The organism is Ruegeria sp. HKCCD7296, assembly GCF_013110775.1.
Taxonomy (GTDB): Bacteria; Pseudomonadota; Alphaproteobacteria; order Rhodobacterales; family Rhodobacteraceae; genus Ruegeria.
The window spans coordinates 1-115,343 of the sequence record NZ_WVRF01000004.1; the positions used below are offsets into that span (position 1 = coordinate 1).

Sequence of the window (115,343 nt, forward strand, 5' to 3'; positions counted from 1 at the left end):
CTCCTTGCTTTTCAGCAAGATAGGGGATTTGTCGCAACCGAGTTTAGAATGTGCCCCTTGAATGTATATGCGTGGTATAATCATGATTATGTTAAATTTGGTGCGGGTGGAGGGACTTGAACCCCCACGCCTTGCGGCGCCAGAACCTAAATCTGGTGCGTCTACCAATTTCGCCACACCCGCAACCATGCGCTTCAGCGCCGTACTGCTGCGCTCTTAACAAAGCTTGATGCCGAGTGCGAGAGGTAAAATTTACGAAACAGCAAGTTTGTTCACTTGAATGGAACTGATAGGGATTATCGGTTCTGGCCTGCGTGAAACGCGTCGTTGGTTCGGAAGACATATACCTTGATGAGGGTTGATCGCGTGCGGTTGACTCGACCAGACATCGGCATTTTTCAAAGCAAAGCTTCCACAAGTTTGCGGTGAATGGGGCACTCCGATCAATTCGCAATGCGAACGCGCTTACGTTGAGAAGACGCTCAGTCTTCCGCAAGTACGTTGTGGTTTTCGGATGTCGAAGTAGGATAAAACACACCCATGACTAGCGTATCTGGCACCGCAAAAATCGAGCGCTCGGCCACATGCTCATCCAATAAATTAGTATTTTCAATTAATTACTGAACGGCAGTTCACAGTCGACAAGCCAACCCTGCAAAATGGTCGGCAGAAGCGACTGCACCAACTGGTTGAGAGCAATATACTCGCAAAGGTTGAGGCATTCTTAGGTTGGCTCTGCCATGTTGCCGCCACATTTCAACCGCCAAAAAATCTTATTCGCGTCAAATTAAGACCGCCTTGAAGGTTCTTCTTGGTTGCAAGGAGTTAATGAGTCTTTTTCGCCAATTTGGCACCGGTACGAGTTTTCTGCTCAACTCCAGTACAAGGTTTTCTGCTGTGACCGATCTGAATTCCTCCGTTGCCGCCGAGCAAGACGCTGTCTTTTTCGCTCGCGAGAGCTTTCTTGGCGAACTCAAAACTCTGAACCGGGACTATCCAAATACGGGCTTTGGTATTTCGTTGCGCACCCATTCAGGTGAACATTATCTGCTGGCAAACGCCCGGATGCCTTTGCCGGCGGCGAAATCTCTGGGTTTCCCGACAGGGCGCCGCGTGGCGCGACTTGAGAACGGTGATCGCTTCAGCTCTATCGAAGTGCTGGCGGATTCCAAAGCCTACGAAACAATTACCCCACGTGCCGAAGCCGAGATTCTGGGCAACGCGCTGGATTTGATCGCACGTATTGACACATTGACAGGCCTACCTACGGGGCGCGTGTCGCACGAACCCCAGATTGCTGCTACGGGAACCGGAGGTTAAGCATGGCGCGCAACGATCACCTTTTGTCTGTCGGCAACGAGGCATTGGCTCCGATGACCTCTGCTATGTCGTCGCTGACGGCGCAGATCGATCAATTGACTGAGGTGGCAGATGCGCGCTCCTCGGCGCGGCTGGCCACCCTCAAGACGCGAATGGAAAATTTCACCGCCAGCATCACGATGGTGGGCCAGGTCAAGGCAGGCAAGTCGTCGATTGTTAATATTCTGGCCGGGCGCCCTGCCCTGTTACCCTCAGACGTCAACCCTTGGACGTCGGTTGTCACGACCTTGAACATCAACACGCGTCCGCCAGGCGACACCAAAGCCAAGTTCACATTCTTTGAGCAGGAAGAATGGGACAACCTGATGGTCGGCGGCGGTCGTTTGGGCGAATTGGCGAACCGAGCGGGTGCGGATGACGAGATGGACGACATCCGCCGCCAGATCGGTGACATGAAAGCCAAATCCGAAGAGCGTTTGGGCAAGCATTTCGACCTGATTCTTGGTCAGAGCCATCAGTATGATCATTTCGATGAGGAATTGATCCAACGCTATGTTTGCTTGGGCGACGAAGACGATCCGGATATCGATCCAAAAACCGGACGGTTTGCTGATGTCACGAAGTCAGCTGAGCTGTACATGGACATCCCGCAATATCCGATCGCGCTCAAGCTCTGCGACACACCCGGTGTGAACGACACATTCATGGTGCGCGAACAAATCACTCTGCGCAGTCTGCGAGGGTCTGAGGTTTGTGTCGTCGTTCTGGCCGCAAGTCAGGCGCTAACCACCATGGACATGGCTTTGATGCGCATTATTGCGCAGTTTGAGAACCGCCAGATTGTCCTGTTCGTCAACCGCATCGATGAACTTTCAGATCCAGTCAATCAAGTGCCTGAAATCCGCGACCGCATTCAGGATACGCTGAAGCAGAACAACATCGACACCAATACCAGCGTCGTGTTTGGCAGTGCTTTGTGGGCCGAAGCAGCCTTGACCGGAAACCCGGACATTCTGACCGAAGAGTCGCGTGAGGCACTGAACACGTTCTACCTGGCCGCTGGGTTCGGGGATCAGGCACCTTCACTGGATAAGATTTGGGCCTTGTCCGGCCTGCCCGATCTGCTTTTGGCCATCAATGAGCGCATTGCTGAAGGGGCCGGAGCGCGGTTGATGGATCGTGTGCGTCATCGCGCGCGCAACATCGCCAGCCAAATCCGTGCCACAGCAGTTGCAAAGAACTTGTCCGACGGTGAAGGCATTTCGAGGGATTTGGAAGGTGTATCGCCTGAAGATGCAATCAACACCGTGGCAGCGGAATATGAAAAGAAAGCGGCCGAGCTGACAAATGCCCTGCGTGACAAGGTGTTGGAACGTCTAAGCGCAGCCGAAGCCAACTTTGTCAAACGGGCAACGGATTCTTTGATCGCCCATCTTGAGAAGAACGGCGAACAAGGTACATGGCAATACGACCCGGCTGGGTTACGCACACTGCAAAAGGCAGCTTATTTCAGCTTTGCTCGCGCAATGCGTAAGGATGCTGGAGCGTTGTATGGAACCGCTGCGGCAGATGTCGAGGCGTTGTACCAAAAGATATTGGGCAACCATCTGGGCGAGTTCAGCATTGAAGCACCCATTGTGCCCCGCGTCCCGCCGCCTCTTGGCATCGGTCGGACCATTGCTCTGGATCTGCAAAGCACCTGGTGGCGGCGATGGTGGCAAAGGCGCAAAGGCTTTGAAGCCTACGCTGCGGACTACACACGTCTGATTGCATCCGAGGCCAACTCGATCACTAAAGATATCGAGGAAAACCAGATTGCCGCGGTGCTGGAAAACGTCCGCGCAACCCTGACAGACTTTATGCGCGAGCAGAAGGAAACTCTGCTGAGCATTTCGTCGACGGCCGATAAAAACGCAGGTCAAACTGCAGCGGCCATGGCGGGTTTGCAGCCCCAGAAATCCAAAGATGAGATTCTGGGTGACATCCTAAAAGATCTAAGCAACGAAGCGGCATAAGTAGAAAAATGGCAAAAGATACACAATCACGCTTTGTTTCACCGAAGACATGGGAACGTATCGAGCAGTGGTCCCGCCGTAAGCCTGTTTTCGCCCTGATGGGCGAATTCAGTGCCGGTAAGTCTACGTTGATGAATTTTCTGCTACGAACGCAGACCTTGCCCACGCAGGTTACCGCAACCCAACTGCCGCCAGTCTGGTTCAGCTGGGGTGATCGCTCACCCTATATCAAGCGCCATGACGGCTCGGTCGAGGTTATCGAACTGGACGATCTGGAATCCGTGGGCGTCAACGACGCGCAATTCATTCGGGTATTTCTGAAAGCCGATATTCTTGAGGCCGTCGATCTGATTGACACGCCCGGTATCTCGGATCCTAAAATCTCGACGGATGTCTGGCAACGGGCCGTCGGTCAGGCCAATGGGGTATTGTGGTGTACACACGCGACCCAAGCCTGGCGCGAGACTGAGCGTGCGACATGGGTATCACTGCCTGAACGTTTGCAAAACAACTCGCTGCTTTTGATCACTCGCGCGGACGCGCTGAACCTCAAGGACCGTCAAAAGGTTTTGCGTCGCGTGAATCGTGAGGCAGGTCACCTGTTCAATCGTTCTATTCTGTTTTCCGCTCGGGATGCGATTGTTGCCCGCGACAAAACCGGTGATGCTGAGATGTGGTCTCGCAGCGGTGGCGGAAAGATGATCGACAGCTTCCTGGAGATCACTGAGCAGATTATGGACAAACGTGCCGATCAGCTGGCCCGGTATCAGATCGACAAAAGCCCCTCGGACGCATCCAAGGTGCAGCCGGTGCGCCCGGCTCGGAAATCCGACAGCGAGACTCAGGCCGAAGCCGCACCTTTAAGGTTGGTCAACCCTGTGGAAGAAGAAGCGCGGCCCGAGCACGATGGCGCCGCGGTCGTCACCAGCTTTCCCGTCCGCCCCGCCCGTGTAGAGCGGCGCTCGGATGAAGCTGAACGGGTGCGGATCAATGCGGAAGAGGCCGAGCGTCTGCGCGCTGAAATGGTCTCGGACCCAGAACCGACATCAGCGGAACCCGACACAAGTGATGATCTGCGCGCTTTCTTCAAGGACACGTCTAACGATCCGTTGGAGCTGACCAATGTCGCCGGACTTGACGGCAGCGTTGATGAATTTGACTTGTCAGATGGTACCGACCTTGATGACGAGCTTGAGGATTTGGCCGACAACAGCATCGAAGTTGAAGAGACCGGTGGTGCAGCCCTTGAGATTGAGGCCTCCGAGGATGTCCTTGCATCTCTTAACACGACTCTGCGGGACGCACCGTCTAACACGCAACCTGCGGAAGACGCGGTCGACGAGTCTGATAACTCCGAAGATCGTGGAATTGAGGTTTCGGTTTCTTCCATTGCGGCGTTGATGGCAGCGCAGCCCAACGGCAGTGCCGACGATTATGAACCAGAACCCGAGACCAGCGGGCTGATCGAAGCTGCTCTGACCGATCAGGTGGATGCCATCGAGCCTAACATCTCAGTACTCGGAGAACGGCCTGAGGATGCGGATGGCTCGCCCTTGAGTGCATCGGATATGTGGCGTGAAATTGCGGACAGCGAAGATCTGCCTGACGATGCGGATGGCCTGAAGAACGTGTTCAAGGCGTTTTTGGCAGAGTTTGACCAAATCGCCATAGAAAAAAGTGAAAAGCACTCAAAGGAGACATTGCATTCCATTCCGAAAGCAAAGGAAAACAGCGCTGCAGAATGGCACGTGTTGTAGTGTCACCAGAATCGATATGACCGGCAACCTTCAATTGAAAACAATAACTTAGATGTCCATCCAAAACGCCTTAAGCACAGCGATCGAAACAATACCCGACTGCATTGCAGCCGGGTATATCGATATGGAAACCGGGATGCTGCTGGGGAGCAGCGTTTCGGAACCGGAATGCACGGAATCTTTGGACAATTTGTCGATTGCGGTTGCTAATCTCTTTCAAGGACGCGGGGTTGCCGCGTTTGAGGCGTTGTTGCGTGACGCTGGTGGCGATGATGAGGCGCAGAACACAGGATTTGGGGAAATCGCCGTGTTTTCAAAAGATCGTCTGAACATTTTCTTGCGGACGAAAGAATATCCGGACCATGTGGTCTGCTACATTTGCCGCAATAGCGCAAATGTCGGTTTGGCATTGACAAAATCACATCTCAGCCTGGGGTCGGTTGCGGCCGCAGTTTGAACGGGACCAGAGGGGGTCACGGTATGATGGACACAGACATTCTGGACATGCTTGAGGATATCGGGCGGTCCTCGGTTGCGCGGTTGTCACCTGCTGTGACAATTGCAGCGGACTCGGCTGCGGCACGGCGCGCGGCAGTCTTGCGCAGCATTCGCGGCACTATTCTGCCCCGTCGGCTGGACTTCACGGCCGCCAATGGGATGTGTCTGGCGATCGAGGTGAATAGTTCGCGGGTCACGGATATCTTCCAGGTGCCGAGCGGACCAACGCCGGATTTCGAAACGGAAAGTCGCGGCGAACTGGTCGAAAAGCTGGCTCAGTTGGTGTCAGAGATTGCAACCGCCCCTACCCCGCTTGAGCTGAAGTCAGGTAAACCGGACTCGGATCTCGAGGCGGATGATGTGGGTTTGACTTATAGTGAAATCGAGAGCGCTTGCGCTGCCATTGACTTGTCCACAGAACCGATTGTGTCCGTTGTGCCGGATTTAGAACCGTCGACAGACGACGACCCTGCACTTGCAATGAATGTTGATCCTTCAACAGAGCTTGCGCAGCGCTTTTTTGACGGTGCGGGCCGCTTTGCATCAGGCCGCGTGTTGATCGACAGCGCGGACAAGACCGGCCTGGCCTACGAAGGGTCTTGCCAGCCGTCGCAAGGCATGCATCCCGGTCCGGACGTTTTGGCCCGTTTTGCAACCGATCTTGCGGGTTGGGATAACGATACCCAGGACGAGTTCGACGGTCCCCAACTTATCGTCATACGGCCGTCTGGCGGGAAAGGCGCTGGACTGGCAGTGCTGAGCGATAGTGGTCAAATAGCTGTTGCCGCCCACGACGCGCGTAAGCTGGGGGCAGTTGTTAATCTGTGGACTTCTTTACAGGGGACTAAGGAATGATTGTCCCTGTAGGATTCAAATTTTCGATTAATTCAATCCTTTTTTGTGTGACCAAGGTAGTGAGTAATGAGTGAAACAAATCGCCGCGAGCTTATACGCATCGCAGAAGATATGCATGAAACCAGCAATGATGAAACGCGCCATTTCATTTCGCGTATCATCGGAGATCTGGCAAGCCTGAAGCCGTCAATCGCTTTTGTGGGGCAGATCAAGGCTGGGAAATCCCGTTTGATCAACGGGTTTACCGGGCAGGCTGAATACCTGCCGTCGGACGTCAACCCATGGACCACGGTAATCACCGACATGCATTTCGGGCATCCCTCTGGTCGGACTGAGGGGGCCGAGTTCCATTTCTTTGACAATCACCAGTGGCAATCTCTGATCGCCGAAGGTGAAGAGCTGCGCAATATGTTCCCCGATGACGAGGACAGCTATAAGCGCGAGATGATCGAAGAGCAGGTCGAAGCTATGAAGACCCGGGCGCGCCTGCGTTTGGGCGACAGCTATGAGCAGCTGTTGGGGCAACATCACGATCTTGAAGAACTGAACTCGGACGATCTTGCGCGCTATGTGTGCGCAGGGGATGATCCTGGCGAAGATGGCAACGTAGATCCAGGCAGTGATCGTGGACTGTACAGCGATATTACCCGCAAGGCCGAAGTTTATTTCGACATCGGGCATTTCCCGTTTCCTCTAACCGTTACGGACACTCCTGGGGTCAATGACCCCCTGCTGATCCGCGAAGAGATTTCGCGCCAATACCTGAAGGAATCAGATTTCTTCGTGGTGGTTCTGTCCGCACATCAGGCATTGTCGCGCGCGGATCTAAAACTGTTCCGGCTGATGCAAGCGCTTGAGCTTGGTCAGATCGTTGTTTTCATCAACCGCGTTGATGAGTTGGGCGGCGGCCCCGAGGACGCGGCCAAAGTGCGTTTGGATGTTCTGGACGGGTTGGAAAAGGCCCTCGGCAATGCGGACATCGACGTTCTGATGGGCAGCGCTCAATGGGCGCATTATGCGCTGACCGGTGATGAAACCGGTGTGAACCATGACGATGTTTTGGCGTGGCTGCGCGCGCATCCGGAACAGATGAAGCAATACCTGAACGGCGTGGCCGAGATCAAACAAGGCCCTGGCCCCATCAGTCGCGAGGCTGTTTTGCGTTTTGCCGCAATGATTGCTTCAGGTCTGCCAGATCTACGCAGGCATGTTACCAAGGCTTTGACAAACGGGCCCATTGACGAACAGCTTCGGATGGCCTGGCAGCATCTTGACAGTTTCGCACGCGGTGAGCTTGAGCGGTCTCAGGTTCATCTGCGGGCGCTACAAGATGAAAATAGTTCCGATGCGCGCAGCGCAGGTGACAGTGACAAATCCTTTGGTGAGCTGCGCAAACTGATAGCAGATAAGACACAGGAAATCACTCGGGACATGGATGATGTCCTTTCCAATCTACGTGGCGTGATGGATGATACAGTTGCTGAATCCGTCTCGGGCGTAGTGCGTGGGCCCAACGGTCAATCACCCCTGCTGGCCAAAGGTGGTGCGACCGAGTTGAACTTTACCCCTTTGCGCGAACACATGCGGGAACTGGTACAAGGCGCTTCTCAAGTAGTGCGCCAGCGCATGCTGAGTGAGCTTTATGCGGTCGACATGCAATGCAACGCAGCTTTGCGCGCTTTGCCGGGCTGGCAAGAACCGGTCGACAATCGCATGAACACCAGCGCTGTTCGGTGGTTCCGACCTGACACCACTGCGCTCACCCGTGGAATTACGGTTGAATTGCGTGTAAACTGGTTGTCGCGTCTGATCTCGCGCAACAGCGTTGTAACACGAGCGGAACGGATGATTGTGCAAGAGTTCGAGTTGATTGGTGACGATTTGATCGACACCACGCGTGACAACTTGCTGGAACGGTTAAATACAGTTTTGGATCATTATGTGGCCCTGTTGGCGGGTCATTTCGAACACCGCTCGGGCGCGGGTGAATTGAATGCTCAGGCCGAAGCACAAGTTGCATTCGACCGAGCGCGCCGCATTGCTTCGGACCTTGAAAGTGTCTTTGGAACCGGCCATGCGGACGAACGACAAGCAGAGGCAGCGGAATGATAGAATTTCCCGGAACCGAACAGGAAGTGCGCCAACTGGAGCGTTTTCTGACCGCGACTGAAAAACTGTCGTCTGATGACAAGTTGGAGGACATGCGCGCGCGGGCTTTGGCCCACGCCGAGCGGTTGTCCAATGCGGTCAATATCGGGTTTGCCGGGGAGTTTGGTGCAGGTAAATCAAGCCTTGCTAACATGCTGGCCGGTGCAGATATTCTTCCCACCGGTCCTCAGCATCTGAAACTGCCACTTGTCATTGTGGCCTTCGCGGAAACGCCCGAGACGACCGTGGGTTGGTGGGACAAAGAACCCAAGACCTACTCTGGAATAGCACTGGAAAAAGCCGCGGCGGATGAGCCGGATTTTATTTCGGTGGGGATCAACACGCCTGCACTGAAGGAAATCTCACTGTTTGACCTTCCCGGCTCAGGTGCTTTGGACGATACCTATAAAAAGACCCTGGACTTGCTGAAGTTCGTCGACTGCGCAATCTGGTGTTCAAACGGGACAAACGCATGGCGTGAGACAGAGCGCTACTTGTGGTCCAAAGTGCCACCTGAATTGCGCGCCAACAGTCTGCTGGCTGTGACTCACGCTGATCTGCCGCACGTGCAAGGATCATTGGACCGCGTTTTGTCTCGGCTTAACAAAGAAAAGGACGAGATGTTCTGCGAAGTAGTTCCGATCGGCACTCCTTTGGCAGTGAAGGCCATGGCTCAGGAGCCGGAGCCTGATTTTACCTTGTGGGAGACGTGCGGTGGTCAGAACCTTGCCGAACAAGTTCTGAACGTAGCGTCCAGCCGACGTCGCAGCGATCTGGACGCGGCTCGAAAGGACTTGCAACAGGAATTTCTGCCATTCCTCGAAGCGCTCCAGGGACCGGACTCAGAACCGACACCTCCCGATGCAGCAGCGATGCAATCCACGCTGGGCTCTGCCCTACCGCCTTTGAACAACCCCATTCTCGAAGACTGGCTGGCGGCAATTGCAAGCATCTATGAGGATCTGCGCGAGTCCTCGGATATAGAGCCAGTTTCGTTCCTGCAAAGTTGCCAGGAAATCGTCGAAGACTTTGCAGAAAGACTGGAGCAAGGTGGCGAGATTGACCCGGATGCAGACTGGATTCCAGCAGAGTTTGAAAAGGCCACCGACCTGCTTTTGCTGTTGCAGTTCGAAAGTGGCGATGCGCCCCTGAAGGACGCAATCAGCATATTGGTGCAGCTGGGTGACAACCTTGCATGGGCTGGTAGCACGGTCGCCGCAGCTCAATCCAAAACCGGGACCTGATAATCTCTCGTTAAGATTGAGTGCAGTTTAGCGATTCGAAGGGCCAAGGAATCGGCCCTTTATTGTTTCGAATTCGTAGACCAACCTGCGTTTTTAGGGGTGTGCGTTTTCATTACCTCTACCCAATTTATCAATATGCAGTGTTAAGGGCGCGTGGGAAACTACATGTGCTATGATCAAGAGAACGATCCATAGTGAAGCCATCAGGCGGCCCCAATAAAGTCAAATTTGAAACGTCTAACCGTTCTTAAGTGTCCTGCGGTTGTTTTTGGTTGTGAGTTCGTGGGCTGTTGGCCCTGTTAAATTTAGCCGCAAAAAACGAGTAGAACGGGCGGATTAAAATGAGCCACAACCAGGCTGTCGGTGCAACGCACGACGAACCAAAAATCGAAGGATTGCAACCGGGCGCAAAACTACTGCGCGGTCAGTATGAGATCCTCCGCTTTCTGAGCAACGGAGGATTCGGCATCACCTATCTTGCGCGCGACAGCCTGGAGCGCGACGTGGTGATCAAGGAATGCTTCCCCAGTGCCTTGTGTCGTCGCAATGGCGATCTCGTTGAACCCAACGATCCGTCCTACAAGGAAGACCTGCGCGCCATCATTGATCTGTTTATTCAGGAAGCCCGCAATCATGCGCGGCTGGTGCACCCGAATATCGTCGATGTTCATCAGGTGTTTGAAGACAACGACACCGCCTATATCGCGATGGACTTGATCCGCGGTTGCGATCTTCTGGATTATGTTGAGAATCCTGAAAACGATGCAGGCCCTGACTTTATCGTGCAAGTCACGGAAAAGATGTTGTCGGCGGTTTCGTTCATCCACCAAAGCGGGATGTTGCATCGTGACATTTCGCCGGACAACATCCTGATCGACGAGAACGACGACCCTGTCCTGATCGACTTTGGTGCGGCGCGTGAGCAGGCGGCCAACAAATCTGCGGCTCTGCTGACCCTGCGTGTCATCAAAGACGGGTATTCCCCACACGAGTTTTATGTCCGGGGTGCGGAACAGGGGCCAAGCAGTGATCTCTATGTTCTGGCGGCAACGTTGTACCACGCCATTAGTGGCGAACGCCCGGTCGACGGCCAAAGCCGGTTGAATGCCTTCAACAACGGGCAGGATGATCCGTACACCCCGCTTGCGGGCCGCTTCGAAGGATATCCTGAAGGGTTCCTCGAGGCGATTGACAAGGCCATGGAAGTTCACACCACAGATCGTTTGCAGACTGCGCTGGATTGGTTGCGCATGTTCCGCGGTCCGGGCGTGATGTTTGATACATTTGCCTATCGCCCTGTCTCGGTGATTGTGGGCATGGACCGCAAGGACAAAGAAGAAGAAAAGGCACGGATCAAGGCCGAAAGCGAAAACGCCGAGGCCGTTGTGACCGCACTTTTGGCGGGCAACCCGGATATTGTTGTTGGAAACGATGACAAAAGGAACGAAGACCTGGCCAAGATCGTCGCGAAGGAAGAAGCTCCTGTCGCCGTCGATACTGTGGTTCAAAGCGGTTCTGGCGGCAGTGGTAGGCTGATTGCCGGCGCGGCTGTGGTTGCAGTCGCATTGGCGGCTGGCGGTTACTTTGCAATGTCTGGCAACAAAACCGAAGAACAGGTTGAAGCACCAGCTACGCAAACCGCGGCAGAGGTGGAAACGGCAGATGTCCCGGCAACAGCGGTAGAAGCACCAAGCTCTGTTTCGGAAGAACAGGAAACCGAAGTCGCCTCCGCGCCGTCGCCTGATCCAACACCAGTCGCAGAAGAGCCTGTCGAGCAGGTACAAACTGAGCCTGCAGAGACTGCTGTGGCAGAAACTGCGACTGCAACCCCAGAGCCCACAGCCCCTGAAGTGGCCAAGGCTGAGGCGCAGGACCCTGCGGTTACAGAATTTGAACCCGAGGTCGCCACGTCAAGTGCCGTTCCGGCAGAGCAACAGGTGTCCTTTGCGCATTGGGATGTGGAAATCCCCTTCCAGACATCTCGTCGCCGCGCCTCAACCGGTGCGACCATCGCTATAACTGGTCTCGATCCCAATCAGGACATGAGTGTGATCGGCGAATGGGTGCAACGCGGTGCCGTGATCTTTACTTTGAACGGAAAGCCGATACGCGAGGATGCTTCTCTTGCAGCACAGGTTCTGGACAAGCTGAGCGTTGATCCCGACGGTTATACCCGCGTCGCGGCCCGCTATCGTCCAATTGGTCAGACCCGGGCGCAAAACGGTCTGCTTGCCTTGCCTGTTGAGCGTTCTGTCGGACTTAAGAACGGATTTACCTTTACTGTCAGCAGTTCTGGCAGTGAGGGCTGGCAAACCAAGGTGGACGCGACCCCATTCAGTGACGCAGGCGGTCTGCAGCGTGGCGATGTGCTTCTGAGCGAAAGCCAGTCGGGGATTGCCTTGGGCGGGTCGGAAAGCCTGGATGCCATGCTTGCAGAACTCGTCTCTGAGGGCCGACCCGAAGCGAAATTGACCGTCCTGCGTAACGGTGCTGAAGCCGCTGCAACCATGCAGCTTGCACAGGAGTAATCTGACCGGTTCGTTTGTGATCTGCCAGCGTGTGTTTGCTGAGGGTGGCATCCAGTTTGTCACCCCGGCGGGAACCGGCCCGCCGCAGAATGTACCAGTTTCCTTGAGTATCCAATGAGTGTCTCTGCGCTTTTGCGCGCGGGATAAGTAGCAGCTTACGGCACAAGATATTCGTGCCGCCAAATCGAAGGTGTCGACACCATGTTCAAATACAAAAGCCCTCTGAGCCGGCTTCTAGAAGGTGCCGGCAAATCCAAAGAAGAAGACGTTGCAGAAAACTCAGACGCGGTTGAAACCCCTGCGGTCGAAGAAGAAAAGCAAGAGCCGATTGCAGACTTCAATGCTCTGCGTGCGGCGCTGGCTGGCGGCAACATGACATCCGAGTCTTACGAGGAAACGGATGAGCTGATCCCCGAAGAGAAGATGCCTGAATTCGACGAGGTCGCGACCGAAGAGACTGTCGAGGACTCCATTTTCGTCGAAGATACCGCAATCGAACACGACGCGCCGGAAGAGTTGCTGACGGCTGAGCCTTTGGAAGAAGAGGCAGCCCTCGAAGACGAACACATCATCACTTTGCATGTTGCCGAGGACCCAGCACCGACACCGGTGGAAGAGGTTTCGGAAAACGTCGCACCCGAAGCGGTTGAATCGCCAGTTGCCGAAGCTGCGCAAGATGATCCAGTCGAAGTCGCGGAGGCCCCGGCCGAAGTTTCAGAGGCTTTGGTTGAGGTTGCAGAGGCTCCGGTTCAGGAAGCGGAAAAGGTTGAACCAGCGATTGAACCGGTTGCCGAGCCCGCACCTGCCCCTGCACCAGCGGAAGATCGCCGCTCGCGTGTCAAAACAACTTTCCTGGGTTTCGAACGTGCAGACACCCATGTGCAAGAGTTGATCGAAACCGCAGAACCCGTCGCCAAAACTGAGGCAGCGCAAGAGACATTCCCAGTCGGCTGGCTGGTTGTCACCGCGGGGCCAGGTCGGGGTGCCAGCATCACTTTGACAGAAGGCCTGATGCAGATCGGTCGTAACGATGATCAGGCTATTCAGCTGGATTTCGGCGACACAGGCATCTCGCGTTCAAACCATGCGGTTATTGCCTATGATCCGGAAGATCGTAAGTGCTACTTGGGTCACGGCGGCAAGGCCAACCTTGTGCGCTTGAACGGCAAGCCCGTACTCAGCACCGTGGCATTGTCCAGCGGGGATCTGATCCGAATTAGTGAAACATCCATCCGGTTTACGGCCTTCTGCGACGAAGGTTTTGATTGGCGGGATTCCTGATAGATGCTGGCGACTCCGGCATATGATGTGGCGCTGATCCTGCACCAGGGTCAGCGAGAGACGCAGGAAGACGCCATTGCTGCGCGCATGTTCGACGCGTCGGATGCGGGCTATGTCGTGATTGCAGACGGTATGGGTGGTCACGATGCAGGCGAAGTCGCTTCTGAGCTGGTGATTTCGGCTTGGCGTGAAGCCCTGGACCCCGAACTTGAAGCGGAAACCCTGAATGAGGGATCCATAGTTGATGCCCTTCCTTTGGCAGCCATGCAAGCAAACGCTGCTATTGCTAACCATAACGAGGCGCAAGAACAGGGTTTCAACATGGGTTCGACCATGTTGGGTGTTCTTCTTTTGGGGCGTCGCGTGTTCTGGATCTCCATCGGGGACAGCCCTCTTTATCTGTTCCGCGAAGGCGCTTTGTCTCAGGTAAATGAAGACCACTCTATGGCGCCCGTGATCGACGCGAAACTCGCTGCGGGAGAGATCACTGAATCAGAGGCACAGGATATGGATCGCAACCAGCTGACCTCGGTCATAATGGGGGGCGCCATTCCCAAAGTGGATTGCCCCGAGCAACCCATTCTCGTGACACCGGACGATATCCTGATCCTTGGCAGTGACGGTTTGCAATATCTAAGCGATGCCGAAATTCAATCGGTTCTGAGCAAGCACAAACAATCGCTGGCGCAGGAAATCGCCGAGGCGTTGCAATTGGCCGTTCAGGCCAAGGGTGACCCGGATCAGGACAATCTGTCCATCGCAGTCGCGAAACTCACAAGAACATAAACAGGCAAAGCAACAGGACTCATGAAAAAACACCTCATCATATCCAGCCTTGCTCTTGCTGCCGCCACCGGCGCAGCGTCGGCGCAAGAGGCTTGTACCAGCTATGAAATCCAACGCGGGGACAGCCTGCGCGAGTTAGCCATTGAAGTTTATTCGACCGAAGATTTTCGGATCATTTTCGATGCGAACCGGGATGTCATTGGCTCGAACCCAAACATCATCCGGGTGGGCGACGTACTTGAGCTACCGTGTCTTGAGGATATAGGTCGTGCACCTGTCCTTGCCGATACCGAGGCAGAACGCCTAGCCGCGGAAATGGCTGCAGAACTGGTAAAGGCCGCCGAAGAGCGCGCCGAAAAAGCCGTGGCCGAAGCAGAAGCCCGCGTGGCAGCAGCTGAAGCGGAAGCAAAGAAAACCAGTGAAGAAGCAGTTGTTGCAGCACGGGCCGCGGCCAAAGAAGAGATTGAGGCCGCCCGTTCTGAGGCAGCCGCTTTGATCCGGAATGCCGACACCGGCGAGCGTCCGGAAATCCGAGACCGGCAGCTTTTGCTGATCACGGGCGGGAACTATGCACCGTTCACCGATGAAGCGCTGCCCAACCGGGGTCTTTACACCAGCCTGGTGGAAACAGCCATGCTGCGTGCCGCACCGGAACAATCCTACAAGATCCAGTTTGTGAACGACTGGTCATCACATTTGGACCTGTTGATGCCCACGCTGGCTTTCGACGGCACTTTCCCCTGGTCGCGCCCAAACTGCGAAGAGGCAGAAGCCTTGTCCGAAAGCGATCGCACACGGTGTGAAACCTACAATTTCTCGAACCCGTTTTATGAAGTTGTGGACACATTCTTTGCGCTTGACGGATCGGGCTATGAACAAGCGTTCAGCTATGCGGACTTTGCAGGTACAACGATTTGCCGCCCGGAAGGCTGGTCAACATCCCACATGGATTCTGTCAGCCTATATGAACCGATCATCAAGCTTTTGCGCCCTGTTTCGCCCGATGATTGCTTTCACGCAGTAATAGAAGGTCGCGCGGACATCGTTGCAATCGAAGCGCATCTGGCGGTCGAGGCGATCTCGCGGCTGGGATACGAACACCGGATAATCGAAAACCCGAACCTGGCGGCAATCAAGTCACTTAACGTCATGACCCACAAAGATAATCCTGACGGGGAAGCGATCCTTGAGACGCTGAATCAGGGTCTGGCAATCATGCAGCAATCCGGAGAATGGCGCGACATCGTGTCGACCGCTCTGCGGCATCAAATGGAAAACGGATAAGGCCCCAACTGGCCTGGCAAAACTAAGTCTGGAGGACGTGGACATGTTTGAATTCAACCTTAAGAAAGTGGCGATGTCGGCGAGTGCCGTCACGGCTCTGAGTGCGGGTGCAGCAGCGGCGCAAGAAGCCTGTACAAATTACACCGTTGCAGATGGTGACACGATGGCGACCATTGCAATTGCAGCCTATGGCACCTCGAACTATCAGCCGATCTTCAACGCGAACCGCAACATCATCAACAACCCGAACGCACTTGAGCCCGGTTTGGTTTTGGCATTGCCTTGTGAAGATGGCAGCCTGCCAAACGGCCAATCCGCGCAGGAAATCATCGCAGCAGAAGAACAGCGGGCGGCCAGCGTCAAGCGTTCGAACGTCTACGCTCCGCCGATCAAGATGGTTGCCGGTAACGGCTGGGAACCGTTTACAACTGAGAATCTTAGCGGTGGCGGCATCATGACTCGTCTGGCTACCACTAGCCTCCAACGCGCGGGTAACCAACGCGATTATTCGGTCAGTTTTGTTGATGACTGGAGCTCGCACCTTGATACCCTGTTGCCACTTGGTGCGTTTGACATCTCTATCGCTTGGACTGTCCCGGATTGCACAAACCGTACATACGAATGGTCAGCCGAAACAACCGCGCGTTGTACCCAGTTTGTTGCGTCGGTGCCAGTCTACGACGTTGTCGGCGGCTTCTTTACTCTGCCGGAAAGCCAGTATGCAAGCGCTACGGATTTCAGCGATCTTGAAGGTTCCACCATCTGCCGGATGGCAGGTTGGAGCATGGTTGTTCTGGAAGAAGTCGGTTTGAACCGTGAGAATACAACTGTCGTCCAGCCGAATTCCGCGCGTGAATGCCTGGATGCGGTTTTGACCGGCACGGCTGATGTGGCCGCGTTCGAGGTTGATCTATTCGCATCCACGATGAACGATATGGGCTTGACCTCGTCTGATATCATTGAAAACCCATATGTTTCGACACTGTCGTCGATGAGTTTCCTGGCGCATCGTACAAACCCGTTCGCGCGCGAGTATATTGCGATGATGAACAAAGGCCTAAACGAAATGCGTGAGTCCGGTGAATGGTACGCGATTATTTCGGACTCGCTGCGTGAACAAAATGCAAAACTGAACGCAGCTTCGAACTGATCCCTCGGTTCAGCTGAAACTATGGGCCGGTCTACGCACCGGCCCTTTTTTCTTGCCTGAGCGTACATGATTTTGTCGTAGGACAAATTTTGGCCGTTTATCTGCTGCATAATCGCCTCATCAGCATTTCAGTCTAAGGCTGAAGCGCAATCATCAATCCCTTGATGGGATAGCAAGAGCATGGGTCACGCATGATACAAGGTGCCTTGGATCTCAGGAAAAGATCGGTGACACCGGTGAACAGACCGGACTTGGAAATTGCCGTGATCTTGCCATGCTATAACGAGGCGATTGCCATCGGCGAAACCGTCAAGCAGTTTCGCGCAGCCCTACCGGATGCAGTTATCTATGTCTTTGACAACAATTCTACGGACGACTCTGTCAGGATTGCAGAAGAAGCCGGTGCACTGGTCTTTTCAGAACCGTATCAGGGCAAAGGCAACGTTGTGCGCAGAATGTTTGCTGATGTTGACGCCGATGTCTATGTCATGGCGGATGGCGATGCGACTTACGACAGCTCGGCTGCACCGGAACTGATCAACCTTTTGGTGTCAAAGAACCTGGACATGGTTAACGGCGCGCGGGTGAACGACGAAACGGACGCATACCGCCCGGGCCACAAATTTGGAAACGCCGTGTTCAGCGGGCTCGTGAAGTTTTTCTTCAAAAGCAAAATCAACGATTTGCTGTCCGGCTACCGGGTATTCAGCAGACGGTTTGTGAAAAGTTTTCCTGCAGTTTCGAATGGCTTCGAGATTGAAACCGAGCTTACCGTGCATGCGATGCAGATGCGGATGCCGGTTGGTGAAGTTGAAACACACTATTTCTCACGGTTGCCGGACTCGAATTCCAAACTGGCCACTTTTTCGGACGGGTGGCGCATACTCAAGATGATTGGCCTGCTGATCAAAGACGAAAAACCAATCTCGTTTTTCCTGTCTTTGGCCTTGTTGGCATTTTTACCCTCGCTGTTGGTCTTTATTTCGGTTTTCCGCGAGTTTCTGGATACCGGTCTTGTTGACCGGATACCGTCGCTGGTTGTTGCCGTGTCGGGATTTGTCGCATCGATGTTGTTCATTGTTTGCGCCCTTATCATGCAGTCTCTTGCCCTTGCACGGCGAGAGGCGCGGCGTATGTCCTACTTGCAATATGAAGGTGTGGCCGCATCAGGTGCGAACAGGATGCAGTCTTCCCTTGTACAGCCGCAGGCACGCCGTTTCGGCTGAATTACAGCGCACTCCAAAACATTCCCTTGCTCAACCGACCGCGCACAGCCGCAGCTGACGCGAATCTGACAGGATTGGTTTGGTCAGGGTTAATCTCGAGATTTTGGGCTTTGAAAAGCAAAATGACCAGCACCCCAAATGCTGGTCATCTTCTGAGTGAGTGATAGAGCCCAAGGGGCCTCACCAGTGAAATTCTTTGTTGTCACAGGTGTAACTTAGGCTCATTCCAGTTTCTATTGGGGGAATCCCGTAGGTGGATGAGGTATTCTTGTAACCATCTGAAATAATGTACTTAAAATCTCATACAGGAGTACTGTAATGCAGTTTCGTATTCGGTCCAGCACCGTAGATGAAGTCGTTGATCCTCTGCTTAAATCGGCACGTTTATCGATGACCTGTCGTCACAATAATTAAGGGGCCGCACTCTCTGCTGGCCCCTTTTCTTAGCTTACAGAGTAGATGCACGTGCATCTGCTCTGTCGGTACCGATTACCCGATGATCGCGTTCAGTGTCGCACTTGGACGCATTACAGCGGCCGTTTTGGCGGGATCGGTGTGGTAGTATCCGCCCAGATCCGCAGCAACACCCTGAGCCGCAGCCAGTTCCGACAAGATTTTTTCTTCCTTATCGGCTAGGTCTTTGGCCAGGGGCACAAACTCCGCCGCCAGATCAGCATCATCGGATTGCGCTGCCAGAGCTTCTGCCCAGTAGCGCGCGAACCAATAGTGGCTGTCGCGGTTGTCCGGCTGGCCTACTTTGCGGCTGGGCGAGCGGTTGTTGTCCAGAATGCCCTGCGTTGCAGCTTCGGCAGCAGCACCCAGAACACCTGCCTTGGCGTTGCCTTTGCTGTCAGCAAGGAAGTTCAGAGATTCACCAAGCGCACAGAACTCACCCATCGAGTCCCAGCGCAGGTGGTTTTCCTCAACCAACTGCTGCACATGCTTCGGAGCGGACCCTCCTGCCCCGGTTTCAAACAATCCGCCGCCATTCATCAGTTTCACAATCGACAGCATCTTGGCCGAAGTACCCAGTTCGAGGATCGGGAACAGATCGGTCAGATAGTCCCGCAGCACGTTGCCGGTGATGGCAATCGAGTCGTTGCCAGCCGTGATGGTTTCCAGCGATTGACGGGTGGCTTCGCGCGGGGCCATGATCAGGAACTTGTCGGCAACGCCAGCGGCCTCGAGCGCCGGTTTGACGTATTTGATCAGTTCGGCATCATGGGCGCGGTTTGCATCCAGCCAGAAAATCGCCTCGGACCCGGTCAGGCGCTGACGGTCCATCGCCAGTTGGATCCAGTTCTCGATCGGTGCTTTCTTGACGGTGCAAGACCGCCAGATATCACCGGCCTCGACCTCGTGGCTATGCAACGTTTCACCATTCGCAAGAACGATGCGGATCGTACCATCGGCAGGGGCTTGGAACGTGGTCGGGTGCGAGCCATATTCTTCGGCCTTCTGTGCCATCAGGCCGACGTTAGCGACTGCACCTGCGGTCGCTGGGTTTAACGCGCCGTTGGCTTTGAAGAACTTGATGGTTTCGTCATAGACCGGCGCGTAGCAGCGGTCAGGGATCACACAATTGGTGTCACCCTTGGCGCCTGTCTCATCCCAACCCTTGCCGCCTGCACGGATCACGGCAGGCATAGAGGCGTCGATGATCACGTCTGAGGGCACGTGCAGGTTGGTGATACCACGATCCGAGTCGACCATGTACATCGACGGACGATCACCTTTGATCGCATCGATGGCGGCCATGACATCGGCGTTGTCTTTCACACGATCCAACAGGTCGCCCAGGCCCGAATTCGGGTTCACGCCCAGTGCGTCCAATTCGGCACCAAATTGCTCAAACACCGGGGCCAGCCACGCTTTGACGGCATAGCCGAAGATGATCGGGTCGCTGACCTTCATCATCGTCGCCTTCATGTGCAGCGAGAACATGGTGCCGTCTTTCTTGGTGTCCTCGATAGCGTCGGCAAGGAAAGAAGACAAAGCCTTGACCGACATGAAGGTCGCGTCGGCCACAGTGCCTTCTTCCAGCGGCCAGGCGTCTTTCAGAACGGTGATGCTGCCGTCTTTGCCGACAAACTCGATATTTGCGTTGCCGGCCTGAGCAGCGGAAATGGTCGCGGACTTTTCGTTGGCATAAAAGTCGTTGCCGGTCATGGACGACACTTTGGTTTTGCTGTCCGAAGCCCATTCACCCATCGAATGGGGGTTCTTCTGGGCATAGTTCTTAACCGCACGCGCCGCTCGACGGTCGCTGTTGCCCTCTCGCAGAACCGGGTTCACGGCCGAGCCCTTGATCGCGTCATACCGCGCGCGGATTGCTTTTTCTTCTTCTGTGGCCGGTTCTTCAGGATAGGCAGGAATGTCATAGCCTTGCGACTGAAGCTCTTCGATGGCGGCAACCAGCTGCGGAACCGAGGCCGAGATATTCGGCAGCTTGATGACATTGGCATCCGGTGTTTTCACCAGGTCACCCAACGCGGCGAGATCATCGGTAATGCGCTGCGCATCTGTCAGCTTCTCAGGGAAAGTTGCCAGAATGCGCCCAGCCAGTGAAATGTCCTTGGTGCCAACGCTGACGCCCGCAGCAGATGCGAACTTGCGGATGATGGGCAGGAACGAGGCGCTGGCCAGCTCGGGCGCTTCGTCTACAATGGTATACAATATGTCGAAGTTCGATTTATCTGCCATATTCTTTTACCTTTTTTAAGCCTTTCGGGGCGTGCGATCTAAGAGTTAAGGGCCGCAAAAGCGCGGCGCGGGAGGGGCGCGATCACGATACCGCCCCTGGGTGACTCTGTTTTGACAGGGCTTCCCTTAAATCAGGTTTGGCTTGGAATCAATCGCCTACAGGCGCGCGTTTTGCCACGGGTCAGATTTGAGTGTCGTGAGTTTCGTACGGCAAAACGTTCCAAACGTTCGCCATTAGTTGCTCTGCTTTGAAGCACGCAACACTATTCAGCGGTACTTTGCGCATGCGCAACCAAACTCTCGGTCCAGGTCCAGCGGATTACCGAAACCTCTGCCCTGTTTCGGGGTCGAACACCATAGCGCGGTCAGGTTGGATCGAGATACCAATCCGTTCGCCTGTTTTGCTGCGTTGATCATCCCGTTCCTCGACAATCAGCTTGTCGCCATTTGGGGTGAGGAGATACGAGTAGGAAACGCCCCCAAGCGCTTCGGTCAGGTCCACGGTGCAAGTGTCTGCCGCGCGATCAATCTGAATATGTTCCGGGCGCATCCCCAAAGTAACTTTTACCTGTCCGGCCGGAATCGTTGCCGAAATCGGCAGCGGTTGCGCCAGTGCGGGATGTGTGACGTGCCCATCGGCATAGTCGCAGTCTAAAAAGTTCATCGCGGGTGAGCCAATGAAACCGGCCACAAATCGGTTGTCGGGATCGCGGTACAGATCCATCGGGGCACCCACCTGCTCGATTCGACCATCGCGCAGAACAACGATCTTGTCGGCCATGGTCATTGCTTCGACCTGATCGTGGGTCACATAGATCATGGTCGCGCCGATTTCCTGATGCAGACGCGCGATTTCGACCCGCATCTCGACCCGCAATTCGGCGTCGAGATTCGACAAAGGTTCATCGAACAGAAAAACCTCGGGCCCGCGAACAATGGCCCGACCGATTGCAACCCTCTGCCGTTGGCCCCCTGACAGAGCCTTGGGTTTGCGCTTGAGGTATTGATCCAGCTTCAGAATGTTCGATGCTTCCTGAACCTTCTTTTCAATCTCGGGTTTTGCAACACCGTTCATGCGCAGGCCGAACCCCATGTTTTCGGCGACCGTCATGTGCGGATAAAGCGCGTAGGTTTGAAACACCATCGCGACCCCACGTTTTGCAGGGTCCATATGCGTGACGTCCCGCGCACCTATGTGAATCTGACCTTCTGACGTTTCTTCAAGCCCGGCGATCATGCGCAGCAAGGTGGACTTGCCGCATCCAGAAGGGCCAACAAAGACGCAGAATTCACCGTCGTCGATCTGCAGGTCGATCCCGTGAATGACCTGTGTCTGACCATACCGCTTGATCGCCTGGTTCAGAGTTACTCCCGTCATGTCGCTTGCATCCTGTCATTGCTGTGGTTTGGGTCCGTTTCGGGAAAGCGCCATGCCTGCGCCTCGGCCCCGATCTGTTCGGCCACGCGGCGTAGACGCGGCACCCAGGCTTCGAGTTGTTTGAAATCCATCCGTTCCGTCGAGCCTGTCACGGAAATCGCGCCCAGCATTCGACTGTTGGACGTCAGAACCGGGCAGGCGATACAGATGATACCGGGTTCGTGTTCTTCATCATCAACAGCGAACCCGCGGTTGCGTATCCGTTCGAGGTCGTCGCGCAGCGCCTGTTCCGAGGTGAGGGTCTTGTCAGTGAAGCGGTGATAGCTTTGTTGGGAAAGGACCCTGTTCAGCGCCTCCTCCCCCAAAAACGCCATCATCGCCTTGCCAACCCCGGTGCAGTAGGCGGGCCCGACTTTGCCGGCTTGCGAATACATCTCAATGGGCTGCGCAGCGTTGCGTTTGTCGACGTACAGAACCTGGCCTGAGTCGAGCTGCGCCAAATGTACAGTTTCACCTGTTTCCCGGCTCAACGCGTCAAGGAATGGGCGTGCTATTGGGGCCAGAGAGCTTTGAGTCCACGCGGCATGGGCAAGGCGAACCAACCTCATACCAGGCGCATAGGTTTGTCTGTCCGGGTCGTAAGACAACATTCCCTGATTCGTCAGGGATTGAAGGAACCGGTAGAGCGTTGCCTTGGGAAAGGCACTGCTGTCCAGCAGTTCAGAAAACCGCACAGGGCGTTGAAATGCCGCGACGTGATCCAGCACGTCACATGCTTTGCCTATGGTTCCATCACCTGACACGGGCTTGCATTCTCCTCCGTTTTCCATCGCTTCTTCTCGATGGGTCTTGACAAGACTAACCGAGTCGATGTGTAGTTTTCAATATATAAAACTTGGTTTCAATATTTGGAACCTCACATGGGAGCAACAGGGAGGAGACCATGTATTCCACTTTCAAGCGCACAACGGCTGCGCTGGCGCTTGGCGTCGCAATGGCGGCGCCAGCAGCTGCGGAACTGACCGGAGAGCTGCGCATTTTCCTGGACACGTCAAACCCGGCGCCGCGTGCGACGATGGAAGCGATGATCGAGCGGTTTGCGGAACAGCATCCAGGTTTGGAAATCGAAACCACCGTGATCGACCGCGAAGCTTATAAAACGCAGATTCGCAATTTCCTCACGGCCGATACTCCGGACGTGGCCACTTGGTACGCAGCCAATCGCATGAAGCCGTATGTTGAGGCAGGCCTGTTTGAAGACGTATCAGACCTGTGGGCCGAGCCTGAAATTGCCGAGAACCTGGCTTCGACCAAAGGCGCGATGACCATCGATGGCAAGCAGTGGGGTGTACCGTACACCTACTATCAGTGGGGCGTTTACTATCGCAAAGACATCTTTGATGAGCTGGGCCTGAGCGAACCGACGACTTGGGAAGAAGAACTGTCCAACTGCCAGAAGATCGTCGATTCAGGTCGCGCCTGCTATACCATCGGCACCAAGTTCCTGTGGACCGCCGGTGGCTGGTTCGACTACCTGAACATGCGCACCAACGGGTTTGACTTCCACAACCAACTCGCCAATGGCGAAATCAGCTGGGAAGATGATCGAGTCAAACAGACCTTCGCCAACTGGAAACAGCTGATCGACATGGGTGCGTTCATCGACAACCATCAGACCTATAGCTGGCAAGAGGCCCTGCCCTTTATGGTCAATGGCGAAGCCGCTGCTTACCTGATGGGCAACTTCGCCGTTGCGCCGTTGCGTGATGCCGGTCTGACGGATGATCAGCTGGACTTCTACCAGTTCGTTTCGATCAATCCCGACGTCGAATTGGCCGAAGACGCTCCGACAGACACGTTCCACATCCCGGCCAATGCGTCCAACAAAGAAGCCGCGCGTGAGTTCCTGCGCTTTGTGGTTTCGGCAGACGAGCAAACCGAGATCAACAATGGTGCAAACCTAGGTCAGCTGCCTGTGAACGCGCAGTCTTCGGTGGATGACGACAAGTTCCTGCAGCAGGGCTTCCAAATGCTGTCATCAAACAGCCCCGGCGGTGTCGCTCAATTCTGGGACCGCGATGCTCCGGCTGAAATGGCCAAAGTTTCGATGGAAGGTTTCCAGGAATTTATGGTCAAGCCGGACAATGCTGATCGTATTCTGGCGAAACTGGAACGCGCCCGTCAGCGCATCTACGACAACTAAGCGGATCGGGCCGGGCTAATTGCCCGGCCTACCTATCCCCTGAAATGTAGGACGGACTTCAGCCCGCCACCCCTTATCACCCGGAACACCGTCATGACCGTTGCCGCCGACATCCCAGAACAAGAAAGCTGGTTTCACCGCAACCAGCAGCGAATTGCGCCGTGGTTGTTCCTGGCGCCGGGTCTGCTGTTCTTCATGGTCTATGTGATCATCCCGGTATTCCAATCCTTCAACCTGTCCCTTTACGAATGGGACGGTTTGGGCGCAGCCGAATATGTCGGGTTCCGGAATTACGAAGACCTGTATTGGGAATGGGTGGATCGGGATGCTTTTTTCATCTCGTTGAAAAACAACCTGATCTGGCTGATCCTTTATCTTCTGGCGATTCCGGCGGGCCTGTTCATCGCATTATTCCTAAACCAGACGGTTTGGGGCATCCGCCTGTACAAATCCCTGTTCTTCTTCCCGTTCGTAATCTCTCAGGTGGTCGTGGGCCTTGTATTTACGTGGTTTTATGACCCGACCTTCGGGCTCTTGAACGAATTCCTTGGTTTCTTAGGCCTTGGCCCGCTGAATGTGCTGGGCGACGAACGGTTCGTCACCTATGGCATCATCTTCGCCGGTCTTTGGCCGCAAACCGCATATTGCATGATACTGTATCTGACGGGCTTGAACGCTGTGGATCCGGAACAGATTGAGGCCGGGCGATTGGACGGTGCAAAAGGGTGGAGAATGCTGTGGCACATCATCCTGCCACAACTACGCCCCGCCACCTTCATCGCATTTGTTGTTACAATCATCGGCGCTTTGCGCAGCTTCGACCTGATCTCGATCATGACCCAAGGCGGACCCTTCGGATCATCTAGGGTGCTGGCCTACTACATGTTCGAGGTTGCCCTGTCCGAATACGGCTTCCGCATGGGATATGGCGCTGCAATCGCAGTGATCCTGTTCCTCATCATGCTCTGCTTCATCGCCTACTTCCTGTGGTCGATGTACCGCGAAGAAAAGGGGCACTGAGATGTTTCCCAAACCCATCGAAAAACAACCCCGAGCGGCGCAGATCACCTATCAGGCCATGCTGCCGCTGGCCTTGTTGCTATGGCTGGGTCCACTGCTGGCGGTTGCCCTGTTTTCGGTCAAGCCCGCCGCGGATTTCACAAACGCCAATTACTGGGGATTGCCATCAAGCTTTGAAGGTGCGTTCAACTATGGGCAGGTATTCTTCAACTCGGACATGCCGCGCTATCTGTTGAACTCGTTCATGATCACCATCCCAACTGTGATCGGAGCCGTCGCGCTTAGCTGCATGACCGGGTTCGCGTTGGGGATCTACAAGTTCAAATCGAACCTCTGGATCTTTTTCATGTTTGTCGCGGGCAACTTCGTACCCTTCCAGATTCTGATGGTACCCGTACGCGACCTCACCCTTGAACTTGGTCTCTACAACACAAAAACCGGCCTTGTCCTGTTCCACATCGCGTTCCAGACCGGGTTCTGCACCCTGTTCATGCGGAACTTCATTCGCGCCCTGCCCTTCGAGTTGATCGAAGCTGCTCGGGTGGAAGGCATTAGCGAATGGCGAATATTCTGGTACGTCGTGCTGCCATTGATGAAACCGGCAATTGCAGCGCTTAGCGTGCTGATTTTTACCTTTATCTGGAACGACTATTTTTGGGCCGTCGTGCTGACCCAAGGCGCTGAAAGCCAGCCTGTCACCGCAGGAATCACCAGCTTTAACGCGCAGTTCAGGGCAGCCTATCAGTTAATGAGTGCAGGCTCGATCGTTGCAGCTTTACCGCCGGTTGCCATGTTCTTCTTGATGCAGAAACACTTTATCGCGGGCCTGACCCTCGGTGCCGTAAAATAACGTCAAACCAAGAGTTTGTAAGATGACAAAGATCACCTTTATCGGGGCTGGTTCCACGATCTTCATGCAGAACATCGTAGGTGACGCCCTGCTGACCCCTGCATTGGCCAACAGCCAATTTGCACTGATGGACATAGACCCCGAGCGGCTTGCCGAAAGCGAAGCTGTAGCTCGCGCTATGATCCAGTCGGTCGGTACAGGGGCGACGGTTACAACCCATACTGACCGCCGCGCTGCGTTGGATGGCGCAGATTTTGTCATTACCGCCTTTCAGGTCGGGGGGTATGAGCCCTGCACTGTCACCGATTTCGAAATCCCCAAGCAATATGGCCTGCGCCAGACCATTGCCGACACGCTGGGCGTCGGTGGCATCATGCGCGGGCTGCGCACGGTTCCTGTGTTATGGGACGTAGCACGGGACATGATGCAGCTCTGTCCCAACGCAACACTGCTACAATACGTAAACCCGATGGCGATCAACACCTGGGCCTTGGCCGAGCAATTCCCCAGCCTAAAACATGTTGGTTTGTGCCATTCGGTTCAGAACACGGTCGAGGAACTAGCTCATGATCTGGACCTGCGCAAAGAGGACATCCACTACAAGGTTGCGGGCGTCAATCATGTGGCCTTCTTCCTGAAACTTGAACATCAAAACAGCGATCTCTACCCCGCTTTGAGGCAGGGGTATGCCAATGGCCAAATCCCAAAACCACCCCTGCTGATGCCGCGCTGCCCCAACAAAGTGCGTTACGAAGTAATGGACCACCTGGGCTATTTCTGCACTGAAAGCTCGGAACATCTGGCGGAATACGTCCCGTGGTTCATCAAGGACGGACGCCAGGATCTGATCGAACAGTTTTCGATCCCGCTGGACGAGTACCCAACCCGTTGTGTCGAACAGGTCGCTAACTGGAAAGAACAGGCCAAGACGTTGACCGACGGCCGCGACATTGAAGTCATTCGAAGCCACGAATTCGCGGCCGACCTGATGAACGCCATCGTCACGGATACGCCCTATACAGCCTACGGCAACTTGCCCAACACCGGTCAAATTCCCCAACTTCCACTGGGTGCCGCTGTCGAAACGCCTTGCCTGGTTGACAGTAATGGTGTCCAGCCTTCGGTTGTCACGGACATCCCGCCCCAATTGATCGCGTTGATGCGCAGCCAAATCAATGTGCAGGAACTGACGGTCCGCGCATTGGTCGATCAGAACCCCGAATACATCTATCACGCCGCGATGATGGATCCACACACCGCTGCCGAATTGGACCTTCGTCAAATCCGCAGCCTGGTGAGCGATCTACTGGACGCACATGCAGACTGGTTGCCGGATTGGTGCAAACCCGCCAAAGCCGCCTGACCGCGAGACTAGAAGGCTAACAAAAAATGACAAAAAAGCGCCGCTCATCACATTGGTATGGAAAACTCGACAAGGACGGGTTCATCCATCGTTCGTGGATGAAGAACCAAGGGTTTCCTGACCACGCTTTTGATGGGCGCCCTATCATCGGCATCTGCAACACATGGTCCGAACTGACGCCTTGTAACTCGGGCCTGCGCGATCTGGCCGAAGGCGTCAAACGCGGTGTGTGGGAGGCAGGTGGCTTTCCGGTCGAATTCCCCGTCATGTCACTGGGCGAAACACAGATGAAGCCGACCGCCATGCTGTTCCGCAATCTGCTGGCGATGGATGTCGAAGAAAGCATCCGCGCATACGGAATTGATGGCGTTGTCCTGCTGGGCGGGTGTGACAAGACAACGCCCGGGCAGCTGATGGGCGCAGCCTCGGTCGATTTGCCGTCAATCGTGGTCAGCTCCGGCCCGATGCTCAACGGCAAATATCGCGGGCAGGATATCGGTTCGGGCACCGACGTTTGGAAATTCTCCGAGGCTGTCCGCGCTGGGGAAATGACGCTGCAGGATTTCATGAACGCCGAATCCGGCATGTCTCGCAGCGCGGGGGTTTGTATGACCATGGGGACTGCCAGCACCATGGCCTCGCTGGTTGAGGCGATGGGTATGTCCCTGCCTACCAATGCTGCCCTGCCCGCAGTGGATGCCCGCCGTATGGCGCTGGCACATCTGACCGGCAAACGGATCGTCGAGATGGTGGGCGAAGACCTGAAGCCCTCGGACATCCTGACCAAGGAAGCGTTCGAGAACGCCATTTTGGCGAATGCTGCTGTGGGTGGGTCAACCAATGCTGTGGTCCACCTGTTGGCTCTGGCAGGCCGTGTAGGAGTTGATCTAACGCTCAAGGACTTTGAGATTGGGTCTGAGATTCCTCTACTGGTGAACTGTATGCCTTCGGGCAAATACCTGATGGAGGACTTCTGCTACGCAGGCGGGGTTCCCGTCGTGCTGAACGAGCTTAAACCCTTCCTTCGCCAGGCAAAAACCGTGTTGAACAAGGACATTTCAGCCCATTATGAAGGGGCCGAGTGCTTCAATACGGACGTCATCCGCCCTTTCAACGATCCGGTGAAACCTGCCGCCGGTCTGCGCGTCTTGCGAGGCAACTTGGCGCCCAACGGGGCGATCGTGAAACCATCGGCGGCGACGGATGAATTTCTGGAAACCGAGTCCGAGGCTTACGTTTTTGAAAACATCGAAGACCTGAAAGCCAATATCGACCGAGATGATCTGCTGGTCACACCTGATACTATTCTGGTCCTGAAAGGCTGCGGCCCCAAGGGATATCCCGGCATGCCCGAGGTTGGCAACATGCCGATCCCGGCCAAGCTGGTGAAAGAGGGCGTGCGTGACATGATCCGCATCTCAGACGCGCGCATGTCCGGTACCGCTTATGGCACTGTCATTCTGCATGTCAGCCCCGAAGCGCAAGCCGGTGGTACACTGGCACTGGTGAAAACCGGTGACCGCATTCGTATCTCGGCCAGCAAGGGTGAGATGGAATTACTGGTTGATGAAGCGGAACTGGACGCCCGTCGCGCCGCGTGGCAGCCGGATGAGCCGTATTACTCCCGTGGTTACGCGAAACTTTACATCGACCACGTGCTTCAGGCAGATCAGGGCGCTGATCTTGATTTCCTTGTGGGCAAAGACACTCGCCTTGTAACCAGAGAGAGCCACTGATGCCCCAACTAGCAACATTTCATGACCTGAAAGGGGCGTCTGTCTATATCACGGGCGGAGGCTCGGGCGTCGGCGCGGCGCTGACAGATGGTTTTATGGCTCAGGGGGCCAACGTTGCGTTCATCGGTCGCTCGGACGCCAGCGGGTTTGTTGACGAGATGCGCGACAAGCATGGCCGCGCGCCGCTTTTCATGCAGGGTGACATGACCGATACCGAATTGCTGCACGCAACCATGCGCAAGGCCGCCGACGTACATGGGCCTTTGCATGTACTGGTCAATAACGCGGCCAACGATCAGCGGCACGCCTTGGACGAAACAACGCCAGAGTTCTGGGACTGGATGATCGGGGTCAACTTGAAAGCCTATTACTTCGCCTGTCAGGAAGCCGCCCGGCAGATGAAAGACGGGGGTGCGATCATCAATTTCAGTTCAATCAGCTATATGATGGGCAACGCGGGCTATCCGATCTACACGACGTCAAACGCCGGGATCACGGGCATGACACGCTCTTTGGCGCGCGAGCTTGGGCCACAGAACATCCGGGTCAACGCCCTGGCGCCCGGCTGGGTTCTGACGCAGAAACAGCTGGACATGTGGGCCACGCCCGAAGATTTGGCTGCACATCTGGACCGGCAATGCCTGAAAGAGCATCTGACACCTGAAGACATGATTGCGCCCACCCTGTTTCTGGCGTCTAAGGCCAGCCGCGCGATGACCGGCCAATGCGTGGTCGTTGACGGTGGCGTTGTGGTTACGGGGTGACGTGATGAATACTGAATGGATCGCTGTTGATTGGGGTACATCCCATCTGCGCGCGTGGGCCATGCAGGGGCGCACCGTGCTGGATCAGGCACGGTCTGACGCAGGAATGGCCCGAGTTGGCAAGGATGGGTTTCAGGCGGCGTTGCTTGCGCTTGTTGAAACATGGCTGGCGGATACCCCGGTGGACGTAATCGCGTGCGGTATGGTTGGTGCGCGGCAGGGCTGGGTCGAGGCACCTTATGGCGCAGTTCCAAGCCAACCACTGCCCGACGCGCCAATCCGCGTTCCCGACACCGATCCACGCATCTGTGCCTTTGTCGTGCCCGGTCTGAAACAGATGGCACCGCCGGACGTTATGCGTGGCGAAGAAACGCAGATCGCAGGATTTCTTGCCGCGCGGCAGAATTGGGATGGGGTGATCTGTTTGCCCGGAACGCATACAAAGTGGGTTCAGGTCAGCGCGGGCGAAGTTGTCAGCTTTCGGACATTCATGACGGGAGAGATGTTCGATCTGTTGTCTGGGCAATCGGTGCTGCGACACTCGGTTTGCGAAGGTTGGGATGATAACGCATTTGTGGACGCCGTTGCAGATACCCTGTCCAAGCCCGAACAACTGGCTGCACGCCTATTCGGTCTGCGCGCAGCAGATCTGCTACACGGTCAGGACAAAGGCACCGCTCGGGCGCAGCTTTCGGGGTTGCTGATCGGTGCCGAGCTGGCCGCCACCCGACCCTATTGGTTGGGACAACAGTTGGCCGTGATTGGTGCCGACGGTGTTTCGCAGATTTATGCAACTGCGCTGAAGCAACAAGGTGCGTTTGTCGAAACTGAAAATGCCACTGCGGCGACACTGGCAGGGCTTGCTCTGGCAAAAGACAAGGTGAATTCATGAGCCGTCCCATCATCGCCATTCTTCGTGGGCTTAATCCGTCCGACGCCGAAGCCGTTGGGCGCGTGATACTTGACGCGGGAATCGACCGTATCGAAGTGCCGCTCAACTCACCCGACCCGTTAAATAGTATCGCTATTCTTGCCAGGGTATTCGGGCATCAGGCACTGATCGGAGCAGGCACGGTTTTAACCATCGATCAGGTCAATGCTGTTTCGGATGCCGGGGGTAAACTGATCGTATCGCCAAACTATGATGCCGAGGTCATTGGGCGCACGGTCGCTTTGGGGATGCAAAGCTGGCCGGGTGTTTATACCCCAACCGAAGCGTTCGGGGCACTAAAGGCCGGCGCCACAGGGCTAAAGCTGTTTCCCGGTGTGATGGCAGGACCTGCCGGACTGGCAGCTTTGCGCCCGGTTTTGCCTGACGGTGCGCTGGTGTTTGCCGTGGGTGGTGCGGGCCCTGAGAATTTTGATCAGTGGATCAAGGCCGGGGCAGATGGGTTCGGGATCGGATCGGCGCTATATAAACCTGGCATGGACGTGACCGAGATATCAGACCGCGCCCGCCAGATCGTTGCCGCCTATGACAAGGCGGTGGGATGAGCACTGTTTTCGATGATCGCCCCTGTGAATTGGGTGAAGGGCCTTTGTGGCATCCCGAACGGCAACAGTTGTATTGGTTCGACATCATCGGCAAACGCCTGATGACCCGTAGCGCACAAGGGCCGCAGAGCTGGGCATTTGAAGAATATGTCTCTGCTGCAGGATGGGTGGACCACGATACGCTGCTGCTGGCGTCGGAAACCGGGCTTTGGCGTTTTGACTTGACCACTGCGGACTGCAGCCTGATCACACCGTTGGAGGCAGATAACTCAGTCACCCGCTCTAACGACGGTCGGGCCGACCCTTGGGGTGGCTTCTGGATCGGAACGATGGGAAAGCATGCGGAACCAGCAGCCGGATCGATCTATCGGTTCTGGAAAGGCGCGTTGAGGCGTCTGGTTGCGGATGTGACAATCTCAAACGCGATCTGTTTTGCTCCGGATCGGTCGGTTGCCTATTTTTGCGATACCGTGACAGGGCAGGTTCGGCGTTGGAAGCTGGACGCGGAAACCGGGTGGCCTGAAGGGGATCATTCGGTCTTTCTGGATCTTCGGGCGGAAGGGTTGAACCCCGACGGCGCTGTGGTTGATGCAGCTGGAAACATCTGGATTGCCCAATGGGGTGCGAGCCGGGTTGCCTGTTATACATCTGAGGGACAATTCCTGCGTGCCGTTTCTTACGACGCGGCGCATACATCCTGCCCGGCCTTTGGCGGCAGTGATCTGAGCACCCTTTTCTGCACAACAGCGCGTCAGGGGTTAAGTGCCGACGAAATCGAAGCGCAACCAAACAACGGAAAGACCTTTGCCGCGCTAAATGTCGGGCGGGGTCAGGCAGAACACAGGGTCATTTTATGAAGCCGGAACTTGGCGTTTGCTACTATCCCGAACACTGGCCCGAGGCGATGTGGGCGGAGGACGCAGCGCGCATAATCACCACCGGTCTGACCTGGGTTCGGATCGGTGAGTTTGCCTGGAGCCGTATGGAACCTCAGCCGGGTAATCTGCAACTCGATTGGCTGGACCGTGCGATCGAAACACTTGGGTCCGCCGGGTTGAAGGTTGTGCTGGGTACGCCAACGGCGACACCGCCCCGCTGGATGATCGACAAACACCCGGATATGCTTGCAGTGGATGAACTCGGGGCCCCGCGCAAGTTTGGGTCGCGGCGACATTATTGCTTTAGTCACCAAGGCTATATCGACGAATGTTCACGCATCGCCCGCATCATGGGCGAACGGTATGGTCGTAATCCGCAGGTGGCAGCATGGCAGATCGACAACGAATACGGGTGTCATGACACAACGGTCAGCTACAGTGCCCCTGCCCTCCGCGCCTTCCAACAGTGGTTGGCAGTTCAATATGGCACCGTCGAAGCGCTGAATACAGCATGGGGCAATGTGTTCTGGTCAATGGAATATGCCAGTTTTGACGAGATTGACCTACCCAATCAAACCGTAACCGAACCGAACCCGGCTCATGTGTTGGCGTTCCGACGGTTCAGCTCAGATCAGGTTGTGGCTTTCAACAAAGCTCAGGTTGAGGTTTTGCGGCAGCTGACCGACGCGCCACTGCTGCACAATTACATGGGCCGGGTTCTGGATTTCGATCACTTCGAGGTCGGCGCAGATTTGGATATTGCCACCTGGGACAGTTATCCAATTGGATTTTTGTCGGATCGGCTGGAAGATGACGATGCGCAAAAGATCGCCTTTCTGCAACAAGGCGACCCGGATATGCAGGCGTTTCATCACGACCTGTACCGGGCCGTCGGGCGCGGACGTTGGTGGGTGATGGAACAGCAACCCGGTCCTGTGAATTGGGCACCTTATAACCCAGCGCCCCTTCCCGGAATGGTACGGCTGTGGTCTCTGGAGGCCGTTGCTCATGGCGCTGAAGTGGTGAGCTATTTTCGTTGGCGACAAGCCCCCTTCGCGCAAGAGCAGATGCACGCAGGCTTGTTGACGTCAAACAACCGTCCTGCACCTGCATTGACTGAAGCGCGTCAAACCGCGGATACACTGTCGGAACTGGGTGACGTCCGGCAGTCGCAAGCCAAAGTGGCTATTTTGTTCGAATATGCGTCGGACTGGGCATGGTCCACTCAGCCGCAGGGGGCCGGGTTTGATTACTTCCGACTGGTCTTTGCGGCGTATCGCGCGCTGCGACGCGCAGGGTTGTCGGTGGATTTTGTATCTACCCATGACCTCTCAGGACATTACGATCTGATCCTTGCACCGGGGCTGGCGACACTTGATCAGGATTTGGAGCGCCGTCTGAAATCGGCGTGTAACCTCGCCATCCTTGGCCCCCGAAGCGGAGCCATTACCCGTGATTTCCAAATTCCCGAGAATGGCCGCCCCGGATTGAGCGCATTGGACTGTGACGTCGATCTGGTCGAAACGCTTCCTCCGACGGTTGAGCGACCTGTTAATGGCGGTGGCGCAGCCCTTCATTGGGTTGATCGACTGTCGGGTTCAGCCACCGATTTGCTGAACTTCGAAGATGGGGCAGCCGCGCTCAAGGGGGAAAACGGGCTTTGGTATCTGGCGGGATTTCCTGATGAACAGCTTTGGGATCGGGTCATTGCGATGGCGGCAAAGCAAACAGGATTGATCGTGCAAGCCATGCCACAAGGCTTGCGGATGCGCGAGACAGCTGATCATGTGTTCCTGATCAACTACAATGCAAGCCCGGTGATCTGGAAGGGTCAAACTGTTCAAGGCTGCGATGTCGCCATCCTGAAACGCAATCCGCCCGGACAGGGCTGATCCTGATCCGGGCGGATGCCTTGGCTATCAACCTGCGACGCTAGTCGTTTTGCAGGCTGTTGGGGTCGAAGACGTTTCCGAACCCGCTGTTGTTCGATGGGGCCGGGTCGGCCTCGGACGAACCATCGTTGCTTTCGCTTTCGTCTCCGCCCAGAGAGTTGGGGGCAAACACGTTTCCAAAGCCACTGTTGTTTGATGGCTTGGGCGTGGATTGCGCCTCACCCTGTTCGGCTTCTTCGGCTTCGCGTTGCTTACGGCGCTCTTCACGCTGCTTGCGCAGTTCCTGAATGCGTTGTTCGGCCTCCAGCTGTTTCTGCTCGCGCACGTTGGCAATGCACTGACCGGGGTCGTAGGCCGTTGCAGTGCCGACAACCGTGATCGTTGCAATCGCAAACACAACCACCAGAACCGCCGCTGCGTTTCCGGCAAAGAAGCTGGGCAGTTTGATTTTGCCGGCCAGTTCCTCAACCGTTGCGTTCTTGCGTGCCGCCGCGACCAGTTCCTGACGCTTGAGCTTGGCTTCGTTCAGTAAGGCAAAGAACACGGTCAAGGCCACGATGATAAATGCCAGCGCAGAAATCGCGGGTGTGATGCCATACCGGACCTTCTGGGCCAGCTCGATTGTCAGCGTCGGGTATTCACCAAACGTAAAGGTGGTGGTGTTGTAGTTCTCGAACGAAGCAAGGAATGCCAACACCGCCGCCGAGGCAATCGCCGGGCGCATGAACGGCAGCAAGATCTTGCGGAAAGCCTGTGCATGGCTGGCGCCAAGGTCCAGGGCCGCTTCGGTCAGAGCTACGTCGTAGCGCTGCAAACGTGCCACCAGCACCAGCATGCAGTAGCTGGCGATAAAGGTGGATTGGCCGATCACCGTCAGAAAAATGCCATTTGACAAGAAGCTGTCTGCCCCCAGTCCGAGCATACGGTTGATCCGATCCCAGAACACCAGTGTCGAGATACCCAGAACCACGCCCGGGATCAGGATCGGTGCGATGATGATCGTGTAATAGGTCGCACGCAACTTGGGCCAGATCTGAGTCAGCATCAGCGCGCCTGCCAGGCCCATCGCCACGGACAGAACAACCGTTCCAAGCCCGATGATCAACGAGTTTTTGATACCGTTCAGGATACGCTGATCCTGAAACAGCTCACCAAACCACTGGAAGGTCAGGCATTCCCACGGGCTCATCCGAGGAAAACCGGACGAGTTGAACGCGGTGATCGACATGATCACAAGCGGTCCCAGCAGATACAGGAAGAAGATCGCCAGATAGACCCAGATGCTTATGCGGAGGAAGGAATTGTTCATTTCCCGATATCCCCCATGTTCACCTTGAACAGGCGCATCACCGCCAACACGAACAGGATACAGGTCACCAGTAGCACGATGGCGTAAGCCGCCCCCTGTGGCCAGTCATTGTTGTCGTTAAACTGCTGGTAGATCAGCTGCGTGAACCACAGGCTCGACGGTCCTCCCAAAATCTGCGGAGCGGCCAGCGCACCAGCGCTTAACATGAACACCATAGTACAGCCCGAACTGATGCCCGGCTTGGCGTAAGGAATAACCACGCGCCAGTGAATCCGCCACCATGGCGCACCCAGGTCCCGAGCGGCTTCGATCTGGTTTTTATCCAGACTTTCAATGACGTTATACATCGGGAAGATCATCAGCAGGATATAGGCATAGCCCAAACCCGCATAGAGCGCGATATCGTTGCGGATGAAGTCAAACGGTGTATCCCAGATCCCCATGCCCATGAACAACGTATTCAGAACGCCGGTTTCACCGAAGATAATGCGCAGCGCGAAGGCGCGCAGGATCTCGTTGATCCAATAGGGAATGATAAGCATGATCGCAAAGATGCGGATATGGCTACCTTCGGATTGTCCCAGGTAGTAGGCGATTGGATAGCAGATGATCAGATTGAAGATCGTCACACAGACAGCCGCCACAAGGGTTCGGAAAAACACTCTCAGGTCGACTGTGTTGTAGTCCTGACTGCCGCCCTCGGGGCCGTAGATCAAGTACTTGTAGTTCTCCAGCGTATAGACGTCCTTGGGCCCGCCAATCTCTGGCGGCGGCAGGTTCGGACGGAATGAAAAGTCCAGCATCGACAACTGCGGCAAGATGATCAGCCCAATGGTCCAGAACAGGACCAGGCCCAAAATCGCCAACCCCATGCCGGTGCCATTGCGATTGAAGAAATCCTTTAGAAACTGGGGCATGAACTGTTCCCCTTATTCCGCGGCCAGTTCACCCGCAGGAACGACGACGGCGTTGTGCGTCTCATATTCCAACGTGATGTTCTGTCCGGTGTGATCTTCGAAGGATTGCCCGTGGTTGGGGATCGATACTTTGATCTCTTTTCCGCCCTCGCCTTCGGTGAAGATGTTAAAGACGTTGCCCTCGAACTCTTCGTGGTTGACACGCGCGGTGACGAAATGGTCGCCCGACGCGCCATCGGGGGCGATGGCAAATGCCTCGGGGCGCACGAACATCATGGCATCGTCGCCTTCTTTCATCTTGCCTTGATTGGCCGTCGAAATCCTCGCTACCAGATCGCCTGAGCGGTTAGTCGCGATCAGAGCCTCATTGCCCATGACTTGTTTAACTTTACCCCGGAACACATTGTTTTCGCCGACGAATGAAGCCGCAAACGCCGTGTTGGGATCGTTGTAGATGGTCTTGCCGTCGGCAATCTGATCAATCACACCCGCGCGCATAACGGCGATGTTGTCGGACATGGTCAGCGCCTCACCTTGATCGTGAGTGATGTAGATAAAGGTGATACCCACGCGCTGCTGGATTTCGCGCAGCTCTGTGCGCATGTGTTGGCGCAGTTTCAGATCCAGCGCTGACAGAGGCTCGTCCAGCAGTAACACATCCGGCTCTGCGCAAAGCGCGCGGGCGATGGCCACACGCTGACGTTGCCCGCCTGACAGTTCGCTGGGCAGTTTGTCGCCCTGCCCGGGCAAAGCGATCATGTCCAGAAGCTCATCTGCACGCTTGCGGCGTTCAGCGGCGCTGGCCCCTTTAATCTCCATCGAGAAGGTGATGTTTTCCCAAACTTTCATCAACGGAAACAACGCCAGGTTCTGGAAAATCAGCGCCGTGGGCCGCTTGTTTGGTCCGATGCCGCGCATGTCATTGCCGCCAATCAATACCTTGCCCTCGCTTGGCTCCAGGAAACCTGAAACGGCGCGCAGGATCGTTGTTTTTCCACAGCCAGACGGCCCGAGGAACGAAAAGAAATCGCCCCCGTTGATGTTCACATTCGCGTCCCGCACGGCAACGAAGTCACCGAAACGGATCCACAGCTTTTCAAGATCGACGCCGACCCCTGCACTCATTTTTGGTATCTCCCTGGGGTGCACATTGTCTTCACACCACATTACTGTCCGTTACGCCGGGACGGCGCACAGAGTGTAGCCCCCCGCGCAAGGCGGAGGGCATGTTTTCAATGCGTTTAAGCGCTCTTGAATTTGTTGACGAACTCGGTCCGTGTTTCTGCATACCAAGGTGCTTCGGCCGGCCACGGGTTAAGGTTGGCCAACGAGTCGCCCGGATAGGCTTCGGCGAAGTTCTTTTTGTAAGTGTCGCCCGAATATTGATCAGCTCCAAGAACCGGCGAGTTGTAACCGTGGCTGTCGATGGCAACACCGGCAGGCTTGGCCTGATAGGCGAAATCAATGAACGCATAGATCTGGTCGATATTCGCGGCACCTGTTGGAATTGACATGCCGTCAACCCAGGCCATCGCGCCTTCGACCGGCGCTTGGTAGTGCACTGGTTCACCTGCAGACTTCAACGCCAGCGGCGGGCCATCCCAAGTTTGACCGACAATCACGCCTTCGTTCAACAGACCATTTTTCTGTGTGTCAGCGTCATTCCAGATCAGCTTGATGCGATCTTTGCGCGCAACGCACCAGTCGGTGATCTGGCCCCAAACCTTGCGCATGGTTTCTTCGTCACCATACGCCGCCCAGACCGAGCCCGGCTCCATCTCGCCCGAACGCTCCATGTAAAGACCCGCGCCCAACATCATCGAATGCGCACGGCCCATAGTTTTTCCGGCGTTTTCTTCGGACCAAACGTCGCCATAAGACGGTGCGTCACCTTCCGGCAGCCACAGGTCGGTGCGGTAGGCAATGCCTTCGGTGCCCCAGATATGCGGCAGCCAATGCGCCCCTGATCCACCAAAGTTCCAAGCGTCTGTGCCGATCTTGGCCATGGCTGGGTTCACCAAGTCAATCGGAACCTTGTTCATATCAAAGGGCTGAAGAAGCTCCAGCGGCTCCCATTGCAACGACCGGTTGTTGGTGGGCGAGACAATGTCAAAGCCCTGACCTTTGGTGGCCTTCATCTTGTTGATGATTTCTTCGTTCGAACCGATGCCGGTGTAGTTCACCTTGATGCCGGTCAGAGTCTCAAACTCTTCGATGAAGCTGGGCGGAAGATAATCCGACCACATCAGAATATTAATCTCGCCCGACGACGCCAGCGCGCTTTTGCTGTAAAGCGGCGCTGCCAAAGCAGCTGCACCCGCGCCCTTTAGCACCTTGCGTCTGGAAAGAGTCAATTTGTCAGCCATGTGTTTTCTCCCATTGATGAACTGTTTGTTTTTATTTTTTGTTTATAGGACTTTCTGTGTCAATTCGGCAGTGAAAAAGTGACAGTTTTGAAAATTCATTAGCCCAGCCTCCTGATGGAACGCGTTCAGATTGATTTTTTAAGGGGTACATCTTCTTGCCAAACGGTCATGTCCCGGACATCCACCGGGTCGGTTCCTATCAACAATCTACGATGATCACCGGCTGGCAAGGGTTTGGGAGTGTCACCAAAGTTAAACGCGAAATGCAACGTACCGCGCCGGGCAATGCGAATATCGGGATCACAGTTCAGTGTGCTCAGGCCAGCCCACTCCAAAGCCTGATGTAAAATGGATTGCAAAAGCGCACCACGTGGAAGCATCGCCATATATATTGCCCGGTTTGACTGCACGACCGCAGGGCTTCCGTCGCAATAGGCGCTTTCAAAGCGCGCTAAGACACTTTCGTTGGTCTCGACGATCTCGCGCCAACCTACGAAAGCGTGCCGAGGGCCGTTGATCAGTTGCACATGTTCTTGTGCCAGGAGGGGAAGTGACTCGACGCGTGTGACATGAACGCCGGTCAACTCTGTTAATGTGCCAGGGGCAAGGTTCGCAGGTGTGTGCATCTGGGGTGTTTTGCTGCCTGACCTGGCTCCAATCACGAGTTTCGCGTCCGAATCTGAAAGCTTGGCAGCAAGGTCTGCGCTGACGATCATGCTCTGCGGCAATAGGATCAGTGCATAGCCGTCCAGATCATCTTCAGGGCCTAGGAAATCGACGTCTGCCCCTAATTGACGAAGGCTGGCATACCATTCACGGATAATGTGACTGTTTGGGAACTCGTCATCATGCGGCAGGATATCCGCAGCCCAGATTGAGCTGTAATCCAAAAGTATCGCCACATTGGCCTTTGAACGCGTCGCAGATGGTAGAGTTTCGCGATCCTTTACGATCTGTGCCAATTCAACCGCCGCTTGATCTGGGCTGTTATCCGAGCGCAGCAACGCCGTATGATATTGTTCCTGCGCGAATTTTGCTTGTCGCCAACGAAAGAACATAACTGCTTGCGCACCATGCGCATAAGCTGCCCAGGTCCAAAGCCGTACCATGCCCTCCGCTGGAGAAGGGTTTTTAGCCGCCCAGTCCACCGGACCCGGCTGTTGTTCCAAAACCCACATACGCCCACGTCCCTGACTGCGGTATAAATCGCAGTGAAAGCCTTGATAATCCGGCGCACCTGTCCGCAGATAGCGACGCTTTTCATCGTCGGAGAGGGTCGAACCCATCAGGTTGCCCAGCGGGTAACTGTCAAAGCCAACCACATCCAAATCGGCCGCAACGGCGTGATGGTCAAACTCGAAACTGCCTGCCATAAAGTTGTGGGTGATGTCTCGGCCCGGAGAATGTTCCCGCAGAATGTCGACCTGTGCTTTGTTGAACAGACGTACCCTGTCCGAAGAATAACGCATGAAATCCAATGCATGTGTTGGATTCGGGGCTGCGACCAGACCGTTGGGCAGCTCAATCTGGTCAAATCCGGAATAGAGCGATCCCCAGAACACGGTTCCCCATGTTTGGTTTAGGGCGTCGATTGTTTCGTATCGCTTCTGAAGCCAGCGTTGAAACCCGCTGCGCGCAGCCATTGAATAGCTGAGTACCGTGTCGTGGTCGTTGTATTCGTTGTCGATCTGCCAGGCGTGGACATGAGGGTTCTTTCCATATCTGCTGGCGTATTCGGTTGCGATCCGTTTTGCCTCGGCCAGATAAATCTCGGAGGAAAAGCAATAATGCCGACGCGATCCGTATCCCCTGACTCGTCCGTCCGGTCCGACGGGTAGGATTTCAGGATGCGCGTCGATCAGCCATTTTGGCGGGGCCGCCGTTGGGGTCGACATCATGACCTTCAGCCCGGCCTGACCCAGAATTCCAATGACCTCGTCCAGCCAACCCCAGCGAAATTGCCCGCGTGCAGGTTCGATCAGGCCCCAGGTGAATTCGGCAATACGCACCCAATCCAACCCCATCTCGACCATACGCTTGGCATCCTCTTGCCATTGCGACCGATCCCATTGTTCAGGGTAGTAGCAAACCCCCAGCTCAAGCTTGCTCATCTGCTATCCTTTGCGGTACGACGTTCGATCCATTTCAGGAAGCTGGCGCAACCCAATGTGATCACGACGTAAAGAATTGCTGCCGTATTGAAGGGGGCGAAAGGCAGGAAACTTGCCGCCTGAAACTCTCGCATCCTTTGGGTCATGTCACGAACAGACAGGATCGACAGCAGCGAGGTGTCCTTGATCATTGCTATGAATTCGTTGCCCAAGGGTGGGGTCACGATCCGCAATGCCTGCGGTAAGACGATGAGCCGAGCAGTCTGCCATCGAGACAAGCCCAAGGAGCTGCCTGCCTCCAACTGCCCTTTGGGTATGGCCTCGATCCCGGATCGAAAGATCTCGGCCATATAGGCTGAATAGCCGACCGAAATGGCGATGATGCCGCGGGTCATATTGGTCATGTCGATGCCGCCGCCTGTGGCATCCTTGACTGCACCCGCCAGAGGCAGGCCGATGTAAAGGATGATCACCAGCATCGGGATGCCCCGGATCGTATCCACAAAGAACTCTGCGCCAACGGCTAGCGGGTGGAGTTTGTGCTGTGCGCCACCAATGGTCAGCGTCAATAACAAAAAGCCAAAGACAGCAAAAGCCAGCGCCGGGTTGCGGTACTTGTCGGGCAAAAAGCTGGTTTGCCAAAGCACCGGATAGCCCTGCGTGTGTGCCTGAACGGGGACAAACGCGCCAGAGACACTTTCAACGGTTTCGATTTGCTCCAGGGCCGCTGCGGCGTCTGTTGCACTGCGGATGCGGTATTGCTGCTCTCCACCGCCTTCGAATTCACCAAACCGGATGATATCGGCCTGTGCCTGTGGTGTGCCGCGCACAATCGCAATGCGGGCTTCGGTGCTCCCGACAAGGACGTAATTCACTTGTGGTTGCATGAAGAAAAACGAGGAAACTCCTAGCAGAGCCAAGCTGATTGCGCCGTAAACCATCGTAGTACGCGCTTTGGGTTTGAACGATTGCAGCCCCACCCAGATCAGCCCCAGGATCGCTGCAAAAATATAGGCAAAGATCGCCGCGCGGAATGTAATGGCAACGCCAGTTGCAAACTGCCAATGCGCCATGAACATCAAATAGAACAAGGTGGCCCCGGTCAGGATTTCAAACCCAAGTTGAGAATAGCCGCGCAACGGGTTGTTCAGACGGGTGGATAACACGCACAGCGCGATGATCACCGCATAGATTGCCAGCAAGACCTGCAAACCAGTCTGCACTTGCGCCACAACCACAGGGAAAAGCACCCAGGTCTGGTTGGTTCGGTCGATAAGTGCCGATGTGTTTTCACTCAGCGCATGAAAGAAGACCGACTCGGCGAATGGCATCAGGATCTGAGGTGCGACAAAGGCAAGCATCGACAGGCCAACCGCCGCAGGAAATGCAGCCAATGCCGCCACGCGCAACCAGGCCGGGGCTTGCGAATGGAACCGGGAATGGCGGGCGCAGAGATAGCCCAGGATCGCCGCGGTCAGGATCAGCAAGAACCCAACAAAAATCGGCCCCGCGTTGTTGCCGATCCCTAGGATCGCGACCAGAGATCGCAAATATTTGGACGAGGAAGCAAACAGGTAAATGATGAATGGCGCTGCTGCGAGCAACACAAGGTTGCTCGGGCGGATCGAGCTGAGACGCGACATGGGGTTCTCCGCTAGGTCAAAACCCCGGCGAAAAATTCCGCCGGGGCCGTAAGGTATTCAGAGTTCAGTTTGTTCCCCAGTATTTGGCTTTCAGCTTGTCCAAGGTGCCGTCGTCCTGAATCGCGGCCAGTCCCGTGTTGATGGCATCAACGGTTGGGTCGCCTTCCTGAAAGACGATGCCCAGCGGGTCGGATTGCAGGCCAGTGATCCCAACGGTCAACTCGCCTGCAAACTCCTGCTCATAGGCCGACGCCGAGGTGCCGTCGATGATGACCCCCTGTACGTCGGCGTTTTGAAGCGCCAGAATGGCGGCCGAAAAATTGTCATACAGACTCACATTCTCGCGGCCCACCAACTCTTCCGCGAGTTGCGCGTTGGTCGTACCGGTCTGTGCCGCAAGCTTCTGGCCTCCTGCCTTGAAATCTTCCAGCGTCATATCCGCATTGTCGACCTGAAGAAGAATGGCCTGGCTGACAACGATGTAAGGTTCGGAGAAATCCATGGTCTCTTCCCGTTCCGGTGTGATCGAAACGCCCGAGATCACCAGATCGAACTCACCCTGCTGAAGTGCCGCGAAGATCCCGTCCCAAGCCGTGTTGACGAAATTCGGAACGCAATTCACGCGCTCGCAAATGGCATTCATGACGTCGACGTCAAAACCGACAATCTCGCCAGTTGTTTCATCCACGGTTTCCATCGGTGGATATGTCGCGTCCGTCCCGATCTTGAGCACACGGCCTTCCAGATCGGCGGCAAAGGCGGCAGGCGCTGTCATCGCAGAAAGCGCCGCCGCTGCAAGTAAATGTTTGAACATGTTTGGTTTCTCCTTTGTTGGACTAAGTCAAATCGCCGGTTCCGGCGGTGGCGTGTCAGGTTGCCGCTCGATCAATTGGGCCCTGATCTTTTTTTGAATCTCTGATGGGTTGGCTCCGGCCAAGACTTGCAGCATAAACTCGCCCAAGAGGCGGCTGGTCTCGCCAATGGGCAGATAATAGGTGCTGGGCGGGGGTACGAAATACTGGCTGAGTTTCAGATCATCGTTTGAAATGACCACAACATCCTGCCCCACCCTCACCCCTTGTTTTGCTGCCGCCGACAAGGCCCCAAGGGTCATCGCCTCGTTGGCGCAAATGATGGCGCTTGGCGGTTTGGGTAACTGCATGAGTGCCGCAAAAGCCGTTTGGCCGGTCTCTGCTGTTGTTGGACCGGTCGCAATCAGCGTAGGGTCAAAGCCAAGCGCACCCTCTGACAGAGCATCGGCATAGCCCCGGCGTCGTTGCAAGGCATAGACCAGGTCATCCGGAGGGTTAATCAACGCGATCCGGCGATGGCCAAGGCCAATCAATCTGGCCGTCGCTTCAAACGCCGCAGTCTCACTGTCGAGATCAACATATGCATGCGGCAGGTCGCTGCTACTCATGCCGTAAGTGACAAAGGGAAATGCCTCAGCCTGAAGATACGCTATCCGCGGGTCGTTCACTCGCGTGCCCGAGAAAATCACACCATCGGCCAGCCCTTCTTGCACGATCGAACGCAGAGTCTTCAGTTCAGTATCGTCGCCGCTTGTGCTGAAAACACTCAATTGATAGCGCGATCCCTGAACCGCTTTGGAAATCCCAGCCAGAATCCGTGTGAATTCAACGCCTTCCCATTCCTCAGCGGCATCTTCCGAAACGCTGACCAGAACAGCAATCCGATAGGATTTATTGGTCCGCAACTTAAGTCCATCAAGGTTTACCCGATAGCCCAGAGCGGTCGCTGCCTTGTGGATTTCATCCCGCGTTTCTTGTTTCACCGAGGGCGCATCCCGTAAGGCGTTCGAAACCGTTCCGACAGAATAGCCAGTCTTCTTTGCAATTGATTTTATTGTCGCCCGCGCCATCAGGTAATCCCGATCAGACGTTCGGTCAGGAACCCCCGTCCCGTGTTCAATGTACGTCTGTGATCTAAGGTTTCGTCATGTTCGACAAACAAATCGGAACAATTGCTGTCTGCGAGTGCCTTCAATACAGCGTCCCAATCCACGACGCCCTCCCCCAGATCGCGCCAACGCTCGTCACCTGTGCCACAGTCTGGATCCGCATCCTTTGCATGAATAGACAGGATTCGGTCCGCATGACGTTTGATCATTGCGGCGGCATCTAGGCCAGCAACTTGCAACCAACCTATATCTGGCTGCCAGTAGATATTCCCTTGCGAAAGGACTTGATCCAGGGGCGTTTCACCCTTTGCCCCCACCAGATCAAAGTCGTGATTGTGATAGGCCAGACGGATGCCGTGCTCGCTTAGTCGATCAGCCCATTCTGACAACTGACCCGACACTGCCATCCATCCCCGGGCAGTGTCGGGCCGCGTCTGGGGCGCCAGCCAAGGCATGACGGCCACCTGGCATTCCAAAAGGTCCATGACCTCGACAATGTCATCGAAACGCGTGTCGAACTCTTCCCAGTCAAAATGTGCAGACCGAACGTTAAGACCTGATTGATGAATGGTACCCGCCATCTGCTGCGGGTTCAGTTCATGCAGCCCCGTGGTTTCGATATCCTCAAAACCGCAATCTGCAACCAGACGCAGCTGATCTGTCAGATCACCGCATTGCCGCACTGTATAAAGCTGGGCTGAAACTCTCATTCCCCACCATTGAAACGTTTCAATTATGGTGGAATACGACCTGTTGAGTTGTCAAGCTTCGCATTGATCAGCCGCCGTTCTCACTTTCGCATCGATACGCTGTTGTGGAACAAGTGTACTTTTTCAGGGGCTGCGGTCACGGAAACGGTCTGTCCGCGCATGTTCCGTTGAACTCCTGGCAGTTTGGCAATCGGCGCTTCAGCGTCCGTGGTCTTTTCGAAGTACAACAGTGTGACCTCGCCCAAAGCCTCGGTGAAATCCACCTTTCCGGTCATGATCGCGGTATCGTCAGTCACGACAAAATCTTCGGGGCGTACACCGATATTGACCTGCTTGCCCAGATCGCTGTCCTCGGTTGGGATCGCGGAAACGGCGGTGCCGCCAGACGCAAGCTCCACAGTCGTTGTCGCCCCCGTTTCGGTGATCGTTCCGGGTAATAGGTTCATTGACGGCGAGCCAATGAATTGGGCCACAAACTCGTTATCGGGCGTCTCATACAGTTCAAGCGGCGTGCCCACCTGCGCAATACCCTTGTTGGCCAAAACCACAATCCGGCTGGCCAATGTCATCGCTTCGACCTGGTCATGGGTCACGTAGATCATGGTACTGTCGGGCATGGCCTCTTTCAGGCGCGCAATTTCGATCCGTGTTGCCACCCGAAGGGCTGCGTCAAGGTTCGACAAGGGTTCATCAAACAGATACACCTTTGGATCGCGCACAATGGCCCGCCCGATGGCGACCCGCTGGCGCTGACCGCCGGACAGAGCTTTGGGTAAACGGTCAAGAAAGGGTTCGAGTTGCAGAATTTGGGCGGCTCGATCTACCGCAGCATCTATTTCACCCGCAGGCATCTTGGCAATTTTCAGGGCAAACGCCATGTTTTCGCGCACTGTCATATGGGGGTACAGGGCGTAGCTTTGAAACACCATCGCGATGCCGCGTTGTGCGGGCGGAACATCGTTCATGACCTGCCCTTCGATCTCCAGCGTCCCGCCTGTGATCTTTTCCAAACCGGCTATCATCCGCAGCAAGGTGGATTTGCCACATCCGGAAGGACCAACAAAAACGACCAGTTCGCCCTGCTCAATGTCGAGATTGATGTTCTTCAGAACGTCAACAGGGCCATAAGACTTGGCGACACCTGTAAGGTTGAGTTCAGACATGCCTTACCCCTTTTCCCGAGCCATCAGGCAGAACTGCGAAGCCGTCAGAGTGATTGAATTTGCACCGTCAATGGCACCCAGTTCCTGACCAATTGTCTGCCAATTGCCGTCAGGCACTTTGATCTCGGTTTGATCTGATCCGAGATTGAACGCACAGAAAATTTGCTCGGAGCTGTCTTCACGAATGAAAGTCAAAACTGAGCCTATTTCGTTCATCTCAGAAAGACGTCCAGATGCCAGAGCCGGGTGCGCATGACGCAGCGCGATGGCGCGACGATAGTGGTTCAGCATCGATTGCGGGTCCACCTCGGCCCGATCGACCGCGTGTTCAGCCTGTTGGACGCTGACCGGTAGCCAGGGTTCTGCGGTGCTGAAGCCTGATTGTTCATGCTGCGCTTGCCAAACCATTGGCGTACGGCAACCGTCGCGGCCTTTGAATTCGGGCCAGAATTCGATGCCATAGGGGTCTCGAAGCTTCTCAAACGGCACATCTGCTTCATGCAGGCCCAATTCTTCGCCTTGATACAGGCAAGCCGAGCCGCGTAGGCACATCATGAGAACCGCATGCTGTCGGGCTGCGGCGTCATCTAAGTTCCAGCGAGAGGCATGGCGTTGCACGTCATGGTTTGAAAATGCCCAACAGGGCCATGCATCACCTGCCTTGGCCTGCAATTGGTCAAAGACATGTTTGGTGTAACTGGCAGTCAACGCGCGTTTCTCGAGGAACTCAAACGCATAGCACATGTGCATCCGCTGATCGCCCGAGGTGTATTCACCCATGATCTCGAGCCCACGCTGCGCATCGCCGACCTCGCCCAGACACGCACGGCCTTCGTATTCGTCCGTAAGCGCCCTCAGCCGTTCAAGGAATTCAATATTCTCGGGTTGGCTTTTCGAATACAGGTGGTCCTGATGGTTGTACGGGTTGACTGCTGGTGCGATCGTCGCGTTGCGCTGATCCATTGGCAGGGCTGGGTTGTCGCGCAATTCCTTGTCATGGAAGTAAAAATTGATTGTGTCCAACCGAAAGCCATCTACGCCCAGATCCAGCCAGAACCGTGCGACGTCCAGCAAAGCATCCTGAACATCCGGGCAATGGAAATTCAAATCCGGTTGCGATGTCAGGAAGTTATGCAGATAGTACTGCAGGCGACGAGAGTCCCATTGCCACGCCGAGCCGCCAAAGATCGACAGCCAGTTGTTTGGTGGTGTGCCATCCGGCTTGGGGTCAGCCCACACATACCAGTCGGATTTCGGGTTCTCACGGCTGCTGCGGCTTTCGCTGAACCAAGGGTGCTGGTCCGACGTGTGCGACAGAACCAGATCGATCATGATTTTCAGTCCTTTGGCATGCGCCTGATCCAGAAGCTCTTTGAAGTCCTCCAGCGTTCCGAACATGGGATCGACATCGCGATAATCGCTGACATCGTATCCAAAGTCTTTCATTGGTGACTTGAAAAACGGTGAGATCCAGATCGCATCAACACCCAACGACGCGATATAGTCCAGTCGCGCGGTGATGCCTTTCAAGTCACCGACCCCATCGCCGTTGCTGTCCTGAAAACTCCGCGGGTAGATCTGATAGATCACCCCTCCTCGCCACCAATCCGAAGACAGTCTTGTTGCTTTGCTGTGTTCAAGGTTGTTCTGCACGTTCATCAGACGCCTCTATTTAACAGATCCGGCCAGAAGGCCCCGGACCAGGTATTTTTGCATTGCGAAAAAAACGACCAGCGGCACAAAGATTGAGACAAAGGCGGCGGTCGCAAGAATTTCCCAGTTGCCGCCACGCGTCCCCAAAAGCTCGACGATGCGGTTGGTCATCACAGTTGTCTGGCCGGTCGCATCGATCAGGAAGACCTTCGCAACCAGCAGGTCGTTCCATGTCCAAAGGAACTGGAAGATCGCGAAAGACGCCAGCGCCGGGAAGCTGAGCGGCAGGATCAGCTTGGTAAAGATCTGGAACTCGGTGGCGCCGTCGACGCGTGCGTTTTCGATCAGGTCACGCGGTAATCCGGCCATGTAGTTGCGAAGCAGATAAATCGCCAGGGGCATCCCGAACCCGGTATGTGCCAGCCAGACGCCCAGATAACCCTTGCCGATGCCGATATTCAGGTGGAATTTCAGCAAGGGTATCAGGGCCAATTGAAGCGGAACAACCAACAGCCCAACAACCGCCGCGATCAACAGCGCCCGACCGGGAAAATCCATCCAGGCCAGCGCATAGGCCGCAAAGGCGGCAACCAGAATCGGGATGATTGTTGCCGGGATCGTCACGGTCAGCGTATTGAAGAACGCCTTGGCCATACTGTCCGTACTACTCTGATCCAGAAGAACTTTCTGGTAATTGTCCAAGGTGAACTCAGGCGGCAACTCGGCCGTCACAAAGATACGCGCGCCGCGGTTTCCGGTGAACTCTTCGGTGTTTTCCATCCGATAGTATCCAACGGCATCGACGGTGATGGTGCCGCCTCGGCGTAGCTCGACCGTTTGACCGGGCTCAAAGGCATCCACATCACGCGAGCTGATACCCCATCTCGAAATTGTGGCTTGCTCATCCGCGCTGAACAGCGCGCCCTCAATGACATACAACCCGTTTTCCAACGCCTGTGTTTCAGGCGCGGCGCTGCGAAGGGTCAGATTCTGCTCGGATGGAAACAGCGATCGCCACCACCCGCTTGATGAGATTTGGTCGGCTGTCCGAAAGGACGAGACCAACAGACCCAAAGTTGGAATGACCCACAACACCACAAGAAAGATGACCGAAAGGTGCACAACCCATCTGAGCGCGGGTTTGGTTCCAGCAATATCGCTCATGGCTTACTCCATCTCCTTGCGGGCGTTGCGCACATTCCACACCAGGATCGGAGCAACCAGCAGCATAATCACCATGGCCGAGGCTGATCCGACGCCCCAGTCATTTGCCCGAAACAGCTTGTCGTACATGTAGTTGGCCAGCACCTGTGTCTCCCACTGGCCGTTGGTCATGGCAAAAACGATGTCAAAGACCTTGAGCACGGTGATTGTGATTGTCGTCCAAACAACAAGGATTGTTGTTTTGATTTGGGGCACCTTGATCTTGAAGAAAATCTGGAACGGATTCGCGCCGTCCAGAATGGCTGCTTCGATGGTTTCTTCGGGGATACCGCGCAGAGCAGCCGACAGGATGACCATGGCAAAACCGGTCTGAATCCAGACCAAAACGATCATCAGGAAAAAGCTGTTCCAGAACGGGACCGTCAGCCAGGTTTGCGGTTCGGCCCCACCGAAAAAGATAAAGAGCGCGTTTAGGATGCCAATCTGGTCTTGTTCTGCAGGACGCGCATCATAAACCAGTTTCCAGATCACCGACGCGCCCACAAAAGAAATCGCCATCGGCATGAAGATCAGAGATTTGGCGAAGTTGCCCCAGCGGATCCGGTCAGTCAGTTGCGCAACAAGCAGACCAAAGGCTGTGGACATGGCTGGTACGACGATCAGCCAAAACATGTTGTTGCGCATGGCCTCCCAAAATTTGGGCTCAGCCGCCATCTGTGAGTAATTGTCCAGACCCACCCATTTGTACCCGCCGCCGGGCACACGCTCCGTGATTGACAGGCGCAGTGTTTCAACAACCGGATAGGCCAGATACAGCCCCAGCGCAGCAAGCGCAGGGAACAGAAACAGCCATGGCCGGATCATGTTGGCCCGGTTGATGTTGCGCCCCGCATTCGGCCCGTGCGGCGGGAACAGGACTTTGTCTAGAAACTGGTTGGAGAGGTAGAAATAGCCCACGCAACCCGACACGCCGATGGCGATCGTCAGCAGGCCTTGAAGTGCCGGTGTCATGGTGCGCTCATCCGTTTGGCAAGCAGGGCGATCCTAAGACCGCCCCAGCGGTTGATCACTTGGCTGCGTCCCAGGACGACTGGATTTCGCCGGCCACGGTGGCTGCGTCTTTTGCACCCGATGAATAATCTACCATCCCGGTCCAGAAGGTACCGGCACCAACGGCACCTGGCATCAGGTCAGACCCGTCAAAGCGGAAGGTGGTGGCATTGGTCAGGATTTCACCCTGCCCGCGCTGGGTGTCGTTGGAATAGTTTTCGGGGTTCGCACCAAGATGCGGTGTCAGGAAGCCGTCTTGCGACATCATGATCTCATGCGCAAAGGGTGTCTTTAGGAACTCCATGAACGCTTCGGCGGCAGGGTTTGGGTTGGTGACTGTAAACAGCGTTCCCGCCCCAAGTACCGGAGTACCCAGATCCTTTTCGGCATATGCCGGGAAATAGAAGAAATCAGCATCAACGCCCAATTCGGTGCCCTCAGGGAAGTACGCCGGAATAAACGACGCTTGGCGGTGCATCATGCAGGCCGGGGGGCTGTCGAACAAACCCTTGGGGCTGTCGCGGAAGTCAATCGCGGCAGTGTCGTCTGCATCCCCGACAACATAGTCGTCGTTGCGGGTAAAGCTGCCATATTCCTCAATTGCGGCGATCACCCGAGGATCGTCAAACTTCATCTCATTCGACACCCACTGGTCATAAACTTCCGGTGGCTGAGTGCGCAGCATCAGGTCTTCTACCCAGTCAGTCGCAGGCCAACCGGTTGCGCCTCCTGAAGCCAGACCAACGCATAATGGGGTTTCGCCATCTTCGACCATCTGGTCCATCAGAGCTTTGAACTCTTCCATGGTCTCCGGTACTTCGTATCCAAAATCTTCAAAGTTCTCGGGGATGTACCAAACCAGAGACTTGACGTTTACGTTGAAGAAAAAGCCATAGAACTCGGCAGCGCCTTGATCATTCTCGAACGTGCCCAGATCGACCCAGGACTGACCTGCAGCAAAGTTATCTTTGATCCAGTCAGCAGACCCATCCGCAAGTGGCGTCAGGTACCCCTGCTTCGCAAGGTTTGCCGCCAGACCAGGCTGTGGAAACACTGTCAGGTTCGGCGCCGAGCCCGCCGCTGCATCAATGAGGATTTGTTGCTCAAGCGAATCTGAACCTACGTAGCTGGAGTTTGCGCCTGTTGCTTCGTCGAAATACGCAACAAGGTTCTCAAAGGATTTGCCCTCACCCGCTAGCCAGGGGCCAAAGATGGTCAGGCTTTCCCCGGACAGATCGTTAGCATCGGCAAAGGCCTGGAACCCGTCCCAGTCAAAGCTGCCTTCACCTGCGGCGTGGATCAACTCACCCTCCGCCTGAACCGACCCAGCCATCAGGGCGAACATCGCCGCACCTGCATAAAGCGAGTGTTTCATCTAATCCTCCTCCCGAATTTTCACGCGCTTAAAGACTCACTTTCAAAGCGCTTTGGATGCGACGTGTTATCCGCTAACACTTTCATTCTGTCAATCATTTGCTGCCTTATGCTGAAAATATTAATAAATTTGGCTATAACGGTAAAACAAGTTGACGGGCGCTCAAATTGGCCACACAACAAATGTTGCAGATAATTGAAGGCGCTTTGAATAGCAAAATGAACCTGAAGCAGCTCTCGGAAATCCTGGGCCTTTCGCAAACAACGGTGAGCCGCGCGCTGAACGGATATCCGGAGGTCAGTGAAGGAACGCGTGTACGTGTGCAAGCCGCCGCGCAAAAACATGGATATCGCCCCAACAGCCGGGCGAAAGGGCTGGCGACAGGGCGATCCATGGTCATCGGTCATGTGATCCCCAGTTCGTCGCAGCATGAAATGGTGAACCCCATCTTTGGCGACTTTGTTGCCGGTGCCGCGCGGAAATATGCGGAATATGGCTACGACTTGATGTTTACCAACGCCGACGACACTTCGATCGAAGAAGCCTATCGCAGTCTTTTTCAGCGGGGTGCGGTCGATGGCGTTGTCCTGCAGGGGCCGAAAGTAAATGAGCCTCGGATCGCTGTTCTGAAACGCATGGGCGTGCCGTTCATCGTGCATGGGCGTTCGACTGGCGTAGATACGCCTTACGACTGGATCGACGTGAACAACAAAAGCTCGTTTCTACGGGCGACGCGGTTTTTGATTGATTTGGGTCATCGCCGGATCGCCTTGATCAATGGCCTGGAAGATATGGATTTCGCACAGCGCCGACGCGCCGGGTATCTGGAAGCGCTCAAGCAAGCTGGCCTTGCCGCCGATCCCGAACTGATGCGCAGCGCAGAGATGACGGAAGTGTATGGCCATCACGAATCGCGAGGTATGTTGCAGCTTGAGAATCCGCCAACCGCCATATTGGCGTCCTCGATGATTTCCGCCATAGGAGTAAGGCGTGCCTTGGATGAAGCGGGCTTGAAGATGGGGCGCGATGTTTCGGTCATAGCGCATGACGACGACTTGTCTTATCTGAAGAACGGTCAAGACGTTCCTATTTTCACTGCAACCCGATCATCCGTCCGTCACGCCGGGGAAATGGCGGCAGAGATGTTAATTGAACGGATCAAGTTCCCCGATGATGCGGCCAAATCCAAATTGCTGGAGGCTGAACTGGTTGTCGGACGCTCAACTGGCCCTGTGCCCAACAGGACGTAACAAAGAATGAAATACACTCGCTCTGACTTCCCAAAAGACTTCCTTTTCGGGGTCGCAACCTCAGCTTATCAGATCGAAGGGCATGCACAGGGTGGTGCCGGGCAAACACACTGGGATACGTTTGCGGCCTCACCTGGAAACGTGGTTCGTGGAGAAAATGGCGATCTCGCCTGTGATCATTTGAACCGGTTCGAACAGGATTTCGATCTGGTGCGCGAGGCGGGGTTTGACTGCTATCGGTTCTCAACCAGTTGGGCGCGGGTGATGCCGGAAGGTCGCGGGCAGGTAAATCAGGCCGGTTTGGATTACTATGATCGACTTGCCGACGCGTTGCTGGAACGCGGAATACGGCCCTGCGTAACCTTGTATCATTGGGAGCTGCCCTCGGCCCTGGCGGACCAGGGGGGGTGGCGCAATCGCGACATTGCAGGATGGTTTGCAGACTTCACCGAGGTCATCATGGGCCGCATCGGGGACAGGATGTACAGTGCCGCACCGATCAACGAGCCATGGTGTGTCAGCTGGCTAAGCCATTTCGAAGGTCATCACGCCCCGGGCCTGCGCGACATCCGCGCAACGGCCCGCGCGATGCATCACGTTTTGCTGGCGCATGGTCGCGCCATTCAGGCCATGCGTAGTCTTGGGATGAGCAATCTGGGCGCGGTGTTCAACCTCGAATGGGCAGACCCGGCCGATGACAGCGTCGAGGCGCGGCTTGCTGCGGACCGGTATGATGCGATTTACAATCGGTTCTTTCTTGGTGGCGTCTTCAAGAAACAGTACCCCAAACTGGTGTTGGATGGGCTTGAGCCACACTTGCCATCTGGTTGGCAGGACGATTTTGAAACGATTGGGACTCAGGTCGATTGGTGCGGGTTGAACTACTACACCCGAAAGTTGATTGCCCCGAGCGATACCGCGTGGCCCAGTTTGACCGATGTTCCCGGACCACTGCCAAAAACGCAGATGGGGTGGGAAATTGACCCTTCCGCCCTGACCCGATTTCTTATTCGAGCACAGAAGGACTATACGGGCGGGCTACCAATCTATATCACCGAAAACGGAATGGCGAGCGCAGAGCGCGTGCGGGATGAGGACCGTATCGAATATCTTGATACACACCTTGCAGCCGTGCTGGACGCTTTGGCACAAGGTGTTCCGGTTAAAGGCTATTTTGTCTGGTCTCTGCTGGACAATTACGAATGGGCCTTCGGGTACGAGAAAAGGTTTGGACTGGTGGACGTGGAATTTGAAACTCTGGAAAGAACGCCCAAAGCGTCGTTCGCGGCGCTGAAATCCGCCCTTTCAGAGGGGCAGAACGTCTCTCTTCCGTTAGCGCAACCATCTGGTTCTGTGCATGAACACTGGAATTTGGTTGCAGACATTGGCGGAACAAACACCCGTCTTGGCGTTGTGACAAATGGCGAGCTAACGGACCTGCGCAAGCACCCTACGGGCACATTGGACGATCTGCTGAACGCATTTCACTCTCTGCGAGATGAGGTTGGCACAAATCCTCAGGCGGTCGTTGCTGCTGGGGCTGGTCCTGTAAGAAACGGAGTCATCCGTCTTACAAACGCTAATCTGGACTTGTCCGAGGTTGAACTGGCGCAGGCGACCGGGGCGGAGCATACTTTTGTTATTAATGACTTCACAGCGGCAGCTTGGTCAGTTGCTGACGTCAAACAGAACGAAGTTTCGGTTTTGCAAGGTCAGGCGAAACCGCCTGTGGGCACGCGTTTGGTGGTTGGCCCCGGCACTGGGCTTGGTGTCGGAGCTTTGTTGTTTTCTGAAGGGCATTATCACACGGTTTCCGGCGAAGGCGGCCACGTGGGACTGTATCCGCGTCACCGCGACGAGGTAGAGATCTTTGAAGCAGCCCGCCGAATTGCACCTGAATGCTTTTTCGGGAACAGCCTGGCTCTGGAAGCGGAAATGTTCCTCAGCGGAACGGGCTTGCCCATCCTGTATCAAGCCGTTGGATTGGCGGCTGGAAACGCACAGCCTTCATTGCGATCTGCCAAAGAGATTTTGGCCGAAGCCCGCGATGCCTCGGACCCCATCGCAGTCAAAACAGCGCAGATGTTCACCACGCATCTGGGCGCACTTATGGGCGACATGGCAGTTACTCTGATGCCTGCCGGTGGGGTGTTTCTTGTGGGCGGCGTCGCCGAGAAAAACCGTTGGCTCTTTGATCAGGACTTTAAGGATGCGTTCAACGGCGGTGGACGTTTTAGTGAGTTGCGAAAGTCATTGAACCTGTACGTCTCAGAACAAGCCGAATTTGGCATCATTGGTGCAAACAACTTTTGCAAGAACGCCCTCAAGCGTTAAGCGACGTGCCCCACAAGAACTCCAGGAAAGGACTGTCGAATGATCTTGTGTTGCGGGGAAGCCCTGATTGATATGATCGCCGAGCCGACAGTTTTCGGTGCGCACGGCTTTGTTCCGCATACCGGCGGGGCGATCCTGAATACAGCAGTCGCCATGGGGCGTCTAGGCGTATCTGTGGGGATGCTGACGGGCATTTCAACGGACATGTTCGGCCAGCAGTTGATCACCGCATTAAACGCCAGTCACGTTGATACATCGCATGTGATCGTCTCGGATCGCCCCAGCACACTTGCCTTTGTTCAACTTCAAGATGGGCACGCAACCTACAGCTTTGTCGATGAAAACACGGCTGGGCGTATGTTGACGCCGGAAGATATGCCAGATCAGCTTCCAGCAGTCTCTGCTTTGTATCTAGGGGGTATTAGTGTGGCGTGTGAGCCCTGCGCGGATGCCTACGCGTCATTGTTGAAGCGTCATGGTGGCGAACGTGCGGTGATGCTGGATCCGAACATCCGTCCGGGTTTCATCGAGGATCAGGCCCGGTTTCGAACACGCCTGAACCACATGATCGCGCAATCCGATATCGTCAAAGTTTCCGACGAGGATCTGGACTGGATCATTCCCGGTACCGAGCCCGAGTCGGCGAAAGCCGCGTTGTTGTTGCAGGCCGGGCCAACGGCCCTGATAGTGACCCGGGGCGGTGATGGCGCACATGGGTATCTGGCAGATGGATCAAAGGTTTCGGTGCCGGTGAAACAGGTGCAGGTCGTAGACACGATCGGTGCCGGCGATACGTTCAATGCTGGTGTGCTCACCGCACTCAGCCGTGCTGAGAAACTGACCAAACAAGGCGTGCGAAACCTGACCCCAGAAGCGTTGCGCGCGGCCATGGAACTGGGAGCCGAAGTCGCCGCTGTAACCGTATCCCGTGCCGGGGCCGAGCCGCCCTGGGCGCATGAGCTTTAATTCTTGGAAAAACCAATGAAACGATCCGAAATTAACCGCATCAAGTCCGAAGCGCAGGCTTTCATACAATCCTTTGGAGCCGTGTTACCACCTTTTGCCGATTGGTCGCCCGATCAGATGCGAAGTCCTGTAGCTGAAACGATCCGCAGTCGGGGGCTGGGCTGGGACATCACCGATTACGCTCAGGGTCGGTTTGACGAACTCGGCCTGTTCCTCTTCACTCTGCGCAATGGTGAGGTGAATGATCTGAAATCAGGTCGCGGGATGTTGTATGCGGAAAAATTGCTGATCTCGAAAGATAAACAACTGTCTCCGATGCATCGTCACATCGTAAAGGCCGAGGACATCATCAATCGCGGCGGGGGTGATCTGGTGCTGGAGATTTACGCATCTGACCCTGACGGGGGCATCGACCGGAACACGCCAGTGACGGTACCCAGCGATGCCTGCCCTGTTACGTTGCAACCAGGTGAGCATTTGCGGCTGAAACCGGGGCAAAGCGTGACCCTTATGCCGGGTGTCTGGCACGCATTCTGGGCAGAACACGGCGATTGCCTTATTGGAGAGGTTTCGACTGTGAATGATGACCGTACGGATAATGTCTTCGAAGATTCCATCCCTCGGTTTTCACAGATCGAAGAAGACGCTGCGCCGGACTTCTTGTTGGTTTCCGACTATTGATATCAACCAGGCTAGAACCGGCCAACGTGAATGTGAGCCGCGCCCAGATGTTTTGGATCGGCTCGACTGCTTCTCCTTCTTGACAAGTCCAGCACCGCCAGCCTAGCTGAGTTGGATGGTTCCGAAAGGGATGAAAATGGGAATACGGTGCGGCGCTGTATTGCGCCAAGTCCGTGACTGCCCCCGCAACTGTAAGCGGAGAGCGACGCCACTGCGCCACTGACCCCGAAAGGGTTGGGAAGGTGGGCCAAGCTTTGACCCGCAAGTCAGGAGACCTGCCATCCGATGTTTAACCAACCCGGGGCGGGGCGTCCTGGAAGGAGGCTTTGATGGCACGGTTTTCGCGTGTTTCCATTTTTGGCACCTTCTGTCCGCGCTTGGTTTCAAGCAGAGCGGACAATGCAACAGGTGACTGATAGCTTTATCCTCAACCCCAATACCTATTGTGCTGTGGCCTCGCGAAAAGATCGCGATTCTCAAAATAGTAATGTTATAACATTGTATTGTAGTTTGATCAGCGGTAACCGGTGCGCACAATGACGAAAACTGCAGATCATTTCCTACTTGTATGCACGACATGCACAGGCGCGATGTCCACCGATCAAGTGAGTGGCGCATTGGCGCGAAAACTGCCCGAAGGGTTTGCAATCCGGGAGGTCGCGTGCATGGCGGGCTGCGACCGGCCAACCACCGTCGGTTTTCAGGCACCGGGCAAGGCGCAGTATTTGTTTGGTGACATCGTTTCGGAACAGGATCTGGATGCAGTGGTGGAATTCGCCGGGCAATATCAGCTCAGTTCCGATGGTTGGACAAACGCAACTGACCGCCCGCTAACACTGTTCACCAAAACCTTGTCGCGCATGCCTGCCTTGCCATCGCAGAGGCCGTCATGAGTTTCCTGGCTGTCGAAAACCTAGAATATTATGCCTTGAACGGTGATGTGCTGCTTCAGGATGTGTCCTTTGGCTTGGAAGAAGGATCAATTCTGGCGATTGCGGGACCGAATGGGGCTGGGAAGACTACGCTGCTCAAGCTGCTTTGCGGAATCGAACGTATTGCGCTGGGTGATGTGCAGATAAAAGGTCAAAGCCTGCGCACCTTGTCGGCCCATGAACGCGCGCGGACGATCGCTGTGGTTGGCCAACAGGAAATGCCGGATAGTCGGTTGCGATTGCACGACTATGTTGCACTTGGCCAAATTCCGATCAAGGCTGACAAGTCCGCGTCTGAGCACAGGGAAGATCTTGACCGGGTTTTGGAAACAACGGGTTTAATGCACCTTTCCCGCAAACCTATGGGTCAGCTATCGGGGGGTGAGAGGCAACGGGCGCATATCGCACGTGCGCTGGCTCAAAACCCGTCTCTGTTGTTTCTGGACGAGCCGACCAATCACCTAGACCCGGATGCCAAGGGGCACATGTTGTCTTTGGTCGCTGAATTGGGCGTGACGGTTGTCATGATCGTCCACGATCTGGTCATGATCCCGGAATTTGCCACTCATGTGGCGTTAATGAAATCAACACGTCTGACAGGGTTTGGCCCTGTCAACGATGTTCTGACAACGGATCGTGTCCGCGACACGTTTGGAGTGGATTATCTGTGTTTCCAGCATGAGGGCCGCATGATCCCTGCTCTGGATATTCGAAAACGTAAACTGTCATCATAACAGGAGCTTACAATGATGCAGAAACTCTGGCCTGTGGCTGTGTTCACTGGCCTGGCAAGCGGCGCAGCCGCGGATGCCATTACAGTGGACAATTGCGGCGAGCCACTGGTTTTTGAAACAACGCCAGAACGGCTCGTTGTTCACGACATGAACATGACTGACATGGCGTTTGCTTTGGGTCTGCAAGACAAGATCGTCGGCCTGACCGGCATCACAGGCTGGTACAAGACCAGCCCGGATTTTGATGCACAGCGCGGCGACATCCCCGAGTTGGCTCCGAAATATCCTACAGTTGAAAACCTTGTCTCTGTCGAACCCGATATGTTTTTCGCTGGTTGGTATTACGGAATGCAGCCAGGTGGCGAAGTGACCCCAGACACGCTGGAACCCTTTGGCATCAAGACCATGGTCTTGACCGAAAGCTGCGTGCACCTGAACAAAGACCGCCCCGAAGCCAGCATGGATCTGCTGTTTGACGACGTCCTGCGTTTGGGCCAGGTGATGGGTGTCGAGGCTAAGGCGGAAGACCTTGTCTTGGGCTGGAAAGTCCAGTTGGATGCCCTTGAGGCAAAAACCGCCGATCTGGATAAACCTCGTGTTTTCCTGCTGGACGGGCCGGCAGATGCGCCTTTTACCGCAGGTAAATTCGCCATCCCGGACGCCATGATTGCCGCTGCGGGGGGTGTAAACGTCACACATGACATGGATACCAGCTGGGGTCGCACCTCTTGGGAAACCGTGGCAGCCGCAAACCCGGAATTCCTGGTGCTACTGGACTATCAAACAGGAAATGGTGCAGAAGATACCTTCCAGTTTCTGAAAGATCATCCTGTCATGTCACAAACCGATGCAGTCAAGAACGCGCGCTGGATCGGCCTGCGTTACGAGGAATTGACACCCGGACCGGCAAATATTGAAGCCATTGAAAAGATGGCCAATGCGATGCATCCGGAGACCAACTGACATGGTCCATTTGGGCCGATCGATCTTGCTGGGGGCGGTCATTCTGACCGCCCTTTTGCTGCTGTCTACGATCTATGGCACAACCTCGATCCCAATGGCCGAGGTCTTTACCGCCATTGGCTTGGGGACCGGCCTGACAGAAGGTGAAATGTCCCCGGTGCATCGGATCGTTTTCGACCTTCGCCTCCCCCGAGCCTTGTTCGCCGCTGTGATCGGCGCAGGGCTGGGCGTAGTTGGCGTGGTTTTGCAAACAACCACGCGCAACGATCTGGCCGATCCGTTCCTTTTTGGCCTGTCCTCGGGGGCGGCGGCTGGGGCCGTTCTTGTCATAACGGTCACTGGCGATGTGCTGGGGGTCTGGACCCTGCCTTTGGCGGCGTTTTGCGGGGGGCTAATAGCCTCTGGCATTGTTCTGGCTCTGGTTCAGGGTTTGCGCACAAGTGCGCCGGAAAAGCTGATCCTGGCCGGTTTGGCTGTGTCTTTCCTGTTTTCCGCGATTACAAATTATTTGATTTTTTCCGGCGACAGTCGTGCGGCGCATTCGGTTATCTTCTGGATGCTGGGCGGATTGGGTCTTGCCCGATGGCAGACCTTTCCACTGGTCCTGACCGGGCTTGCCCTGATCCTAAGCTACGCGCTTTATCGCAGTCGCTGGCTGGATGCCCTTTTGACCGGAGATTTCACTGCGTCGTCACTGGGAATTCCCGTCCAGGGTCTTCGATTCCGAATGTTCTTTGTGGCTGCGTTGGCTACGGCCAGTTTTGTGTCCGTGGCTGGTGTCATCGGATTTGTTGGGCTGATGGTGCCTCATATTGCGCGCGGCATTGCTGGTACGCTGCACCGAAACCTGCTGATTACCTCGGCCATCGTAGGGGCGATTCTGCTGACGCTGTCGGATATTCTGTCCCGCCTGCTCTTGGCCCCACAGGAACTGCCCGTGGGTATCGTGACAACGTCTATCGGGTCTCTTTTTGTTTTCCTGTACCTGTTCAAATCCGCGCGTGGTGACTGACCTCAGACACCGTCCTGCGTGTCCGATCCATGCGACAAGAGCTCTTGCACCAAAGGGTTCGGGAACCGGCGTTTGAACGTGATCGCGTGGAAGTTTTCCTTGATTTTCGGGTGCTCTTGCGCCTCGACCAGACGACCCGAAATCAACTCATCCTGAACAACGATCGGAGCCACCAGAGCCAGCCCGATATCCTCCCGTGCAAGCAGCCGCATCATCGCCATGTCGTCCACCTCGGCTGCCACCTGAGGGCGCACCGACATGCGGCTGGCCATGGCATCAAAAGCCGTGCGGACACTGTTGTTCGTTGTGGGCAGGATGAAGGGTTGTTCTTCCAATAGATCCCGTATTGAACGTGTCGGTTTCAGACGATCGGGGGTTCCGACGATGCTCACCGGTTGTTCGGCCAAATGATGAGTGACAAAGCTGGTCAAACTGTCGCTTGCGGGTTCGTGGTTCATCAAGACCAGGTCGAAATTCAGCGTTTCGAGCCCCTCCAGCAACTCGCTTGGGCTACCGGACCTTAAAATAACCTCGACGTCTGCGCGCGCCAAAATGGGCCGCAAAAAACGAATCTGAAAGTTGCGAGAAAGGGTGGACTGTGCCCCAACCCTAAGAGCTTGCCGCGTATTCCCCGCGTCCTGCAAGGTTGCCACAAGTTCCTGACCTGTCGCAAAAATCGCATCGGCGTGGTCCAGAGCGATATGTCCGGCTTCGGTGAGATGCAGCTTGCGGCCCCGGCGTTCAAACAGCGGATGACCAAGCCGGTCTTCCAGTTCTTTTATCTGCACCGACAAGGCCGATTGAGAAAGATTCAAACGCTGCGCCGTGCGGGTCAAGTTCCCGTCATGAGCGACGGCCCAGAAGTAGCGCAGGTGATGATAGTTGAGCGGCATATCGTTCTATTTATATGAACGAAACACATCAAACAATGTATTTTTCTTATGTTGCACTGCGAAATATGTCGAACGGAACAAGTCGAGTCAGTATCGAACGTCAAGGGACACACGCATGAGTTACCTGCTTCTACCCCTCCTAAGTCCAATGATCTTGTTGGGATCTGCATATTACTGCAGCCGACATCCGGGGATGCGTCCGGGCAATTTGCCGAAAGTCGCAGAATGGGCGGCCCTGGCGGCATTTGGCGTGTCTGCCTTGGCGGTCATGCTGCTAATTGCAAAAGGGTCCGGGACCTCGACGATGATCGGCTTTTGGGGAGTGGGCCTTTCGGTCCGGTTGGATGCTGTAAGCGCCACAATGTTGATTCTGGTCAGTTTCATTGGCTGGATCGTATTGCGGTACTCTGCAACATACATGGACGGAGAACCAAGGCAGGGTGCCTTTAGCGGTTGGATGTCTGTCGCGCTGGCCGCCGTTCTTTTGTTGGTGATGTCCGGCAACATCGTCCAACTGCTGGTCGCCTGGATTGCAACAAGCCTGGCACTGCATCAACTGCTGCTGTTCTACCCCGAACGTACCACGGCACAACGCGCAGCGCGCAAAAAGGCTGTTGTGGCGCGAATCAGCGAAGTTGCGCTTGGTCTGGCCGTTGCCTTGCTGATCATCGGCTACGGCACCACCGACATCGCTACGATCCTGTCAGAAGCACAGCCGACAGTAACCACAATTGTCGCCGCCCTGTTCATCGCACTGGCGGCCGTACTGGCTTCGGCCCAGTTCCCGGTCCATGGGTGGCTGACCGAGGTGATGGAAGCACCAACCCCGGTCTCGGCCCTGTTGCATGCGGGCGTGATCAATGCGGGCGGGTTTCTATTGATCCGCTTTGCGGATGTGATGCTGGTGGCTCCTGGAATTATGGCCTTGTTGGTCATGCTGGGCGGTTTCACCGCGCTGTTCGGAGGCTTGGTCATGCTGACGCAGCCCGCGGTCAAGACATCCCTGGCGTGGTCAACAATTGCCCAGATGGCGTTCATGATCATGCAGTGCGGTCTTGCCCTGTTCCCGCTGGCGCTGCTGCACATTGTGGCGCATTCGCTCTACAAGGCCCACGCCTTCCTGAGCGCGGGTGAAGCTGTGCGCAACGTGGCCGCCATTCGCCGTCCGGGGCCGGTGGCAGTACCAAGTGCCCGCAATGTATTGCTGGCCTTTGCAACCGGCATTCTGATCTATGGTGCGGTGGCTTCGGTGTTCGGAATCGACGGGAAATCTGTTCAGGCCATTGCCTTGGGTGTGATCCTGATCTTTGGCGTCGCCTACCTGCTGGCGCAAGGCTTTGCGGATGCAGCGCCCGGTGCGCTGACCCGGCGCACTGTCATCTATGCGGGTGCAACATCGGTCAGCTACTTCGTTCTGCAAATCGCTGCGCAGAATCTAACGGCGGGCACCCTGCCGCCTACGCCTGCTGCAGGACCGCTGGAATGGGCTTTGATCGTTCTTGCGCTCATCAGTTTTGGCGCCGTGGCGCTGGCCCAATCGACCTTCCCGCTCTGGGCCTCGCATCCGGCGGCGGCGGGAATGCGGGTGCATTTGTCCAATGGACTTTATGCCAACGCAATCTTTGATCGGCTGCTGGACGGGTGGTCCACGCGCCGGACTGTGTGAAAAGGGGATCAGATATGTATATGAAACACGAAAGCTATCCTGCTCCGCTTTTGGAACTAGTCGCGATTGCTAATGACGCTGTGCGTCAGATCCCTCCTCTGTTTCCGCTGTCTGCGAATGTCGCTGTGAACCCCTTTTTGGGTCAGACAGGGGATACCCTCGCTGTAACGGCCGCACGTCTTGGCCGTGTTGCCGGTGTGCGCATCACCCCTGACAGGCGCATTATGGCCGAGAAGTTGAACTCGGGTGAGATGACCGAAGGGGATCTGCTTGAGGCGATTTCGCATGTAGAAAGTCGCTTTGATCCTCCGGGGCTTGAAGAAGTCACAGCCGCTTTGACGGATGATGCCGCACCTCTTGCCCCGTTTCCGACGGTGGCGGAATTGGCCGCAGATGTGTCTGGCATCGACTGGCCCGGTTTAATCGAAGAACGTATCGGAGCTTGGGCTGCCAGCCATTTTGACGAAGGCCAGGCCCTTTGGCAGCCCAGCCGTGCCGGCGGTGCGTTCAGTGCATGGCGGGAGTTCGCATCGCGCGACCTGACACCTGAGATCAATGGGTTGAAAGGCTTTGGCGCATTTGTGGCGGCCACCAACCGTTCGCAATGGCGCGCCATCGGGCGGGCCTCGGAAACGCTGGGCGTGACGCCTGACGCGGCTGGAACAACATTTCATCGTTGGCTAGTCACGCTTGGCGGTTGGGCGCAATACGCGCGCTATTTGTTGTGGAAGGCCGAGCTTCAGGGTCAGACCGACACAACAACGGCGGAGTTGCTGGCCATTCGGATGGTATTTGAAGAGGCCCTGTTCCACCAATACCGTGATCAGATTTCGGCGCGTTGGCTGGAAACCGTCGCAATGCACGAGACCCCGATCACTCCGTCCCGTGACATGGTGATTGATGCCATTCTGCAGGATGCTGCGGAACGGGCTCAACAGCGCAAGCTGGGTCAGGTTTTGGCTAGTCGTCAGCCACGGGCGACCGAGGGCCGCCCACTGGTGCAGGCTGCGTTCTGTATCGATGTCCGGTCCGAAGTTTTTCGCCGGGCGTTGGAAGCACAGGACTCGGGTATCGAAACCATCGGCTTTGCCGGGTTCTTCGGGTTGGCCAGCGCACATAAATGCGCGGGATCAGACGTGACCGAACTGCGGGGTCCGGTTCTGCTGAACCCCAATGTTAAGTCCAAAGCAGCAGAAGACACACTGTCCGACCTGGATCGTCGCTATACGGCCCGTGCCAAAAGGGCGTGGGGGCGGTTCAAGCTGGCCGCTGTTTCATCCTTTGCCTTTGTCGAGGCGACTGGTCCGATATACGCTGGTAAATTGTTGCGGGATTCGCTGGCTGCGAGTGGTAGTGGGAGCAAGTTTGACCCTGCGCCTAAACTGGACCCTTTAATGGATCTGGTCACGCGCATCGATACCGCCAAAGCCATTCTGGGCGCGATGTCTCTGACAGATAATTTCGCGCGCATCGTGATGCTGGCGGGACATGGGGCGGACGTCACCAATAACCCCCATGAAAGCGCGTTGCAATGCGGTGCCTGCGGCGGTCACGCGGGGGATGTAAGCGCCCGGCTACTTGCCAGCCTGCTGAACGACAACCAAGTACGGGACGGACTGCGGGACAAAGGGATCGACATCCCCACTGACACGCTGTTTCTGCCAGCGCTGCACAATACCACGACAGATGGCGTTACTCTGTTTGATCAGGATCACCCCGCGGGATTGTGGGCGCCGCAGATCGCTCAGCTGAAAACCTGGTTGGCAGAAGCCGGACGCCTCTCACGTACCGAGCGTGCGGCCCGGCTGCCTCGGGCCCATGGGGGCGACGATATCGCCCATCGCGCTAAGGATTGGGCAGAGCTTCGACCCGAATGGGGTTTGGCAGGGTGCCGCGCCTTTATCGCAGCGCCGCGAAGCCGGACTGACGGGACCGGTTTGGCCGGGCAGTCCTTCCTTCACAGCTATGACTGGCGCTCGGATGATGGGTTTGGCGTGCTAGAGTTGATCATGACCGCCCCGGTTGTCGTGGCCAGCTGGATCAGCTTGCAATACTATGGTTCGACTGTCGCGCCGGGGTTATTCGGTGGGGGCAACAAGTTGCTCCACAACGTAGTCGGCGGGATTGGTGTTGTTGAAGGGAACGGCGGCGCTTTGCGTCCGGGGCTGCCCTGGCAATCAGTTCATGATGGCGAGGCGTTCCAACACGACCCTCTGCGTCTGTCTGTGGTGATCGAAGCCCCACGTGAGGCCATGAACGCCATTCTCAAGCGCCACGCCAATGTCAAAGCGCTCTTTGACAACCGCTGGCTTCACCTGATCGCGATGGACGAAAAGGGTGATCTGGCATGGCGTTACACGGGTGATCTGGAATGGAGCCCAATTGCCAAGACGACTGGTTATGAACAGGCCATAGCAGCCGAATGACCAAGACCATGAAGCCAAGGCCCGGCGCATTCTGCCGGGCCTCTATCCGTGTATCAACGCCAGTAGGTTAGCACGTAATTCCGGCGTCGCCGCAGAAGCGACCGTGCATCAGACTTCAGTTTCAAAGCCCTACGCTGCCAATCGGTCTTCACACCACCGGCTGCCGCAACAAATGGCGTGACTGCCAGAAATGCTTAGGGTTGCAGATCAAAATCCACCACAGCATCCACATGCACCGCAGCCAACAGCGCATAAGGTTAACAGTCAGAGGTAAACCGACGGTTCTGCCAAGCCTGCATCAATCGGTCGAACAGGTTCGGATGATCGCGCTGAATCTTGTCATCTTTGTTCACAGACAGGATCGACTGATCCAAACGCGTTTGCTGCGGGGTCTGAATGGGCTGGCCATTCTTTGTGGCCCCCTCCCCCATGACACCCACAAATACCTCATCCAAGGCAGGCCTTCCAACCAACCCTAGCCTAGGCTGTCCCTCAACCGGATATGCACACAGGAAGCCAAACAACGGGTGCCGCCAACTGGATCAATGAACCACATATGCCGACCGTCTCCAGCCTCCTGCCCGTGTTCCTCACCAAAGATTCCATGCTCGGGGAAATGTCGTTTCAAGTAGGACCGAACCTCAGCTTCAACCGGCTTGTCGGCTTGCGTCACAGGGCGTTCATCCAGCTTGAGTTCAACACTCAGAGATCCACGAAGGAACCGCATCCCGTTCGTGGATCCAATATTCGCCATCTGAATGGAGTGTTCTTTAAGCGTATGTGTGACAACCATTTCAATACTTTAGGATGGAAGCACCTGTGAGATTTCAAAGACGGGTTTCATCAATTGCAGTAAGCATGCGCTGCAGCCGCACCCGGCGATTTGAAGTTCTGTCGGGCGGTGCCGTCAATGCCGAATCCAGCTTTAGGCTTCATGAACTGCAAGAAACCAATCTGGCGCGTATTGCTGCTCGGAATGCGCAGGTCCAGATCGTGGTAACTGACGGGAAAAGCCGGGTAAGTGCGCGCTGGTCACTCTGGATTCAGACAGACATATCAATCTGCTTTTTACGGACCCTCACCCGTCAAAGGGCATTTGCCAAATGTTGTTTGCAAACGAAATGGTTTGGTGGTCGCCGAATAGCCGCTTACTGCTTTTGGGCAATGATCCAAACCGGGTGATATGTCAAAGACACCCCGTCATCCGTCGCAAAGCTTCGTACATAGTCTTTCTCAAACCGGGCCAGAGTGGACTTGGTCCACGCCCCTTGCGCGCGACCGTTCACCCCGGTTCGGCGCAAGTATTTCAAAACGTCACGCGGAGTTTCGAAATATGATGGCCGGATGCGTTCCCCGGCGGTCAAAACCCGCATTGACCCCTCAATGGCCGCGACAAGGGCGTCTGCCCCGCAAAGGCCAGGCGCCTGGGCTGTTGATCCGATGCTTGTCAGTTCTTTGTATTGCTGAGGTCCAAATCCTGAAATGGCCAGCCAGCCACCGGGGGCCAATGCATCGACCGCCTGCTGTAGCAGCCCGGTCGGGTCGTCCATCCATTGGATCATCGAGGCTGAAGCGATCAGGTCGATCTGGCCGGGCCATTGCACCATACGCACGTCGCCTGCGATAAATACGGCCGCTTCGGCGTCTGCCGTTGCCTGGGCTTGCGGCGCGATGTCGTTCAGAACAAGGTCAGGCAGATCGAAATTTTGCCGCAACGTCCGGGTGAGATGCCCGGTGCCACACCCCATTTCGAATGCGGTGCGAAATTGCCCCGGTGCGCCCACACGGCGCAGTTCAGAAACCAGTTTATCAGCAACCCACGCCTGTTGGCTGGCTGTGTCGTGATAGGTGTCAAAGCTTCTGCTAAAGCTGCGTTGGACCTTATCTGCCGGTTGCGCCGTCATGACAGCCACTCCGCCCAATTTTGGCCTGACCCGAAGGGTACATGTGACCCTGCAACACGTTTGACCGAAGCTGAGGTCTCCGCCCAGGCAGCCTCTTGCGCCTTCGTTGGAATGATACGGTCCCGATCGGGTATCCACACCAGGTCAAACCCGGGATTCAGGGCCGATCCGCGACGGATCACTGCGTGAAGCTCTTGTTGCGCTGCTGCGAGGTCAAGCTCTGGTGCCTCAACAGACAACCCCGCGCGGCGGCAAAACTTGGAAAAACTGGAGGTCGTCAGCTGATCCGCCGTCGCCCGTATCATTTCGGGCGCAATCCCACGGTCCGGACAGGTCGGATGCAGGGTGCCACTGACGGCAACAAGCCGGTCGGGGCGAAACTGAGTATTAGCCAGCCAATGCGCGGCAGATGCCACGCCAAAGGAAAACGCGAGCATGTCGACACGGTCAAACCCTGTCAAATCAGGCAAGGGGTCATCAAGCTGGGTGTAGTCATCAACCAACAGAACAGACGCGCCACCGGATAGACCCAGGAACGGTGCAGCACCAAGCGCCCAACCCCCGAACACAAGGATCAGAATGCCGTCGCCTGATTGCTCCAGCCACCTGTGTTTCATCCCTGCCCCCCGGCCAGCGCGACCATTGCACTCGTGACCTGGCTGAGCTCGTCAGGAGAGATTACGTAAGGGGGCATGCAATAGATGTTGCGCGCAAAGGGGCGTAGCCACACTCCGGTCTTTGGGGCCAGCCGGTGGGCGACAGAAGGATCAACCGTATCCTTCATTTCGATAACGCCGATGGCACCAAGGACTCTGACATCCGCTACGCCAGGCAAAACGCGAGCTGGCTCCAGTTCGGTGCGCATCTGGGCCTCAATATCAGAAACCTGCCGTTCCCAGTTCCCCTCGGCCAGCAGACGAAGGCTTGCCGATCCCGCGACACAGGCCAGAGGGTTGGCCATGTAAGTCGGGCCGTGCATGAACACGCCTGCCTCACTGTTGCCGATGCCATAAGCCACCTGCTCGCTGGTAACCGTTGCCGCGAATGAGATATGTCCACCGGTCAGCGCTTTGCCCAAGCACAAAATATCAGGTTTGACGTCAGCGTGATCGATGGCGAACAGCTTACCGGTGCGGCCAAAGCCAGTTGCAATCTCATCAAAGATGATCAGCACATTGTGGGCATCGCACAAGGCACGTGCCGCGCGCAGCCATTGTGGGTGATAGAAATACATACCACCGGTGCCCTGAACCACAGGCTCAAGGATCAGGGCCGCCAGTTGGTCGCCTTTTTCGGCAAGCAAGCGCTCCAGCGGCTCCAGCCCGTTCTGTACCGAATCTGCGGGCCATTCGTCACCCAACCGCACGTGCGGGCGCGGCAGGAAGTGCTGGATCGACAAGGCTCCGCGGAACAACCCGTGCATACCGGTGACCGGGTCGCAGACGCTCATCGCCTTCCAGGTGTCGCCGTGATAACCGCCCCGAATAGTAGCGAACTCGAACTTGCCGCTGCGGCCATGTGCCATTTGGTACTGCACAGCCATCTTCATCGACACTTCGACCGAAACCGAACCGCTGTCACAGTAGAAAATGCGATCCAGCCCTTCGGGCAGCATGTCGATCATCCTGCGCCCCAGATCAATGGCTGGATGATGCGTCAGCCCCCCGAACATCACATGGGGCATCTTCTCCAATTGGTTCTGCATCGCAGATGTGATCTCAGGGTGTTTGTGACCGTGGATCGCACACCACCACGAGGACATGGCGTCGATCATCTTCACGCCGTCTTCCCGGTACAGATAAACGCCCTCGGCCCGGTCGATCAGGTGCATCGCGCCGGGATTGGCGACGTTGGTATAGGGGTGCCACAGGTGGCGGGCGTCAAACTCAAGCGGGGTCACAAGAACCTCCGAATGGTGACAACGTCAATTTCTGAGAAGGCATCTTTCAGGGTTTGCTGTGTCAGTTCGCTTAGAACCGGAAGGCGCCCAAGGTGACGGACATTGCTCATCTCTACGATGGTTTGTTCAACATCCGGCTCAGCCTCACCGACAAAGGCAACACCCACAACCTCACATCCAGCGCCACGCAAGGCCATCAGAGACAATGTGGTGTGGTTGATCGTTCCCAGCGCCGTGCGTGCGACCAGCACAACCGGGGCCTGCCACTGGGCAATCAGGTCCAGGTAATAGGACTGGCGGTTCAGCGGCACCATCAGGCCCCCTGCCCCCTCAACGACCAGCGGCCCGTCAACCTGCGGCACAGCAAGGCGCGACAGATCAATCTCAACACCCATGTCTTCGGCAGACAGATGGGGTGAGGCCGGCAGGTTCAGGCGATACGCCTCAGGCAAAACTTCCGCACCGGACAACAATCGGACGGTTTCTGTGTCCGTCGCATCTTCCAAACCCGACTGAACGGGTTTCCAATACCCTGCATTCAACGCTGCGGTCAGACCAGCGGAAAAAACGGTTTTTCCGACGCCCGTGTCGGTTCCGACGACAATCAACGCGCTCATGCGGCCTCCGATTGATGGCTGGCGATGGTGGCAAACAGCGCCGAGATATCCTCGTGGGTCACATTTCCGGTGATCGACACACGCAGTCTGGACGTTCCCTTGGGAACGGTGGGGGGGCGAATACCCCGGATGTCAAAGCCCTGTTGCTGCAAGGCAGAGGCCGTCGCCATCGTTCTGGCCTCGTCACCCAAAATAACCGGGATGATCTGGCTGGTCAGGGCCGAATCCGGCAGTCCTGTTTGCCGGGCCACGTGATGGGCATGACGCAGACGGTCATGTGCAGCAGCGACCAATTGAGCGTTGGTCGCCAATTCCCGCAAAGTTGCCCGTACCAAGGCAGCGTTCAAAGGCGAAGGCGCGGTTGCAAAGATAAAGGGCCGCGCGCGATTGATCAGCGTATCAATCATTACACGCGGACCACATATCAGACCGCCCGAAACGCCCAGACCCTTGCCGCAGGTATGGAGTGTCAGAACCTCCGCGCTCAGACCATGCGCCAGACCTTTGCCGTTCAGGCCAAAAACGCCAGTGGCGTGTGCTTCATCCACGATCAGTACGGCATCGGCCTCGCGCGCCAAGGAGGCAAGATCCTCCAGCGGTGCAAGATCGCCTTCCATGGAATACACGCTTTCCACTGCGATCCAGATGTGGCCCGATCCACCCGTCGACTGCCACTCGGCCAGAACCTTGCGTGCATCTTCTACGTCATTGTGGCGAAAGGCACGCAGATCCGCGCGGCTCGCACGCATCCCTTCATGGGCACTGGCATGGACCAGTGCGTCATAAAGCACCAGATCTCCGGCTGCTGGCAGGGTGGAAAAGATTGCTTGATTGGCCTGAAACCCTCCGCCCATGAAAAGCGCGGCTTCAGATCCAAAGAATGCGGCAGCTTCCTGTTCAAGCGCCTCGTGTTCGGGGTGATTACCCCGTAGCAGGCGCGAGCCACCAGAGCCAACCGGCACACCGCGCGCCAAGGCAGCCTTTGCGGCATCTTGCAACAGTTTTGACCCCGCCAAACCCAGATAATCGTTCGACGCAAAATCCAAACCCTGCGCAGGGATCAAAGCCCGGCGGCGGTGCCGGGCTTCAAGCGCATCAAGCATGGATTCCAGTCGATCGACTGCTTTCATTCGGCAGCTTCCGTGCGCTTGTGGTCTTCCGCCGTTTCAGCCTGAATGCCAAGTTTCGCAAACAGGATCGAGTCGGTGTCTTCCTCGGGGTTTTCCGCAGTCAAGAGCGTTTCGCCCACAAAGATCGAGTTGGCACCGGCGAAGAAGCACATCGCCTGCATCTCGTCGCTCATATCGCTGCGTCCGGCAGACAGGCGAACATAAGATTTGGGCATCAGAATACGGGCGGTTGCGATGATCCGCACAAAGTCGATGGGATCGATCGGCTCTGCATCGGCCAACGGCGTGTCAGCCTGCGGCATCAACATGTTGATTGGAACCGAATCCGGCGGAGGGGTCATGTTGGCCAGGGTCAGCAACATGTCGATACGGTCGCCGGTATGTTCGCCCATACCCAGTATACCGCCCGAGCAGACCTTGATACCGGCTTCCTGCACCCGGTTCATCGTATCGATCCGGTCCGAGAAAGTGCGGGTGGTGATCACTTCGGAGTAATAGCGCTCAGAGGTGTCGATGTTATGGTTGTAGTAATCCAACCCGGCGTCGCGCAGCTGGACGACCTGAGTGTCATCCAGCATGCCCAGTGTCATACAGGTTTCCATACCCATCGCTTTCACGCCTTCGACCATCGCAACTAGGGCAGGCATGTCACGCGGTTTGGGTTCGCGCCACGCAGCACCCATACAGAACCGAGTTGCGCCACCATCCTTGGCTTTCTTGGCTTCGGCCAGAACGCGCTGAACCTCGATCAGCTTGGACGCCGGAAGGGTTGATCCGTTGCGGGCCGATTGCGAGCAATAGGCGCAGTCCTCGGCGCACCCACCGGTCTTGATCGACAGGAGTTTTGACGTCTGGACCTTGTTGGGATCAAAGTTCTCGCGGTGCACGGTTTGCGCCCGAAACAGAAGATCCATCAACGGAAGATCATGAACAGCTTGCGCAGACTTTCGGGTCCAGCCGGAATGAGGGATGATCATTTTATCTATAAAACTTCCTGCAGCTTGCGTTGCCGCAGATTTATTATCGATAAAACTGAATTGCGCAACCGTGTTGGCGCAAACGAACCCAAATCAAGCGGAAATGCCGCGAGGTCCATGCTGGCAGTAGTGTCTTCCATCTCTTCGGCCAGCGTGGTCATTGGGCGGACATCTAGCCTTCCGAAAGACCTGAACGCACATGTGTTACATCGCGCAACGGACAAGCTGCTTTGGTGGAATGGCGTTAACCTTACGATTTGCTGATCGGCCTGGTCCTGACCAAAAGAGTCCCTGCTCAAAACCAAAGCCATCGGCGCTGGCCACCAGCATAATCAATTTCGAAAGGGTCAGTCAGCCCAAAATGCCCGGCAAACGCAGCCCGTGCTCACGCGCACAGGCTTTGGCCTCCTCATATCCGGCATCTGCATGACGCCAAACGCCCGAGGCTGGATCATTCCAGAGAACCCGCTCAAGCCGTTTGGCCGCTTCGTCCGTGCCGTCTGCGCAAATAACGACACCTGCGTGCTGGCTAAACCCCATGCCAACACCCCCGCCGTGATGCAGAGAGACCCATGTCGCACCCGACGCCGTATTCACAAGCGCGTTCAGCAGTGGCCAATCGCTGACTGCATCCGAACCGTCTTTCATCGCCTCGGTCTCGCGGTTTGGCGAGGCTACCGAACCACTGTCCAGATGATCTCGACCAATGACAACGGGTGCCTTCAGCTCGCCATTGCGGACCATTTCGTTGAACGCCAACCCGGCCCGATGCCGGTCGCCCAACCCTATCCAGCAGATGCGTGCGGGCAGGCCCTGAAACGCGATCCGCTCCTGCGCCATGTCGAGCCAGTTGTGCAGATGGGTGTTCTCGGGGAACAGCTCCTTCATCTTGGCGTCTGTTTTGTAGATGTCATCGGGGTCGCCCGAAAGCGCGCACCAACGGAACGGGCCGATACCCCGGCAGAAGAGCGGGCGGATATAGGCGGGCACGAAGCCGGGGAAGGCAAAGGCATTTTCCAGTCCCTCATCCTGGGCCACCTGACGGATATTGTTGCCGTAATCCAGCGTCGGAACGCCCGCATTCCAAAAATCGACCATGGCGGCCACGTGCTGCTTCATCGATGCGCGCGCCGCTTTTTCGACCGCTTTGGGATCGCTTTCGCGCTTGTCCCGCCACTGTGCCATGTTCCAGCCCAGCGGCAGATACCCGTTGACCGGATCATGGGCCGAGGTTTGGTCGGTGACAATGTCGGGTCGCATGCCACCGGCCTGCATCCGTCGGTAAATCTCGGGAAAGATTTCAGCGGCATTGCCCAAAAGGCCCACTGATTTTGCTTCGCCCGCCTTGGTCCAGCGGTCGATCATCTCTAGCGCCTCGTCCAGCGTTTCGGCCTTTTCATCCAGATATTTGGTGCGCAGGCGAAAATCGATACTGTCGGGGTTGCACTCGACAGCCAAACAACAGGCCCCAGCAAAGACAGCCGCCAGAGGCTGCGCGCCGCCCATTCCACCCAATCCGCCGGTCAGGATCCACTTGCCGGTCAGGTCGCCGCCATAGTGCTGACGTCCGGCTTCGGCAAAGGTCTCATAGGTACCCTGAACGATGCCCTGCGTACCGATATAAATCCACGAGCCAGCGGTCATCTGGCCGTACATCATCAGACCCTTTTTATCGAGCTCGTTGAAGTGATCCCAATTGGCCCAATGGGGTACCAGATTCGAATTCGCGATCAGTACACGGGGCGCATCCGAATGGGTCCGCACAATGGCCACCGGCTTTCCGGACTGGACGACCAGCGTTTCATCCTCTTCCAGATCCTTGAGGCTGGCGACGATCGTGTCGAAGTCGTTCCACGTCCGCGCCGCGCGCCCTATACCGCCATAAACAACCAACTCGTGCGGGTTTTCCGCGACATCCGGGTGCAGGTTGTTCATCAACATCCGCATTGGTGCCTCGGTCATCCAGCTTTTGGCGTTTAGCTCTGGCCCGGTGGGCGGGTAAACATCACGGGTGTTCTTGCGAGGATCGGTCATGCGGCAATCTCCAATGCAGTGTCCTGGATGGCGTCCAGTATGTCTTTTAGCCAGCGGCGCAGGCGGTTGGCCTTTTCAGTGTCGTAGGTCCAAGGCGCAGTTTCAGCGCTCAGGTAGGTGGACTGCGCCAGTTCCATCTGTATGGCGTGGATGCCCTCGGCAGGGTTGCCATAATGCCGGGTCGTCCATCCGCCCTTGAATCGGCCGTTCAAAATGGTGCTGTACGGTGAGGATGACGCGAACTCATGTGAGATGGCTTCGATAGCGGGCGCGCACGTCACGCCATTGTTTGTTCCAATGTTCAGGTCAGGCAGAATGCCGTCGAAAAGAAAGGGGATGTGGCCGCGGATTGAATGGCAATCATACAAAACCGCAATTCCATGGATCGCCTTGACCCGCTCCAGCTCGGCCCGCAGCGCGGCATGATAGGGGGCGTGAAACGCCTCGCGCCTTTCAACTATATCCTTCTCTGTTGGCAGAATATCCCAGATGTCTTGCCCGTCAAAATCCGTAAGCGGGACCAGCGTCGTTGTGTTTTGACCGGGATAAAGCGACACGCCTGACGGGTCGCGATTGGCGTCAATCACATAACGATGAAAGGTTGCCCGCACAGTTGTCGCGCCAGGCAGGAGGCCCTCGTAAAGCGTGTGGATATGCCAGTCCGTATCCGCCAACGCCCTGCCCCGCGCGTTCAGCTTGGCCTCGATCGTTGCGGGCACATCGGTGCCGGTGTGCGGCAGGCCCAGAACAACAGGGCTGTCACCACGTATGACTTGAACCGAACCAGTCATGCGCCAAGCTCCGGCATCGCGATGCCTGTGCCATGTGCGATCTCGCCACTGGCGATCAAGGTCCATGCTGCTTCGATCTCGCGCGCCATGTATCGATCATCACCCAATACAGGGACCACAGCTCTTAGCTTGGCCATTACAGCTTGAAGGGTCTCACTGGTAGGCAATGGCGCGCGGAACTCGACCCCTTGCGTAGCGCAAAGCAGTTCGACCCCCAGAATACGTTCCAGATTGGTGACCATCTGTCCCAATCTCCTCGCGCCATGGGCCGCCATCGAAACGTGATCTTCTTGGTTGGCTGACGTAGGTGTTGAATCCGTCACGCAGGGGTTTGCAAGATGTTTGTTCTCGCTCATCAACGCGGCGGTTGTCACTTCGGCAATCATATAGCCCGAGTTCAGGCCGGGATTTGGCGTCAGGAAAGGCGGCAGATCAAAGCTGAGCGCTGGATCGACAATCAGCGCAATTCGACGCTGTGCAATGGCTCCGATCTCGGCAAGCGCCAGAGCGATCATGTCGGCAGCAAAGCCCACAGGTTCCGCGTGGAAATTGCCACCCGAGACGATCAGCCCGGCCTCGGGCAAAACCAGCGGGTTGTCGGTGGCGGCATTTGCCTCAATCTCCAACGTCTTGGCTGCCTGCCTCAGCACATCCATCGCGGCACCGACAACCTGCGGTTGGCAGCGGATGCAATAGGGGTCCTGTACCCGTGTATCGCCTTCGCGATGGCTTTCGCGGATTACAGAACCGGCTAGGATAGCCCGCATCGTGGACCCGGCTTCGATCTGGCCGCGATGGCCGCGCAACGTATGGATCTCGGGCTGCAACGGCGCGGTCGATCCCATGATTGCATCGGTGGCCAGTGCCGAAGTGACCAACGCGCTCTGCGCCGCTTGCCACGCGCCGAACAATCCCGCCAAAGCAAACGCAGTTGAGAACTGCGTGCCGTTGATCAGCGCCAGACCTTCTTTGGGGCCCAACTCAACGGGTGTTAAACCCGCCGCCGCCAACGCCTCACCACCGGGCATAACAGTCCCGCCGAATTCGGCCTCACCCGCGCCCATCATAACTGCGGCCATATGCGACAGCGGCGCCAAATCGCCTGACGCACCAACCGAGCCTTGCGCAGGGATCAGCGGGGTCACACCTTTGTCCAGCATGGCCTCCAACAGGTCGATCAGTTCCAGCCGCACGCCAGACGCGCCGCGCCCGAGGCTGAGCAGTTTCAGCACCATCATCAGCCGCGCAACCGTGCGCGGAATGGCCGGGCCAACACCACAGCAATGGGACAGAATTAGATTGCGTTGCAGCGTCGCTGTATCCTCGGCGGCAATCTTGACGCTGGCCAGCTTGCCAAAGCCGGTATTGACGCCGTAGACTGCAGTCTCACCCGCAGCAGCCTCGGCGATACGCGCATGAGCAGCCTCGATACCGGCGCGGCATACAGGGTCTAGCCGCACGGCGCATTCCTCGCGATAGACCTGTTCCAGTTGCGCTAAAGTGACTGCACCGGGGGTGAGTGTCAGGGTCGTCAAATTGCGCCTCCAAGTATGCGAGTATGAAGAGGGTTGAAGCCCACACGATAGGCTAGTTCTGCCGGGTGGGTGACGTTCCACACCGCAAGATCGGCGCGCTGTCCGGGGGCGATCTGGCCGCAATCGGACAGACCCAGGGCGCGGGCCGCATTGGTGGTGACCCCGGTCAGAGCCTCTTCCGGTGTCATGCGAAACAGGGTGCAGCCCATATTCATGGTCAAAAGCAGCGATGTCATCGGGGCCGACCCCGGGTTGCAGTCAGTGGCCAACGCCATCGGCACGTTGTGCTTGCGTAGCAAATCAATTGGAGGGGCTTGGGTTTCCCGCAGGGTATAGAAGGCGCCGGGCAGGATCACTCCGACTGTTCCCGCATTGGCCATCGCCCGAACGCCTTCTTCGTCCAAATATTCGATGTGGTCCGCGGACAGAGCGCCGTATGAGGCGGCCAGTTTTGTGCCCCCGAGATTGGACAGTTGCTCGGCATGGCATTTGATCGGCAGGCCAAGGTCTTTCGCCGCATCAAACAACGGCGCCAGCTGGTCCGGGAGGAAAGCAATTCCTTCGCAGAAAGCATCCACTGAATCCACCAAGCCCTCGTCATGGGCTTTTCGTAGGGTTGGGATACAGACCTCGGCGATATAAGCGTCAGGTCGGTCTTTATACTCAGCAGGCACCGCATGTGCGCCCAGAAAACTGGTTACAACGCGAATGGGGCGATGGTCCGGCAGCGCGCGGGCGGCTCGCAGCATGTTCAATTCGGTGTCACGATCCAGGCCATAACCGGACTTGACCTCAATCACTGAAACACCTTCGGCCAGCATCGCATCCAAACGCGGCAGCGCCTGCGTGATCAGTTCTTCGACAGTAGCCTCGCGCGTGGCCTTCACAGTCGAGATGATGCCCCCGCCCGCGCGCGCGACTTCCTCATAGCTGGCACCGTTCAGCCGCATCTCGAATTCGACAGCACGATGGCCGCCATGCACCACATGGGTGTGACAATCGATCAGCGCAGGCGTGACAAGACGGCCGTCCAAAGTAGTTTGCGAAAACCCTTTGAACTGCTCCGGCAAGCTGGCTTCAGGCCCGACCCATGCGATCCCGCCATCCTTGACCGCAATCGCCGCGTCGTGGATCAGCCCATAAGCTGCAGGTCCTGCAACCATCGTTGCCGCGTTCAGATCTGAAAAAACCCGATCTTGCGAGTGCATCCGACTCTGCGCCTCCTTGCAGTTCTCTCTTTTCTCGTACATTTCTATATGCAATATGTCTATCCATAAAATGAGGTGAAAATCGTGGCGATCTTTGCAAAACGTGCTCTGTTGAGCGGGGGGTGGGCAAGCAATACGCGGGTCGAGGTTGAAGACGGTAGAATCGTATCGCTTCAACCGGCGACAGCAGGCCGACCAGGGGATGTGTGCGTGGACACTTTGTTGCCTGCACTTGCCAATTTGCACAGCCATGCATTTCAGCGCGCCATGGCTGGGATGACCGAATACCGCCTTGCGGGTCGAGACAGTTTCTGGACGTGGCGCGATCTGATGTATCGATTCACTAAACATCTGACACCGGATCAGGTTCAGGCAATCGCCGCCTTGGTTTATATGGAGATGCAGGAAGCTGGATATGCCTCAGTCGGTGAATTCCACTATCTGCATCATCAACCAGACGGCAAACCTTATGATCGACTGACCGAGTTATCCGACCGGATCATGGAGGCCGCATTCGAGACCGGCATTGGCCTAACGCATCTGCCTGTGCTGTATTCTTACGCCGGGGTTGGCGAAAAGCCGTTGGAGCCGGGTCAAACCCGGTTCGGCAATGATGTGGATCGCTTTTGCAAACTGGTGGATCAGACGCGGGACGCACTTGCCGGTCTGCCCGACGACTGCCGCGTCGGCATCGCGCCTCATTCTTTGCGCGCCACCTCTCCGGCTGATCTGGTTCGCGTTTTGGCCGCGCGACGTGACGGTCCGTGCCACATTCACATCGCCGAACAGCCCAAGGAAGTGTCCGAAGTCCAGGCCGGATTGGGCGCGCGCCCGGTCGAGTGGCTTCTGGACAATGTGCAGGTCGATGACAGTTGGTGCCTGATCCATGCCACCCATATGACCGACCAGGAAACCCTTGATATGGCGGCAACCGGGGCTGTTGCGGGGCTGTGTCCTGTGACTGAAGCCAATCTGGGGGACGGACCGTTCAATGGAGCTGTTTTTCTGAGCGCGGGTGGCACGTTTGGCGTGGGATCAGACTCAAATGTGTTGATTTCCCTGACAGAAGAGTTGCGCACGTTGGAGTATTCCCAGCGTCTGCGCGATCTGTCGCGCAATGTCATGGTTGCCGGCGAAGGGTCGGTCGGGCAGACACTCTATTGTGGCGCGGCCATGGGTGGCGCGAAAGCTTTGGGCCGCGACTCGGGCGAAGTCGCCGTTGGCAAGCTGGCCGATCTGGTGGCCATCGACAGCCAAAACCCAGCGCTTTGCGCTTTGACATCAGAGCAGTTGCTTGATGGGTTGGTGTTTGCGGCAAAAGATCAGGTCGTCACTGACGTTTGGTCGGCGGGTCGCCACCGGGTGAGCGAGGGTCGCCATATCGCACGGGATCAGATCGTGTCGAACTACCGTCAGGCGATGACGGATCTTCTTGCCAAGCTATAGCCTCTGGTGTGGCTCTTTACCTGAAGGCTAAATGATTTCATAATTGAATTATGAATATACTTAATGGAAAATGCGCAGCGTGACCGAGCAAAAAAACATCGGCTTTCAGGACATTCGCGATGAGGTGATCAACCGAATTCAAACCCGTGTCTGGCCGCAGGGCAGCCTGTTGCCGACTGAGTTGGAATTGGCGGCGGAATTTGGCGTTGCGCGCGCAACCGTTAACCGGGCGCTGCGCGAATTGGCGGAACAGGGCATCGTAACCCGCAAGCGCAAGGGCGGCACGCGCGTTGTAACCACGCCCGTAAAACAAGCCAAGTTGCCGATTACGGTGGTACGGCAGACCATCGAAGAGATGAACGCCAAGTACCGATATGCCCTGGTCAGTCGAACCATGGTTGATTGTCCCGCGTGGCTTCAGGCAAAATTGAACATTCCAGAAGGCGCGCAGATCGTACATCTGCAATGTATGCACCACGCCGACAATCGGCCATTTCAGTTCGAAGAACGCTGGATCAACGTTAGTGCTGTGCCTCAGGTCGTGAACGAGGACTTTCTGAACATCGGGCCAAATGAGTGGCTGTTGTCAGAAGTGCCATTTTCGAACGCCGAGATCGCCTTTTCCGCCGTTCCCGCCACGGCACCCTTGCAGGAATTTCTTGCCGTCCCTCCTGGTACACCCTTGTTTCAGTTGGAGCGCACAACATGGTTTCGCAACGATCCTGTGACTTTCGTACGTATGACGTTTCATCAGGGGTACCAGATGCGCACAACCTACTGAGGCCAGGGCAGCGAATAGGTTTTGACGTTGGTGAAGAACTTCATCGCTTCGATAACGCCTTCTTTTACTCCGTTGCCGCTGTCCTTGATCCCTCCGAAGGGTGACATTTCGATCCGATAGCCGGGTTGCTCCCAAATGTTGCAGGTGCCCACATCCAGACCATTGATGTATGCGATGGCCCGGTTCAGATCATTGGTGCAGACACCTGACGACAAGCCAAAAGCGGTGCTGTTTGATATCCGCAAAACCGCAGCGTCATCATCGGGCACGCGGACAATCGGAATGACCGGGCCAAAGGTCTCTTCCATGACCAATTCACTGTCATGAGGGACTCTGTCGATGACAATCGGCGGCAGTAACGCGCCCTGCCGACCCGGATGGTAAAGGATTTCTGCCCCTTGCTCTGCCGCTTTCATCACACGGTTCTCAAACAGCTCTGCCGCGTCAGCATGAATGACACAACCCAACTCGGTTTCGGGGTTCTGAGGGTCACCAAACCGGATGGCCTTGGCCTTTTCCAGGACCAAAGGAACAAAACGATCCGCCACACTGTGTTGCACCAGAATGCGTTTAATGGCGGTGCATCGCTGACCTGAATTCCCCGTGGCCCCCGCAACTGCGATCGTTGCTGCGCGCTCTAGATCAGCGTCGCCCAGATCATTCAGCACAATCAGCGGGTCATTCCCGCCCAACTCAAGCGCCTGTCGCCTGTAGCCTGCCTTTGAGGCGATCAGCTTGCCCACAGGGACGCCACCGGTAAAGGTGATGATGTCGATATTTTCATTGGTGATCATTTCGTCGCCAATATCCTGTGGCCAACCAGTGACGACCTGGAACATCTCGGGCGGCAGGCCCGCCTCGTATAGAATGTCGGCCAGTGTCAGTGCTGTCAGAGGCGTCAGCTCGGTCGGCTTGCAAACCATACAATTATTGGTCGCAATTGACGGTGCGATTTTGTGACTGACCATGTTCAGCGGATGATTGAACGGAGTAATCGCGCTGATCGCCTTGACGGGCTCACGCTTCGTAAAGATTTTACGAGCCTTCCCATTATGAGTCAGATCGCAAGAAAACACCTCTCCATCATCTTTGAGAGCTTCGGCGGCGGCGAACTGAAACACGTCTTGTGCGCGTTTGGTTTCATAGATCGAGTGCTGAAGGCAAATCCCCAACTCAAGCGTCAGCCACTTGGCCAGATAATCGCGCCTTTCTCCGATCAACTCGCCGGCACGCCGCAGGATTTGACTGCGCTCGTACCTCGTCAAACTAGGGGTGTAGTTCGCTGCGATTTCAAAAGCGTGCCGCACGTGTTGGGCAGTTCCAGCCGGAACCGTGCCGATCACGGCATTCGTATAAGGGTAGTGAACCGGAACAGTGTTTTCCGTGAATACGACCTGCCCCCCGATGCGCATTCCGTCGTGGCGGATTTCAGATTTGGTCATGCTCCGATCCCTTGCCCCAAGAGCCACAACTAAAACATGTGTGGCTTTCGACACGCCAACCGATAGAACCGCACTTTGGCTTACGTCAATAGGCTGAGTGGGCAGCCCGGTACATTTTAAAAACGTCAGGCTTTCTCAGGCACCGTGACGGAGGGCTTGGTTTTACCTTCAGTTAGGCCATCCGACTGATAAGTCGGGATCACACCCACAGGTGGATTTTCCCGAATATAGGCTCCGATGCGTGCGAGCATTGGTTTTCTTGGGCAATTGGGGCGCGTGGCGGCGCCAAGATCGCGCAGGTGCCCCGGTGCTTCAAAGGGTATAAAGTGCAACGGCCAGTTGTCCCGCTTGAACTGTTCTGCCGCCAATGCCGAAACAATTGTGCAGTCGTCTGAATGGCAAATGTGACGACAGATCGTTTCAAACCGCAACGCTGTCAGATCAAAACGCTTGCTGATCCGGGTTGTCCCGTCCTGTTTTGGCAAATGATCTTCAAGATCGTAGCCAAAACTGTGCGGCAGCCGGATAAAATCATGCGGCGGTACCTCATCGGGGGCAATGGAGGTAAGCGTTGACAGCGGATGCCCTTGGCGCAAAGCCAAGAACAATGGCTCGGACCAGATTGAAGTGAAGTCTAAATTGGCGCTGTTGTTGACCTTGGCGACCAGCGCCATATCCAATGTGTGATCTTCGACCATATGAAGCATGTTCTGGGGCAGATCTTCGATCAGCGTAACGCGCATCCTTGGAAACAGCGTGCTGAAAAGCTCTGAAAAGTAACCCGTCAGATATGGTGCCAGCGTCGGCGTCATGCCTATTGTCAGCGGAACCGCCTCGGGGTCGCGAAATTCGATCGCTGTATCGCGGATTTTCTGGGCGTCTTTCAGAATACGCTGCGCAATCTCGACAATGCGTTCGCCGCACAGCGTTGGGCGCACCTCGTTGTTCAGACGTAGGAACAAGTCAGCGCCCAGCTCCTGTTCCAGCTTTTTGATCTGGTTCGACATTGCCGGCTGAGACACGTTGCACGCGGCCGCCGCCTGACTGAACTGGCCGTGTTTGGCGATGGCAAGGACATATTCCAAATCTCTGAGGTTCAAAGGGTATCCCGTCCTGAAGCAAAATTCGCGATTTAATCAGCTATCAAGATACGATTTGGCGACAGATTCCAGAAGGCTGCAGGGGCCTATCGGTTCTGATTGGCGCTCACATCCGATGACAAATCTGTCAGAATTCGAAATTGAATAGCCTTCCAGCTGGCGCTGGATTTGGCGCAATCCCTTTGTTTGCTGTGAAACTGCCTGCGCCTACCTCACGAAACCCGTGAGTATTCGCGACGGTTATACACCCGATTTGAACCATGAATTTCAGATGTCGCGCGGGGCGGCCTAGTCCTTTGTTGCGTCGGTGGCCCGGCAGATGGGTCGCCAGCACGAACGCAACTTAATGACGGAGTGATCCATGTTGTCCCAATTTGCAGATAGCCTGCGCGCCCGTCTCTTGACCACGTCGACCCTGGCACAAGAGACATCCCGCGACGGCCAAACCCTCATCAACAACTTCTTTCAATCCACAGTCGTCGACGACACACCTGCCTTTGTTCTGGCCAATGATTTTTCACGCCTGCTGAACTTTGGTGAGACCGTCACTAACAACGCTGTTGCCGCCGTTCAGGCTCAAGGGCAGGACGTGGATGTCTTTAACTTCCGCTCAGGCCGGATCGAAGCGAACAATGGTCCCGACGCATTGGCCACTGGTGTCCAAGTCACCGGAAGCGCTGCGGTTCGCAATTTCGGCGAAATCGCGGGTGAGTTTAACGGCGTGCAGTTTGCTGGTGCCGAAAGCTCGGGCAGCCTGGACAACTTCCGTGGCGGCGTCATATCTTCCGACAGCCGTGCTGTCGACATTCAAGGTCAGGGCATCGATGTGCGCAACTTTGGCGACATCGTCGGCACTGGCGACCAGCGCAATGGTACCATCTACACCAACTCGACGGCCGAGGACGTCTCGATCTCGAACTTCACCGGCGGTACGATTGATGCAGGCGAAGGCAACCAGGGCGCAGGTGTTTCCCTGCAGATCGGTGATGAAACCGGTGACCGCGTGGAAACCGACGTGTTCAACGCCTTTGGTGCGACCATTCAGGGCCGCGGTCAGGCGGCTGCCAACACCCCGCTGGCGGGCGACGGTGTCCGGATCGACGACGGCGCTGAAGGCACCATCCTGGAAACTGAGATCATAAACAGCGGCCTGATCTCGACCGAAAGCAATCAGGGCACAGCTGCCGGAATCCGCATCGCAGATGGCGCAAATGCCGAAGGTGAGATCTTGAACACCTCAACCGGTGTGATCGAAGGCCCTCGCAACGGCCTTTACATTGGCAATGGTGAACATGATCTGGACGTGCTGAACTTTGGCACCATCCAATCCGGCAGTCGCGCGGTTAACATCGACGGATCTGGCGTCGACCTGATCAACGGCGGTGATGTTCTTGGTACCGGTGACCAGCGCAACGGAACGATCTACGCCGACGACACAGCGCGTGATTATTCGATCAACAATCTGGCAACAGGCACGATTGACGCGGGGGAGCACAACAACGGCGCGGGCATCTCGCTATCGCTGGCCGAAGAAGGCAATGGTGACATTGAAATCGAGAACGCAGGCGTCATCGCCGGTCGTGGTAACGCGGGTGCGGCGCTGGGTACGGCGGGCGACGGCATTCGTCTGGAAGGTGTGCGTCAGGAGGGTGGCTTTGCGCCTGCCTCGTTCACAGGGAACATCATCAACAGTGGTAGCGTCACATCTGAAGGCGCAAATGGCACTGTTGGCGCATTCCGAGCTGTGAACAATGTTAATTTCCAGGGCCAGTTGATCAATGAAGAAACTGGTGTGTTCGCAGGCGGTCAGAACGGCGTCTACTTTGGAACCGGTGACCATTCCGGCGGATCGTTCGTTAACCGTGGCCTTGTCACGTCAGACAGTCGCGCGCTGAACATCGATGGCGTTGGGCTTGAGGTGCTCAACGAAGGCGAAATCCTTGGCACCGGAAACCAGCGCAATGGCACTGTTTATGCGGATGGCACAGCCGATAACTATGCGTTCACAAACACCGGCTTGGTGGATGCGGGCGAAGGCAACAATGGTTCTGCCGTATCTCTGCAAACCGGTGACGTGTCGGGCGACGTTGTCTCGGCGGTTGTTGTGAACGAAGGTACGCTGCAAGGTCGTGGCGACGCGGTTGAAGGCAACCAGGTCGGGGACGGTCTGCGCCTGTTCACCAGCCAGGATGACGCCTCTTTTGCGGGTGTTGTGGTCAACGAAGGTCTGATTGCCGGGTCCGAAGACTCGGATGCTGCCGCTGGTATCCGCGTCGATGGCGGTCTGAACCTGCTGGGTGCAATCCTAAACGAGGGCGAGATCCGTGGCACGGTCAATGCCATCGACGCTTCAGATGCAGGCACTGTTACAATCGTCAACGACGACGCAGGTGTGATCAACGGCAATGTTCTGCTGAGCGCTGGCGACGATATCTTTGTCGATCTGGGCACCACCAATGGCAACATCGACGGTGGCGCTGGCGATGATGTTCTGATCGCCGGCGATGCAGACAACGTTCTGACAGGTGGTCTGGGCAATGACTTCATCGACGGTGGCGACGGCAACGACACTGCGGACTTCTCGGAGCTGGATGTTGCGGTCGAAGTTCGTCTGGACGCCAACGGCAATGGCACGGCCACACGTGACACCGGGTTCAACGTGTCTATTGAGAATGCAGTCGTTGCTGCGCCGGATCAGTTCGGATCAAACATCACCGATGGTGCGGCTTTTGTCGAACAGGCGGCTCAGGGCAACCTGTACTATAACATCCATACCGCGGACTTCCCCGGTGGTGAAATCCGTGGCCAATTGCTGGTCGACAGCGACGTGACGGAACACGGTATTCGCACAGTGACCCTCAGTGGTGGTTTGGATGCAGCGCAGGAACCTGGGCCAACTTCGGACAGCGAAGCCACAGGTGACGCAACTGTTGTGATCACTCAGAACCTGGCCACCGGCGAAGTCACGTATTCAAGTGAACTGAGCGTTGTGGGGCTGAACGAAGCTGACCTGAACACTCCGATCCCTGGCGTCGTGTCGGCCATCCATCTGCACAATGCACCTGCTGGTCAGAACGGACCGGTCGTGCAGGATACGCTGGTGGATGCAGGGGCCACGCTGGACGTGAATGCTGAAGGTGGCACCGGTGTCATTGGGCAGGACGTCATCGAAAACCAGATTGAAACCGACATCCTGCGCTCCATTGAAAACGTTATTGGGTCCGATGATGGCGACGTGATCATCGGCAGCGATCAGACCAATGTGCTGAACGGTGCGGACGGTGATGACCTGCTGAATGGTGAAGGCGGTGACGACGTCCTGATCGGTGGTGAAGGCGCGGATACGTTCCAGTTTGGCACGAACTTCGGAAATGACACCATCGAGGATTTTGAAATTGGTCGGGATCAGCTGCAATTCGGTGATTTCGGATCCGATTTTGGCAACCAAGTCAACGTGGCCCAAGACGGTGACGATGCGGTGATCAGCTTCGGAAACGAAGGTTCGGTCCGTCTGGCCGGCATCAACTCAGCTGACCTGAGCGAAGACGATTTCGTCGCTTAAGCAAGCAATAGGCGGGGCGGCTTGAGGTCGCCCCGTTTTTCCAAACCGGAAAGGATCAACACGATGTTGCAGAAAACCAATCCCGTCAAAGCCGCTTGGGGGTCGCTGCGCAAAGGATTTGTTGCGGTCGCCTTCTTTAGCCTGTTTCTGAACCTGCTGATGCTGGCCGGACCAATCTATATGCTCCAAGTCTATGACCGCGTGCTGACCAGCCAGAATGCTGACACGTTGATCGCCCTGTCGTTGCTGTTGGCGGGCGTCTTCGCGGTGATCGCCTGCCTTGATCTGATCCGGATGCGTATTCTGGGCAGGCTTGCGGCCCGGTTCGAAATGAATGTTGGCGCCCCCGTTCTTGGGGCCGCCATGAAACGCCGGGTACAGGGTGAAGCCGCTGCGGGCGACAATCTCGTTGAAGACGTGAACGGGTTTCGCGAGTTCATCTCGGGTACAAGCCTGACCGCCTTTTTCGATGCCCCTTGGATACCGATTTACCTGTTGGTTTTGTATGTTCTGCATCCCCTTCTCGGGCTGCTCGGATTGGCCGGAGCCCTGACGCTGACCGCGATGGCCCTGATTAACAATGCCCGTGCACATCAACCGATGCAGCAGGCCGCAGAGGCCCGTGGGCGCTCGGACGCGTTGTTTCGAACCGGGGACAACAATGCCGAACTGGTCCATGCTCTGGGCATGAAGTCCGATCTGGTTCGGCGCTGGACGGCCCTTCAGGTTGATGCGCATCGCCAGAAGGCCCGTGTTGCTGACCGGATTGCTAGTTTTTCGGTCATGTCCAAGACACTGCGCATGGGGCTGCAATCTGCGGCGCTTGGCCTTGGCGCGGCACTGGCCATCACGGGTGAAACCACGGCTGGTGTCATGATTGCGGCCACGATCGTACTGGCCCGTGCACTGGCCCCAATCGATCAGTTGATTGGGCAATGGCGCACTTTTCTGGCGGCACGCGGCTCATATACAAAGATTACCAAACTGACCGAAGAATTCGCAGAAAAACCCGCCAATCTGCACCTGCCCCGTGCGTTCAAATCTTTGGATGTGAAAATCGCACAGGCGGCCCCGCCACGTGCAGTTAATGCCACACTTCGCGGCATTGATTTCAACCTGTCAGCGGGTGATGTGTTGGCGATTATCGTCCCCAGTGGATCCGGCAAAACAACGCTGGGTAAGATGTTGGCCGGGATTTGGCACCCGCAGCGCGGTGAGGTTTTGCTTGACAGCAGCCCAATGTCGAAATGGAACCAAGAAGATCTGGGCAAGCAGATCGGATATCTGCCGCAGGACGTAGAACTGTTTGACGGCACCATCCGCGAAAACATCGGTCGCTTTGCAATGTTCATCGACGACGCCGAGGTGCTGCGCGCTGCTCGCGAGGCCGGATTGCATGAGCTGATCAGCGGCTTGCCTGATGGGTATGAAACGCGCATTGGCAAAGGGTTTTTCTTGTCTGGCGGACAGCGACAGCGTCTTGCTCTGGCCCGGGCGCTTTATGGTGACCCGTTTGTGTTGGTGCTGGATGAGCCGAACTCGGATCTGGATGCCGATGGCGAAAAAGCGTTGCGCGACGCCATTCTTGCAGCTCAGGCCAGGGGCTCAATCAGTATCGTGATGACCCACCGCCCGGCCACCTTGCAGGCGGCCAACAAGGTCATGGTTCTTCGCAACGGATCCCAAACCCAATTCGGCGACAAGGGCGACGTATTGAAGGTCAAAACTCAAAATGTACTTAAATCGTCCGCGCAACGCGCTGCATCTGGCAAGCCCGCCCTTCGCCTTTCAGAAAACACCCGCATTAAAGGAGCCGCCCAATGACCCGGATCGTTCCCTATACTTCGAACAACACCGCGCCCGATCTTCATGATGCGCAAGTTGTTGACATGTCTGAAGCTACAACCGGTATTCGACTATATGTTCTGGTTGGTCTCTTCACTCTGATGGCCTTTGTCGGCGGAAGCATCTACTGGGCGTTCGCATCCAAACTTGACGGTGCTGTTGTGGCCCCTGCATCCTTCGTCGTTGAAGGAGACCGCAAAACCGTCGAGCATCTGGATGGTGGGATCATACGGTCCATTCTGGTCACCGATGGCGCGTTTGTTGAACAGGGACAACCGCTGATCCGCTTGGACAGCACCGAAATCGACGTTGATCTGAACGTCCTGGGCAGCCAAATCGGCGAACTTTCTGTACGCCGCGCCAGGCTGATCGCGCAGATGAAAGGGCAGACACGGTTTGACGAATCCCAAGCGTTTCAGCGCTTTGAACAAGGTATGAGCCGCGTGCAATGGGCCTCTGCTTTTCTGACGCAAAAACAACTGTTTGATGCCGAATACCGCGCCCGCGCGACCGGGGTGGAAATCAACGCACAACGTATTTCGGCGCTTCGCGATCAAATCGATGGCCTCAACGAGCAACGGATCAGCACGCAGAACCAGATGGCCATCACGCAGACAGAGCTGGAAGGCTTGCGGACCCTTTTGGACAAGGGCTTGGTTGCGGTCACACGGGTCAGTGCGCGGCAGATCGAGGTTGAACGGCTTTTGGGCGCCGATGCTTCGCTTCGGACACAGATTGCCCAGGCGGAAAACCAGGTCAGCGAGTTGAAATTGACAATGATCAGTCGGCAAAAGCTGAGGGATGAAGTCCTTGCAGGTGAGTTGGCCGTTGTCGATGCACAGCTTGACCTCTTGCGTCCGCAATTTGCCGGTGTTGTGGAGCGCCGCAAGCGGATCGAGATCCTAGCACCAACCAGCGGTCGGGTTGTAAACCTTGCTGCGTCAACCACGGGCGGGGTGATAAGGCCCGGTGAACACATCATGGAAATCGTGCCCGCCGATCAAGAGTTGATTGTCGAAGCACGTGTGAAACCAGGCGATATCGACAAGCTGAAGGTCGGACAAGCCGCGCGTATTCGTATGTCTGCCTTCGCCCAGGCCGACGTTCCCGAAGCGCAGGGCGCCATTTTTGATATCTCGGCCGACGCGTTGGAAGATGAACGGACCGGCGAAGCCTACTACAAAGCGCGGGTCAAACTGGACGATCAGCAATCTGACGAGGTTGCGGCACTGGACCTGGTGCCCGGAATGCCTGCAGACCTTTTTGTAACCACTGGTGAGCGCGCAGTAATTGCCTTTTTGGCGCAGCCCATAAGTGATCGCTTGGCGCGAACATTTATCGAGTAAAGGATTTCAAAAGGCTTTTGGAATTAAGCTTATCTGTATCGAGTGTTTTGGTGAGTGAACGATGGTCGACGTCCTGTTCAGGGCGTTGGCCATCACTTTTTCGACGGTCCGCACCCGTAGTTAGCCATAAACATGTCCACAGCCTGCGTCGCAATTTCATCGATTTCGTCTTGGCGAAAGCAGTTTTGAATACCAAATGCAGCGCGCGACCAGATGCGCACCTTGCACAATTCCGAGAATTGTTCCGCTGCAATCTGCACATCCTCGATACACAGCTCTCCCTTGGACACCGCTTTTTCGAGGTACGCTGCCATTTGTCTTTGACCGTTCTGCGGTCCGGCCTCGTAAAAGGCACGGCCCAGTTCGGGGAACCGATCCCGCTCGGCAACACAAATCCGAAACACTTGCTGTGCGAATTCGGATACAAGAAAGGCCGTAAGCTGCGTGGCGGCGATCTGTAGGACTTCACGCGCAGGTTTGGTCTCATCAATCATTGAAAGAATGCGCTCAGACATCAGGCGACATTCGTTTTGCGCCACTTCCATGAACAAAAGGCGCTTGTCCGGAAAATAGCTGTACAGAGTTGCTTTCGACACACCGGCAGCGCGGGCAATGTCGTCTACACTTGCGCCTTCAAACCCGTCCGCCATGAAAACCTCTCGGGCCCCGCGCAAAACCTGATCAAACTTACGGCCTGTGCGCAGGATGGTGGCGGTCTGGGTCATGTCATCTCCGGGATTGAACGTTGTACCAGTTTATAAACCGCTCGGTTCAGATACAACGATTTTCGGACTCCGTCTTAGTCGAACCTTCCGCGCGCTCTACGAGGCCACCGACTTGCAGCGAAGACAAACCATGTTAGGAGTCGATCCATGGTCGATGTCTTTCTGCGCACCCTACCCTTTTTTGCGATAATCGGCCTGGGATACTGGGCGGGGCGCACGCGGTTTTTCACCGCCGAGGCCACCGCCTATCTGACCAAATTCGTCTTCTTCTTTGCTCTGTCAGCTATGCTGTTTCGCTTTGCGGCCACTTTGCCTTTTGCCGAAATCTTCAATGCGCGCCTCGTCGTTGGGTATTTGATCGTCACAATAGCAGTTTATGCTCTGGCGACCTGTGTCGCATGGATGCGCGGGCTGGATGTTCCAACGGCAGCCGTCGAGGCACAATGCGCAGCTATCGGCAATGTTGGCTTTTTGGGGCTGCCCATGCTGGCGCTTTTGTTCAGCGAGGCTGCGATCGGACCGGTAATGGTGGTCCTGACAGTGGACCTGGTTGTTTTTTCGTCCCTCATCGTGATCCTGATTAACGGAGGCCGCGATGGCAAGTTGACCCCCGCAACCTTAAAACTGATTGGGCTTGGGTTACTCAAAAACCCGATGATTGTGTCCATCTCGGCGGGATTGCTCTGGTCATCGATGGAAATCCCGGTCCCTGTACCTTTGTATGATTTTCTAACCATTCTTGGCGGTGCTGCTACCCCGGGTGCGTTGTTTGCCATCGGAGCGTCACTAGCCGACAAATCTGCTGAACGTGTCGAAATCGCCGTTTGGTTGAGCTTTTGTAAACTGGTGATTCACCCAGCCTGTGTTGCGGTTGCACTGATCTGGCTGGTGCCGATTGATACCTTTTCGGCCACGGTTGCAATCGCGGCCGCCGCTTTGCCGGTAGCAGGTAATGTTTACATGTTGGCGGCACATTACGGGGTAGCCCCACACAGGGCTTCGGCCGCCATTCTTCTTTCGACGGTTGCCAGCATCCTGACCGTGCCGCTGGTCATCACCTGGCTGAGCGGTCTTTGACCTTCAGCATTTCGAAAAATACTCTTGCCGAAGGTGGTCGGACTTTACGCGGCGTCTTTGGATCGTTAGCCATGTCGCGACTCGAATGTAAGGACTATGCCTGATGGAAACCCTCTCGGAAAACGCCTGTTTTGGCGGAGTGCAGGGCGTATACCGCCATGCCTCTTCGGCTTGCCAATGCGACATGACCTTTGGCCTTTTTCTTCCCGCCGAGGCAAAGGACGGACCGGTTCCGATCTTGTGGTACCTTTCCGGGCTGACCTGCACGCATGAAAACGCGATGACCAAAGCCGGTGCGCAGGCTTGGGCGGCAGAACAAGGGATCGCCGTTGTATTCCCCGATACCTCGCCGCGTGGCGAGGGGGTCGCTGATCATGAAGACTATGATCTGGGACAGGGCGCAGGGTTTTATGTAAACGCGACGCAAGATCCCTGGGCCCCACATTTCCAGATGTGGGATTACATCGCCGAAGAACTGCCCGCCTTGCTGGTTGAGAACTTTGCAATCGACAGCGAACGCCAGGCCATCACCGGGCATTCCATGGGCGGTCACGGAGCCCTGACTTTGGCGATGAATCTGCCCGGACGGTTCCGCTCGGTTTCCGCCTTTGCACCGATTTCGAACCCTACGGGTGCAGATTGGGGCCGCAAACAGTTAAGCGCCTATCTGGGCAGTGATGAAACCCTGTGGGCCAAGCATGATGCATCTTTACTGATGAAGGAAAAAGGGTTCGACGGCCCGATCCTGATCGATACCGGTGCCAATGACCAGTTCATGGATCTGCTGCGCCCCGAAGCGCTGGCCCAAGCCATCGCCGAGCGCCGTCAGCAGGCAACCTATCGCTTCCAGCCCGGTTATGACCATTCGTACTTCTTCGTTTCCACATTTATGGAAGACCACATCACATTCCATGCGGAAGCGCTGTACGGAGACTGAGGCATGAGCGAATATGACTATGACCTGATTATCATCGGGTCCGGCCCTTCGGGGCGGTCAGCAGCCATTCAAGCCGGTAAACTGAAGCGTCGCGTTCTTGTGATCGATCGCAAGGATCGCTTCGGCGGTGTTTCGGTTCATACCGGCACCATCCCGTCCAAGACCCTGCGTGAAACGGTTCTGAACCTCTCGGGCTGGCGTGAACGCAGCTTTTACGGCCGTTCCTATCGGGTCAAAGACCAGATTCGCGCCGAAGATCTTAAGGCCCGCCTGCATATGACGCTCGATCATGAGGTCGATGTGTTGGAACACCAGTTCAACCGCAACCATGTCGATACGCTGGATGGCCTGGCCAAGTTCGTTGGACCTCATGAGGTCGAAGTTGCGACCGACGCTGGCGAGACTACGCGGGTGACGGCTGCCAAGTTCCTGGTCGCAACTGGCACCAAAACCTATCGCCCGGAATATGTGCCTTTCAACGGCAAGACCGTGGTCGATGGTGACGAATTTCTGGAAATGGCGGAAATTCCACGATCCTTGGTCGTCATTGGTGCGGGCGTCATTGGGGTCGAATACGCCACGATGTTTTCGGCCCTGGACGTAAGGGTGACATTGATCGAACCGCGCGACACGTTTCTGGATTTCATCGACAGCCGTTTGATCCATGATTTCACGCATCAGATCCGAGAAAATGGTGTTGACCTGCGATTGGGTTCGGCTGTTGAAAAGATCGAAGATGCCGGTGAACATGTGGAAGTGACATTGGATAACGGCCGCCATGTTCGGGCAGAAATGCTTTTGTTTGCTGCCGGACGCATGGGCGCGACATCAAAACTCAATCTCGATGCCGTTGGGCTGGAAACAGATCACCGCAACCGGATCAAGGTGGATCGTAAGACATACCAGACAGCAGTGCCGCATATCTATGCGACCGGCGACGTGATCGGGCACCCATCTCTGGCCTCGACGTCTCTGCAACAAGGGCGCGTGGCCGCCTGTCACGCACTTGAAACACCCACACTGCCGGAAAGCCCGTGGTATCCCTACGGCATCTACTCGGTTCCCGAGATTTCAACCTGCGGCATGTCCGAAGAAGAACTGCAGGAACGCGGTATACCCTATGAGGTCGGCGTCGCCCGGTTCCGCGAAACATCGCGCGGGCATATCATGGGGTTGGAGCACGGGATGCTGAAAATGCTGTTCTCGCTCAAAACCCGCCGGGTCTTGGGTGTGCAGATTGTTGGCGAAGGCGCGACCGAACTGATTCACATTGCTCAGGCCGTGTTGAACCTTAAGGGTACCGTGGATTATTTCGTTCAGAACACGTTCAACTATCCAACCCTGGCCGAAGCATACAAGATTGCAGGTCTGGATGCGTTCAATCGGATGCCTATTCCTGAAGAATTCAAAGTGCGTAAAAAACCAGCTGAACCCGCCAAGAAAGAGGCTAAGAAGGCGTGACCACGCTTTATGTTGACGGCGACGCCTGCCCTGTGAAGGCCGAAGCTGAACGGGTGGCAACACGGCACAAAGTGCCCGTGGCGCTGGTGTCCAATGGGGGGCTTCGCCCATCGGCCAATCCGCTGGTGCAGGTTGTCATCGTCTCAGAAGGCGCTGATGAGGCCGACAAGTGGATCGCCGAGCGGTGCGGTAAAGGGGATGTGGTTGTTACGTCCGACATCCCTCTGGCTGCCAAATGCGTTGAAGCAGGCGCACGGGTCTTGCGCCCCAACGGCGAGACTTTCACCGCAGCCAATATTGGTCAACAACTCGCGATGCGCGACTTGATGGCTGACCTGCGCGCCGCCAACCCACTTGGAGCGAGTGGTGGTGGACGACCCTTCAGCAAAGCAGATCGGTCGCGGTTTCTGGATGCATTGGAACGGGAAATACGCGCCGCTACGCGTGGCTGACTATAACGGAAGCCGATCCAAAATACTGATACGAAATCAGAAACGACCGTTTACAAGGCCCGCGTAAGAACGCACGCTGTGTTTGAATTCTGATCAGACCATTCGAACACGGAGACTGCATTATGCAAGTACAGGGCACTCACTACAGATCGATTTGGTGGGACAAGTCACAGGGCGAGGTTCGGATTATCGATCAACGCTGGTTGCCGCATGATTTCCGGGTCGTAACCTTGAAAACGTTGGATGAGTTTGCAGCTGCAATTCGGGATATGTGGGTCAGGGGCGCACCTTTGATTGGCGCGACAGCCGCTTTTGGCATAGCTGAACAGATGTCCCGTGATAGCTCCGAAGCGTCGTTTGATGCGGCGTATGATGTTTTGCACGCAACGCGGCCCACCGCAATCAACCTGCGTTGGGCTTTGGACAGATGCCGAGAGGCCCTGATGCCGCTGGCTGTGTCCGATCGTGCCGAACGCGCATGGGTCTTGGCGCAGGAAATCGCTGACGAAGACGTCGAAATCAACGCCGCAATTGGTCGCCACGGGCTGGAGTTGATCAAAGAGATTGCCGCGCGCAAACCCGCGGGGGAACCAGTGCGGCTGTTGACCCATTGCAACGCAGGATGGTTGGCGACAGTCGATTGGGGCACAGCCACAAGCCCCATGTATCATGCGCATAACGAGGGCATCCCCCTGCATGTTTGGGTGGATGAAACCCGGCCCCGCAATCAAGGTGCGCTGACCTCATGGGAACTGGGCGAGCACGGCATCCCCCATCGCTACATCGTGGACAATGCCGGGGGGCACCTGATGCAGCATGGGTTGGTTGACATGGTTATCACTGGCACCGACCGCACCACGGCACAGGGTGACGTCTGCAATAAGATAGGCACCTACCTCAAGGCGTTGGCAGCGCATGACAACAATATTCCATTTTATGTTGCCCTGCCTTCTCCGACAATAGATTGGACCGTGCGCGATGGCGTAGCTGAAATTCCAATCGAAGAACGCGATACACGCGAAGTGACTCATGTCCTCGGTGTTGATGAGCACTCCGCGATTTCGGATGTGCGCGTGACCCCAGTTGGAACGGAGGGGGGCAATCCGGCCTTTGACGTCACCCCAAACCGGCTTGTCACCGGGCTGATTACCGAACGTGGTGTTTGCGAAGCCTCAGCCGCTGGATTGGCTGGCTTATTCCCAGACAGGGCTGGTTAGCACATAGGTCTGGCATCGCGTTGAAAAATTGGGTCGCACCAGGTGCTTGCCGTTTTTGGTTTGTTGATTAGGAAGATTTTAGGCCGGAAGGGCAGAACGATTTTCGCGGATGGGCAGATGCACGATTGCGCTGAATGCTCCGATCGCGACGCCGATCCACCAAACCATGCTGTAATCGCCGAATTGATCATACAAGCGACCACCCAACCACACACCCAGAAAGCTGCCAAGCTGGTGGCTGAAGAAGATGATGCCATAAAGCGTTCCCATGTACCGCAAGCCGTAAAGATGCGCCACAAGACCCGACGTGAGTGGCACAGTGGCCAACCAAAGCGATCCCATCACCAGCGAGAATACGATGACTGATAGAGGAGTGATCGGGAACAGGATAAACAAAGCCGCTGCCAATGTGCGCCCCGTGTAGACCCCAGCCAAAAGGTATTTCTTGGGGAAGTGGTTCCCTGCCCATCCCGCCAGCAACGTACCACCGATATTGGCCAGACCGATCAGCGAAATCGACACGGCCCCAAGCGCTGACGTCGAGGTGATACCGACGGAATGCAAAACACCACCGGGCTGAATCGGGCCACACATTTCGGTCACAAATGCCGGGAAATGGGCGGTGATGAATCCCAACTGATACCCGCAGCTAAAGAACCCCATAAAAATCAAAGCATAAGAAGGATCGCGGAACGCCTTGCCCAAAATCTCGCTCATGCTTTCTTGCAGTTCCGTCTTGCTGGCACTTTGCGGCGCGCGCATGAATGGCAGAGCAAGCACAAGCGCCAGGATCGCGACCGCAAACACGATAAAAACCTGCTGCCAAGGCAGGAAGGTCAGCAGCCACTCGGCGGTGGGGGCACCCAGCACCTGCCCGAAACTTCCTGCGGCTGTGACGATAGCAAGCGACATCGAGCGGTTTTCGTCTGAAGACGCGCGACCGACCACAGCAAGAACCACACCAAACCCAGTACCTGCGATGCCGAAGCCTACCAACCACGCATACATCTGATGCTCAAATGGAGTGACGGACCATGCAGAAAGCACCATACCGGCAGCATAGGTCAAAGCACCCAGAATGATCGCCTTGCGGTCGCCAATCTTCTCGGCAATTGCACCAAAGATGGGCTGTCCGATGCCCCACGCCAGGTTTTGAATTGCAATCGCCATTGAAAAGTCAGTGCGCAGCCAACCGAACTCATCCGCGATTGGAATCTGGAACACGCCGAACGATGCACGCACGGCAAAACTGACCGTGATGATAATACATCCGACGATCAGGATCGGATTCAGCAAGCGGGCGGATTGTGGCATTGATATCTCGGGCGTTTCGTCCAAAGGACCGTATCGCTTTTGCGGGCGACGTCAATTCAGCAGATTTGCAGTCACGGAGTAGCAAATTTGATGTGCCAAAAAAAATGGTTTCTTTTCAACGGGCGGTCGGGCGGGTAAGGCTCGGAATTATGACGGATCTAATATCGCTATACGAGGCCCGCGTCGCGGATGGAACCCTGACCCGCGACGACGCACAAGAGGCCGTTCTTCCGCAATTCGAACGTATCCGTGCCGCGCTGTCAGAGCCAGTTAAACGCGGTTTTTTCCGCAAAGTGCCTCCACCCCCAAAAGGATTGTATCTTTGGGGAGGAGTCGGGCGAGGAAAATCGATGCTGATGGATATGTTTGTCGAAACGCTCGGCGACATACCGGCGCGACGTGTCCATTTTCACGCTTTCATGCAGGAAATCCACGCTGGGATGCATAAAGCTCGGAAAGAGAACGTCGAAGATGCACTGGCTCCTGTGGCGAAGGATGTGGTCAAATCCGTCCGGCTGCTGGCATTTGATGAGATGCAGATCACGGACATCACCGATGCGATGATTGTTGGACGTCTGTTCGATCTGTTGAATGAGGGTGGCGTGGTGGTTGTGACGACCTCGAACCGGCATCCAGATGATCTGTACAAGGATGGGCTGAACAGGCAGCTGTTTCTGCCGTTCATTGCGCATATCAAGGAACAGCTACGGGTTTGGGAACTGGTTTCGCCCACCGACTACCGCCAAAACCGGCTGGAAGGTGCGCCGGTCTATTTTTCGCCAATCGGCCCAGAAGCCCGGCAGAACATACGAGAGGTTTGGAAGGATCTTGCAGGCGGCCCCGCCGAACCGCTTGTTTTGCAAGTCAATAGCCGCGCGGTTGAGCTGCCTGCCTTTCGCAACGGGGTCGCGCGGGCATCATTCTACGACCTGTGTGGACGGATGTTGGGGCCTGCTGATTACCTGGCAATTGCCGATGCTGTGAAGGTGCTGGTGCTGGAAGACATCCCACGCTTGTCGCGCAACAACTTTAACGAAGCCAAGCGGTTCGTAACCCTTATCGATTCCCTATATGAGGCCAGGGTCCGCTTGATCTGTTCCGCCGCAGCTGAGCCCGAAATGCTTTATGTGGAAGGCGAAGGGACCTTTGAGTTTGAACGCACAGCCTCACGCCTAAGGGAGATGCAGGACAAAGACTGGGGTGCCTAGGGGGCGCTGCGCGCGCCTCCCCAAAGTATTTCGAGCCAGGTGAAGGGCGCGGGGCGTGCCTAGCCGTTTTCGCGCAGGATATTGCCCGCAAGGTAAAGCGAGCCGCAGATCAACACACGGGCTTGGGGGTCGTCGGCTGTGATCGCCGCCAACGCTTCCGATACATTGTTTGCCGTAGACGCAGGCAAGTCGACTTTGGTCGCTGCAGCTGCAGTTTCTTCTGCACTGAGTGTCGCGGCTTCACCCGGAATTGAAACGGCGGTTAGGCTTGTGGCCTGCCCGGCCAAAGGTGAGAGATACCCGGTTACATCTTTTGTGTTGAGCATACCGCAGATCATGTGCGTCGGTTTCTGCGGTAGTTTGGCCAGTACATCAGCCAGAGCAATTCCTGCTGCCGCGTTGTGACCGCCATCCAGCCAAAGCTCGGCCTGTGGTGCCTGTTCGATCAACGGGCCGGTTTTCAGGCGCTGCATACGGGCGGGCCATTCGGCTTTGGTCACGGCAGCCTCATAGGCGTCATCGCCCATGTCCAGATGGCGCAAAACGGCCACGGCCGCACCCGCGTTCTGAATTTGGTGCGCACCCAGCAGGTTGGGCAGTGGAAGATCCCGCAAACCGGTTTCGTCCTGATAGATCAAGCGTCCGTTTTCTTCATGCACATTCCAGTGTTGCCCATGAACCAACAACGGAGCACCCAGTCGAGCGGCTGTATATTCTATGACCTCAAGGGCTTCGTCCTGTTGGGGCCCAACGATGCAGGGCACGCCGGGTTTGATGATCCCGGCCTTTTCAGCTGCGATCTCGCCCAATGTGTTGCCCAAAAACTGCTCATGATCGATCGATACCGGCGTAATCACTGTTACTACAGGATTATCGATTACGTTAGTGGCGTCCAGTCGTCCGCCCAGACCAACCTCAAGAAGAGTATAGTCTGCTTTTGTACGGGCAAAGGCCAACAGAGCCGCGCAGGTGGTGATTTCGAAATAGGTGATGTCTTCACCTTTGTTGGCGGCATAGCACTCGTCCAAAACCGCCGTCAGATCGGATTCCGAGATCAATTCTCCAGCCAGCCGGATGCGTTCGTGAAACCGCGCCAAATGGGGCGAGGTATAGGCATGTGCCGAGTGCCCTGCCCCCTCAAGCCCCGCGCGGATCATGGCTTGGGTCGAGCCTTTGCCATTGGTTCCGGCAATATGGACAACCGGGGGCAGCTTGAGCTGTGGATGATCCAGCGCAGCCAGCAAACGCCAAACGCGGTCCAAGGTCAGATCAATGATCTTGGGATGTAGCGCCATCATCCGATCAAGAATTGCGTCAGATGTTTGTGCGGTCATTTCTGGCTGGTCTCTTCGGCCGGTGCCTCAGCTGCTTCTTCCGGTTCTGGTGCGGGCAGTTCGCCAACAATTGCCGGAGGCTGGTTCGTAAGCATCCGGGTAATGGTAATCAGCTCATCACGCATTTCGGTACGCTTGGTGACTCGGTCCAGCATACCGTGATCCAGCAGATATTCGGCGCGCTGGAACCCTTCAGGCAGCTTTTCCCGAATCGTTTGTTCAATCACACGGGGGCCGGCAAAGCAGATCAACGCGTTGGGTTCCGAGATATGCACATCGCCCAGCATCGCGTAAGAAGCAGTTACACCCCCAGTAGTGGGATGGGTCAGAACGACGATATAGGGCAGGTTCGCTTCTTTCAGCATCTCAACCGCAACAGTGGTACGCGGCATTTGCATCAGGCTTAGGATACCTTCCTGCATCCGGGCTCCACCGGCGGCCGAAAACAGGATCAGCGGGCGTTTGAGCTTTACCGCCTCTTGGGCGGCAGCGATGATCGCGTTGCCCACATACATGCCCATCGAGCCGCCCATGAAAGAGAAATCCTGCGCGGCAGCAACAATCGGAGTGCGTCCAATTTCGCCCACGGCCACCAGCATAGCCTCTTTTTCACCGGTCTTTTTCTGCGCCGCTTTCATGCGGTCCGGGTATTTTTTCTGATCACGGAATTGTAGTGGGTCGTCCTTGGGGGCCGGGACCTCAACTTCTGTGAAAACGCCGCCGTCGAACAGGTGCTTGAACCGGTCACGCGGGGTAATTGCCATGTGGTGGCCGCACTGGGTGCAGACATTCTGGTTCTCGGCCAGTTCGCGGTGGAACAGCATCGTTCCGCACTCGTCGCACTTATTCCAGAGGTTTTCGGGAACCTCGCGGCGCGAAAAGATCGAGTTGATCCGGGGGCGGACGTAGTTTGTGATCCAGTTCATGTGGGAACCTTGGCTTTTGCGGTGTTGTCGTCAAATAAGGCGCAACGGAAGGAAATGCAATCAACGCCTGAGCGCAAGCCGCGCGGCCAACCAGCAAACGAACATAACCGCCAAGTCCACCAACAGCCAAGGGCGCAGCTGTTCCGGGTCAGACGTGTCAAAGGGCAGCACAAAAAGTGCCAACCCGCTGAGACTGTCGGGCAATGAAATGAACAGCAAAGCGATGAAATTGTTGAAAAAATGAAGGGCGATGGCAGGTCCCAAAGTGCCTGCTCTGGCCGTCAGATCGGACGCCAGCAGCCCAAAAACAAAGGCCCAAAGCGCGATCAAGAGCGCATTGCCCCCCGCCGCGTCTGGTGAATAATGGCCTGCTGCAAACAAAATGGATGGCAGGCCCATCCAAATGATCGGTGAACTGAACCGCGCTGCAAGAGTTTGCTGGATATACCCGCGAAACAGGATTTCTTCGGCACTGATTTGAATCAGGACGGCGCAGGCCGCAATCGGAAGCAACAGTGCCCATGTTGTCAGCGGCAGCTTTTGCGTCAGCTCTCCACCCATCCCGTAAGGCGGCAGCAGAAACCCGATCACGCCGAGGATAATCAAGGCTTTTAGAACTTTGAAAAACTGCGCTATGGCAATGCTGCGGTCTCCAATTATGGACCAAAGTGTTCTTTGTTGAATCTTACGGGCGGCGATGGCCACAGCTAAGGTTATGAACCCGAAACTCATCAGCAGCAGAATTAATGCAAGCGGCGAGCTCCCCACCAAAAGTTCCTGTGCCCATTCGTCTGGGCCCATCTCTACGAGCACGGCAAAGAACACCATGTTCAGGAGGCTGACCAATATACCGATCAACAATAGGCCCAGAAGCAGACGCCAAACCTCGGGCCGCTTGCGCGCGGTTTCCGTCAGATAGGCGTGTGGGGTGTATGCCTCAGGCATGGTTGTTTGAACTCTCTGGCTCTGTGTCTTGGGACACCGAGGGCAACACGTCCTCGGCGTTTTGGGCAGCCGAGATCCTCGTGGAAAGCGTTGTCAGATAACCGGCAACGGTTCTGAGCAACTGCGTAGCAACGGTTGCATCGCTTTCAACCACGGCACGCAGCTCCTCGGCCCCGATGCGCAGGAACAGACAGTCTTCTGTGGCGACCAGATCCAATTGGCGGTCTTCACCTGTAATGATCGACAAATCTCCGATGAGGCGCCCTGGCTCGATGATCGAAATCGGACGCTTAGTTCCATCATCGTTGAACCAATCCAACCGAGCCTGGCCCGAAATGCACAGATATGCGGCATCCGGGGCCTGCCCGCGCGAAAATATGACTTGTCCAGCTTTGACCTCGTACCATTGGGCTGAAAATGCAAGGAGCCGCTGGTTGCGCCCATCCAGACTTGAAAACAACTCCGTGGCCGAAAGGATTTCAAGCTTCCGGCTCAGATCATCCGAGGTGCTGCCCGTATGTTCAGATTTGCTTCGGGAAACGCCGTCAATTCGGCCCTCCTTGATTTCAATAAACAAATCATAGGCTTCGGGATGAGCAAAGTGATCTTCCATGAATATCATAATCGAGTCGGGCAAAAGCTCGCGCAGTTTCAAACGTGTGCGCAACCGGCTTTCTGAATCGTGACTGGCCAATGCCTTGTCCAGAATCAGGACATCTGGGCGTTTGATCCCAGCGCGCGAAAACGCGGCGCGTTCCTGAAAAACGGTTGGCAGATTGTTACCGCCCAGACCGGATGGCAGATCATAGATGATCGCAGCGGCTCTGCGACGAAGCCCCGCTTCGTTAAGGGCTTCGGCGACCACATCCTCGATTTCGTCCGCATGTGCACCCGCCATCAGAGAAACCCGACCATAGATCGCGTTCTCCATCACGGTCAGTCGGGGCACGTAGAGATCGGGCGTGACTGGCATGAACAATCCGTCCATTGCACCCCGTAACCGCTCGGCGTGGCTTTTTCGGATCGTCAGGATTTTGTCCTTATATTCCTCGGGGAAGTCCGGTCCGATCTGCTCGGCGGTCAAAAGGAAAGGCACCGTCAACAGCAAAGCACGGTCTTCCGGGCTGAGTGCCATATCACCTTTGGCTTTGCGCTGATCCTCGATGTCGAGCAACCTGTGGAACATGTCTTTCGACATTCCGAGCCGAAGGAACAAGGGGTGGTCCGCGCCGTCCCGCCCGAAGGTTTTACTGAGTGTGTCCAGAACCGCATTGGAAATGCTCAGGGCTTCTTCTGCCAGATCATGCACAGTGAGCATTTTCAGGAAACGGGCATCCTCGGCCAGATAGTCGGGTGAGATTTCCCGCGACGGTGCCGCGAACAGCAGGTTGCCGCCCAAAGGAACCGCCGGATTAAACCGATCCGGATCAAAGCGATAGACATAGCGGTCCAGACCTTTGTCTTTCAGACGCTCGGCAATTGTTTCCCGCAGATTGACCACTTCGCGGGCCAAAACGGGATGAATTCCGGGGTCAAACTGCGTGCGCAGCGTGCGACGGAACATGAACTCGTCAATCCCCATGGCTTCGACCAATTGGAACCACCAATCGCGGATATCTTCGATATCGTCCAAACCCGCCAAACCAGGGTCGATCCATTCATCGTTCAAAGAGTCGACCGGATTACCGGACCGGGCAGCTTCAATCTGCTTGCGAGTCGGAGCTTTCTGCGCTTCGGCATCGTGCTGGGGATGCGTGCGTAACGGCATCATCAGGTTATCACCCAGAGTTCCATCAAACAGATAGGGGCGCGAATACGCATAGCCGATCCGGGCCGCAATCACAGCCTGGTGTAGGTCGTTCAGGTTGTGGCCGGAAACGATCACTTCCCCCTGAACAGGCAAGATTTCTCGGGTTAAAAGCTGACCTAGCGCACTGCGTTCTGAGGCGTGAGTTGACTGGATGGCAACGCGGGCGCCGTGGGGTATGGTTAGATCCAGATCTTCCAAAATGGTTTTGCCGTCGCTGTCGCGGACTGTCACATTGCGCAGCTCTATCGCGCCGTCCAGGCGCGGGATTGACTCGGGTTCTCCGGAAAACAGCTCTTTGGGGATCATGTGGTCAGGGGCGAACCGTTCGGTCACAATTTCCCACCGCAAAGACATGTCCTGAACCTGGTTGTAATAGGTCAGCAAGTCCTTCCAGGGGCCGCTCAGATCCTTGTAAGCCCCCAAAGCAGCGACCAGAGCGCCCACCGTCACCTCACCCGTAATCGCCAGATAACCACCCACGGAATAAAACAGAAAGGGCGTCATCTGAGTGATCAGATTGTTGAGGAACTTCATGAAGAATTTCTTGTTGTAGATCTTAAAGCGGATCTCGAACAATTTTCCTAATCTGTCGCTGAACTGGGCCAGACGATAGCGCCAGCCGCCATTGGTGCGCAGGTCACTGATCCCCGCAGCGCTTTCACCGATTTCCGAGCTTAGGCGCCGGACTTCCTGAATACGGTCTTTGTTCAGCAGGTTGATCTGTCGCTGCAATTTGGGGATCAGCCATGCCTGCAAGGGGATCAAAGCAATGCTGGCCAGTCCGAACCACACGCTTTGCATGAACAGGAATGTGACGATCGTCATCATCTGACCGAACTGGAACACGGGCTGAGCGATCGCGTCACCCATAAGGCCACCCATCGGTTCTGCTTCGGATGTAATCATCGAAACCAGCTCGCCCTGACTGGTGGTGGCAAAATAAGACTTTGGAAAGCGCATCGAACGTTCAATCAGCGTGAACCGCAACCGACGCAGCATGCGTTCTGCCAGGACACCCTTCATCGTGTTGATGCGCATTTTCATCAGGCCGCTGGCAATAACAGTCCCAAGAAACGCAACACACAATATCAACAGGTAATGAACTTGCGTTACGGTGATGCCCCAGATGGTGACCGTATCAGCCGGAGCGCCGATGGCATCGTTGATAATCTGCTTGGGCAGTTCCAACGAGGCGTAAAGGAAGGGAAATGACAGCACTGTCAGCAACAGCAAGACCAACTGCTGCTTCTTCGAGTACTTCCAAATGAAAGAAAATAATGTGGGCTCCATTTCACGGCCTTATAGATAGCTAAACGGATGTGTGGCTAAAACTGGGTGACCCATGTTGCAGGGCCTGACGGTACGCCGTGACTATGCCCATTGCAAGGCAAGACGGGCGCGCGCCATTCGTTGGCGCCTAACCCAAATTTGCGCCTGACCCAACTGAAAAACACGGCATGAAGATCGCGATTTCGTTATTGCGGTTTGTTGCTTGCACCATCTTGACTAAAGAGGCTGTGTATCGGACGACGAGGCCATGGGCAGAATTCTGGATCGTTATTTTCATCGCAAGGCACTGGACCGTTGGCGGCGGGCGGTGCAAAACGCGCAGGATGTCGGTCAAGCAGACTTGAAAATACAACGTGATCAGGCGCGTGTACTGCGCGGCCAACTCGATCAGTTGATTCAAGTGGCCGATTCCCGTCTGATCCGTCCCAAGATCGGATCCAGGCAGTTTCCAAAGCCTGTCGGCACCGACTGGAGCTGCAGGCCGGATTTGTGGCGTGGCCCTTTGGCGCAAACCGGCATAGCCTCAGCCCCACGCAAATCATCCCTTGATGCGCAGGTCAGCCTGTTTCATGACTGCCCTCTATCCGAGATTGCCGTACGGCAAATTCGAAATCGCGATGCACGCGATTTAGCCCCGTTTAGTCTGGCTGTTGAAGTCTTCAGTTTTGAAGGCTCGTTCCTTTCGGTGTCCGTCGATCTGCCAGAGGACGCAATACAGGACCTTTCTCGCGAGCATCTGATACGAATGGAGAGTGTGATCAATTGCGAAAAACCCTCTGGCATGTTCGCCCGCCTCAATATTCAGCACGGCCCCAATTCTGAGCAGGTGCTACGGGAATTATGCCCTTCAGAGTCCCAAAAAGCCGTAGATTTCGACCTGGCTCATCTGCCCCTGAACGAGCGTCGGATCGAAAAGATCTGGGTTGATTTGATCTTTGAGACCCCAAAAATGAACCGGATGGTTGTGCGGGACCTGACGTTCTGCCGCTTCCATCGTGCCGATTTGTGAGACGACCGGACATGACGCAATCAAAACTGACTTTCATCCGGTTCGAAAACGGGGTTTGGCAAGCCCATATAGGGATCGACCAGGAACCGGCAATTGAGGTTCAATACCTTGGTGAACCGCTGAACTCTGCCAGTCTTTCGCCGGCGGAAAATGGCTGGGATCTCAGTATCGAGGTACCCCGGTCAGCCCTGTCCGAAGGGGTTCATAGCTTTGTCATCTCGAATGCTGCAACGACTGAAAAACTAGGTGACTTTACTATTATCGCCGGTACCCCTGCTGCGGATGACCTTCGCGCCGAGGTTGCGTTGCTTCGCGCGGAACTGGACATGCTGAAAAGAGCGTTCCGTCGGATGTATCGCGACGACGACTGAGGCGTTAAGGCTCCCAAACTATCTTTTCAGCTATTTTCCGTGCATCATGGTCGCATTCAAAGTGGATCGCGCCCGACATGGACCGCAGCAGCATTGTTAAAGTCATCGCATTAATGGTGACAGGATTTGGGATCGGCATCGATTTTACCGGTGCTCTGATGCTGGTGCCTGCAATCGAAAACAGTTTTGATGCAGACATCACCAGCACTCAATGGGTTCTGAACATTTACGCCCTGTTTTTTGCCATGACTATGGTTGCGGGCGGGCGACTGGGTGACATGTATGGCCATCGTAAGATGATGATCATCGGACTGTGCATTTTTCTCTTCGCTTCAATCATGTGCTTTGTCTCGCCTAGCCTTGATTTTCTGGTTCTTGCCCGTGCCCTGCAGGGAATTGGCGCAGGATGTGTTTGGCCCTGTACACTGGCCTTTGGCGCGACCAAAGTGTCCAGACCAGAACACCGGGCCCTTGTTATGGGCCTGATCCTGGCGGGTGTGACCACCGGCAATGTGTTTGGACCTATGATCAGCGGATTGGCCGTAAATCTGGGAGAATGGAGGTATTTCTTCCTAGCCAATGTCGTTTTCTCATGTATTTCGATGGCCACCGCCCTAATCCTGATGGAACGCGAGACGCAGCACAAAAAGGACGAACATCTCGACCTCGCTGGCATGGGTCTCTTGGCGTTTGCGGTTCTGTTTTTGCTTTACGCGCTGGATGTTGGTGCGGATTGGGGATGGACATCAGTTCCGCTGTTAATGCTGTTTTTCATCAGCGCGGTGCTGTTCATTTTGTTCCCAAGGATAGAAAAACGTGTCACAGAACCGCTGCTTTTGCCCCAAATGATGCAGAATCGCCAATTCAGGATCACGCTTGGCCTGAATATGTTTAACGTCTCTGCCGCGTTCGTCGGGCTGCTCTACTTCCCTCAATACATGCAAAAGGTTCTAGGCTGGTCGGCCTTTGAGTCCGCTCTGGGACTGGCGCCACTCACGGTGCTTCTGGCTGTGGGATCGATTGTCTCGGGCACGTTGTATAATGATTTCGGACCCAAGCGACTTTTGTTCTGGGGTTATATAATCGCCACAATCGGGGCCGCGACAATTGTCGTTATGCCAAGCGATTTGGGGTATTTTCGCATTTTGCCCGGCATGGCAATGATCGGGCTGGGCGCGACCCTGACCGTTGGCCCATCTGGAACGGCAGCCGTCTGTGCAGTCAAACCCGAACGCGCTGGCCTTGTCGGTGGGCTGAGTTTCATGACGCATCTGGTGTATGGTGCCATTTCCGTCGCTTGCGCCACCGCCATCATGTATGTCGTAAGCCTATCCAAATTGCGTGAAGGTTTGACCGCGGCAGGGATCAAGTTGAACGGGTCGGACCTGAAGGCGATCAATGGCGGTACACTGGATGCACCTTCGGCCCAGGCGGTGATCGGCCATCTGAGCGAAACTGACCTGGAAAAGGTTCATTTCGCCCTGTCCGCTGCTTTCAACAGCGGTATGAGCATGGCGTTCGTCTTTTCGACCGTGTCCGTATCGGTGGGTATCGTGCTGGCGCTTCTGCTGGATGAAAAAAAGCTACACAAGATCGAAGGTTAGCCCGATTTCACATACAGTTGAAACGCGCCCCGCCAGCGGCCTCTGAATCCGAATTCTATCAGTGAGGTTTGCACAAAGAAAAAGGGCCGCGTTGGCCGCGGCCCCGTTTTGTTATTGAGACGGCCCGTCGGGGTTAAACGCCGAAAGGCCTTTGAGGATGTCGATGGCATATGCCAACTGATAATCCTCTTCCCGCAGTTCAGCCGTGGCTTCGGCTTTGGCGCGGTCTTCTTCAATCTGGCGAATTTCATCTTCGCTGAGGCTGTCATTGTCCAGGCTGCCGCGCAGCTCGGCCTCTGATCGGGTAAAGCGGCTATCCTCTTCCTCTTCAGTCTCGGGCTGCGGCCTTGGCTGTTCCACGATAATATCAGGGCTGACACCAAGGGCCTGAATAGAACGACCCGACGGTGTGTAATAGCGTGACGTGGTCAGACGCATGGCCCCGTCACCGCGCAGAGGCATAACCGTTTGCACGGAGCCCTTCCCGAAGCTTTTCGTGCCGACCACAATCGCACGGCGGTGATCCTGCAATGCACCTGCCACAATTTCGGACGCCGATGCCGAACCACCATTGATCAGAACAACGATTGGTTTGCCTTCAGCCAGATCGCCGGGCGAAGCATTAAAGCGCTCTCCCTCTTCCGGATCACGGCCGCGGGTCGAAACGATTTCGCCTTCGTTCAGGAACGCATCCGAGACTTTGATTGCCTGCGTCAGCAAGCCGCCCGGATTGTTGCGCAGGTCGAGGACAAATCCATTGACCTTATCGATGCCACCGGCTTCCTCGATCTGTTCCTGCAAACCTTCTTTAAGGTTCGGGAAGGTCTGGTCGTTGAACGTGGTCACTCGCAGAACAACGCTGGTGCCTTCGGTGCGCGCACGAACAGCCGTCAGTTTGATCGTGTCCCGGATGATCGTGACGTCGAAAGGATCCGGCTCACCTTCGCGAACGACAGTGATTACAATCTCGGAACCCACCGGGCCACGCATCAGGTCAACAGCCTTATCCAGCGTAAGGCCCAGAATGCTTTCGCCATCGACATGAGTGATGAAGTCCCCGGCCTCAATTCCGGCTGCGTCTGCAGGGGTATCGTCAATCGGCGATACGACTTTGACAAAACCGTCTTCCTGCGTGACTTCGATACCAAGCCCGCCGAACTCACCCCGGGTCTGCACGCGCATCTGTTCGGCATCGTCGGGCGAAAGATAGCTGGAATGCGGATCAAGCGAGGTCAACATGCCATCAATGGCTGCCTCGATCAGCTCTTCGGGTTCGACCTCTTCAACATATTGCGCGCGGATGCGCTCAAAAATGTCGCCAAACAGATCCAGTTGCTCATAGACGCTGGCCTTGTTTTCGGCCTCCTGCGCCAGCAGTGGTCCCGCTATCTGGGTCGTTGCAAGAATTCCTGCCACAGTTCCGGCCAGACCGGCCATCACAAATCTCTTCATACTCGTTTATCCATCCTTGTCGGTCCGGAACCATGTTTCCGGGTCCACGGGGCTATTATCTTCTCTTACCTCTATATAGAGCGTTTCTGAGCGATCAGTTCCAGTGCCATCACCGCTTGTTGACAATATTGCGCCAATTTCGGGCGTTTCACCGGGCATCAAGCCCACCGGAGTGCCCTCGGGGATCACCTGACCGGGGTGGCCATAGACCTCTTGCAACCCGGAAAACACAAAAAGCAGCCCCGGCTGCGGTTCAAGAATAACCAGATTCCCCAGATCCAATAAGGGACCCCGATAACGGATCGTGGCCGCCGTGGGCGAAGTAACCAGCGTACGCGGACGTGTTCCAAGCACCAAACCGGCGCGTGTCACCCCCGCAGCGTCCGTTTCGCCAGCTTTGTGCAACAAGACGCCCTGGACCGGCAAAGAAATCTGCCCTTTCTGACCCGAAACATCCGCATCAGTTTCAATGATCTCGCCTTCCGAGATTTCAGATAGTCCACTTGCAAACCCGTCCAGCGTTTCGGTCGAGGAAATCAGAATGGCCGTGCGCACTGGGTCCTCGACAAATCGTCTGGGCAGATCTGTGCGATCGGCGATGGCTTCGCTCAGGCGCGCGCGTGCATCCTGAACGCCTCTAAGGCCCTTAGTCAGGGTTTCCGACGCGCTTTGTTGCAGCAGGCGCAGTGTCTGTACCTCGTTCAGATCATCTGCCAGAGCCTGCGCTTTGGCGTTCAAGCCCGGAGTGACCTCGGACAGCATCATACCGGCCCGCGCCGCGCCCAATGGGCCCGATGGATGCAACATCAAAACCGGAGGCGCCGTTGTTTCAATGGTTTGCAAAACGCCGATCAACTGCCGGACGTCCTTTTCGCGCGCCTGCAACTCGGCGCTCAGCTGCGCCTCGCGGGTTGCGGCCTGGCGCAGCCCTTCCCGCATCGCGCTCAACCCCGCCTCATAGGCTTGGATCGTTTGGGTAAGCGCACGTACGCGGTCTCGGGCACCGTCAGCCTCGCTTAGCGAGATTGAGGCGTCCTCCAACATCTCTGCGGCTTTCAATGCCGCCAGCGATGAGTCCGACTGGGCCAGCACCGGAACGGCTGAAATCAGGAAAGCCGCAAGGGTCGCCAGTTTCATGACAAAAGGCTTTCTCCGGTCATCTCTGGTGGTTTTGGCAGGCCCATCAATTCAAGCAAGGTTGGGGCCAGATCCGACAAACGCCCCTGCCGTAATTGCGCCCCTTCAGGCCCACCGACCAGCGCCACCGGCACCGGGTTCAGTGTGTGGGCGGTATGCGGACCACCCGTCTCGGGATCAAGCATCATTTCGCAATTGCCATGATCTGCGGTGACAATCATCGCACCGCCGGCCTTTTCCAGTGCAGCAACAACTTGCGCCAGACCCTGATCCACAGCCTCACACGCTTTGATCGCCGCCTTCAGATCACCGGTATGGCCCACCATGTCAGGATTGGCATAGTTTGTGACAATCAGGTCATATCCGTCTTCGATAGCCTCAACAAATTTAGCCGTGACCTCGGCCGCCGACATTTCGGGTTGCAGATCATAAGTCGCAACCTTTGGCGATTTAGGCATAAAACGATCTTCACCCTGCTCAGGCGTCTCTTTGCCGCCGTTCAGGAAGAAGGTTACATGCGGGTATTTCTCGGTTTCGGCCAACCGGAACTGGCGCAACCCCTGTTTGGCCACCCATTCACCCAGAGTATTCACGATGGCCCGCTTTGGAAAAACCGTGGTCATATAGGCGTTGTGGCCGTCCGAATATTCGACCATGCCCAGCAGCGCCGAGAGATTGGGCTGCAGCCCTGTATCAAAGTCAGAAAATCCCGGCTCTCCAATGGCGCGCAGGATTTCCCGCGCCCGATCAGCTCGAAAATTGAGGCAGAAAAACCCGTCGCCGTCTTGAACGCCCGTGTAACCATCAAGAACGGTCGGGGTGATGAACTCGTCTGACTCAGACTGGTTATAGGCATGATCGACCGCACCATGGGCGCTTTGCGCCGCCCTTCCCTGCCCTTTGATCATCGCGTCAAAGGCTTCGCTGACACGCTCCCAGCGATTGTCTCGGTCCATGGCAAAATAGCGTCCGCAGACGGTCACTATGCGCGCGTTTTCAGGCAAGCGCTCTTCCAGTTCCGCGATATAGGTCAGCGCCGATTTTGGCGCTACGTCCCGCCCATCGGTGACTGCGTGCAGCGCAACAGGGACGCCAGCATCGGTGATCGCGGTCGCCGCGGCGACAATATGGTTCAGGTGCCCATGCACGCCCCCGTCCGAGACCAGCCCCATCAGATGTGCTGTCCCGTCTGCCGCTTTCACTTTGGCGATAAATTGTTGCAGGGCTTCATTTTCCAAAAATGACCCATCTTCGATAGCCAGATCGATCTGACCCAAATCCATGGCGACAACGCGGCCTGCGCCGATATTGGTGTGGCCAACCTCTGAATTGCCCATCTGCCCGCTGGGCAGTCCAACATCGGGTCCGTGGGTGATCAGCGTTGCATGAGGGCCTTTGGCCATGATCGCGTCAAAGGTCGGGGTGCACGCAAGATACGGCGCGTTGGCTTTGGTGTCTTCGGACAGCCCCCACCCATCGAGAATGCACAATACAACAGGTTTGGGCGCGGCCATAGAATTTCTCCGATTACTGCTCGTGCGCTTCTTCTATCGCCTTGCCCTCGGCGGGTGAACCACCTTTGGGCAGGTGAAAAAGATTTAATAGACGCAGAGGCGCTATTCCTTAAGGTAGCTCTTGTATGGACGTGCCTTTCGATTGCGGTACTTCACAGTCAGGTCCAAAGGCGCGTCGTTTTCGTCGTACACACCCAAGACAATGCCTCGGCCTCTGCTTTTGGTACGCATATCTATCAATTGCTGTTCCGACCTCGTGGTGCGTTGTGACGGTCGCCGCGCCCATGCGAACAGGTGATCATACATTTCAGCGATCACGTTTGCATGCTCTGCGCTGTTGCCCAGATCATTCAGTTCCTGAGGATCGTTTTCCAGATCAAACAGGATCGGTCTGTGCCCACCTTCGCAATGGATCAGCTTCCACTTTTTGTTGGCCACCATGAACATCACCGCTTCGCGAACCGACACTCCCACGATATCAGCGATCGGTGAGCCTGAGTAATCGTATTCGCAGATGACAAAGTCCCGGGGCACCTCTTCTGCTGACCCATGCAGGATGGGCAGCAACGAATGACCTTCAAGGATATGAGTGGCAACGTCACCGCCTGCCACATCAACAAAGGTTGGAGCCAGATCGATGGACTCGACCAACGCATCACTGACCGTCCCGCGTGTCGCATCAGCCTCGGGCGATGGATCATAAATGATCAGGGGCATTTTGGTCGAAGCATCGTGAAAAAACGTCTTCTCACCCATCCAATGATCACCAAGAAAATCACCGTGATCCGAAGTTAGAACGATCATCGTGTCGTCCATCCGCCCGGTTTTTTCCATCCAGTTAAACAGACGCCCCATCTGATTGTCGGCTTGATTGATCAAGCCCATATAGGCTGGGATCACCGCCTCACGCACATCCTGTCGGGAAAAGGTCTGGCCAATCTTTGTGTCCATGAAAGCCTTGAGCACCGGGTGCGCATTTTGCTGCTCAGCCTCGGATCGTACCACGGGCAAAACATGCTCTGGACCATACATTGAGGCATAAGGTTCTGGCACGATGTAAGGCCAATGCGGTTTGATAAAGCTCAGGTGGCAGCACCACGGGCCATCATGCGTTTCCATAAACTCGATACCGCGCCCTGTCAGATAAGGCGTTTCACTGTCTTCTTCGGCGATATTTGCGGGTTCCGGCGCGTTTTTCAAAAACCAGCCGGACAGAACATTGCCATCTTCATCCAGACCTGAGTTGGCAAAATCATGCCAGGGATTGTCGCTCTCATACCCCTTGGCCTTGAGGAACTTGTTGTACTCCTTCGCTCCGTCCGGATCGTAAAACCCGTCGGGACCCTCGGGCAACATACCATCATCGCGTTCGAATACGTCAAAGCCGCATTCGGCAACCCGGGCACCGATCAGGCTGTCAGGTTCCAGCCCCAACCGCGCCATGCCTTCTGCGTCCGCCCGCATATGAGTTTTGCCGACCAGCCAGCAGTCCATTCCCGCCTTGCGCAGATGGTCGCCCATCGTGATCTCGCCGACTTTGAGCGGAATACCGTTCCAAGACGCCCCATGCGAATGCACATAGCGCCCGGTATAGGTCGACATGCGCGAACTACCGCAGATTGGGGATTGTATGTAAGCGCGGTTAAACCGAACGCCTTTGGCTGCCAGGCGATCGATGTTGGGGGTGTGCAGGTGTGGATGCCCGTAACAGCTCAGGTAGTCCCAGCGCAGCTGGTCGAACATGATGAACAGGATGTTTTTTGCCTTGGCCAATACCACGCCCCCAAACCTTATGGAGACCTAGTTAGCCATTTCCGTCCGCAGTGCGAAGCAAAACTTTGCTTCAGGCCTGACGCTCCATCTGCTCCAGCATCTTCTTGGCGCGCTTGCATTGCAACTGATCGCGCAACGGGCTGTTGGGATCCACGTCCTTTTGGCAGACAACGCATTTATCAGCACCCGAGATTGCATTCAGACCACCACAGCTGCCTTTGATGGTCTTTCCCATCAACATGACGCCGAGTGACATACCCACCATGACGAGGGCGAGAAGAATAAAAGCCAGAATAAAAGTGCTCATCTCAGCTCCACCAGTCAGTTCGATTCCAGCGCGTTTTTGAACGCGGTGCTATGGGCAGTAATATAAGCTTCTTCACCGCCTGTCACATCCCGCGAGATGAAATACACGGCAAGTTTATGCTCTTCCGCCAGTTTCAGGCCCTTTTCCTGACCCAAGGCCAGCATCGCGGTGGCCCAGGCATCGGCCATCATCGCGTTTTCGGCCAAAACAGTGACAGAGGTTGTCCGGTGCGTAATCGGGCGTCCCGTCGTCGGATCGATGATATGCGAATAGCGCACGCCGTCCTGTTCGAAGAAATTCTTGTAATCGCCCGAGCTGGCCATGCCCAGGTCATTCACTGACACGATCAGCTGAATGCTCTGACTGCCCGTTTCCGGTTTTTCGATGCCGATGCGCCAGGCTTCGCCCTTTTCGTTCTGACCCATGGCGACCAGATCACCACCAATTTCAACCAGGTAATTCTCGATTCCGGCGTCCCTTAAGGTTTCGGCAACCGCATCGATGCCATATCCCTTGGCAATTGCAGACAGGTTGATACCGACCCTGGCGTCAGATTTCGCCAGAGTTCCGGCTTCGGTATCCAGCGTCAGCAGACGGCTTTGGCCAACGCTGTTTAACGCGGCCTGGATGTCAGTATCAGACGGCACCGGATCTTCGGGCTTACGAGGGCCAAACCCCCATAATTCGATCAGTGGGCCAAGGGTCACATCGAAAGTTCCACCGGTTTTTTCGTGCACGTCGTTGGCAGCAGCGATGACCAAAGCGAATTCGTTTGAGATAGTCATTGGCTCTGTACTGGCCGACGCCGAAAAGACAGAGACCTCGGAATTCGGGTCCCAGTTCGACATCTTCGCGTTTACCTCAGCCAATGTCTCATCGACCGAGGCCGCAAGTTTGGTCTCGTCCAGATCTTCGCCTATGGCAGTGATATTGAAGGTTGTCCCCATCGTTTCACCGGACAACCGGACCACTTCGGGCTCCTTGTCCAAAAAGCAGCCGGAAAGAAGGGCAACAAGGGCCACAAAAGGCAAAAGACGCATGGGGCGAGCTCCGGGATTTTCTGTGCCCGGCATATGCCAGTGACCCTTGTCAGAGTCAAATCGGCATCACAGCTTTAACGGCAGAAAACCTAATGCCAAAAGCCCAACCCCAGCCGGAACTCCGAACAGCCACGCTCGCTTCTGCCACCCCGGGGCCTGTTGTTTCCAGGCCATGCGAAAGTTGTGACCGCATACGACAACCGCAAAGAATATCAAAGCGGCCACCGGAGGGGTAAGGTAGAGTTCACTCACAAGCCTGATCGTCCTTTGCTGACCACGGAATCCACTTATTCGAGCAATTGCACCCTATACAGGTCATTTAGCTGCGCTAAGGTGAAAGGGAAAGATATTGCAAGATCGAAGAAGGAGATTGCCCATGGCCCCAACCTCGTACCAGGCACCGATGCGCGGTGACAAAGAGGAAAAGACAACGTACAGCCAAACGACCGGGTCCAATCTTGCGCAGTCAAAGACAGCAGTGTCCAAACTGCTTGAGGGCAAAGGGGGCGATGTGTTTTCCGTCCGCCCCAACGAGACGATTCATTCTGTCGTCAACATTCTCAAGGAAAAGCGGATCGGTGCCGTCTTGGTGACGGATCAGAACGGTGCGTTGCAAGGCATTCTGTCAGAGCGCGACATCGTGCGGCGTATGGCGGACACACCCGGACAGACCTTACCTCAATCCGTCGAAGATCTGATGACCAAAGAGGTTAAGACCTGTACAACCGACGATCTGCTGAACGATGTTCTGAAGACCATGACCGAAGGTCGTTTTCGTCATATGCCCGTGCTGCGTGACGGCAAATTGTGTGGCGTTATCACTATCGGAGACGTCGTTCATTTCCGCCTGAAAGAACTGGAATATGAAGCCTTGCGCATGAAGCAGATGATCGTCGGCTAAGGTCAGCCAGTCGAAAGGAACCTGATACTGCCGTCCTGAATTTCAGCTGCCGTGAGTCGGCCCGAGGCAAAAGCGCCCGTGTCAATTGACAATACCCTATTTCTGACACGGGGGTGATCTACGATTGTGTGGCCGTGCACCACCCATTGCCCGTCGCTGCGCGGCAGTCTTGGGAACATTGGATGTCCCCAAAGACAAATCTGGCGATCCTGGGCTTCGAGCGATTGGCGTGGGTCCAACGCTGCGTGAACAAATGTAGCGTTTCCACTGGTCCAGGTCAGCGGTCGGTCGGACAACCAGTTAAGCAGA

General features: G+C 55.9%; 94 protein-coding genes, 1 tRNA gene, 1 pseudogene and 1 riboswitch (1 of these 97 running past the window's edge). Of the genes and pseudogenes, 49 read left to right on the plus strand and 47 right to left on the minus strand.

Going from position 1 to position 115,343, the window contains the following annotated elements; all coding sequences use genetic code 11:
- Positions 1-98 precede the first annotated feature (98 nt).
- A tRNA-Leu gene (locus GS632_RS07280) sits at positions 99-183 on the minus strand.
- A gap of 714 nt (positions 184-897) precedes the next feature.
- Here GS632_RS07280 and GS632_RS07285 point away from each other — a divergent pair.
- The 13 genes from GS632_RS07285 (at position 898) to GS632_RS07345 (ending at position 18,092) form a co-directional block, all read left to right on the plus strand.
- Entirely contained in the window at positions 898-1,320 is a 423-nt protein-coding gene (locus tag GS632_RS07285) for a hypothetical protein (protein WP_171177033.1), read from the plus strand.
- A gap of 2 nt (positions 1,321-1,322) precedes the next feature.
- On the plus strand, positions 1,323-3,335 hold the full coding sequence (locus GS632_RS07290) for a dynamin family protein (RefSeq protein ID WP_171235135.1): 2,013 nt from the start codon (positions 1,323-1,325) through the stop codon (positions 3,333-3,335).
- A gap of 8 nt (positions 3,336-3,343) precedes the next feature.
- Complete coding sequence (locus GS632_RS07295) at positions 3,344-5,092, plus strand: dynamin family protein (protein ID WP_171721333.1); 1,749 nt, start codon at positions 3,344-3,346, stop codon at positions 5,090-5,092.
- Positions 5,093-5,144: 52 nt separating this feature from the next.
- On the plus strand, positions 5,145-5,549 hold the full coding sequence (locus tag GS632_RS07300) for a hypothetical protein (protein WP_171177021.1): 405 nt from the start codon (positions 5,145-5,147) through the stop codon (positions 5,547-5,549).
- A gap of 23 nt (positions 5,550-5,572) precedes the next feature.
- Positions 5,573-6,445: a hypothetical protein gene (locus GS632_RS07305; RefSeq protein ID WP_171177019.1), complete on the plus strand. Its 873-nt coding sequence runs from the start codon at positions 5,573-5,575 to the stop codon at positions 6,443-6,445.
- Between the two features lie 66 nt (positions 6,446-6,511).
- Positions 6,512-8,554 carry a dynamin family protein gene (locus GS632_RS07310; RefSeq protein ID WP_171177017.1) on the plus strand — a complete coding sequence of 681 codons (2,043 nt, stop codon included), beginning with the start codon at positions 6,512-6,514 and terminating at the stop codon, positions 8,552-8,554.
- Complete coding sequence (locus GS632_RS07315) at positions 8,551-9,837, plus strand: dynamin family protein (RefSeq protein ID WP_171721332.1); 1,287 nt, start codon at positions 8,551-8,553, stop codon at positions 9,835-9,837. The genes GS632_RS07310 and GS632_RS07315 overlap by 4 nt, the downstream gene beginning before the upstream one ends.
- A gap of 341 nt (positions 9,838-10,178) precedes the next feature.
- A complete protein-coding gene (locus GS632_RS07320) occupies positions 10,179-12,365 on the plus strand; it encodes a serine/threonine-protein kinase (RefSeq protein ID WP_171721331.1) in 2,187 nt (728 codons plus the stop codon).
- Positions 12,366-12,566: 201 nt separating this feature from the next.
- Positions 12,567-13,646, plus strand: coding sequence for an FHA domain-containing protein (locus tag GS632_RS07325; RefSeq protein ID WP_171721330.1), 1,080 nt, complete (start codon positions 12,567-12,569; stop codon positions 13,644-13,646).
- Between the two features lie 3 nt (positions 13,647-13,649).
- Positions 13,650-14,432, plus strand: a complete 783-nt coding sequence (locus tag GS632_RS07330; protein WP_171177009.1) for a PP2C family serine/threonine-protein phosphatase — start codon at positions 13,650-13,652, stop codon at positions 14,430-14,432.
- A 21-nt stretch (positions 14,433-14,453) separates the two neighbouring features.
- On the plus strand, positions 14,454-15,716 hold the full coding sequence (locus GS632_RS07335) for a transporter substrate-binding domain-containing protein (protein WP_171235141.1): 1,263 nt from the start codon (positions 14,454-14,456) through the stop codon (positions 15,714-15,716).
- Between the two features lie 43 nt (positions 15,717-15,759).
- Positions 15,760-16,866: a transporter substrate-binding domain-containing protein gene (locus GS632_RS07340; protein WP_171177005.1), complete on the plus strand. Its 1,107-nt coding sequence runs from the start codon at positions 15,760-15,762 to the stop codon at positions 16,864-16,866.
- Positions 16,867-17,102: 236 nt separating this feature from the next.
- A complete protein-coding gene (locus tag GS632_RS07345) occupies positions 17,103-18,092 on the plus strand; it encodes a glycosyltransferase family 2 protein (RefSeq protein WP_348540078.1) in 990 nt (329 codons plus the stop codon).
- A 489-nt stretch (positions 18,093-18,581) separates the two neighbouring features.
- Here GS632_RS07345 and GS632_RS07350 read toward each other — a convergent pair whose 3' ends face one another.
- The 3 genes from GS632_RS07350 to GS632_RS07360 all read right to left on the minus strand — a co-directional run bounded on the left by GS632_RS07350 (position 18,582) and on the right by GS632_RS07360 (position 22,976).
- Positions 18,582-20,795 carry an NADP-dependent isocitrate dehydrogenase gene (locus GS632_RS07350; protein WP_171177000.1) on the minus strand — a complete coding sequence of 738 codons (2,214 nt, stop codon included), beginning with the start codon at positions 20,793-20,795 and terminating at the stop codon, positions 18,582-18,584.
- 319 nt (positions 20,796-21,114) lie between these two features.
- Complete coding sequence (locus GS632_RS07355; RefSeq protein WP_171176998.1) at positions 21,115-22,173, minus strand: ABC transporter ATP-binding protein; 1,059 nt, start codon at positions 22,171-22,173, stop codon at positions 21,115-21,117.
- Positions 22,170-22,976 carry an IclR family transcriptional regulator gene (locus tag GS632_RS07360; protein ID WP_171177301.1) on the minus strand — a complete coding sequence of 269 codons (807 nt, stop codon included), beginning with the start codon at positions 22,974-22,976 and terminating at the stop codon, positions 22,170-22,172. Before GS632_RS07360 ends, GS632_RS07355 begins: the two co-directional genes overlap by 4 nt.
- A gap of 140 nt (positions 22,977-23,116) precedes the next feature.
- Between GS632_RS07360 and GS632_RS07365 the strand changes: the two genes are divergently transcribed.
- The 10 genes from GS632_RS07365 (at position 23,117) to GS632_RS07410 (ending at position 34,373) form a co-directional block, all read left to right on the plus strand.
- Complete coding sequence (locus GS632_RS07365; RefSeq protein ID WP_171176996.1) at positions 23,117-24,376, plus strand: ABC transporter substrate-binding protein; 1,260 nt, start codon at positions 23,117-23,119, stop codon at positions 24,374-24,376.
- Between the two features lie 93 nt (positions 24,377-24,469).
- Positions 24,470-25,396: a carbohydrate ABC transporter permease gene (locus tag GS632_RS07370; RefSeq protein ID WP_171176994.1), complete on the plus strand. Its 927-nt coding sequence runs from the start codon at positions 24,470-24,472 to the stop codon at positions 25,394-25,396.
- 1 nt (position 25,397) lies between these two features.
- Positions 25,398-26,246, plus strand: coding sequence for a carbohydrate ABC transporter permease (locus tag GS632_RS07375; protein ID WP_171176992.1), 849 nt, complete (start codon positions 25,398-25,400; stop codon positions 26,244-26,246).
- 22 nt (positions 26,247-26,268) lie between these two features.
- Positions 26,269-27,609: an alpha-glucosidase/alpha-galactosidase gene (locus GS632_RS07380; RefSeq protein ID WP_171176990.1), complete on the plus strand. Its 1,341-nt coding sequence runs from the start codon at positions 26,269-26,271 to the stop codon at positions 27,607-27,609.
- Between the two features lie 26 nt (positions 27,610-27,635).
- Positions 27,636-29,345, plus strand: coding sequence for an IlvD/Edd family dehydratase (locus tag GS632_RS07385; protein WP_171176988.1), 1,710 nt, complete (start codon positions 27,636-27,638; stop codon positions 29,343-29,345).
- On the plus strand, positions 29,345-30,109 hold the full coding sequence (locus tag GS632_RS07390; protein ID WP_171721329.1) for an SDR family NAD(P)-dependent oxidoreductase: 765 nt from the start codon (positions 29,345-29,347) through the stop codon (positions 30,107-30,109). Before GS632_RS07385 ends, GS632_RS07390 begins: the two co-directional genes overlap by 1 nt.
- Positions 30,110-30,113: 4 nt before the next feature.
- Entirely contained in the window at positions 30,114-31,001 is an 888-nt protein-coding gene (locus tag GS632_RS07395) for a 2-dehydro-3-deoxygalactonokinase (protein ID WP_171176984.1), read from the plus strand.
- On the plus strand, positions 30,998-31,603 hold the full coding sequence (locus GS632_RS07400) for a 2-dehydro-3-deoxy-6-phosphogalactonate aldolase (RefSeq protein WP_171176982.1): 606 nt from the start codon (positions 30,998-31,000) through the stop codon (positions 31,601-31,603). The genes GS632_RS07395 and GS632_RS07400 overlap by 4 nt, the downstream gene beginning before the upstream one ends.
- Complete coding sequence (locus GS632_RS07405) at positions 31,600-32,460, plus strand: SMP-30/gluconolactonase/LRE family protein (protein ID WP_171176980.1); 861 nt, start codon at positions 31,600-31,602, stop codon at positions 32,458-32,460. The genes GS632_RS07400 and GS632_RS07405 overlap by 4 nt, the downstream gene beginning before the upstream one ends.
- Positions 32,457-34,373 (plus strand): beta-galactosidase, encoded by a 1,917-nt coding sequence (locus GS632_RS07410; protein ID WP_171721328.1) that lies wholly within the window; start codon positions 32,457-32,459, stop codon positions 34,371-34,373. The genes GS632_RS07405 and GS632_RS07410 overlap by 4 nt, the downstream gene beginning before the upstream one ends.
- A 40-nt stretch (positions 34,374-34,413) precedes the next feature.
- On the opposite strand, the gene GS632_RS07415 is transcribed toward GS632_RS07410, so the two are convergent.
- From GS632_RS07415 to GS632_RS07480, 14 genes are all read right to left on the minus strand, one after another.
- Positions 34,414-35,682: an ABC transporter permease gene (locus tag GS632_RS07415; protein ID WP_171176976.1), complete on the minus strand. Its 1,269-nt coding sequence runs from the start codon at positions 35,680-35,682 to the stop codon at positions 34,414-34,416.
- The gene (locus GS632_RS07420; protein ID WP_171176974.1) at positions 35,679-36,599 is read right to left on the minus strand and encodes an ABC transporter permease; all 921 of its coding nucleotides are present in this window, start codon (positions 36,597-36,599) and stop codon (positions 35,679-35,681) included. The genes GS632_RS07415 and GS632_RS07420 overlap by 4 nt, the downstream gene beginning before the upstream one ends.
- A gap of 12 nt (positions 36,600-36,611) precedes the next feature.
- Positions 36,612-37,724, minus strand: coding sequence for an ABC transporter ATP-binding protein (locus tag GS632_RS07425; protein ID WP_171176972.1), 1,113 nt, complete (start codon positions 37,722-37,724; stop codon positions 36,612-36,614).
- Positions 37,725-37,840: 116 nt separating this feature from the next.
- Positions 37,841-38,965 carry an extracellular solute-binding protein gene (locus GS632_RS07430; protein ID WP_171176969.1) on the minus strand — a complete coding sequence of 375 codons (1,125 nt, stop codon included), beginning with the start codon at positions 38,963-38,965 and terminating at the stop codon, positions 37,841-37,843.
- A gap of 125 nt (positions 38,966-39,090) precedes the next feature.
- Positions 39,091-41,076, minus strand: coding sequence for a beta-galactosidase (locus GS632_RS07435; protein ID WP_171176967.1), 1,986 nt, complete (start codon positions 41,074-41,076; stop codon positions 39,091-39,093).
- A complete protein-coding gene (locus tag GS632_RS07440; RefSeq protein WP_171176965.1) occupies positions 41,073-42,719 on the minus strand; it encodes an amino acid ABC transporter permease in 1,647 nt (548 codons plus the stop codon). The genes GS632_RS07435 and GS632_RS07440 overlap by 4 nt, the downstream gene beginning before the upstream one ends.
- 64 nt (positions 42,720-42,783) lie before the next feature.
- Positions 42,784-43,533, minus strand: coding sequence for a basic amino acid ABC transporter substrate-binding protein (locus GS632_RS07445; RefSeq protein WP_171176963.1), 750 nt, complete (start codon positions 43,531-43,533; stop codon positions 42,784-42,786).
- A 27-nt stretch (positions 43,534-43,560) separates the two neighbouring features.
- Positions 43,561-44,601 (minus strand): LacI family DNA-binding transcriptional regulator, encoded by a 1,041-nt coding sequence (locus GS632_RS07450; RefSeq protein ID WP_171176961.1) that lies wholly within the window; start codon positions 44,599-44,601, stop codon positions 43,561-43,563.
- Positions 44,601-45,350 carry a sugar phosphate isomerase/epimerase gene (locus GS632_RS07455; protein ID WP_171176959.1) on the minus strand — a complete coding sequence of 250 codons (750 nt, stop codon included), beginning with the start codon at positions 45,348-45,350 and terminating at the stop codon, positions 44,601-44,603. Before GS632_RS07455 ends, GS632_RS07450 begins: the two co-directional genes overlap by 1 nt.
- Before the next feature lie 80 nt (positions 45,351-45,430).
- On the minus strand, positions 45,431-46,513 hold the full coding sequence (locus GS632_RS07460; protein WP_171176957.1) for an ABC transporter ATP-binding protein: 1,083 nt from the start codon (positions 46,511-46,513) through the stop codon (positions 45,431-45,433).
- 3 nt (positions 46,514-46,516) lie between these two features.
- Entirely contained in the window at positions 46,517-48,172 is a 1,656-nt protein-coding gene (locus GS632_RS07465) for an alpha-glucosidase (RefSeq protein WP_171721327.1), read from the minus strand.
- A gap of 9 nt (positions 48,173-48,181) precedes the next feature.
- Positions 48,182-49,330 carry a carbohydrate ABC transporter permease gene (locus GS632_RS07470; RefSeq protein ID WP_171721326.1) on the minus strand — a complete coding sequence of 383 codons (1,149 nt, stop codon included), beginning with the start codon at positions 49,328-49,330 and terminating at the stop codon, positions 48,182-48,184.
- Between the two features lie 3 nt (positions 49,331-49,333).
- Positions 49,334-50,341: a carbohydrate ABC transporter permease gene (locus GS632_RS07475; protein ID WP_171721325.1), complete on the minus strand. Its 1,008-nt coding sequence runs from the start codon at positions 50,339-50,341 to the stop codon at positions 49,334-49,336.
- Positions 50,342-50,396: 55 nt separating this feature from the next.
- Positions 50,397-51,755, minus strand: coding sequence for an ABC transporter substrate-binding protein (locus tag GS632_RS07480; protein WP_171176949.1), 1,359 nt, complete (start codon positions 51,753-51,755; stop codon positions 50,397-50,399).
- 218 nt (positions 51,756-51,973) lie between these two features.
- On the opposite strand from GS632_RS07480, the gene GS632_RS07485 reads away from it, so the two are divergent.
- The 9 genes and pseudogenes from GS632_RS07485 (at position 51,974) to GS632_RS07520 (ending at position 60,627) form a co-directional block, all read left to right on the plus strand.
- The gene (locus tag GS632_RS07485) at positions 51,974-53,005 is read left to right on the plus strand and encodes a LacI family DNA-binding transcriptional regulator (protein ID WP_171176947.1); all 1,032 of its coding nucleotides are present in this window, start codon (positions 51,974-51,976) and stop codon (positions 53,003-53,005) included.
- Between the two features lie 6 nt (positions 53,006-53,011).
- Positions 53,012-54,313, plus strand: a pseudogene (locus GS632_RS22085) (GH1 family beta-glucosidase); the annotation flags it as partial.
- Between the two features lie 45 nt (positions 54,314-54,358).
- Positions 54,359-55,339 carry an ROK family protein gene (locus tag GS632_RS22090; protein ID WP_348540082.1) on the plus strand — a complete coding sequence of 327 codons (981 nt, stop codon included), beginning with the start codon at positions 54,359-54,361 and terminating at the stop codon, positions 55,337-55,339.
- Between the two features lie 39 nt (positions 55,340-55,378).
- Positions 55,379-56,305: a carbohydrate kinase gene (locus GS632_RS07495; protein ID WP_171238307.1), complete on the plus strand. Its 927-nt coding sequence runs from the start codon at positions 55,379-55,381 to the stop codon at positions 56,303-56,305.
- A 15-nt stretch (positions 56,306-56,320) separates the two neighbouring features.
- Positions 56,321-56,986: a D-lyxose/D-mannose family sugar isomerase gene (locus GS632_RS07500; protein WP_171238308.1), complete on the plus strand. Its 666-nt coding sequence runs from the start codon at positions 56,321-56,323 to the stop codon at positions 56,984-56,986.
- Between the two features lie 99 nt (positions 56,987-57,085).
- A riboswitch (cobalamin riboswitch) is annotated at positions 57,086-57,284 on the plus strand.
- Positions 57,285-57,522: 238 nt separating this feature from the next.
- Positions 57,523-57,879, plus strand: a complete 357-nt coding sequence (locus GS632_RS07505; RefSeq protein ID WP_171176939.1) for a DUF1636 domain-containing protein — start codon at positions 57,523-57,525, stop codon at positions 57,877-57,879.
- Complete coding sequence (locus GS632_RS07510) at positions 57,876-58,652, plus strand: ABC transporter ATP-binding protein (protein ID WP_171176937.1); 777 nt, start codon at positions 57,876-57,878, stop codon at positions 58,650-58,652. The genes GS632_RS07505 and GS632_RS07510 overlap by 4 nt, the downstream gene beginning before the upstream one ends.
- Before the next feature lie 12 nt (positions 58,653-58,664).
- Positions 58,665-59,615 carry an ABC transporter substrate-binding protein gene (locus GS632_RS07515; protein WP_245223154.1) on the plus strand — a complete coding sequence of 317 codons (951 nt, stop codon included), beginning with the start codon at positions 58,665-58,667 and terminating at the stop codon, positions 59,613-59,615.
- Position 59,616: 1 nt separating this feature from the next.
- Positions 59,617-60,627 carry an iron ABC transporter permease gene (locus GS632_RS07520; RefSeq protein WP_171176935.1) on the plus strand — a complete coding sequence of 337 codons (1,011 nt, stop codon included), beginning with the start codon at positions 59,617-59,619 and terminating at the stop codon, positions 60,625-60,627.
- 2 nt (positions 60,628-60,629) lie between these two features.
- On the opposite strand, the gene GS632_RS07525 is transcribed toward GS632_RS07520, so the two are convergent.
- Positions 60,630-61,520: a LysR family transcriptional regulator gene (locus GS632_RS07525; protein ID WP_171176933.1), complete on the minus strand. Its 891-nt coding sequence runs from the start codon at positions 61,518-61,520 to the stop codon at positions 60,630-60,632.
- Positions 61,521-61,635: 115 nt separating this feature from the next.
- Between GS632_RS07525 and GS632_RS07530 the strand changes: the two genes are divergently transcribed.
- Together GS632_RS07530 and GS632_RS07535 are read left to right on the plus strand one after the other, a co-directional pair.
- Positions 61,636-63,186 carry a proton-conducting transporter membrane subunit gene (locus tag GS632_RS07530; protein ID WP_171176931.1) on the plus strand — a complete coding sequence of 517 codons (1,551 nt, stop codon included), beginning with the start codon at positions 61,636-61,638 and terminating at the stop codon, positions 63,184-63,186.
- A 14-nt stretch (positions 63,187-63,200) separates the two neighbouring features.
- A complete protein-coding gene (locus tag GS632_RS07535) occupies positions 63,201-65,612 on the plus strand; it encodes a YbcC family protein (RefSeq protein WP_171176929.1) in 2,412 nt (803 codons plus the stop codon).
- Between the two features lie 257 nt (positions 65,613-65,869).
- Here GS632_RS07535 and GS632_RS22095 read toward each other — a convergent pair whose 3' ends face one another.
- The 13 genes from GS632_RS22095 to hutI form a co-directional block, all read right to left on the minus strand.
- Positions 65,870-66,136 (minus strand): inositol monophosphatase, encoded by a 267-nt coding sequence (locus GS632_RS22095; protein ID WP_371732288.1) that lies wholly within the window; start codon positions 66,134-66,136, stop codon positions 65,870-65,872.
- Entirely contained in the window at positions 66,088-66,405 is a 318-nt protein-coding gene (locus GS632_RS22100) for an inositol monophosphatase family protein (RefSeq protein ID WP_253284441.1), read from the minus strand. Before GS632_RS22100 ends, GS632_RS22095 begins: the two co-directional genes overlap by 49 nt.
- A gap of 355 nt (positions 66,406-66,760) precedes the next feature.
- Complete coding sequence (locus GS632_RS07545; RefSeq protein WP_171176927.1) at positions 66,761-67,516, minus strand: methyltransferase domain-containing protein; 756 nt, start codon at positions 67,514-67,516, stop codon at positions 66,761-66,763.
- Positions 67,513-68,133, minus strand: a complete 621-nt coding sequence (locus tag GS632_RS07550; protein WP_171176925.1) for a pimeloyl-ACP methyl esterase BioG family protein — start codon at positions 68,131-68,133, stop codon at positions 67,513-67,515. Before GS632_RS07550 ends, GS632_RS07545 begins: the two co-directional genes overlap by 4 nt.
- Positions 68,130-69,416: an adenosylmethionine--8-amino-7-oxononanoate transaminase gene (gene bioA, locus GS632_RS07555; RefSeq protein WP_171176923.1), complete on the minus strand. Its 1,287-nt coding sequence runs from the start codon at positions 69,414-69,416 to the stop codon at positions 68,130-68,132. The genes GS632_RS07550 and bioA overlap by 4 nt, the downstream gene beginning before the upstream one ends.
- Positions 69,413-70,033, minus strand: a complete 621-nt coding sequence (gene bioD / locus GS632_RS07560) for a dethiobiotin synthase (protein WP_171176921.1) — start codon at positions 70,031-70,033, stop codon at positions 69,413-69,415. The genes bioA and bioD overlap by 4 nt, the downstream gene beginning before the upstream one ends.
- On the minus strand, positions 70,030-71,163 hold the full coding sequence (locus GS632_RS07565; RefSeq protein ID WP_171176919.1) for an 8-amino-7-oxononanoate synthase: 1,134 nt from the start codon (positions 71,161-71,163) through the stop codon (positions 70,030-70,032). The genes bioD and GS632_RS07565 overlap by 4 nt, the downstream gene beginning before the upstream one ends.
- On the minus strand, positions 71,160-72,140 hold the full coding sequence (gene bioB, locus GS632_RS07570; RefSeq protein ID WP_171176917.1) for a biotin synthase BioB: 981 nt from the start codon (positions 72,138-72,140) through the stop codon (positions 71,160-71,162). Before bioB ends, GS632_RS07565 begins: the two co-directional genes overlap by 4 nt.
- 5 nt (positions 72,141-72,145) lie before the next feature.
- Complete coding sequence (locus GS632_RS07575; RefSeq protein ID WP_171176914.1) at positions 72,146-72,301, minus strand: hypothetical protein; 156 nt, start codon at positions 72,299-72,301, stop codon at positions 72,146-72,148.
- A gap of 190 nt (positions 72,302-72,491) precedes the next feature.
- On the minus strand, positions 72,492-74,174 hold the full coding sequence (hutU, locus tag GS632_RS07580; protein ID WP_171176912.1) for a urocanate hydratase: 1,683 nt from the start codon (positions 74,172-74,174) through the stop codon (positions 72,492-72,494).
- Positions 74,171-74,965 (minus strand): N-formylglutamate deformylase, encoded by a 795-nt coding sequence (gene hutG, locus GS632_RS07585; protein WP_171176910.1) that lies wholly within the window; start codon positions 74,963-74,965, stop codon positions 74,171-74,173. The genes hutU and hutG overlap by 4 nt, the downstream gene beginning before the upstream one ends.
- Entirely contained in the window at positions 74,962-76,500 is a 1,539-nt protein-coding gene (gene hutH / locus GS632_RS07590) for a histidine ammonia-lyase (RefSeq protein WP_171721323.1), read from the minus strand. Before hutH ends, hutG begins: the two co-directional genes overlap by 4 nt.
- Positions 76,497-77,708, minus strand: a complete 1,212-nt coding sequence (gene hutI / locus GS632_RS07595) for an imidazolonepropionase (protein ID WP_171177297.1) — start codon at positions 77,706-77,708, stop codon at positions 76,497-76,499. The genes hutH and hutI overlap by 4 nt, the downstream gene beginning before the upstream one ends.
- Positions 77,709-77,789: 81 nt before the next feature.
- Between hutI and GS632_RS07600 the strand changes: the two genes are divergently transcribed.
- Both GS632_RS07600 and GS632_RS07605 read left to right on the plus strand, forming a co-directional pair.
- Positions 77,790-79,154, plus strand: coding sequence for a formimidoylglutamate deiminase (locus GS632_RS07600; protein ID WP_171177295.1), 1,365 nt, complete (start codon positions 77,790-77,792; stop codon positions 79,152-79,154).
- Positions 79,155-79,224: 70 nt separating this feature from the next.
- On the plus strand, positions 79,225-79,935 hold the full coding sequence (locus GS632_RS07605) for a GntR family transcriptional regulator (RefSeq protein ID WP_171176906.1): 711 nt from the start codon (positions 79,225-79,227) through the stop codon (positions 79,933-79,935).
- On the opposite strand, the gene phnY is transcribed toward GS632_RS07605, so the two are convergent.
- Together phnY and GS632_RS07615 are read right to left on the minus strand one after the other, a co-directional pair.
- The gene (gene phnY, locus GS632_RS07610) at positions 79,929-81,377 is read right to left on the minus strand and encodes a phosphonoacetaldehyde dehydrogenase (protein ID WP_171176903.1); all 1,449 of its coding nucleotides are present in this window, start codon (positions 81,375-81,377) and stop codon (positions 79,929-79,931) included. The two genes, GS632_RS07605 and phnY, sit on opposite strands and share 7 nt — an antisense overlap.
- A 125-nt stretch (positions 81,378-81,502) precedes the next feature.
- Entirely contained in the window at positions 81,503-82,477 is a 975-nt protein-coding gene (locus GS632_RS07615) for a LysR family transcriptional regulator (RefSeq protein ID WP_171176901.1), read from the minus strand.
- Positions 82,478-82,838: 361 nt separating this feature from the next.
- On the opposite strand from GS632_RS07615, the gene GS632_RS07620 reads away from it, so the two are divergent.
- The 3 genes from GS632_RS07620 to GS632_RS07630 all read left to right on the plus strand — a co-directional run bounded on the left by GS632_RS07620 (position 82,839) and on the right by GS632_RS07630 (position 89,230).
- Positions 82,839-86,039, plus strand: a complete 3,201-nt coding sequence (locus GS632_RS07620) for an S-layer family protein (RefSeq protein ID WP_171721322.1) — start codon at positions 82,839-82,841, stop codon at positions 86,037-86,039.
- 63 nt (positions 86,040-86,102) lie between these two features.
- The gene (locus GS632_RS07625; protein ID WP_171721321.1) at positions 86,103-87,863 is read left to right on the plus strand and encodes a type I secretion system permease/ATPase; all 1,761 of its coding nucleotides are present in this window, start codon (positions 86,103-86,105) and stop codon (positions 87,861-87,863) included.
- A complete protein-coding gene (locus tag GS632_RS07630) occupies positions 87,860-89,230 on the plus strand; it encodes an HlyD family type I secretion periplasmic adaptor subunit (RefSeq protein ID WP_171721320.1) in 1,371 nt (456 codons plus the stop codon). Before GS632_RS07625 ends, GS632_RS07630 begins: the two co-directional genes overlap by 4 nt.
- Before the next feature lie 92 nt (positions 89,231-89,322).
- Here the strand turns inward: GS632_RS07630 and GS632_RS07635 are convergent, their stop codons facing one another.
- Positions 89,323-89,955: a TetR/AcrR family transcriptional regulator gene (locus tag GS632_RS07635; RefSeq protein ID WP_171176892.1), complete on the minus strand. Its 633-nt coding sequence runs from the start codon at positions 89,953-89,955 to the stop codon at positions 89,323-89,325.
- A 147-nt stretch (positions 89,956-90,102) separates the two neighbouring features.
- Between GS632_RS07635 and GS632_RS07640 the strand changes: the two genes are divergently transcribed.
- The 5 genes from GS632_RS07640 to mtnA all read left to right on the plus strand — a co-directional run bounded on the left by GS632_RS07640 (position 90,103) and on the right by mtnA (position 95,099).
- Positions 90,103-91,032 carry an AEC family transporter gene (locus GS632_RS07640; protein ID WP_171176890.1) on the plus strand — a complete coding sequence of 310 codons (930 nt, stop codon included), beginning with the start codon at positions 90,103-90,105 and terminating at the stop codon, positions 91,030-91,032.
- A gap of 103 nt (positions 91,033-91,135) precedes the next feature.
- Positions 91,136-91,969: an S-formylglutathione hydrolase gene (fghA, locus tag GS632_RS07645; RefSeq protein WP_171176888.1), complete on the plus strand. Its 834-nt coding sequence runs from the start codon at positions 91,136-91,138 to the stop codon at positions 91,967-91,969.
- 3 nt (positions 91,970-91,972) lie between these two features.
- Entirely contained in the window at positions 91,973-93,430 is a 1,458-nt protein-coding gene (sthA, locus tag GS632_RS07650; protein ID WP_171176886.1) for a Si-specific NAD(P)(+) transhydrogenase, read from the plus strand.
- On the plus strand, positions 93,427-93,882 hold the full coding sequence (locus tag GS632_RS07655) for a YaiI/YqxD family protein (RefSeq protein WP_171176884.1): 456 nt from the start codon (positions 93,427-93,429) through the stop codon (positions 93,880-93,882). The genes sthA and GS632_RS07655 overlap by 4 nt, the downstream gene beginning before the upstream one ends.
- Before the next feature lie 122 nt (positions 93,883-94,004).
- Complete coding sequence (gene mtnA / locus GS632_RS07660; protein WP_171238315.1) at positions 94,005-95,099, plus strand: S-methyl-5-thioribose-1-phosphate isomerase; 1,095 nt, start codon at positions 94,005-94,007, stop codon at positions 95,097-95,099.
- Positions 95,100-95,177: 78 nt separating this feature from the next.
- On the opposite strand, the gene GS632_RS07665 is transcribed toward mtnA, so the two are convergent.
- On the minus strand, positions 95,178-96,413 hold the full coding sequence (locus GS632_RS07665; RefSeq protein ID WP_171176880.1) for an MFS transporter: 1,236 nt from the start codon (positions 96,411-96,413) through the stop codon (positions 95,178-95,180).
- 149 nt (positions 96,414-96,562) lie between these two features.
- Here GS632_RS07665 and zapE point away from each other — a divergent pair, with 149 nt between their 5' ends.
- Positions 96,563-97,621: a cell division protein ZapE gene (gene zapE, locus GS632_RS07670; protein WP_171621021.1), complete on the plus strand. Its 1,059-nt coding sequence runs from the start codon at positions 96,563-96,565 to the stop codon at positions 97,619-97,621.
- 59 nt (positions 97,622-97,680) lie between these two features.
- Here the strand turns inward: zapE and GS632_RS07675 are convergent, their stop codons facing one another.
- The 4 genes from GS632_RS07675 to GS632_RS07690 are packed head-to-tail and all read right to left on the minus strand — an operon-like array spanning position 97,681 to position 103,926.
- Positions 97,681-98,955, minus strand: a complete 1,275-nt coding sequence (locus GS632_RS07675; protein ID WP_171176875.1) for a folylpolyglutamate synthase/dihydrofolate synthase family protein — start codon at positions 98,953-98,955, stop codon at positions 97,681-97,683.
- The gene (gene accD / locus GS632_RS07680) at positions 98,952-99,881 is read right to left on the minus strand and encodes an acetyl-CoA carboxylase, carboxyltransferase subunit beta (protein WP_171721319.1); all 930 of its coding nucleotides are present in this window, start codon (positions 99,879-99,881) and stop codon (positions 98,952-98,954) included. Before accD ends, GS632_RS07675 begins: the two co-directional genes overlap by 4 nt.
- A gap of 60 nt (positions 99,882-99,941) precedes the next feature.
- The gene (locus GS632_RS07685; protein WP_171176871.1) at positions 99,942-100,826 is read right to left on the minus strand and encodes a CPBP family intramembrane glutamic endopeptidase; all 885 of its coding nucleotides are present in this window, start codon (positions 100,824-100,826) and stop codon (positions 99,942-99,944) included.
- Complete coding sequence (locus GS632_RS07690) at positions 100,819-103,926, minus strand: ABC transporter transmembrane domain-containing protein (protein ID WP_171721318.1); 3,108 nt, start codon at positions 103,924-103,926, stop codon at positions 100,819-100,821. Before GS632_RS07690 ends, GS632_RS07685 begins: the two co-directional genes overlap by 8 nt.
- A gap of 247 nt (positions 103,927-104,173) precedes the next feature.
- Here GS632_RS07690 and GS632_RS07695 point away from each other — a divergent pair, with 247 nt between their 5' ends.
- The 3 genes from GS632_RS07695 to GS632_RS07705 all read left to right on the plus strand — a co-directional run bounded on the left by GS632_RS07695 (position 104,174) and on the right by GS632_RS07705 (position 106,910).
- Positions 104,174-104,935 (plus strand): DUF6478 family protein, encoded by a 762-nt coding sequence (locus tag GS632_RS07695; protein ID WP_171238318.1) that lies wholly within the window; start codon positions 104,174-104,176, stop codon positions 104,933-104,935.
- Between the two features lie 11 nt (positions 104,936-104,946).
- Positions 104,947-105,306, plus strand: coding sequence for a hypothetical protein (locus tag GS632_RS07700; RefSeq protein ID WP_171176864.1), 360 nt, complete (start codon positions 104,947-104,949; stop codon positions 105,304-105,306).
- A 77-nt stretch (positions 105,307-105,383) separates the two neighbouring features.
- Positions 105,384-106,910 carry an MFS transporter gene (locus GS632_RS07705; RefSeq protein WP_171176862.1) on the plus strand — a complete coding sequence of 509 codons (1,527 nt, stop codon included), beginning with the start codon at positions 105,384-105,386 and terminating at the stop codon, positions 106,908-106,910.
- Between the two features lie 111 nt (positions 106,911-107,021).
- Here GS632_RS07705 and GS632_RS07710 read toward each other — a convergent pair whose 3' ends face one another.
- The 6 genes from GS632_RS07710 to GS632_RS07735 all read right to left on the minus strand — a co-directional run bounded on the left by GS632_RS07710 (position 107,022) and on the right by GS632_RS07735 (position 114,133).
- Positions 107,022-108,362, minus strand: a complete 1,341-nt coding sequence (locus GS632_RS07710; protein WP_171176860.1) for a S41 family peptidase — start codon at positions 108,360-108,362, stop codon at positions 107,022-107,024.
- A 6-nt stretch (positions 108,363-108,368) separates the two neighbouring features.
- A complete protein-coding gene (locus GS632_RS07715) occupies positions 108,369-109,499 on the minus strand; it encodes a murein hydrolase activator EnvC (RefSeq protein WP_171176859.1) in 1,131 nt (376 codons plus the stop codon).
- Complete coding sequence (gene gpmI / locus GS632_RS07720; protein ID WP_171176857.1) at positions 109,496-111,013, minus strand: 2,3-bisphosphoglycerate-independent phosphoglycerate mutase; 1,518 nt, start codon at positions 111,011-111,013, stop codon at positions 109,496-109,498. Before gpmI ends, GS632_RS07715 begins: the two co-directional genes overlap by 4 nt.
- A gap of 102 nt (positions 111,014-111,115) precedes the next feature.
- Entirely contained in the window at positions 111,116-112,786 is a 1,671-nt protein-coding gene (locus GS632_RS07725) for a sulfatase-like hydrolase/transferase (RefSeq protein ID WP_171176855.1), read from the minus strand.
- Positions 112,787-112,856: 70 nt separating this feature from the next.
- Entirely contained in the window at positions 112,857-113,093 is a 237-nt protein-coding gene (gene nqrM / locus GS632_RS07730; RefSeq protein WP_171094920.1) for a (Na+)-NQR maturation NqrM, read from the minus strand.
- 14 nt (positions 113,094-113,107) lie between these two features.
- Complete coding sequence (locus GS632_RS07735; RefSeq protein WP_245223155.1) at positions 113,108-114,133, minus strand: FAD:protein FMN transferase; 1,026 nt, start codon at positions 114,131-114,133, stop codon at positions 113,108-113,110.
- A 376-nt stretch (positions 114,134-114,509) separates the two neighbouring features.
- On the opposite strand from GS632_RS07735, the gene GS632_RS07740 reads away from it, so the two are divergent.
- Positions 114,510-115,034 carry a CBS domain-containing protein gene (locus tag GS632_RS07740; protein ID WP_171176851.1) on the plus strand — a complete coding sequence of 175 codons (525 nt, stop codon included), beginning with the start codon at positions 114,510-114,512 and terminating at the stop codon, positions 115,032-115,034.
- A 2-nt stretch (positions 115,035-115,036) separates the two neighbouring features.
- Here the strand turns inward: GS632_RS07740 and GS632_RS07745 are convergent, their stop codons facing one another.
- A protein-coding gene (locus tag GS632_RS07745) for a metallophosphoesterase family protein (RefSeq protein WP_171176848.1) crosses the window boundary here: on the minus strand, positions 115,037-115,343 show its 3' end. The gene runs 458 nt beyond the window's last position; only the last 307 of its 765 coding nucleotides appear in the window; its start codon lies beyond the right edge, outside the window; the stop codon is at positions 115,037-115,039.

Excerpts from the sequence above, each read along its gene's own strand:
- GS632_RS07290 (WP_171235135.1), top strand. The coding sequence starts at position 1,323 with ATGGCGCGCAACGATCACCTTTTGTCTGTCGGCAACGAGGCATTGGCT.
- GS632_RS07295 (WP_171721333.1), top strand. The coding sequence starts at position 3,344 with ATGGCAAAAGATACACAATCACGCTTTGTTTCACCGAAGACATGGGAA.
- GS632_RS07300 (WP_171177021.1), top strand. The coding sequence starts at position 5,145 with ATGTCCATCCAAAACGCCTTAAGCACAGCGATCGAAACAATACCCGAC.
- GS632_RS07305 (WP_171177019.1), top strand. The coding sequence starts at position 5,573 with ATGATGGACACAGACATTCTGGACATGCTTGAGGATATCGGGCGGTCC.
- GS632_RS07310 (WP_171177017.1), top strand. The coding sequence starts at position 6,512 with ATGAGTGAAACAAATCGCCGCGAGCTTATACGCATCGCAGAAGATATG.
- GS632_RS07315 (WP_171721332.1), top strand. The coding sequence starts at position 8,551 with ATGATAGAATTTCCCGGAACCGAACAGGAAGTGCGCCAACTGGAGCGT.
- GS632_RS07320 (WP_171721331.1), top strand. The coding sequence starts at position 10,179 with ATGAGCCACAACCAGGCTGTCGGTGCAACGCACGACGAACCAAAAATC.
- GS632_RS07325 (WP_171721330.1), top strand. The coding sequence starts at position 12,567 with ATGTTCAAATACAAAAGCCCTCTGAGCCGGCTTCTAGAAGGTGCCGGC.
- GS632_RS07330 (WP_171177009.1), top strand. The coding sequence starts at position 13,650 with ATGCTGGCGACTCCGGCATATGATGTGGCGCTGATCCTGCACCAGGGT.
- GS632_RS07335 (WP_171235141.1), top strand. The coding sequence starts at position 14,454 with ATGAAAAAACACCTCATCATATCCAGCCTTGCTCTTGCTGCCGCCACC.
- GS632_RS07340 (WP_171177005.1), top strand. The coding sequence starts at position 15,760 with ATGTTTGAATTCAACCTTAAGAAAGTGGCGATGTCGGCGAGTGCCGTC.
- GS632_RS07350 (WP_171177000.1), bottom strand. The coding sequence starts at position 20,795 with ATGGCAGATAAATCGAACTTCGACATATTGTATACCATTGTAGACGAA.
- GS632_RS07355 (WP_171176998.1), bottom strand. The coding sequence starts at position 22,173 with ATGACGGGAGTAACTCTGAACCAGGCGATCAAGCGGTATGGTCAGACA.
- GS632_RS07365 (WP_171176996.1), top strand. The coding sequence starts at position 23,117 with ATGTATTCCACTTTCAAGCGCACAACGGCTGCGCTGGCGCTTGGCGTC.
- GS632_RS07370 (WP_171176994.1), top strand. The coding sequence starts at position 24,470 with ATGACCGTTGCCGCCGACATCCCAGAACAAGAAAGCTGGTTTCACCGC.
- GS632_RS07375 (WP_171176992.1), top strand. The coding sequence starts at position 25,398 with ATGTTTCCCAAACCCATCGAAAAACAACCCCGAGCGGCGCAGATCACC.
- GS632_RS07380 (WP_171176990.1), top strand. The coding sequence starts at position 26,269 with ATGACAAAGATCACCTTTATCGGGGCTGGTTCCACGATCTTCATGCAG.
- GS632_RS07385 (WP_171176988.1), top strand. The coding sequence starts at position 27,636 with ATGACAAAAAAGCGCCGCTCATCACATTGGTATGGAAAACTCGACAAG.
- GS632_RS07390 (WP_171721329.1), top strand. The coding sequence starts at position 29,345 with ATGCCCCAACTAGCAACATTTCATGACCTGAAAGGGGCGTCTGTCTAT.
- GS632_RS07395 (WP_171176984.1), top strand. The coding sequence starts at position 30,114 with ATGAATACTGAATGGATCGCTGTTGATTGGGGTACATCCCATCTGCGC.
- GS632_RS07400 (WP_171176982.1), top strand. The coding sequence starts at position 30,998 with ATGAGCCGTCCCATCATCGCCATTCTTCGTGGGCTTAATCCGTCCGAC.
- GS632_RS07405 (WP_171176980.1), top strand. The coding sequence starts at position 31,600 with ATGAGCACTGTTTTCGATGATCGCCCCTGTGAATTGGGTGAAGGGCCT.
- GS632_RS07410 (WP_171721328.1), top strand. The coding sequence starts at position 32,457 with ATGAAGCCGGAACTTGGCGTTTGCTACTATCCCGAACACTGGCCCGAG.
- GS632_RS07415 (WP_171176976.1), bottom strand. The coding sequence starts at position 35,682 with ATGAACAATTCCTTCCTCCGCATAAGCATCTGGGTCTATCTGGCGATC.
- GS632_RS07420 (WP_171176974.1), bottom strand. The coding sequence starts at position 36,599 with ATGCCCCAGTTTCTAAAGGATTTCTTCAATCGCAATGGCACCGGCATG.
- GS632_RS07425 (WP_171176972.1), bottom strand. The coding sequence starts at position 37,724 with ATGAGTGCAGGGGTCGGCGTCGATCTTGAAAAGCTGTGGATCCGTTTC.
- GS632_RS07430 (WP_171176969.1), bottom strand. The coding sequence starts at position 38,965 with ATGGCTGACAAATTGACTCTTTCCAGACGCAAGGTGCTAAAGGGCGCG.
- GS632_RS07435 (WP_171176967.1), bottom strand. The coding sequence starts at position 41,076 with ATGAGCAAGCTTGAGCTGGGGGTTTGCTACTACCCTGAACAATGGGAT.
- GS632_RS07440 (WP_171176965.1), bottom strand. The coding sequence starts at position 42,719 with ATGTCGCGTCTCAGCTCGATCCGCCCGAGCAACCTTGTGTTGCTCGCA.
- GS632_RS07445 (WP_171176963.1), bottom strand. The coding sequence starts at position 43,533 with ATGTTCAAACATTTACTTGCAGCGGCGGCGCTTTCTGCGATGACAGCG.
- GS632_RS07450 (WP_171176961.1), bottom strand. The coding sequence starts at position 44,601 with ATGGCGCGGGCGACAATAAAATCAATTGCAAAGAAGACTGGCTATTCT.
- GS632_RS07455 (WP_171176959.1), bottom strand. The coding sequence starts at position 45,350 with ATGAGAGTTTCAGCCCAGCTTTATACAGTGCGGCAATGCGGTGATCTG.
- GS632_RS07460 (WP_171176957.1), bottom strand. The coding sequence starts at position 46,513 with ATGTCTGAACTCAACCTTACAGGTGTCGCCAAGTCTTATGGCCCTGTT.
- GS632_RS07465 (WP_171721327.1), bottom strand. The coding sequence starts at position 48,172 with ATGAACGTGCAGAACAACCTTGAACACAGCAAAGCAACAAGACTGTCT.
- GS632_RS07470 (WP_171721326.1), bottom strand. The coding sequence starts at position 49,330 with ATGAGCGATATTGCTGGAACCAAACCCGCGCTCAGATGGGTTGTGCAC.
- GS632_RS07475 (WP_171721325.1), bottom strand. The coding sequence starts at position 50,341 with ATGACACCGGCACTTCAAGGCCTGCTGACGATCGCCATCGGCGTGTCG.
- GS632_RS07480 (WP_171176949.1), bottom strand. The coding sequence starts at position 51,755 with ATGAAACACTCGCTTTATGCAGGTGCGGCGATGTTCGCCCTGATGGCT.
- GS632_RS07485 (WP_171176947.1), top strand. The coding sequence starts at position 51,974 with ATGAACCTGAAGCAGCTCTCGGAAATCCTGGGCCTTTCGCAAACAACG.
- GS632_RS07495 (WP_171238307.1), top strand. The coding sequence starts at position 55,379 with ATGATCTTGTGTTGCGGGGAAGCCCTGATTGATATGATCGCCGAGCCG.
- GS632_RS07500 (WP_171238308.1), top strand. The coding sequence starts at position 56,321 with ATGAAACGATCCGAAATTAACCGCATCAAGTCCGAAGCGCAGGCTTTC.
- GS632_RS07505 (WP_171176939.1), top strand. The coding sequence starts at position 57,523 with ATGACGAAAACTGCAGATCATTTCCTACTTGTATGCACGACATGCACA.
- GS632_RS07510 (WP_171176937.1), top strand. The coding sequence starts at position 57,876 with ATGAGTTTCCTGGCTGTCGAAAACCTAGAATATTATGCCTTGAACGGT.
- GS632_RS07515 (WP_245223154.1), top strand. The coding sequence starts at position 58,665 with ATGATGCAGAAACTCTGGCCTGTGGCTGTGTTCACTGGCCTGGCAAGC.
- GS632_RS07520 (WP_171176935.1), top strand. The coding sequence starts at position 59,617 with ATGGTCCATTTGGGCCGATCGATCTTGCTGGGGGCGGTCATTCTGACC.
- GS632_RS07525 (WP_171176933.1), bottom strand. The coding sequence starts at position 61,520 with ATGCCGCTCAACTATCATCACCTGCGCTACTTCTGGGCCGTCGCTCAT.
- GS632_RS07530 (WP_171176931.1), top strand. The coding sequence starts at position 61,636 with ATGAGTTACCTGCTTCTACCCCTCCTAAGTCCAATGATCTTGTTGGGA.
- GS632_RS07535 (WP_171176929.1), top strand. The coding sequence starts at position 63,201 with ATGTATATGAAACACGAAAGCTATCCTGCTCCGCTTTTGGAACTAGTC.
- GS632_RS22100 (WP_253284441.1), bottom strand. The coding sequence starts at position 66,405 with ATGGTTGTCACACATACGCTTAAAGAACACTCCATTCAGATGGCGAAT.
- GS632_RS07545 (WP_171176927.1), bottom strand. The coding sequence starts at position 67,516 with ATGACGGCGCAACCGGCAGATAAGGTCCAACGCAGCTTTAGCAGAAGC.
- GS632_RS07550 (WP_171176925.1), bottom strand. The coding sequence starts at position 68,133 with ATGAAACACAGGTGGCTGGAGCAATCAGGCGACGGCATTCTGATCCTT.
- bioD (WP_171176921.1), bottom strand. The coding sequence starts at position 70,033 with ATGAGCGCGTTGATTGTCGTCGGAACCGACACGGGCGTCGGAAAAACC.
- GS632_RS07565 (WP_171176919.1), bottom strand. The coding sequence starts at position 71,163 with ATGAAAGCAGTCGATCGACTGGAATCCATGCTTGATGCGCTTGAAGCC.
- bioB (WP_171176917.1), bottom strand. The coding sequence starts at position 72,140 with ATGATCATCCCTCATTCCGGCTGGACCCGAAAGTCTGCGCAAGCTGTT.
- GS632_RS07575 (WP_171176914.1), bottom strand. The coding sequence starts at position 72,301 with ATGACCACGCTGGCCGAAGAGATGGAAGACACTACTGCCAGCATGGAC.
- hutU (WP_171176912.1), bottom strand. The coding sequence starts at position 74,174 with ATGACCGATCCTCGCAAGAACACCCGTGATGTTTACCCGCCCACCGGG.
- hutG (WP_171176910.1), bottom strand. The coding sequence starts at position 74,965 with ATGACTGGTTCGGTTCAAGTCATACGTGGTGACAGCCCTGTTGTTCTG.
- hutI (WP_171177297.1), bottom strand. The coding sequence starts at position 77,708 with ATGCACTCGCAAGATCGGGTTTTTTCAGATCTGAACGCGGCAACGATG.
- GS632_RS07605 (WP_171176906.1), top strand. The coding sequence starts at position 79,225 with ATGCGCAGCGTGACCGAGCAAAAAAACATCGGCTTTCAGGACATTCGC.
- phnY (WP_171176903.1), bottom strand. The coding sequence starts at position 81,377 with ATGACCAAATCTGAAATCCGCCACGACGGAATGCGCATCGGGGGGCAG.
- GS632_RS07620 (WP_171721322.1), top strand. The coding sequence starts at position 82,839 with ATGTTGTCCCAATTTGCAGATAGCCTGCGCGCCCGTCTCTTGACCACG.
- GS632_RS07625 (WP_171721321.1), top strand. The coding sequence starts at position 86,103 with ATGTTGCAGAAAACCAATCCCGTCAAAGCCGCTTGGGGGTCGCTGCGC.
- GS632_RS07630 (WP_171721320.1), top strand. The coding sequence starts at position 87,860 with ATGACCCGGATCGTTCCCTATACTTCGAACAACACCGCGCCCGATCTT.
- GS632_RS07635 (WP_171176892.1), bottom strand. The coding sequence starts at position 89,955 with ATGACCCAGACCGCCACCATCCTGCGCACAGGCCGTAAGTTTGATCAG.
- GS632_RS07640 (WP_171176890.1), top strand. The coding sequence starts at position 90,103 with ATGGTCGATGTCTTTCTGCGCACCCTACCCTTTTTTGCGATAATCGGC.
- fghA (WP_171176888.1), top strand. The coding sequence starts at position 91,136 with ATGGAAACCCTCTCGGAAAACGCCTGTTTTGGCGGAGTGCAGGGCGTA.
- sthA (WP_171176886.1), top strand. The coding sequence starts at position 91,973 with ATGAGCGAATATGACTATGACCTGATTATCATCGGGTCCGGCCCTTCG.
- mtnA (WP_171238315.1), top strand. The coding sequence starts at position 94,005 with ATGCAAGTACAGGGCACTCACTACAGATCGATTTGGTGGGACAAGTCA.
- GS632_RS07665 (WP_171176880.1), bottom strand. The coding sequence starts at position 96,413 with ATGCCACAATCCGCCCGCTTGCTGAATCCGATCCTGATCGTCGGATGT.
- zapE (WP_171621021.1), top strand. The coding sequence starts at position 96,563 with ATGACGGATCTAATATCGCTATACGAGGCCCGCGTCGCGGATGGAACC.
- GS632_RS07675 (WP_171176875.1), bottom strand. The coding sequence starts at position 98,955 with ATGACCGCACAAACATCTGACGCAATTCTTGATCGGATGATGGCGCTA.
- accD (WP_171721319.1), bottom strand. The coding sequence starts at position 99,881 with ATGAACTGGATCACAAACTACGTCCGCCCCCGGATCAACTCGATCTTT.
- GS632_RS07685 (WP_171176871.1), bottom strand. The coding sequence starts at position 100,826 with ATGCCTGAGGCATACACCCCACACGCCTATCTGACGGAAACCGCGCGC.
- GS632_RS07690 (WP_171721318.1), bottom strand. The coding sequence starts at position 103,926 with ATGGAGCCCACATTATTTTCTTTCATTTGGAAGTACTCGAAGAAGCAG.
- GS632_RS07695 (WP_171238318.1), top strand. The coding sequence starts at position 104,174 with ATGGGCAGAATTCTGGATCGTTATTTTCATCGCAAGGCACTGGACCGT.
- GS632_RS07700 (WP_171176864.1), top strand. The coding sequence starts at position 104,947 with ATGACGCAATCAAAACTGACTTTCATCCGGTTCGAAAACGGGGTTTGG.
- GS632_RS07705 (WP_171176862.1), top strand. The coding sequence starts at position 105,384 with ATGGACCGCAGCAGCATTGTTAAAGTCATCGCATTAATGGTGACAGGA.
- GS632_RS07710 (WP_171176860.1), bottom strand. The coding sequence starts at position 108,362 with ATGAAGAGATTTGTGATGGCCGGTCTGGCCGGAACTGTGGCAGGAATT.
- GS632_RS07715 (WP_171176859.1), bottom strand. The coding sequence starts at position 109,499 with ATGAAACTGGCGACCCTTGCGGCTTTCCTGATTTCAGCCGTTCCGGTG.
- gpmI (WP_171176857.1), bottom strand. The coding sequence starts at position 111,013 with ATGGCCGCGCCCAAACCTGTTGTATTGTGCATTCTCGATGGGTGGGGG.
- nqrM (WP_171094920.1), bottom strand. The coding sequence starts at position 113,093 with ATGAGCACTTTTATTCTGGCTTTTATTCTTCTCGCCCTCGTCATGGTG.
- GS632_RS07735 (WP_245223155.1), bottom strand. The coding sequence starts at position 114,133 with ATGCGTCTTTTGCCTTTTGTGGCCCTTGTTGCCCTTCTTTCCGGCTGC.
- GS632_RS07740 (WP_171176851.1), top strand. The coding sequence starts at position 114,510 with ATGGCCCCAACCTCGTACCAGGCACCGATGCGCGGTGACAAAGAGGAA.